At 37.9% G+C, this 115,343-nt stretch carries 119 protein-coding genes, 22 tRNA genes and 3 rRNA genes; 41 read left to right on the top strand and 103 right to left on the bottom strand.

All coding sequences use genetic code 11. The features are described from left to right. Window positions 1-69 precede the first annotated feature (69 nt). From JFT95_RS21950 to JFT95_RS21990, 9 genes are all read right to left on the bottom strand, one after another. On the bottom strand, window positions 70-1,176 hold the full coding sequence (locus tag JFT95_RS21950; protein ID WP_002164874.1) for a HAMP domain-containing sensor histidine kinase: 1,107 nt from the start codon (window positions 1,174-1,176) through the stop codon (window positions 70-72). Further along, window positions 1,169-1,867, bottom strand: coding sequence for a response regulator transcription factor (locus JFT95_RS21955; RefSeq protein ID WP_002015820.1), 699 nt, complete (start codon window positions 1,865-1,867; stop codon window positions 1,169-1,171). The genes JFT95_RS21950 and JFT95_RS21955 overlap by 8 nt, the downstream gene beginning before the upstream one ends. Window positions 1,868-2,072: 205 nt before the next feature. After that, window positions 2,073-3,179, bottom strand: coding sequence for an o-succinylbenzoate synthase (gene menC, locus JFT95_RS21960; RefSeq protein WP_201053260.1), 1,107 nt, complete (start codon window positions 3,177-3,179; stop codon window positions 2,073-2,075). Beyond that, on the bottom strand, window positions 3,180-4,625 hold the full coding sequence (locus JFT95_RS21965) for an o-succinylbenzoate--CoA ligase (protein WP_201053261.1): 1,446 nt from the start codon (window positions 4,623-4,625) through the stop codon (window positions 3,180-3,182). It lies immediately after the preceding gene. Between the two features lie 212 nt (window positions 4,626-4,837). Next, window positions 4,838-4,996, bottom strand: coding sequence for a hypothetical protein (locus JFT95_RS21970; RefSeq protein WP_187770538.1), 159 nt, complete (start codon window positions 4,994-4,996; stop codon window positions 4,838-4,840). Between the two features lie 121 nt (window positions 4,997-5,117). Beyond that, window positions 5,118-5,936: a 1,4-dihydroxy-2-naphthoyl-CoA synthase gene (gene menB / locus JFT95_RS21975; RefSeq protein WP_002089233.1), complete on the bottom strand. Its 819-nt coding sequence runs from the start codon at window positions 5,934-5,936 to the stop codon at window positions 5,118-5,120. A gap of 68 nt (window positions 5,937-6,004) precedes the next feature. Further along, window positions 6,005-6,817 carry a 2-succinyl-6-hydroxy-2,4-cyclohexadiene-1-carboxylate synthase gene (gene menH / locus JFT95_RS21980; protein WP_201053263.1) on the bottom strand — a complete coding sequence of 271 codons (813 nt, stop codon included), beginning with the start codon at window positions 6,815-6,817 and terminating at the stop codon, window positions 6,005-6,007. Next, entirely contained in the window at window positions 6,814-8,568 is a 1,755-nt protein-coding gene (menD, locus tag JFT95_RS21985; RefSeq protein WP_201053265.1) for a 2-succinyl-5-enolpyruvyl-6-hydroxy-3-cyclohexene-1-carboxylic-acid synthase, read from the bottom strand. The genes menH and menD overlap by 4 nt, the downstream gene beginning before the upstream one ends. Next, window positions 8,565-9,959, bottom strand: a complete 1,395-nt coding sequence (locus JFT95_RS21990) for an isochorismate synthase (protein WP_002191042.1) — start codon at window positions 9,957-9,959, stop codon at window positions 8,565-8,567. Before JFT95_RS21990 ends, menD begins: the two co-directional genes overlap by 4 nt. A 193-nt stretch (window positions 9,960-10,152) precedes the next feature. On the opposite strand from JFT95_RS21990, the gene JFT95_RS21995 reads away from it, so the two are divergent. Continuing rightward, a complete protein-coding gene (locus JFT95_RS21995; protein WP_002015811.1) occupies window positions 10,153-11,106 on the top strand; it encodes a 1,4-dihydroxy-2-naphthoate polyprenyltransferase in 954 nt (317 codons plus the stop codon). Window positions 11,107-11,230: 124 nt separating this feature from the next. Beyond that, window positions 11,231-11,962 carry a yteA family sporulation protein gene (locus tag JFT95_RS22000; protein WP_201053266.1) on the top strand — a complete coding sequence of 244 codons (732 nt, stop codon included), beginning with the start codon at window positions 11,231-11,233 and terminating at the stop codon, window positions 11,960-11,962. 43 nt (window positions 11,963-12,005) lie between these two features. Here the strand turns inward: JFT95_RS22000 and cspD are convergent, their stop codons facing one another. Further along, window positions 12,006-12,206: a cold-shock protein CspD gene (cspD, locus tag JFT95_RS22005; RefSeq protein WP_001193051.1), complete on the bottom strand. Its 201-nt coding sequence runs from the start codon at window positions 12,204-12,206 to the stop codon at window positions 12,006-12,008. A 321-nt stretch (window positions 12,207-12,527) separates the two neighbouring features. Here cspD and JFT95_RS22010 point away from each other — a divergent pair, with 321 nt between their 5' ends. Continuing rightward, window positions 12,528-13,310 carry a TIGR00266 family protein gene (locus tag JFT95_RS22010; RefSeq protein WP_002191043.1) on the top strand — a complete coding sequence of 261 codons (783 nt, stop codon included), beginning with the start codon at window positions 12,528-12,530 and terminating at the stop codon, window positions 13,308-13,310. A gap of 23 nt (window positions 13,311-13,333) precedes the next feature. On the opposite strand, the gene JFT95_RS22015 is transcribed toward JFT95_RS22010, so the two are convergent. Continuing rightward, window positions 13,334-14,104: a MerR family transcriptional regulator gene (locus JFT95_RS22015; RefSeq protein WP_061688388.1), complete on the bottom strand. Its 771-nt coding sequence runs from the start codon at window positions 14,102-14,104 to the stop codon at window positions 13,334-13,336. A 141-nt stretch (window positions 14,105-14,245) separates the two neighbouring features. Between JFT95_RS22015 and JFT95_RS22020 the strand changes: the two genes are divergently transcribed. Both JFT95_RS22020 and JFT95_RS29905 read left to right on the top strand, forming a co-directional pair. Beyond that, on the top strand, window positions 14,246-14,968 hold the full coding sequence (locus JFT95_RS22020; RefSeq protein ID WP_002143573.1) for a lipase family protein: 723 nt from the start codon (window positions 14,246-14,248) through the stop codon (window positions 14,966-14,968). A gap of 76 nt (window positions 14,969-15,044) precedes the next feature. Beyond that, window positions 15,045-15,179 carry a hypothetical protein gene (locus JFT95_RS29905; protein WP_000911073.1) on the top strand — a complete coding sequence of 45 codons (135 nt, stop codon included), beginning with the start codon at window positions 15,045-15,047 and terminating at the stop codon, window positions 15,177-15,179. Window positions 15,180-15,336: 157 nt separating this feature from the next. Here the strand turns inward: JFT95_RS29905 and glgP are convergent, their stop codons facing one another. From glgP to JFT95_RS22060, 8 genes are all read right to left on the bottom strand, one after another. Then, window positions 15,337-17,745, bottom strand: coding sequence for a glycogen phosphorylase (glgP, locus tag JFT95_RS22025; RefSeq protein ID WP_201053267.1), 2,409 nt, complete (start codon window positions 17,743-17,745; stop codon window positions 15,337-15,339). An 18-nt stretch (window positions 17,746-17,763) separates the two neighbouring features. Next, on the bottom strand, window positions 17,764-19,194 hold the full coding sequence (gene glgA, locus JFT95_RS22030; protein WP_201053268.1) for a glycogen synthase GlgA: 1,431 nt from the start codon (window positions 19,192-19,194) through the stop codon (window positions 17,764-17,766). A gap of 113 nt (window positions 19,195-19,307) precedes the next feature. Then, complete coding sequence (glgD, locus tag JFT95_RS22035; protein ID WP_002015798.1) at window positions 19,308-20,342, bottom strand: glucose-1-phosphate adenylyltransferase subunit GlgD; 1,035 nt, start codon at window positions 20,340-20,342, stop codon at window positions 19,308-19,310. 18 nt (window positions 20,343-20,360) lie between these two features. After that, on the bottom strand, window positions 20,361-21,491 hold the full coding sequence (gene glgC / locus JFT95_RS22040) for a glucose-1-phosphate adenylyltransferase (RefSeq protein ID WP_002129671.1): 1,131 nt from the start codon (window positions 21,489-21,491) through the stop codon (window positions 20,361-20,363). Next, a complete protein-coding gene (gene glgB / locus JFT95_RS22045) occupies window positions 21,439-23,376 on the bottom strand; it encodes a 1,4-alpha-glucan branching protein GlgB (protein ID WP_201053269.1) in 1,938 nt (645 codons plus the stop codon). Before glgB ends, glgC begins: the two co-directional genes overlap by 53 nt. Window positions 23,377-24,010: 634 nt before the next feature. After that, entirely contained in the window at window positions 24,011-24,955 is a 945-nt protein-coding gene (locus JFT95_RS22050) for an L-lactate dehydrogenase (RefSeq protein WP_002129674.1), read from the bottom strand. 468 nt (window positions 24,956-25,423) lie between these two features. Continuing rightward, window positions 25,424-25,660 carry a hypothetical protein gene (locus tag JFT95_RS22055; RefSeq protein ID WP_234705158.1) on the bottom strand — a complete coding sequence of 79 codons (237 nt, stop codon included), beginning with the start codon at window positions 25,658-25,660 and terminating at the stop codon, window positions 25,424-25,426. Between the two features lie 126 nt (window positions 25,661-25,786). Continuing rightward, window positions 25,787-26,386: a TetR/AcrR family transcriptional regulator gene (locus JFT95_RS22060; RefSeq protein WP_201053270.1), complete on the bottom strand. Its 600-nt coding sequence runs from the start codon at window positions 26,384-26,386 to the stop codon at window positions 25,787-25,789. Window positions 26,387-26,709: 323 nt separating this feature from the next. Between JFT95_RS22060 and JFT95_RS22065 the strand changes: the two genes are divergently transcribed. Further along, window positions 26,710-27,933 (top strand): MFS transporter, encoded by a 1,224-nt coding sequence (locus JFT95_RS22065; protein WP_201053272.1) that lies wholly within the window; start codon window positions 26,710-26,712, stop codon window positions 27,931-27,933. A 30-nt stretch (window positions 27,934-27,963) separates the two neighbouring features. On the opposite strand, the gene JFT95_RS22070 is transcribed toward JFT95_RS22065, so the two are convergent. The 26 genes from JFT95_RS22070 to JFT95_RS22195 all read right to left on the bottom strand — a co-directional run bounded on the left by JFT95_RS22070 (window position 27,964) and on the right by JFT95_RS22195 (window position 35,063). After that, entirely contained in the window at window positions 27,964-28,119 is a 156-nt protein-coding gene (locus tag JFT95_RS22070; RefSeq protein ID WP_198949038.1) for a hypothetical protein, read from the bottom strand. A 136-nt stretch (window positions 28,120-28,255) separates the two neighbouring features. Continuing rightward, window positions 28,256-28,327 (bottom strand) — tRNA-Glu (locus JFT95_RS22075). Between the two features lie 6 nt (window positions 28,328-28,333). Continuing rightward, window positions 28,334-28,424 (bottom strand) — tRNA-Ser (locus tag JFT95_RS22080). 6 nt (window positions 28,425-28,430) lie between these two features. Next, window positions 28,431-28,505 (bottom strand) — tRNA-Asn (locus tag JFT95_RS22085). Between the two features lie 7 nt (window positions 28,506-28,512). Next, window positions 28,513-28,589: transfer RNA gene (locus JFT95_RS22090), tRNA-Ile, on the bottom strand. 6 nt (window positions 28,590-28,595) lie between these two features. Then, window positions 28,596-28,666: transfer RNA gene (locus JFT95_RS22095), tRNA-Gly, on the bottom strand. A gap of 13 nt (window positions 28,667-28,679) precedes the next feature. Continuing rightward, window positions 28,680-28,755 (bottom strand) — tRNA-Lys (locus JFT95_RS22100). A gap of 10 nt (window positions 28,756-28,765) precedes the next feature. After that, a tRNA-Thr gene (locus JFT95_RS22105) sits at window positions 28,766-28,841 on the bottom strand. A 14-nt stretch (window positions 28,842-28,855) separates the two neighbouring features. Next, window positions 28,856-28,931 (bottom strand) — tRNA-Phe (locus JFT95_RS22110). A gap of 15 nt (window positions 28,932-28,946) precedes the next feature. Beyond that, window positions 28,947-29,022 (bottom strand) — tRNA-Asp (locus tag JFT95_RS22115). A gap of 3 nt (window positions 29,023-29,025) precedes the next feature. Next, window positions 29,026-29,102 (bottom strand) — tRNA-Met (locus tag JFT95_RS22120). A 27-nt stretch (window positions 29,103-29,129) separates the two neighbouring features. Continuing rightward, window positions 29,130-29,222 (bottom strand) — tRNA-Ser (locus JFT95_RS22125). A 17-nt stretch (window positions 29,223-29,239) separates the two neighbouring features. Beyond that, a tRNA-Ile gene (locus tag JFT95_RS22130) sits at window positions 29,240-29,316 on the bottom strand. A 4-nt stretch (window positions 29,317-29,320) separates the two neighbouring features. Further along, window positions 29,321-29,397: transfer RNA gene (locus JFT95_RS22135), tRNA-Met, on the bottom strand. Window positions 29,398-29,417: 20 nt separating this feature from the next. Beyond that, a tRNA-Ala gene (locus JFT95_RS22140) sits at window positions 29,418-29,490 on the bottom strand. Between the two features lie 14 nt (window positions 29,491-29,504). After that, a tRNA-Pro gene (locus JFT95_RS22145) sits at window positions 29,505-29,578 on the bottom strand. A gap of 11 nt (window positions 29,579-29,589) precedes the next feature. Beyond that, window positions 29,590-29,663, bottom strand: a tRNA-Arg gene (locus JFT95_RS22150). 3 nt (window positions 29,664-29,666) lie between these two features. Next, a tRNA-Leu gene (locus tag JFT95_RS22155) sits at window positions 29,667-29,755 on the bottom strand. 16 nt (window positions 29,756-29,771) lie between these two features. Continuing rightward, window positions 29,772-29,846 (bottom strand) — tRNA-Gly (locus JFT95_RS22160). A 29-nt stretch (window positions 29,847-29,875) separates the two neighbouring features. Beyond that, window positions 29,876-29,956 (bottom strand) — tRNA-Leu (locus tag JFT95_RS22165). Window positions 29,957-29,979: 23 nt separating this feature from the next. Next, window positions 29,980-30,055, bottom strand: a tRNA-His gene (locus JFT95_RS22170). A 10-nt stretch (window positions 30,056-30,065) separates the two neighbouring features. Further along, a tRNA-Thr gene (locus JFT95_RS22175) sits at window positions 30,066-30,141 on the bottom strand. Window positions 30,142-30,145: 4 nt separating this feature from the next. Then, window positions 30,146-30,221 (bottom strand) — tRNA-Val (locus JFT95_RS22180). 5 nt (window positions 30,222-30,226) lie between these two features. Next, window positions 30,227-30,342 (bottom strand): 5S ribosomal RNA (gene rrf, locus JFT95_RS22185). A gap of 101 nt (window positions 30,343-30,443) precedes the next feature. Further along, window positions 30,444-33,365, bottom strand: a 23S ribosomal RNA gene (locus tag JFT95_RS22190). Window positions 33,366-33,511: 146 nt separating this feature from the next. After that, window positions 33,512-35,063, bottom strand: a 16S ribosomal RNA gene (locus tag JFT95_RS22195). Together the 16S, 23S and 5S rRNA genes with 22 tRNA genes alongside form the textbook arrangement of a ribosomal RNA operon. Before the next feature lie 551 nt (window positions 35,064-35,614). Between JFT95_RS22195 and JFT95_RS22200 the strand changes: the two genes are divergently transcribed. Then, the gene (locus JFT95_RS22200) at window positions 35,615-36,298 is read left to right on the top strand and encodes an MgtC/SapB family protein (protein WP_002034530.1); all 684 of its coding nucleotides are present in this window, start codon (window positions 35,615-35,617) and stop codon (window positions 36,296-36,298) included. Between the two features lie 94 nt (window positions 36,299-36,392). Further along, the gene (locus JFT95_RS22205) at window positions 36,393-37,388 is read left to right on the top strand and encodes a potassium channel family protein (RefSeq protein WP_002167466.1); all 996 of its coding nucleotides are present in this window, start codon (window positions 36,393-36,395) and stop codon (window positions 37,386-37,388) included. Here the strand turns inward: JFT95_RS22205 and JFT95_RS22210 are convergent. Next, the gene (locus tag JFT95_RS22210) at window positions 37,375-37,788 is read right to left on the bottom strand and encodes a YugN-like family protein (RefSeq protein ID WP_002131278.1); all 414 of its coding nucleotides are present in this window, start codon (window positions 37,786-37,788) and stop codon (window positions 37,375-37,377) included. The two genes, JFT95_RS22205 and JFT95_RS22210, sit on opposite strands and share 14 nt — an antisense overlap. 108 nt (window positions 37,789-37,896) lie before the next feature. Next, complete coding sequence (locus JFT95_RS22215; protein WP_002015845.1) at window positions 37,897-39,249, bottom strand: glucose-6-phosphate isomerase; 1,353 nt, start codon at window positions 39,247-39,249, stop codon at window positions 37,897-37,899. A gap of 282 nt (window positions 39,250-39,531) precedes the next feature. Between JFT95_RS22215 and JFT95_RS22220 the strand changes: the two genes are divergently transcribed. Further along, window positions 39,532-39,765, top strand: a complete 234-nt coding sequence (locus JFT95_RS22220; RefSeq protein ID WP_002089278.1) for a DUF378 domain-containing protein — start codon at window positions 39,532-39,534, stop codon at window positions 39,763-39,765. Window positions 39,766-39,877: 112 nt separating this feature from the next. Here JFT95_RS22220 and yugI read toward each other — a convergent pair whose 3' ends face one another. The 3 genes from yugI to JFT95_RS22235 form a co-directional block, all read right to left on the bottom strand. Next, window positions 39,878-40,222 (bottom strand): S1 domain-containing post-transcriptional regulator GSP13, encoded by a 345-nt coding sequence (yugI, locus tag JFT95_RS22225; protein WP_002015848.1) that lies wholly within the window; start codon window positions 40,220-40,222, stop codon window positions 39,878-39,880. A gap of 252 nt (window positions 40,223-40,474) precedes the next feature. Beyond that, the gene (locus JFT95_RS22230; protein WP_002129685.1) at window positions 40,475-41,665 is read right to left on the bottom strand and encodes an aminotransferase; all 1,191 of its coding nucleotides are present in this window, start codon (window positions 41,663-41,665) and stop codon (window positions 40,475-40,477) included. Continuing rightward, window positions 41,662-42,159, bottom strand: coding sequence for an Lrp/AsnC family transcriptional regulator (locus JFT95_RS22235; RefSeq protein ID WP_002129688.1), 498 nt, complete (start codon window positions 42,157-42,159; stop codon window positions 41,662-41,664). Before JFT95_RS22235 ends, JFT95_RS22230 begins: the two co-directional genes overlap by 4 nt. Window positions 42,160-42,455: 296 nt before the next feature. On the opposite strand from JFT95_RS22235, the gene JFT95_RS22240 reads away from it, so the two are divergent. Both JFT95_RS22240 and JFT95_RS22245 read left to right on the top strand, forming a co-directional pair. After that, window positions 42,456-43,448 carry a 2-hydroxyacid dehydrogenase gene (locus JFT95_RS22240; protein WP_033707944.1) on the top strand — a complete coding sequence of 331 codons (993 nt, stop codon included), beginning with the start codon at window positions 42,456-42,458 and terminating at the stop codon, window positions 43,446-43,448. Window positions 43,449-43,711: 263 nt separating this feature from the next. Beyond that, window positions 43,712-44,551 carry an alpha/beta fold hydrolase gene (locus tag JFT95_RS22245; protein WP_002034539.1) on the top strand — a complete coding sequence of 280 codons (840 nt, stop codon included), beginning with the start codon at window positions 43,712-43,714 and terminating at the stop codon, window positions 44,549-44,551. A 215-nt stretch (window positions 44,552-44,766) separates the two neighbouring features. On the opposite strand, the gene JFT95_RS22250 is transcribed toward JFT95_RS22245, so the two are convergent. Next, on the bottom strand, window positions 44,767-45,018 hold the full coding sequence (locus tag JFT95_RS22250; protein WP_002015854.1) for a YugE family protein: 252 nt from the start codon (window positions 45,016-45,018) through the stop codon (window positions 44,767-44,769). 117 nt (window positions 45,019-45,135) lie between these two features. On the opposite strand from JFT95_RS22250, the gene JFT95_RS22255 reads away from it, so the two are divergent. Further along, window positions 45,136-46,287, top strand: coding sequence for a MalY/PatB family protein (locus JFT95_RS22255; protein WP_002089285.1), 1,152 nt, complete (start codon window positions 45,136-45,138; stop codon window positions 46,285-46,287). Window positions 46,288-46,404: 117 nt separating this feature from the next. On the opposite strand, the gene JFT95_RS22260 is transcribed toward JFT95_RS22255, so the two are convergent. Both JFT95_RS22260 and JFT95_RS22265 read right to left on the bottom strand, forming a co-directional pair. Beyond that, on the bottom strand, window positions 46,405-46,944 hold the full coding sequence (locus tag JFT95_RS22260) for a superoxide dismutase family protein (RefSeq protein WP_002089287.1): 540 nt from the start codon (window positions 46,942-46,944) through the stop codon (window positions 46,405-46,407). Window positions 46,945-47,012: 68 nt separating this feature from the next. Beyond that, window positions 47,013-47,189, bottom strand: coding sequence for a hypothetical protein (locus JFT95_RS22265; protein WP_000982764.1), 177 nt, complete (start codon window positions 47,187-47,189; stop codon window positions 47,013-47,015). 166 nt (window positions 47,190-47,355) lie between these two features. Here JFT95_RS22265 and kapB point away from each other — a divergent pair, with 166 nt between their 5' ends. Beyond that, window positions 47,356-47,739, top strand: a complete 384-nt coding sequence (kapB, locus tag JFT95_RS22270; protein WP_001209324.1) for a kinase-associated lipoprotein KapB — start codon at window positions 47,356-47,358, stop codon at window positions 47,737-47,739. Window positions 47,740-47,779: 40 nt separating this feature from the next. On the opposite strand, the gene kapD is transcribed toward kapB, so the two are convergent. After that, window positions 47,780-48,403, bottom strand: coding sequence for a 3'-5' exonuclease KapD (kapD, locus tag JFT95_RS22275; protein WP_002034559.1), 624 nt, complete (start codon window positions 48,401-48,403; stop codon window positions 47,780-47,782). Window positions 48,404-48,693: 290 nt separating this feature from the next. Between kapD and JFT95_RS22280 the strand changes: the two genes are divergently transcribed. Continuing rightward, entirely contained in the window at window positions 48,694-50,019 is a 1,326-nt protein-coding gene (locus JFT95_RS22280) for an ArsB/NhaD family transporter (protein WP_002129696.1), read from the top strand. Window positions 50,020-50,122: 103 nt separating this feature from the next. Here JFT95_RS22280 and JFT95_RS22285 read toward each other — a convergent pair whose 3' ends face one another. Continuing rightward, on the bottom strand, window positions 50,123-50,590 hold the full coding sequence (locus tag JFT95_RS22285; protein WP_201053274.1) for a hypothetical protein: 468 nt from the start codon (window positions 50,588-50,590) through the stop codon (window positions 50,123-50,125). Between the two features lie 118 nt (window positions 50,591-50,708). On the opposite strand from JFT95_RS22285, the gene JFT95_RS22290 reads away from it, so the two are divergent. Then, the gene (locus tag JFT95_RS22290; protein ID WP_002015862.1) at window positions 50,709-51,422 is read left to right on the top strand and encodes a DNA alkylation repair protein; all 714 of its coding nucleotides are present in this window, start codon (window positions 50,709-50,711) and stop codon (window positions 51,420-51,422) included. 345 nt (window positions 51,423-51,767) lie between these two features. Next, window positions 51,768-53,144 carry a glycine--tRNA ligase gene (locus JFT95_RS22295; RefSeq protein WP_002015863.1) on the top strand — a complete coding sequence of 459 codons (1,377 nt, stop codon included), beginning with the start codon at window positions 51,768-51,770 and terminating at the stop codon, window positions 53,142-53,144. 36 nt (window positions 53,145-53,180) lie between these two features. Here the strand turns inward: JFT95_RS22295 and JFT95_RS22300 are convergent, their stop codons facing one another. After that, window positions 53,181-53,564 carry a hotdog fold thioesterase gene (locus JFT95_RS22300; protein WP_002034550.1) on the bottom strand — a complete coding sequence of 128 codons (384 nt, stop codon included), beginning with the start codon at window positions 53,562-53,564 and terminating at the stop codon, window positions 53,181-53,183. A 96-nt stretch (window positions 53,565-53,660) separates the two neighbouring features. Here JFT95_RS22300 and JFT95_RS22305 point away from each other — a divergent pair, with 96 nt between their 5' ends. The 3 genes from JFT95_RS22305 (at window position 53,661) to JFT95_RS22315 (ending at window position 56,046) form a co-directional block, all read left to right on the top strand. Then, on the top strand, window positions 53,661-54,404 hold the full coding sequence (locus JFT95_RS22305) for a DUF3298 and DUF4163 domain-containing protein (protein ID WP_002129698.1): 744 nt from the start codon (window positions 53,661-53,663) through the stop codon (window positions 54,402-54,404). A 50-nt stretch (window positions 54,405-54,454) separates the two neighbouring features. Beyond that, complete coding sequence (locus JFT95_RS22310) at window positions 54,455-55,048, top strand: biotin transporter BioY (protein WP_002015867.1); 594 nt, start codon at window positions 54,455-54,457, stop codon at window positions 55,046-55,048. Between the two features lie 149 nt (window positions 55,049-55,197). After that, a complete protein-coding gene (locus JFT95_RS22315) occupies window positions 55,198-56,046 on the top strand; it encodes a hypothetical protein (protein WP_078178517.1) in 849 nt (282 codons plus the stop codon). Window positions 56,047-56,151: 105 nt separating this feature from the next. Here the strand turns inward: JFT95_RS22315 and galU are convergent, their stop codons facing one another. Both galU and JFT95_RS22325 read right to left on the bottom strand, forming a co-directional pair. Further along, window positions 56,152-57,039 carry a UTP--glucose-1-phosphate uridylyltransferase GalU gene (gene galU, locus JFT95_RS22320; protein ID WP_002015869.1) on the bottom strand — a complete coding sequence of 296 codons (888 nt, stop codon included), beginning with the start codon at window positions 57,037-57,039 and terminating at the stop codon, window positions 56,152-56,154. Window positions 57,040-57,191: 152 nt separating this feature from the next. Continuing rightward, window positions 57,192-58,916: a phospho-sugar mutase gene (locus tag JFT95_RS22325; RefSeq protein WP_016127723.1), complete on the bottom strand. Its 1,725-nt coding sequence runs from the start codon at window positions 58,914-58,916 to the stop codon at window positions 57,192-57,194. A 143-nt stretch (window positions 58,917-59,059) separates the two neighbouring features. Here JFT95_RS22325 and cdaS point away from each other — a divergent pair, with 143 nt between their 5' ends. Then, window positions 59,060-59,665, top strand: a complete 606-nt coding sequence (cdaS, locus tag JFT95_RS22330) for a sporulation-specific diadenylate cyclase CdaS (RefSeq protein ID WP_002129703.1) — start codon at window positions 59,060-59,062, stop codon at window positions 59,663-59,665. 167 nt (window positions 59,666-59,832) lie between these two features. Here cdaS and pepA read toward each other — a convergent pair whose 3' ends face one another. The 5 genes from pepA to JFT95_RS22355 all read right to left on the bottom strand — a co-directional run bounded on the left by pepA (window position 59,833) and on the right by JFT95_RS22355 (window position 64,385). Continuing rightward, a complete protein-coding gene (gene pepA / locus JFT95_RS22335) occupies window positions 59,833-61,317 on the bottom strand; it encodes a cytosol aminopeptidase (RefSeq protein ID WP_002129705.1) in 1,485 nt (494 codons plus the stop codon). A 205-nt stretch (window positions 61,318-61,522) separates the two neighbouring features. Continuing rightward, window positions 61,523-62,149: a 3D domain-containing protein gene (locus JFT95_RS22340; protein ID WP_002129706.1), complete on the bottom strand. Its 627-nt coding sequence runs from the start codon at window positions 62,147-62,149 to the stop codon at window positions 61,523-61,525. An 86-nt stretch (window positions 62,150-62,235) separates the two neighbouring features. Next, window positions 62,236-62,553: a YuiB family protein gene (locus tag JFT95_RS22345; protein ID WP_002089308.1), complete on the bottom strand. Its 318-nt coding sequence runs from the start codon at window positions 62,551-62,553 to the stop codon at window positions 62,236-62,238. Beyond that, window positions 62,550-63,056 carry an NUDIX hydrolase gene (locus tag JFT95_RS22350; protein WP_002015875.1) on the bottom strand — a complete coding sequence of 169 codons (507 nt, stop codon included), beginning with the start codon at window positions 63,054-63,056 and terminating at the stop codon, window positions 62,550-62,552. Before JFT95_RS22350 ends, JFT95_RS22345 begins: the two co-directional genes overlap by 4 nt. A 120-nt stretch (window positions 63,057-63,176) precedes the next feature. Continuing rightward, window positions 63,177-64,385 carry an NAD(P)/FAD-dependent oxidoreductase gene (locus JFT95_RS22355; RefSeq protein WP_002067919.1) on the bottom strand — a complete coding sequence of 403 codons (1,209 nt, stop codon included), beginning with the start codon at window positions 64,383-64,385 and terminating at the stop codon, window positions 63,177-63,179. Between the two features lie 461 nt (window positions 64,386-64,846). Between JFT95_RS22355 and JFT95_RS22360 the strand changes: the two genes are divergently transcribed. The 3 genes from JFT95_RS22360 (at window position 64,847) to JFT95_RS22370 (ending at window position 68,054) form a co-directional block, all read left to right on the top strand. Continuing rightward, window positions 64,847-65,836, top strand: a complete 990-nt coding sequence (locus JFT95_RS22360) for an NAD(P)/FAD-dependent oxidoreductase (protein ID WP_201053275.1) — start codon at window positions 64,847-64,849, stop codon at window positions 65,834-65,836. 165 nt (window positions 65,837-66,001) lie between these two features. Then, a complete protein-coding gene (locus tag JFT95_RS22365; protein WP_002167457.1) occupies window positions 66,002-66,478 on the top strand; it encodes a GyrI-like domain-containing protein in 477 nt (158 codons plus the stop codon). Between the two features lie 328 nt (window positions 66,479-66,806). Continuing rightward, window positions 66,807-68,054 (top strand): MFS transporter, encoded by a 1,248-nt coding sequence (locus JFT95_RS22370; RefSeq protein ID WP_002034542.1) that lies wholly within the window; start codon window positions 66,807-66,809, stop codon window positions 68,052-68,054. A 17-nt stretch (window positions 68,055-68,071) separates the two neighbouring features. Here the strand turns inward: JFT95_RS22370 and JFT95_RS22375 are convergent, their stop codons facing one another. Then, a complete protein-coding gene (locus tag JFT95_RS22375) occupies window positions 68,072-68,953 on the bottom strand; it encodes a helix-turn-helix domain-containing protein (protein ID WP_201053276.1) in 882 nt (293 codons plus the stop codon). 170 nt (window positions 68,954-69,123) lie between these two features. On the opposite strand from JFT95_RS22375, the gene JFT95_RS22380 reads away from it, so the two are divergent. Beyond that, window positions 69,124-69,585, top strand: coding sequence for a 2-thiouracil desulfurase family protein (locus JFT95_RS22380; protein WP_002089319.1), 462 nt, complete (start codon window positions 69,124-69,126; stop codon window positions 69,583-69,585). Between the two features lie 30 nt (window positions 69,586-69,615). Here JFT95_RS22380 and JFT95_RS22385 read toward each other — a convergent pair whose 3' ends face one another. The 7 genes from JFT95_RS22385 to JFT95_RS22410 form a co-directional block, all read right to left on the bottom strand. Then, entirely contained in the window at window positions 69,616-69,969 is a 354-nt protein-coding gene (locus tag JFT95_RS22385; RefSeq protein ID WP_061690102.1) for a YxeA family protein, read from the bottom strand. A 177-nt stretch (window positions 69,970-70,146) separates the two neighbouring features. Then, window positions 70,147-70,332 (bottom strand): hypothetical protein, encoded by a 186-nt coding sequence (locus tag JFT95_RS29665; RefSeq protein WP_088040355.1) that lies wholly within the window; start codon window positions 70,330-70,332, stop codon window positions 70,147-70,149. Window positions 70,333-70,364: 32 nt separating this feature from the next. Next, complete coding sequence (locus tag JFT95_RS22390) at window positions 70,365-70,556, bottom strand: hypothetical protein (RefSeq protein WP_002166530.1); 192 nt, start codon at window positions 70,554-70,556, stop codon at window positions 70,365-70,367. Between the two features lie 87 nt (window positions 70,557-70,643). Then, a complete protein-coding gene (locus JFT95_RS22395; protein WP_088040356.1) occupies window positions 70,644-71,402 on the bottom strand; it encodes a hypothetical protein in 759 nt (252 codons plus the stop codon). A gap of 268 nt (window positions 71,403-71,670) precedes the next feature. Beyond that, window positions 71,671-72,024 carry a HesB/IscA family protein gene (locus JFT95_RS22400; protein ID WP_002034566.1) on the bottom strand — a complete coding sequence of 118 codons (354 nt, stop codon included), beginning with the start codon at window positions 72,022-72,024 and terminating at the stop codon, window positions 71,671-71,673. Window positions 72,025-72,065: 41 nt separating this feature from the next. Next, on the bottom strand, window positions 72,066-72,932 hold the full coding sequence (gene dapF, locus JFT95_RS22405; RefSeq protein WP_002015893.1) for a diaminopimelate epimerase: 867 nt from the start codon (window positions 72,930-72,932) through the stop codon (window positions 72,066-72,068). A gap of 327 nt (window positions 72,933-73,259) precedes the next feature. Continuing rightward, a complete protein-coding gene (locus tag JFT95_RS22410) occupies window positions 73,260-73,499 on the bottom strand; it encodes a YuzB family protein (RefSeq protein WP_002015892.1) in 240 nt (79 codons plus the stop codon). A 428-nt stretch (window positions 73,500-73,927) separates the two neighbouring features. Between JFT95_RS22410 and JFT95_RS22415 the strand changes: the two genes are divergently transcribed. The 3 genes from JFT95_RS22415 (at window position 73,928) to JFT95_RS22425 (ending at window position 76,704) form a co-directional block, all read left to right on the top strand. Further along, window positions 73,928-74,998: an NAD(P)/FAD-dependent oxidoreductase gene (locus tag JFT95_RS22415; protein WP_201053277.1), complete on the top strand. Its 1,071-nt coding sequence runs from the start codon at window positions 73,928-73,930 to the stop codon at window positions 74,996-74,998. A 268-nt stretch (window positions 74,999-75,266) separates the two neighbouring features. After that, the gene (locus JFT95_RS22420; RefSeq protein WP_088040357.1) at window positions 75,267-75,926 is read left to right on the top strand and encodes an ABC transporter ATP-binding protein; all 660 of its coding nucleotides are present in this window, start codon (window positions 75,267-75,269) and stop codon (window positions 75,924-75,926) included. Continuing rightward, window positions 75,910-76,704 carry an ABC transporter permease gene (locus JFT95_RS22425; RefSeq protein WP_201053278.1) on the top strand — a complete coding sequence of 265 codons (795 nt, stop codon included), beginning with the start codon at window positions 75,910-75,912 and terminating at the stop codon, window positions 76,702-76,704. The genes JFT95_RS22420 and JFT95_RS22425 overlap by 17 nt, the downstream gene beginning before the upstream one ends. 50 nt (window positions 76,705-76,754) lie before the next feature. Here JFT95_RS22425 and phnA read toward each other — a convergent pair whose 3' ends face one another. From phnA to JFT95_RS22440, 3 genes are all read right to left on the bottom strand, one after another. After that, a complete protein-coding gene (gene phnA, locus JFT95_RS22430) occupies window positions 76,755-77,096 on the bottom strand; it encodes an alkylphosphonate utilization operon protein PhnA (protein ID WP_002089332.1) in 342 nt (113 codons plus the stop codon). 281 nt (window positions 77,097-77,377) lie between these two features. Continuing rightward, window positions 77,378-78,160: a DUF2628 domain-containing protein gene (locus JFT95_RS22435; protein WP_207192378.1), complete on the bottom strand. Its 783-nt coding sequence runs from the start codon at window positions 78,158-78,160 to the stop codon at window positions 77,378-77,380. A 344-nt stretch (window positions 78,161-78,504) separates the two neighbouring features. Continuing rightward, window positions 78,505-78,879 carry a hypothetical protein gene (locus JFT95_RS22440; RefSeq protein WP_061673650.1) on the bottom strand — a complete coding sequence of 125 codons (375 nt, stop codon included), beginning with the start codon at window positions 78,877-78,879 and terminating at the stop codon, window positions 78,505-78,507. 88 nt (window positions 78,880-78,967) lie between these two features. On the opposite strand from JFT95_RS22440, the gene JFT95_RS22445 reads away from it, so the two are divergent. Further along, entirely contained in the window at window positions 78,968-79,438 is a 471-nt protein-coding gene (locus JFT95_RS22445; protein WP_113709191.1) for an SMI1/KNR4 family protein, read from the top strand. Between the two features lie 153 nt (window positions 79,439-79,591). Further along, window positions 79,592-80,185: a DUF4304 domain-containing protein gene (locus JFT95_RS22450; RefSeq protein ID WP_201053686.1), complete on the top strand. Its 594-nt coding sequence runs from the start codon at window positions 79,592-79,594 to the stop codon at window positions 80,183-80,185. Window positions 80,186-80,187: 2 nt separating this feature from the next. Here the strand turns inward: JFT95_RS22450 and JFT95_RS22455 are convergent, their stop codons facing one another. The 5 genes from JFT95_RS22455 to JFT95_RS22475 all read right to left on the bottom strand — a co-directional run bounded on the left by JFT95_RS22455 (window position 80,188) and on the right by JFT95_RS22475 (window position 83,716). Continuing rightward, entirely contained in the window at window positions 80,188-80,991 is an 804-nt protein-coding gene (locus JFT95_RS22455; protein ID WP_201053281.1) for a leucine-rich repeat domain-containing protein, read from the bottom strand. 11 nt (window positions 80,992-81,002) lie between these two features. Beyond that, complete coding sequence (locus JFT95_RS22460; protein ID WP_201053283.1) at window positions 81,003-81,671, bottom strand: hypothetical protein; 669 nt, start codon at window positions 81,669-81,671, stop codon at window positions 81,003-81,005. Between the two features lie 113 nt (window positions 81,672-81,784). Continuing rightward, window positions 81,785-82,462, bottom strand: coding sequence for a CPBP family intramembrane glutamic endopeptidase (locus JFT95_RS22465; RefSeq protein ID WP_151305059.1), 678 nt, complete (start codon window positions 82,460-82,462; stop codon window positions 81,785-81,787). 98 nt (window positions 82,463-82,560) lie between these two features. Further along, window positions 82,561-83,355, bottom strand: a complete 795-nt coding sequence (locus JFT95_RS22470) for an aminoglycoside adenylyltransferase domain-containing protein (protein WP_201053285.1) — start codon at window positions 83,353-83,355, stop codon at window positions 82,561-82,563. Between the two features lie 52 nt (window positions 83,356-83,407). Beyond that, window positions 83,408-83,716, bottom strand: a complete 309-nt coding sequence (locus JFT95_RS22475) for a YuzD family protein (protein WP_000248590.1) — start codon at window positions 83,714-83,716, stop codon at window positions 83,408-83,410. Window positions 83,717-83,922: 206 nt separating this feature from the next. Between JFT95_RS22475 and JFT95_RS22480 the strand changes: the two genes are divergently transcribed. Together JFT95_RS22480 and JFT95_RS22485 are read left to right on the top strand one after the other, a co-directional pair. After that, complete coding sequence (locus JFT95_RS22480; RefSeq protein WP_000431159.1) at window positions 83,923-84,159, top strand: NifU family protein; 237 nt, start codon at window positions 83,923-83,925, stop codon at window positions 84,157-84,159. Between the two features lie 189 nt (window positions 84,160-84,348). Next, window positions 84,349-84,564: a hypothetical protein gene (locus JFT95_RS22485; RefSeq protein WP_001137788.1), complete on the top strand. Its 216-nt coding sequence runs from the start codon at window positions 84,349-84,351 to the stop codon at window positions 84,562-84,564. A gap of 59 nt (window positions 84,565-84,623) precedes the next feature. Here JFT95_RS22485 and yutH read toward each other — a convergent pair whose 3' ends face one another. Then, entirely contained in the window at window positions 84,624-85,625 is a 1,002-nt protein-coding gene (gene yutH, locus JFT95_RS22490; protein ID WP_002089339.1) for a spore coat putative kinase YutH, read from the bottom strand. A 120-nt stretch (window positions 85,626-85,745) separates the two neighbouring features. Between yutH and JFT95_RS22495 the strand changes: the two genes are divergently transcribed. Continuing rightward, window positions 85,746-86,237 carry a phosphatidylglycerophosphatase A family protein gene (locus tag JFT95_RS22495; protein ID WP_002015902.1) on the top strand — a complete coding sequence of 164 codons (492 nt, stop codon included), beginning with the start codon at window positions 85,746-85,748 and terminating at the stop codon, window positions 86,235-86,237. Window positions 86,238-86,256: 19 nt separating this feature from the next. Here the strand turns inward: JFT95_RS22495 and JFT95_RS22500 are convergent, their stop codons facing one another. The 3 genes from JFT95_RS22500 to JFT95_RS22510 all read right to left on the bottom strand — a co-directional run bounded on the left by JFT95_RS22500 (window position 86,257) and on the right by JFT95_RS22510 (window position 90,602). Then, on the bottom strand, window positions 86,257-86,736 hold the full coding sequence (locus JFT95_RS22500; RefSeq protein ID WP_002015903.1) for a GNAT family N-acetyltransferase: 480 nt from the start codon (window positions 86,734-86,736) through the stop codon (window positions 86,257-86,259). A gap of 520 nt (window positions 86,737-87,256) precedes the next feature. Further along, window positions 87,257-89,830 carry an FtsX-like permease family protein gene (locus tag JFT95_RS22505; protein ID WP_201053287.1) on the bottom strand — a complete coding sequence of 858 codons (2,574 nt, stop codon included), beginning with the start codon at window positions 89,828-89,830 and terminating at the stop codon, window positions 87,257-87,259. Beyond that, window positions 89,814-90,602, bottom strand: a complete 789-nt coding sequence (locus JFT95_RS22510) for an ABC transporter ATP-binding protein (RefSeq protein WP_201053289.1) — start codon at window positions 90,600-90,602, stop codon at window positions 89,814-89,816. The genes JFT95_RS22505 and JFT95_RS22510 overlap by 17 nt, the downstream gene beginning before the upstream one ends. Before the next feature lie 286 nt (window positions 90,603-90,888). On the opposite strand from JFT95_RS22510, the gene JFT95_RS22515 reads away from it, so the two are divergent. Then, the gene (locus tag JFT95_RS22515; protein WP_201053291.1) at window positions 90,889-91,470 is read left to right on the top strand and encodes an NAD(P)H-dependent oxidoreductase; all 582 of its coding nucleotides are present in this window, start codon (window positions 90,889-90,891) and stop codon (window positions 91,468-91,470) included. Between the two features lie 32 nt (window positions 91,471-91,502). Here JFT95_RS22515 and JFT95_RS22520 read toward each other — a convergent pair whose 3' ends face one another. From JFT95_RS22520 to JFT95_RS22535, 4 genes are all read right to left on the bottom strand, one after another. Beyond that, window positions 91,503-92,033, bottom strand: a complete 531-nt coding sequence (locus JFT95_RS22520; RefSeq protein WP_201053292.1) for an iron ABC transporter substrate-binding protein — start codon at window positions 92,031-92,033, stop codon at window positions 91,503-91,505. A 114-nt stretch (window positions 92,034-92,147) separates the two neighbouring features. Continuing rightward, entirely contained in the window at window positions 92,148-92,912 is a 765-nt protein-coding gene (locus tag JFT95_RS22525; protein WP_061673662.1) for a TIGR01457 family HAD-type hydrolase, read from the bottom strand. Window positions 92,913-93,019: 107 nt separating this feature from the next. Continuing rightward, window positions 93,020-93,652 carry a helix-turn-helix transcriptional regulator gene (locus JFT95_RS22530; RefSeq protein ID WP_002139296.1) on the bottom strand — a complete coding sequence of 211 codons (633 nt, stop codon included), beginning with the start codon at window positions 93,650-93,652 and terminating at the stop codon, window positions 93,020-93,022. A 78-nt stretch (window positions 93,653-93,730) separates the two neighbouring features. Beyond that, window positions 93,731-94,171, bottom strand: a complete 441-nt coding sequence (locus JFT95_RS22535) for a DUF86 domain-containing protein (RefSeq protein ID WP_002015910.1) — start codon at window positions 94,169-94,171, stop codon at window positions 93,731-93,733. Between the two features lie 147 nt (window positions 94,172-94,318). Here JFT95_RS22535 and glpX point away from each other — a divergent pair, with 147 nt between their 5' ends. The 3 genes from glpX (at window position 94,319) to JFT95_RS22550 (ending at window position 96,442) form a co-directional block, all read left to right on the top strand. Then, window positions 94,319-95,290, top strand: a complete 972-nt coding sequence (gene glpX / locus JFT95_RS22540; RefSeq protein ID WP_002015911.1) for a class II fructose-bisphosphatase — start codon at window positions 94,319-94,321, stop codon at window positions 95,288-95,290. Between the two features lie 16 nt (window positions 95,291-95,306). After that, a complete protein-coding gene (locus JFT95_RS22545) occupies window positions 95,307-95,573 on the top strand; it encodes a DUF3055 domain-containing protein (RefSeq protein WP_002034592.1) in 267 nt (88 codons plus the stop codon). 371 nt (window positions 95,574-95,944) lie between these two features. Then, window positions 95,945-96,442 (top strand): cytoplasmic protein, encoded by a 498-nt coding sequence (locus JFT95_RS22550; RefSeq protein ID WP_098634934.1) that lies wholly within the window; start codon window positions 95,945-95,947, stop codon window positions 96,440-96,442. Between the two features lie 42 nt (window positions 96,443-96,484). Here the strand turns inward: JFT95_RS22550 and JFT95_RS22555 are convergent, their stop codons facing one another. After that, entirely contained in the window at window positions 96,485-96,787 is a 303-nt protein-coding gene (locus JFT95_RS22555) for a YutD family protein (RefSeq protein ID WP_002015914.1), read from the bottom strand. Window positions 96,788-96,905: 118 nt separating this feature from the next. Here JFT95_RS22555 and JFT95_RS22560 point away from each other — a divergent pair, with 118 nt between their 5' ends. Further along, the gene (locus JFT95_RS22560) at window positions 96,906-97,484 is read left to right on the top strand and encodes a YhcN/YlaJ family sporulation lipoprotein (RefSeq protein ID WP_002015915.1); all 579 of its coding nucleotides are present in this window, start codon (window positions 96,906-96,908) and stop codon (window positions 97,482-97,484) included. Window positions 97,485-97,512: 28 nt separating this feature from the next. Here JFT95_RS22560 and JFT95_RS22565 read toward each other — a convergent pair whose 3' ends face one another. After that, complete coding sequence (locus JFT95_RS22565; RefSeq protein WP_201053293.1) at window positions 97,513-98,244, bottom strand: MerR family transcriptional regulator; 732 nt, start codon at window positions 98,242-98,244, stop codon at window positions 97,513-97,515. A gap of 99 nt (window positions 98,245-98,343) precedes the next feature. On the opposite strand from JFT95_RS22565, the gene JFT95_RS22570 reads away from it, so the two are divergent. Beyond that, window positions 98,344-99,159: a YhfC family intramembrane metalloprotease gene (locus tag JFT95_RS22570; RefSeq protein WP_201053294.1), complete on the top strand. Its 816-nt coding sequence runs from the start codon at window positions 98,344-98,346 to the stop codon at window positions 99,157-99,159. Window positions 99,160-99,182: 23 nt separating this feature from the next. Here the strand turns inward: JFT95_RS22570 and JFT95_RS22575 are convergent, their stop codons facing one another. Continuing rightward, window positions 99,183-99,617 carry a hypothetical protein gene (locus tag JFT95_RS22575; RefSeq protein WP_201053687.1) on the bottom strand — a complete coding sequence of 145 codons (435 nt, stop codon included), beginning with the start codon at window positions 99,615-99,617 and terminating at the stop codon, window positions 99,183-99,185. A gap of 142 nt (window positions 99,618-99,759) precedes the next feature. Here JFT95_RS22575 and JFT95_RS22580 point away from each other — a divergent pair, with 142 nt between their 5' ends. Both JFT95_RS22580 and JFT95_RS22585 read left to right on the top strand, forming a co-directional pair. Beyond that, the gene (locus JFT95_RS22580) at window positions 99,760-100,314 is read left to right on the top strand and encodes a histidine phosphatase family protein (RefSeq protein WP_061673666.1); all 555 of its coding nucleotides are present in this window, start codon (window positions 99,760-99,762) and stop codon (window positions 100,312-100,314) included. Window positions 100,315-100,396: 82 nt separating this feature from the next. Next, a complete protein-coding gene (locus JFT95_RS22585) occupies window positions 100,397-100,876 on the top strand; it encodes a YbaK/EbsC family protein (protein WP_002034581.1) in 480 nt (159 codons plus the stop codon). A gap of 20 nt (window positions 100,877-100,896) precedes the next feature. Here the strand turns inward: JFT95_RS22585 and lipA are convergent, their stop codons facing one another. Continuing rightward, window positions 100,897-101,793, bottom strand: a complete 897-nt coding sequence (lipA, locus tag JFT95_RS22590) for a lipoyl synthase (RefSeq protein ID WP_002015922.1) — start codon at window positions 101,791-101,793, stop codon at window positions 100,897-100,899. Between the two features lie 189 nt (window positions 101,794-101,982). On the opposite strand from lipA, the gene JFT95_RS22595 reads away from it, so the two are divergent. Continuing rightward, window positions 101,983-102,966: a M23 family metallopeptidase gene (locus JFT95_RS22595; RefSeq protein ID WP_088040370.1), complete on the top strand. Its 984-nt coding sequence runs from the start codon at window positions 101,983-101,985 to the stop codon at window positions 102,964-102,966. A 36-nt stretch (window positions 102,967-103,002) separates the two neighbouring features. On the opposite strand, the gene yunB is transcribed toward JFT95_RS22595, so the two are convergent. The 12 genes from yunB to JFT95_RS22655 form a co-directional block, all read right to left on the bottom strand. Further along, window positions 103,003-103,734, bottom strand: coding sequence for a sporulation protein YunB (yunB, locus tag JFT95_RS22600; RefSeq protein WP_061690074.1), 732 nt, complete (start codon window positions 103,732-103,734; stop codon window positions 103,003-103,005). Window positions 103,735-103,789: 55 nt separating this feature from the next. After that, complete coding sequence (locus JFT95_RS22605) at window positions 103,790-104,092, bottom strand: YunC family protein (RefSeq protein ID WP_002015926.1); 303 nt, start codon at window positions 104,090-104,092, stop codon at window positions 103,790-103,792. 65 nt (window positions 104,093-104,157) lie between these two features. Then, complete coding sequence (locus tag JFT95_RS22610; protein WP_206764595.1) at window positions 104,158-105,573, bottom strand: bifunctional metallophosphatase/5'-nucleotidase; 1,416 nt, start codon at window positions 105,571-105,573, stop codon at window positions 104,158-104,160. Between the two features lie 736 nt (window positions 105,574-106,309). Then, window positions 106,310-107,707: a Fe-S cluster assembly protein SufB gene (sufB, locus tag JFT95_RS22615; RefSeq protein ID WP_002015928.1), complete on the bottom strand. Its 1,398-nt coding sequence runs from the start codon at window positions 107,705-107,707 to the stop codon at window positions 106,310-106,312. Between the two features lie 48 nt (window positions 107,708-107,755). Beyond that, window positions 107,756-108,187: a Fe-S cluster assembly sulfur transfer protein SufU gene (sufU, locus tag JFT95_RS22620; RefSeq protein ID WP_002089369.1), complete on the bottom strand. Its 432-nt coding sequence runs from the start codon at window positions 108,185-108,187 to the stop codon at window positions 107,756-107,758. Beyond that, window positions 108,177-109,397, bottom strand: coding sequence for a cysteine desulfurase SufS (sufS, locus tag JFT95_RS22625; RefSeq protein ID WP_002015930.1), 1,221 nt, complete (start codon window positions 109,395-109,397; stop codon window positions 108,177-108,179). Before sufS ends, sufU begins: the two co-directional genes overlap by 11 nt. After that, window positions 109,397-110,689, bottom strand: a complete 1,293-nt coding sequence (gene sufD, locus JFT95_RS22630) for a Fe-S cluster assembly protein SufD (RefSeq protein WP_002089372.1) — start codon at window positions 110,687-110,689, stop codon at window positions 109,397-109,399. Before sufD ends, sufS begins: the two co-directional genes overlap by 1 nt. 15 nt (window positions 110,690-110,704) lie before the next feature. After that, entirely contained in the window at window positions 110,705-111,490 is a 786-nt protein-coding gene (sufC, locus tag JFT95_RS22635; RefSeq protein WP_002034576.1) for a Fe-S cluster assembly ATPase SufC, read from the bottom strand. A 237-nt stretch (window positions 111,491-111,727) separates the two neighbouring features. Continuing rightward, complete coding sequence (metQ, locus tag JFT95_RS22640; protein WP_201053295.1) at window positions 111,728-112,534, bottom strand: methionine ABC transporter substrate-binding lipoprotein MetQ; 807 nt, start codon at window positions 112,532-112,534, stop codon at window positions 111,728-111,730. Between the two features lie 71 nt (window positions 112,535-112,605). Next, a complete protein-coding gene (gene metQ, locus JFT95_RS22645; RefSeq protein WP_002015935.1) occupies window positions 112,606-113,418 on the bottom strand; it encodes a methionine ABC transporter substrate-binding lipoprotein MetQ in 813 nt (270 codons plus the stop codon). 22 nt (window positions 113,419-113,440) lie between these two features. Further along, window positions 113,441-114,106: a methionine ABC transporter permease gene (locus JFT95_RS22650; protein WP_002129754.1), complete on the bottom strand. Its 666-nt coding sequence runs from the start codon at window positions 114,104-114,106 to the stop codon at window positions 113,441-113,443. Continuing rightward, entirely contained in the window at window positions 114,099-115,124 is a 1,026-nt protein-coding gene (locus JFT95_RS22655; protein WP_201053296.1) for a methionine ABC transporter ATP-binding protein, read from the bottom strand. Before JFT95_RS22655 ends, JFT95_RS22650 begins: the two co-directional genes overlap by 8 nt. Between the last annotated feature and the right edge of the window lie 219 nt (window positions 115,125-115,343).

Genomic DNA, 115,343 nt, shown 5'->3' on the forward strand with positions numbered 1-115,343 from the left:
TTAACGTGACTTACGTATAGAATAGAAAAAACTATTAAAATAAAAAGTGGGGTAAAGTTTAAATTTTTATTAAATTGCTTTGCTCTCTTCTTTTGGTAATCTCACTTCAAATATCGTTCTAATTACGTTACTTTCAGCAGAGATTGTCCCATCATGCTGTTCGATAATATTTTTTGCGATAAATAGCCCAAGGCCTGTTCCGCCCTGTTGCTCTGACCTCGCCTTATCACCTGTATAAAACATATCAAATAAATATGGTAAATCCTCTTCTGGAATGCTATCTCCGTAATTAATAATTTGTACAACTACCTCTTCATGATCAATATATCCGTTCACATCAACAAACTTTCCATCGTATCCATAGCGAATCGCATTCGTTAAAAGATTTTCAAATACTCGAGCTAACAATTTCCCGTCACCGTTAATAGGTAAATGCGAATCCATATTCAATCTCGCTTCTAAACCTTTTTTTTCTAATAACGGATATAATTCTTCATCTAACTGTATAAGTAATTCACTTATATCAATTGGTCTTTTTTCAATTTGCAACATGCCATAATTCATTCTCGTTATTTCAAATAATTCATCAATTAAGATTTCAAGCCTTTCGGATTTCGTAAAAGCAATTGTGGAAAAATGTTTAATTTGTTCCTTCGTCAAATTCTCATCTTTAAGAATTAAATCTAAATACCCTAAAACAGATGTTAGCGGCGTTCTTAAATCATGAGCTAAGTTGACAATAAGCTGATCTTTACTACTTTCCGCAAAGTCTCCTCGTTCAACCGCTTCTTTTAATTTTTCACTTGCTACATTAATTTCGCGTGCGATATATCCAAACTCATCATTTGATGAAACACGAACTTGATTTGAAAAATCTCCGTTCGCAAGATGATGAATCCCGTTCGAAATCTCATCAAAATATTTTAAATACGGTCTAGTAAGAAAGAAGAAAAACATAATGGACAGAGGAATAAATACAATTAAAAAGAAATTAATGTCCCCAATTTGTCTTACCATTGAACGAAATTGGGCTAAAGGATCCTCATAACGAACTGCTAATTTATAATAGAGACGTAGCCCCTCATAAATCAAATACGTTACGCCACCAGCTAATATCATACTTAACGCAAATAGCATAATCATCTTCGAGCGAAAGCTTCTCATCGTTTTAGCCATTGAAAGTATAACCTACCCCCCACACTGTTTTTATTAACTTATCCTTTCTTTTATCTTCCCCAAGCTTTTTTCGCAAAGTACGGATATGTACCATAACTGTATTTCCACTTTCGTAATACCCTTCAGCCCATACTTGCTGAAAAATATTTTCCACACTGTACACTTTCTTCGGATGACTTGCTAATACATATAAAATATCAAATTCTTTTGGTGTTAATTCAATTGGCTCTCCGTACACATTTACTGTTCTTCGCTCAGGATCAATAGCGACTCCGCCTATTTCTAAAGCAGATTTATTCTCCGCTACTTTCGGCTGATTTAACGTAAGAAATCTACGCAGTTGTGCATTTACACGTGCAACTAATTCAATCGGTGTAAAAGGTTTCGTCATATAATCATCTGCGCCTAATACAAGACCTGTCACTTTATCAAAATCAGATGTTTTCGCACTTAAGAAAATGATTGGCATGTGGTGCTTGCCGCGAATCTGCCTCGTCACTTCATATCCATCCATTTTCGGCATCATAATATCTAAAACCACTAAGTCAATTGGCTGCGTTTGAATAATATGCATGGCTTCTTCTCCATCAGCTGCTTTAACGACGTGGTAACCCTCTTTTTCTAAATGTATCTCAATTAAATCAGCAATTTCCGCTTCATCATCAGCTATTAAAATTGAAATGCGCTTCATTTTAGTCCCCCTACTTTATTCTGTTTTCATACGCTCGATTTTAAACTAGTCTATCCAATTTGTACACTAAGAAAAGGCTACCCGTAAGAGTAACCTTGATAAATGAAATTATATCGGCGATTTTTTAAATATATCGACTTACCGAAAATTAACGACAAAATCATCCCGCTATTTGCAGGTAGTCAGTACTAATAAAAGCTCCCATTCATCGCTCAAAAATAATCCGCTGCTTTGTTATTTCTTCCAACCTGCCTCGATCTACTTCATACTCACGTTCAATACTTTGCGGTACCCTTACTTTTCCGCCTTCAAGCATCACTTCCGGTGAAATAATATCCCTCTCCCAATGTCTACTAGAAGCAGATATATCTCCAGGAATCGTAAAGTTTGGCAATGAAGCGAGTGCAACATTTTGAGCTCGTGAAATCCCCATTTCTACCATGCCACCGCACCAAACTGGTATGTTATGCTCCATACAATAATTATGGATTTGAACGGACTCTGTTAATCCGCCCACTCGCCCTGGTTTAATATTAACGACGCGGCAACTGCCAAGCGTAATCGCAACACGTGCGTCTTCTAAACTATGGATGCTTTCATCTAAACAAATCGGTGTTTCAATTTTCTTTTGCAACTGTGCATGATCAAGAAAATCATAATCCGCTAACGGTTGTTCAATCATCATAAGCCTAAATTCATCTAGTCGTTTCAACTTCTCCGTATCCGCTAATGTATAAGCTGAATTTGCATCAGCCATTAACGGGATATTCGGAAACTCTTTACGAATTTCTTTCAGTAATTCGTAATCATGTTCTGGCTTTATTTTCACTTTAAAGCGCTCGTATCCTTCTTCCGCGTACTTCTCGATTTGTTTTAGCATAACCGGAATCGTATTGATCCCAATCACAACGCCGACTTCAATTTCAGACCTATTTCCGCCAAGCAATATCGCTAACGACTGCTTTTGACGATTCGCATATAAATCCCAAACAGCACCTTCAATTCCGGCCTTTGCCATTCGGTTTCTCTTTATATGTTGGAACAAAGACGGTACTTCATTCGGATGAGAGATTTCAGCTTTCAATAAATCTGGTAATAAAAAATCCTGAAGTACATGCAGCGCTGTCTTCACCGTTTCTTCCGTATACCACGGTTCAGAAAATGCAACGACTTCACCAAAACCAATGTATCCATCTGTATCTTCTAATTCAATGACGATACTTTCACGCTTTTCATAAGTCCCGTAACTTGCCGCAAACGGGATAATGAGCGGCATTTCCGTTATATAAAGTGTCGCTTTTTTTATTTCCACCTACATCTCCTCCACTAATTGTCTTAACTCTCGTCTTAACAATTTCTTCGAAGCATTTCGTGGTAATTCCTCTAAGAAACATGCTTTCTTCGGCACTTTATATTTCGCTAATTTCTCTTCGCAAAAACGAAGAATTTCTTCTTCTGTTACGTCTCCACTTTTTACAACAAAAGCAGCTGGTACTTGTCCCCAACTTTCGTCAGCCATACCGACAACACCCGCTTCTACTACCGCCGGATGAGAGAGCAATATTTCTTCAATTTGAGCTGGATATATATTTTCTCCGCCAGAAATAATTAAATCACTGCGTCGATCTAATACGTATAAAAATCCTTCCTCATCTAAATAACCGAGGTCACCAGTATGAAGCCATCCATTTCTGATCGCCTCATGCGTCGCATCTTCACGGTTAAAGTAGCCACCTGTTACGTTCGGTCCTTTTACTACAATTTCTCCTTCAGCACGGGGCGGCACAACTACGCCGTCTTTTTCAATACGAAGCTGACACTGAAATAGTGGTTTTCCGGCTGATCCTACTTTCGTTAACATGTAATCTGCTGTTAACGTACAAATTTGCGATGATGTTTCTGTCATACCGTACGTTTGATACACAGGAATTCCTTTTTCCACACATGTTTCTAATAACGGCTTCGGTGCTGGTCCTCCCCCAAGTAACATGCATCGTAAAGAAGATGGATATGTACCTTCGCCAAGTCGTTCTAATAAATCTGTTAGCATTTTAGAAACGACAGAAATAATCGTAACGCCTCTCGTTTGAAGTGCTTTATGAATAAAATTAGCATCATATTTTGGAACGAGTAAAATGCGCATACCGTACATAATATTTTTCATTAAAAGAGATAACCCGCCAACGTGGAACATTGGCATACAAGCTAACCAACAATCATCATCACGAAGCCCTAAATTAAGCGAAGAACCGACTGCACTTGCCCAGTGGTTACCGTACGTTAAAACAACGCCTTTCGGTTTCCCTGTCGTCCCTGACGTATAAATAATTGTCATCGCTTCTTCTAAAGAGAATTCTTCTTGTATAAATGCTTCCGCCTTCGGTCCTTGCATCACTTCAGCAAATGAACATACTGGAACATTTTCCGTCTCAAACTCTTGATCCGTCACTAAACAAACAACTTCCGCATCATCCATTTGCCAAAGTAGCTCTTCTCTTGAAAGACGCGTATTTAAAAGCACAGCTACTGCACCTATGTAAGATAGGGCGTGAATAACTGTAATCATCTCCATACCATTTTTCATCAGAACAGCCACCTTTTGCGCCCGCTTCACTCCTACATGTGAAAGGTGTTCACAAACAGATACTACTTTTTCATGCAGCTGCACGAAAGTAACCTTCTCCTCTTCAATTTCAATTGCAGTGCGATCAGGTGTTAAAAATGCACGTTGCATTAACCAATTCGGCATCGTCTCCATCACTCATTCTCCTTTCATGAAAGAAAGAGACCTGATATGACATCAAGTCTCTTAGTTGTTTTGTTTCCGGTGTGATCTTTTGGTTGCGTCTCACATTGTGTGCGAGCTGCTTCCGCTTTTCATCACATCCAGCTGCGCCTCCTAGCCCCTTCCGTCTAAGAACCTTCCGCACGAGAAAGTAAAAAACACTTTCTGTGCGAAAGAACCTTAGCCTACGGGGATAAACAGTCGGCTCCGCTTTTAAAACATCCAGCTACAGCAGCTAGAACAGTCGGTCGTTTCACGCCTTCCTGCGAGGCAAAAAGCGCCTCTTTTTCAGGAGTTCCAACGCCCTCTTGTTCTGAACGAGCTGCTTCCGCTTTTGGTTTCATCCAGCTACAGCGGCTAGAATGTTCGGTGGCTTCACTTCTTCCTACGAGGCAAAAAGCGCCTCTCTGTCAGAAGCTCCATCCCCCTCACATTCTAAGCGAGCCGCTTCCGCTTTTGGTTTGATCACGGGAAACGAGGGAATTGACCGAAGTCCGGAGTGCGTTTTTCTTTGAACGCGTCGCGGCCTTCTTTTGCTTCGTCAGTTGTGTAGTACAATAACGTTGCGTCTCCAGCTAGTTGTTGAATACCAGCTAAACCGTCTGTGTCTGCGTTGAATGCAGCTTTTAGGAAACGAAGTGCCATTGGGCTGTTTGCTAAAATTTCTTGTGACCATTGTACTGTTTCTGCTTCAAGTTCTTCTAATGGTACTACTGTGTTTACTAAGCCCATATCAAGTGCTTCTTGTGCACTATATTGACGGCATAGGTACCAAATTTCACGAGCTTTCTTATGGCCTACCATACGAGCTAAATAACCAGCTCCGTATCCACCGTCAAAGCTTCCTACTTTAGGACCTGTTTGTCCGAATACAGCGTTGTCTGCAGCGATTGTTAAGTCACATACGATATGAAGTACGTGTCCACCACCGATTGCATAACCTGCTACCATTGCGATAACCGGTTTAGGGATTGCGCGAATTAGACGTTGTAAGTCTAATACGTTTAAACGTGGGATTTGGTCGTCACCTACATAGCCACCATGACCGCGAACTTTTTGGTCGCCGCCAGAACAGAATGCACGTCCACCTTCACCTGTTAAAATGATAACGCCAACATTTGCATCATCACGAGCGTGTGCAAAAGCATTGATTAACTCCATTACCGTTTTAGGACGGAATGCATTATGTACTTCAGGGCGGTTAATCGAAATCTTTGCGATGCCATTGTATGTTGAATAAATAATATCTTCGTAATTGCCTTCTTTTACCCATTCAATAGTCATTACTATTACCTCCTTTTATATTTCTGATCTCCGCTATAAGTGCAACTTCCTTCTTGCTGAAAAAAGTATCACTGCATAGTTTTTAGAAATCCCTTTACTATTGTATCAAACTTTTCCGGTTGTTCCACATGAATTGCATGGCCAGCCCCATCAATTTTGACAAATTTCGCATGAGGGATGCATTTTTCGATGTTTTTTAATAGGCGAAAGAACTTTTCATCGCTTTCTCCATTCAGTAAAAGGACAGGCATTTTTAGGTTTTGCAATTCGTTCCACCATGAAGGTTGAGCCCCTGTTCCCATGCCGCGAAGACTATTTGCAATTCCTTTTGGATTATTAGCAAGTCGTTCTTTTCGCACCGCTTCTTTTACGTTTTGCACTAAACGTTTTTGCGTTTCAAATAGCGGAATATTTTCCCACATCGATACAAAACTTCGGATGCCTTCTTGCTCAATTTTATCGGCAAGTCGTTCATCTTTTTCCTTGCGTTCTTTTCGCTCCTTTGCACTCTCAAGTCCAGCTGTACAGTTTTCTAAAAGAAGCGAACGCACATATTCTGGATATAAGCATGCCATCGTAATCGCAAGTCTACCACCCATTGAATAGCCAAGTATGTGCGCATTTTCAATATGAAGATGATCCAGTAGTTCTTTCATTTGCAGTGCCACATTTTGAATATCATAATGCATCACATCTTCAGGACTTTCCGTTTTCCCGTGTCCAACAATGTCTACTAGAATGACTTGAAACTGCTCGCTCCAAGAAGGAATAAAGGAACCCCACGTTTCCATGCTTCCCGTAAAACCATGAAGAAGTAGAAGTGGTTCCCCGCTTCCGGCTACTTCATATTCATACGATACACCTTGCAATGTTACTTTCATTTTGATTCACCTTGCAAAGATGTAGTAATAACGTCCATTGTTTTTGCCCATAGTTCACGATGTAATTTCAAGTTTTCTTCGCGATTCGTACAAATTTCCACGACGTGTAATCCATTCGTTTTCGTTCCAGTTTGTACTTCTTCTCGGAAGTTTTCCCAACCATTTACACGGCTAAATGAACCACCATACATTTTGACAACATGTTCATAATCAAGCCCAATTGGTGTTCCAAATAATGATTCGAAATGTTCCTTTTTCTCGTATTGTGGTAAGAATGAGAAAATACCTCCACCATCATTATTTACAACAACAATCGTTATATTTAACTCATGTAGTTTCGCGGCTAATAGTCCGTTTAAATCGTGATAAAATGATAAATCACCGATTACTAATACGAGCGGCTCACAAATAATACTCGCTCCTAAAGCTGTTGAAATGATTCCATCAATACCATTTACACCGCGGTTCGCCATTACTTGAATGTTTTTATCCGATGTGAAGAAAAATGAATCGGTATCGCGAATTGGCATACTATTACTCGCAAATAACGTTGCCCCTTCTGGTAATACACGTACAATATCCGTAATTACTTTTCCTTCAAATGCCGTTTCATATGTTTCCATCTCACGAAGCGTTTCTCTCGTTTTCTCGTTTATTTGTTTCCACATTCCGAACCAATCATTCTTTTTCATAACTGGCATTTTCTCTAGTAATGCTCTGCAAAATTCACTGTCACTAGCTTGTACAACTTCTGTCGCAACTAGAGCTGGATCTCTCCATTGTCCAGATTCATCGACAACGATATGAACAGCTTTCGTTTGTTTTTTGATGAACTGCGTTAATGCTTTAGAGACAGGCATTCCTCCGAAACGAATTAAAACATTCGGCTTCCACGTTTCTTTTAACAATTCATTTCGTAAAAATGTATCGTAACAATCTATAACCATCGTTTTATCATGATTACCACTACGGAGGTTAGAAAGTGGATCTGCTAAAATTGGATACCCTGTTTTCTCAGCTACTTTCATAACAACTTCTGTTATTTCTGGATGACTGCCGTCTCCACAAATAATAAGCCCCTTTTCCATATGTGAAAGGCGCCCTACAAGAGAATCTACATATTCACTCGGCATCGTCACGTTCCCTTGCTGAACTACTCCTGTATATTCACCACGCCCTTTATCCCATAAACTTTCTAATGAGAAATCCGGTATAAGCGGCTCGCGAACTGGAAAATTAAGATGAACAGGTCCTTGCGGGGCTAGAAGTGCACTTGCTATCGTACGCTGCGTTGTCATTCGAGCGTAATGATACATTGCTTCACTCGCTTCAGGAAGTGCCATCTCTGTAAATTGCTTCACAAAAGTACCGTATAAATTAAATTGATTCATCGCCTGTGGTGCACCCACATCTCTTAATTCATGCGGTCTATCCGCTGTTAATACGATAAGCGGCACTCGTGAATGAAACGCTTCACATACAGCTGGATAATAGTTCGCTGCTGCCGTCCCTGACGTACATAATAGCGCAACAGGACGTTTTTTTGCTTTCGCAATTCCGAGCGCAAAAAATCCTGCTGATCTTTCGTCTACATGTAAATATGTTTTCATTCCTTCATGTTGTTCCATTAGTAAGGCAATCGGCGTTGACCGTGAGCCCGGACTAATGACAACATCACATACATTTAGACGCGTCAGTTCGTCCACGAACGCGCCTAAATAATATGATAATGCTTCTATATGATTGTTCATTTCATTAATTCCTCCAAAGCACCAAGCATCGGTCTAAACTTCAAACTTGTTTCTTCATATTCAAGCTGCGCTACTGAATCAATTACGATACCACAGCCGGCAAACAAGGATGCCTTCTCGCCATTTAATAATCCGCAGCGAAGTGCAACCGCAAATTCACCATTTCCTTCATCATCTATAAAGCCAATTGGTGCACCATATAATCCTCTATCTAAAAGCTCTACATCACGAATTAATTTCAACGCCTCATGACGAGGTGTACCACCAAGAGCTGGTGTTGGATGTAATTCTTCTACCATCGTTAAAAGACTTGCATCACCTTTTGCTTCTACTGGCGTATATAAATGGATTAAATTTTTCGTCGTTAATAAGCCTGGGCTCTCCGGAATATTAACAGATTCGCAATGCTCACTTAGCACACCTCGAATCATGTTAACTACATAACCGTGTTCAGCCAAATTCTTTTCATCATGAAGAAGCGTCTCACCATTTTGTTTACTTTCTTCTATAGAATTGCCATGACCAATTGAACCAGCAAGGCACATCGATGTGAACTTCTCGCCTTCTTTTCGAATCAATCGCTCAGGTGTCGCCCCTAAGAAGCATGCTCCTTTATAATCAAAAGAAAATACGTAACAATCCGGTTGCCCAATGCGAAGCGCTTCTAAAACAAGAACGGAATCAATATGCTGATCCATCGTTAATTTTAGCTCCCTTGCTAATACAACCTTCTGCACGTTCCCTTGCTTCATTTCATCTTGCACTTTTCCAATCGCGTTCATCCAGCCACTCGGATCAACTTCTACTTTAGAAGTAACTGTTAATTTTGATCCTACTAGTGCACATTTACTCTCTTGTAAAATTCTCTCTTCTACAGAAATAATTTCGTTATAAAGAGTTTCTGCACAATCTTCAGCTGAAACGAACTGATTAATCGTTAACCACGCCTTTTCATTTTTTACAGTTAATAAAAATGCTGGTAGTGAAAATGTGGTATCATCAAATTCTTTCCAAAGATTCGTTTTTTCTTTTTCTTGGTCAAATGAAAATCCACCAAATAAAAGAGGACCTGTTCCAAATTCGTATCCTTCTCTTTGTACAAATGCTTTCTCTTTTACTTTATCCCACTCGTCACGAGCAGTTTGAAAGCGTTTGTGAGAAGAATTTGCTATAGTGAAAACAGAGCCAATTCCAGCAAATATTACATGCTGAGCTGGGTCTGCAAAATAACATCTATTTTCGAATGCGATCCTTTTTCCTGCTGCATAAAACAGAAGTGGATCCACCCAATCTATTTGTTTTACAAAACTAACTAATGTTTTTTCATCAGTCGTACGCTTAATAGCTGTAACAAGAACTTCTTGTAAGCCTTTTCGTTTCGTTTGAATCACAATTGTCTCCCCCCTATGGGCGAAAAATAGTCATAATTACGCTTGATTTTAAGATACACCTCAAAGGAAAGGCCTGTCAACGTTTAGCATTTCTGAGAAATTCACCTTCTCTTCCTAGAAAATAAACGTTGACACTAAATGATGCTTTTTCTACACTTAATTGTGTACAATATGTGACCAAGGAGGATTCAACATGGAAATGAACGTCGAAACGAATTCCTCTCCTACGGCGCCAAAGCCAAGTAAACAAACAGGCTGGCGAATTTGGTGGAGTTTATTACGTCCCCATACATTAACAGCAGCTTTCGTTCCTGTTTTCATCGGAACAGCTTTTGCAATGCAGGTCGGAGGTATAAATCAAATACATCTTCCTCTTTTCTTTATGATGCTTCTTGCTTGCCTTCTCATTCAAGCAGCAACGAACATGTTTAATGAATACTTTGATTATAAAAGAGGACTCGATCATGAAGGTTCAGTTGGAATCGGAGGTGCTATCGTCCGCGATGGCATTAAACCAAAAACCGTGCTTAACTTAGCATTCGGATTTTTAGGCATCGCAACGCTATTAGGTGTTTATATTTGTATGAACTCTAGCTGGTGGCTTGCTGCAATCGGTCTTGTTTGTATGGCCGTTGCTTACCTTTACACTGGTGGCCCTATTCCAATTGCGTACACACCATTTGGAGAGCTAACAGCAGGATTATTTATGGGTGTCATTATTATTGGTATTTCATTCTTTATCCAAACAGGCGCAGTAACATCAGAAGTGATTTTATTATCTATTCCAAGCTCCATTTTAATTGGTGCAATTTTACTATCTAACAATATTCGTGATTTAGATGGTGATAAAGAAAATGGTCGTAAAACGTTAGCAATTCTCGTCGGACGCGAAAGAGCCGTTGGTGTACTTGCTTCTATGTTTATCGTTGCCTACATTTGGACAATCGCTTTAATCATCGTTAACATCGTATCACCATGGATGCTTATCGTATTCTTAAGTGTACCGAAAGCATTTAAAGCGACGAAAGGCTTTATCGGCAAAAGCATTCCAATGGAAATGGTACCTGCGATGATTTCAACAGCAAAAACAAATACAATTTTCGGTCTCCTAATGGGAATCGGATTATTGCTTGGATACTTCCTATAGAAAGGAGCTGCTTATGCGGCTCCTTTTTTCATATACTGACTTCCCGGCTGAAATTCATCTCATAATTCCTACTCTCAACGCCCATACTATGTAAAGAAACTGAATTGTAGGAAGGTGGACGACTATGTTAACTCCACAACAAATAAATCAATTTAAATCTATTCTAGAAAAACAACAGCAAGAAGTTGAACAAACGATACAAACTCATGAAGATGAAAACCGTGCATCTGAACGTGATTCAGTAGGAGAATTGTCTAGCTATGACAACCATCCAGGTGATATGGCTACAGAATTGTACGAACGTGAGAAAGATTTCGGACTCATCGAATTTTGGCATAAACAGTTAGAAGATACGAAACATGCTCTGCAAAAAATTGAAGCTGGTACGTACGGAATTTGCGAAGTGTCTGGTGAGGAAATTCCATTTAAAAGATTAGAAGCAATGCCAACTGCTACAACGTGTATTCAGCACACTACAAATAAATTAGATATGCAGACGCGCCCAGTTGAAGAAGAGGTGCTAGATCCTTCGTTTCATAAGCACGACGAAGATCATTCTGTAGAGTACGATGCTGAAGATGCTTGGCAAGACGTCGCAAATTACGGAACATCTGAAACACCATCCGATTTAGAAAGACAGGATTCAAAAAACTATAATGGCATGTACGTAAATAGTGAAGAAAATGTTGGGTATGTAGAGGATTTCGAAAACTTTATTGGAACAGATATGTATGGAAAAAACCCACAAATTTTCGCAACAGAAGAACATGAAGAATATGAACAATTGCTTGATGACTTTGAAGAACGCACCTTTAAAGGTGAATTATCTTCAGATGAGTCTGGTTCTAAAGCATAAAAAAAGCATTCCGAAATTCGGAATGCTTTTTTTCGCTAGCTAATTAGTTTTTTGTAACGTTAGCTGCTTGTGGTCCGCGGTTTCCATCAACGATTTCGAAAGAAACTTCTTGACCTTCTTCTAAAGTTTTGAAGCCGTCGCCTTGAATAGCTGAGAAATGTACGAATACGTCTTCTCCGCCTTCAACTTCGATGAAGCCAAAACCTTTTTCGCCGTTAAACCATTTAACTTTACCTGTTTGCATGTCATGTACCTCCTAAATAAAAATGAAACTATGAATCCACATGAAAAGGTGGATATAAAGGACATGAATGTATAACAAGCTTACAGCCTTTAATACAACGTGCTTTATTTCCGTACCACATTATGTAGCTCAATAGTGTTTTCACTATATCATGCTATATCAAAAACGTCAAATGAGAACACTTTCGTCCCATTGTTTTTTATAAGCCTAGTATAATCATAAATTTTCATTCTATTTTTATTCAAAAATTAATAAAACTACAGTATTCTAATTTCTTTAATTTTTGTACAATATAATTACTACATATGATGAGGTGAAAAAATGCAAGCACATGAAATCGAGTATAAGTTATATGGCGATGATATGCAGTTTGTTGAAATTGAATTGGATCCAGAAGAAAGCGTTGTCGCAGAGGCTGGCGCAATGATGATGATGGAAGATCATATCGAAATGGAAACGATTTTCGGTGATGGTTCTGGACCATCTAGTGGTCTATTCGGTAAATTAATGGGCGCAGGTAAACGTCTCGTTACAGGTGAAAGTATGTTTATGACTGTATTTACAAATACAGGTCATGGCAAACGACACGTATCATTCGCCGCTCCTTATCCTGGAAAAATTATTCCTGTTGATTTAACAGAATATCAAGGAAAAGTAGTCTGCCAAAAAGATGCATTTCTTTGTGCCGCAAAAGGTGTTTCTATCGGAATTGAGTTTACTAAAAAAATAGGAACTGGTTTCTTCGGGGGTGAAGGTTTCATCATGCAGAAACTTGAAGGTGATGGTCTAGCTTTCATGCATGCAGGAGGAACGGTATATAAGCGTGAATTAAAACCTGGTGAGAAACTTCGCATTGATACAGGTTGTCTCGTTGCAATGACAAAAGACGTTAACTACGATGTTCAATTCGTTGGAAAAGTAAAAACAGCTCTATTTGGCGGCGAAGGTTTATTCTTCGCAACGCTAGAAGGTCCTGGAACGGTTTGGATTCAGTCCTTAACACTTAGCCGCTTAGCAGCACGCCTTACAAGCCCAGCAGCTCAAAACAGCGGTGAAGGTAGCGTTTTAGGCGGACTTGGTCGTTTATTAGATGGAAAAGAGTAAGAAGTGCCCTTATAGGGCACTTTTTATTTAGGTGGACTATACAAACCATTTTGGATCATAAAGTATTTCATCGCTTCATTAAGCCACGCCTCTTCTTCTTCCGTATAAGGAGAAGGCATCGTATTATTATATTGTTCTTCTACATTCTCTAATTTACCTAGAGAATACATTGTCTCTTCACCGACATACTTAAGAGTCGCTTTCATATGTTCATCAACCAATTTTTGCACTTCTGAATCTTCAATTTGTCTTCCAAATAACCTTTTCACTTCTTTTGCTAAACGCATAAACTCTTTATCAAGTGCTATGTCCTCTTCTTCCGGCTTATTATATAATCCATCAGCCACTTCTTTTGATACATATTCTTCAAGCCATAAACGTTGTTCGTTTTCTTTTTGGATACTATTAATTAAGCTCATTAATATGTTACTATCTACCTCTTCATCTTCCTCAAGGTATACCATTGTTCGTTCAATCGCCTTTATCGAAACTTCAAGTTGTTTTTTCTTTTCTTCAAAGGCTACTCTTTGATTTTGTAATGTTTCTTTTAAGCTTATATTCAAACTTTTCACATTGAGCATGACACGAATTTCTTCTAAACTATATCCTAATACTTTAAGACTCACTATTTTTTGGAGCGCTAATATATCTCTATCTTTATATACACGGTGTCCTGAACTTATATTTTTTTCAGGTTTAAGCAGGCCAAGTTCATCGTAATACTGTAGTGTTCGTATTGATATACCTGTTCTCTTTGAAAACTCACCAATTGAATAGCCTTCCTTTTTGCTCATCCTACACTCCTCCTAACAATATGTTTACAAAAATCATACTCCCTCACGTAACTGTAGGTTCAAGCCTTTTTTCAAAAAGAATGAATCAAGTCCCTCACTGCATATATTGAACTATACCTTTTCTTAAGGAGGGCTTTCTTGATGCGTACTCCTTTATCCTTTGATAAAGATACTGCCATATTGTTAGCATCTTGCTGCGAGTTAACGTATGAACAATATAAACAAAATGGCATTTTCGAAATACCCGATGGGTTCCAATATGTACAAGGGTTTCAAGGAAAGGCCATTCAAAAGACAGAATGGTTCGGATTCATATTAGAATCTGAGGATACGATTATTGTAGCTTTTAGGGGCACACAAACAGATACAGATTGGATTATCGATTCACTCGTCAACCAAAGACCATACCCATACGCTTTAAATAGCGGAAATGTTCATAACGGCTTTCTTTCAATTTATGAATCTTGCCGGGATTCTATTATGGATATGCTCGTGTCATTACCAGCCCATAAGAAACTTCTTGCAACAGGCCATAGCTTAGGCGGCGCGCTCGCCACACTACATATACTCGATGCGCGTATCAACACCGCCTTCGCACAGTACGGTCTTTATACATTTGCCTCTCCCAAAGTGGGCGATATTGCATTTCGTAATTATTATAAACTACAAGTAGCTAGTAGCTTTCGCTTTGTTAATTTATTTGATGTCGTTCCCCTTCTCCCTCCGCGCAATGTCCATTTTAATGAACAAGACTGGGAATATGCACATGTTCATCACAACATGACTTTTACAAAAAACACAAAATCTATTACAAATAATCATGCCATGACAACATACAAAACATGTCTGACTTCTCATTTTTAACCAGGTAATGATTGGAAACCCTATATCCTTATACTATAATAATATATGAAGTTATTTTTGGATGAGGGGACCTTACATGCTAAAATTTATCTTTGCACTTTTTCTAATTGTAATTTTTACGTTTACAGGTTTCTTTACATTTTCATACTTTGCGACGGGAGAATATGGTGGAACAGGTATCATATATACCGCTATCCCATTTCTTTCTTAAGCAAAAAAAGAAAACCGAGCTTAATGAGATTAAGCTCGGTTTTTTAAGTGATTATATTCCTCTTTTAAAAGTGAATACACTTTAGCGTCCCTATACGTATTATTCATTTTTACACTTTGTCTCCATGAATAAAAGTCCCTTCAAAAGGGACTTTCACTTAATACTGTGTAACCGCATTACCAATACTCCAAATCTCATTACTATACTGTAAAATCGTTCGATCACTCGCAAAATGACCAGACTGTGCAATATTTAAAATCGACATTTCTAGCCACTTCGTTCGGTTTTCATACGCTCTACCAACAGCTTCTTGCCTTTCCGCATATGGATCAAAATCTCGCAGAACGAAGTATTCATCATTTTGAATTACGAGAGAATCATAAATCGCTTCAAATTCAGCTCCCGAATGTGCAAAGAAACCATTCGTTAACTGATCTACTACTTTTTTAATATGCATATTGTGGTGATAATAATCACTTGCACGATATCCACCATTTTGATAGTAATGAAGAACCTCTTCCGCTGTTAAACCAAAAATGAAACAGTTATCATCACCGACCCGGTCTTTTATTTCAACATTAGCTCCGTCTAACGTTCCGAGTGTAATCGCACCATTCATCATAAATTTCATATTCCCTGTTCCTGATGCTTCTTTACTCGCAGTTGAAATTTGCTCACTCACATCCGCAGCTGGGAATATATCTTCCGCTAAAGACACTCGATAGTTTTCTAGAAAGATAACTTTCATATATTGGCTTACGTACGGATCATTATTTACTTTCCTTGCGAGTTCATTGATTAATTTAATAATTTTTTTCGCATAGTAATAGCCAGGTGATGCTTTCGCTCCGAAGATAAAAGTACGCGGATAAAATGTAAAACTAGCATCCTCTTTCAAACGGTTATACAAATATAAAATATGAAGAACGTTTAATAGTTGTCGTTTGTAAGCATGTAGTCTTTTTACTTGCACATCAAAAATAGAATTAGGATCAATTGTAATCCCCATTTTATTATGAATACGCTCCGCTAAAATCTCTTTACGCTCTTGTTTTACCTCTGCAAATTTCTCTTGGAAACTCGCATCATGTTGAACTGTTTGCAGCGCTTGAAGCTTAATCGGTTCTTTCTTCCACTCTGTTCCAATCGCCTCTGAAATCAGGTTTGTCAGCTGCGGATTCGCCTTCATTAACCAACGTCTATGAGCGATTCCATTCGTTTTATTATTAAACTTATCTGGATAAAACTCATAAAACAATCGCATTTCACGTTGCTTTAAAATTTCCGTATGAATTTTTGCTACACCATTTACGCTATGGCTACCGACAATTGCTAAATGAGCCATTTTCACAAGATCATGCGCAATAATCGCCATCTCTTCAATACGATGCCATTCATATGGATAACGTTCCCAAAGTTCATGACAGAAACGTTCATTAATCTCTTCAATAATCATATAAATTCTCGGTAATAACGGTTTAAAAATGTGAATTGGCCACTTCTCAAGCGCTTCTGATAACGTCGTATGATTCGTATAAGAAATCGTTTGTGTCGTTATGTGCCAAGCTTCTTCCCATGCTAGTTTTTCTTCATCTAATAAAATACGCATTAGTTCTGGAATCGCCAAAACTGGATGTGTATCATTAATATGAATCGCAATTTTCTCATGTAATTGACGAAGGTCACCATATCTTTCTCTATGCATACGAACGATATTTTGCAAACTTGCTGATACGAGGAAATACTGTTGCTTCAAACGAAGTATTTTCCCCTCATCATGCGTATCATCTGGATATAAAAACTCCGATACAGCCTCTGTTTCACGCTTATATTTCAAAATATCTTTGCAATTTTGCGGGAAAGGAACTGGTTCAGCATTCCAAAGTCTGAGTGTATTTACAGTACTCGTCTCATAACCTACTACTGGAACGTCATATGGTACTGCCATAATCACTTCTGCATTCGTATGCCTGAACTCTAAACGACCATCAATATATAGCGGTTCAACATTGCCGAAATAACTTACTTCTACAGCTTGATCATGCCTTCTTACTTCCCATACGTTTTCATGAAGAAGCCACTGTTCTGGAAATTCAACTTGATAACCATCAACAATTTTTTGATCAAATAAGCCGTGTTTGTAACGAATTCCACAGCCATGACCTGGTAAGTTTAAAGATGCAAGTGAATCAAGGAAACAGGCTGCTAATCGTCCAAGTCCACCATTTCCAAGACCTGCATCTGCTTCCACCTCTTCTAATTGTTGCAAAGAAATCCCAAGCTCAGAAAGTCCTTGTTCACATACATCCCTGATGCCTAAATTTAATATGTTACTTCCAAGCAAACGCCCAAGTAAAAACTCAATGGATAAGTAATACATTTGCTTTTGCTCTCCAGACCGATAACTTTCGTTCGTTGCAATCCATTGACTATTCATATACTCACGTACCATGTACCCAAGCGTATTGTATTGATCACGAGTTGTAGAGTCTTTAAAACTTTTACCATACATCGTCTCTAACTTTTCTAGAAAAGCTGATTTGAAACTTTCAACATGAGTAAACATTTCTTCACCACCTACATGTTATTCCATGAGACTTTTATACAATTTCTTATAGGCAAGAGCTGATTTCTCCCAGCTATAATCTTCAGTCATCGCTTGTTTTACAAGTTGCTCCCATACCGGTTTATCATGATAAAATTCAATCGCACGAAGAACCGTGTGCAACATGTCATGCGCATTAAAGTTCGTGAAACTGAAACCATTTCCTTCTCCAGTTTCTTCGTCATAAGATTGTACAGTATCATTTAATCCGCCTGTCTCTCTTACAATCGGAATTGTACCGTACGCTAATGCAATAAGTTGTCCAAGTCCACACGGTTCAAATAGTGATGGCATTAAGAATAAATCACTTCCCGCATACACTTGGTGGGCTAGCTCTTCATTAAATCCGATATACACTTTTACCTTCTCAGGATACTCGTATGCCATCCACTCAAAGAATTGTTCATATTCAGAATCACCTGATCCTAAAATAATACATTGCACATCTTCCTCCATTATTTCGCGGAATACAGTACGTACTAAATCAAGACCTTTTTGCTTCGTTAATCTCGTTACCATCGAAATAATTGGTGTATCTTCTTTTTCTGGCAAACCAAAATAACGCTGCAATACGCGTTTATTTTCATTCTTTTCCTCTAATGACTCTGCATCATACTGAGCAGTAATATACGAATCCGTTTCTGGATTATATACGCTCGTATCAATTCCATTTACGATGCCGCTAAGCTTACCATTATTTTTTCGTAACAACCCATCTAACTTCTCACCGAAAAATTCATATTGAATTTCCTCTTTGTATGTCGGGCTAACTGCTGTAATTTGATCAGAAGCGATAATTCCGCCCTTCATAAAGTTCACATTTCCATAAAACTCTAGCTGCTCACTATGAAAATATTCATCACCAAGTTCTAACAAGTCGTACATCACTTCAGGAGGAAATACACCTTGGAACTGCAAGTTATGAATCGTATACACCGTTTTAATATGCTCATATAATGGATTATCTTGATACTTTTCACGTAGTAAGAAATTCACCATAGCTGTATGCCAATCGTGGCTATGGAGAATATCCACTTCGAAATCAAGATGCGGAATACACTCTAAAACTGCTTTCGAAAAATAAGAAAAACGCTCTCCGTCATCATAATGACCATATAGAGAATCTCTCTTAAAATAATATTCATTATCTATTAAGTAATACGTAATCCCGTCTTGCTCACCTTTTAAAATTCCGCAATATTGATTTCTCCACCCAAGCGGGACGTTAATTACTTTATGTAACGTACATCCATCCCTTAATTTTTGCGGAATACGACTATAATTTGGAAGTATAATACGAACGTCCACACCTAATTTTTTCAGCTCTTTTGGGAGCGCACCTGCTACATCAGCTAATCCTCCCGATTTAACAAATGGTACACATTCTGATACTGCAAATAAAATATTCACTTGTTGTCCCACTGCACGAAAAGCTTATACGACTTCCCTTGCAGCTTCCTCCCTTCGAGTTTTCATTTGAATGAATGCTTTAATCAGTGGAGGAAAAACCCCCACTGATTCTTTTAAGAATAACTATTAATCGTACTGTTTTGAATGCTTCCTTTTTCTACAACATATGGCTCATCGGCGTTTCCTTTTAGTACAACACCGTCACCAATTTTCACGTCTTTATCAATAATAACACCGTCTATTATGCAATTATCTCCAATTTGGCTCTTTTGCATAATAATACTATTACGAACAATTGAACCTTTTCCAATTTTAACAGAACGGGAGACAACACTATTTTCTACTTCACCCTCAATAATACTGCCGTTTGCAATCATCGTATTTTTCACTACTGCACCCTTCATATAACGAGTTGGTGGCTCATCTTTTACTTTCGTAAAGATTGGTGCTTCTTTCTTAAATAATTGCTTCCAAATAGAAGGCTGCAAAATTTCTAGGCTATGTTTATAGTAACTTTCAATAGAATCAATAATAGCTACATATCCTGTATGTTCGTACGTAGTAATATGCAGTGATTTCCCGCTCTTTTCTCTCACTACATCAAATAAACTGTATTGCTCCACATCTTTATATGTCTCAAATAAGTCTAGCAATAATTGTTTCTTTAACACATATGTTTGAAGCGAAACCCCTTCATGACAAACTTCAGTAATATCTGCAGACGTATGTATATGTCGCTCTAACACCGCTTGAAAGTTTAACGCTGTTACAAGATGGCTATTCGTAATAACAACATATTCTTCTCTGCTTCTTAGAAAATAATCAATATGTCTTCTAAAATGTGCAAAAGATCCAAATTCGTCATGATCACATTGGCAGTTCGGTGGGAATAAAAACAGTCCATCACGCTTTCTATCTAAATCCCACTGTTTTCCTGAACCGACATGATCCATTAAAGAACGATTTTTATGACTTGTAAAAACCGCCACGCTATGAATATTAGAATTCACCATATTTGAAAGCATGAAATCAATGAGGCGATAACGGCCTCCAAACGGTAACGCCGCTAATGAACGATGCCCTGTTACTTTCTTTAAGGAAGGAAAACTTCCCGTTGCATTAATAATTCCTAACATTTTTTCTCCCATTCATTTCATCCCCCTTTTCTATTTTCCTTCAGCAATTAGTACTACATCATCAACATTTTTTTCTGGACGAATTATTGTCCCATCTTCAATAACCATTTCCGATCCAACGATCGCTCTTTCAATCACAACGTTTTTACCAATCTTTGCTCCTGGCATAACGACAGAATCGATTACCATACTACCTTCTTCCACCGTCACTCCTTGGAATAAAACAGAATGCTTCACGTCCCCTTCAATGACGCACCCTTCATTAATAAGTGACTCTTCTACTTTTGCCTTTTCTGCAATATATTGAGGTGGCTCGTTTGGATTTACAGAATAAATGCGCCAATTACGATCGTTCAAGTTCAACGATGTTTCATCGCGAAGTAAATCCATATTCGCTTCCCATAAGCTTTTCACCGTTCCAACATCTTTCCAATATCCTTCAAATGGATACGCCATCAACTTCTTCCCTTCATCTAACAGGAGCGGAAGTACATCTTTTCCGAAGTCATTACTAGATTCAGGGTTTCTTGCATCCATTTCTAAATATTCTTTTAAAATAGCCCAGTTAAAAATATAAATTCCCATTGATGCAAGATTACTTCTTGGAAATTGCGGTTTCTCCTCAAATTCAACAACTTCCATCTCTTCATTTGTATTCATGATGCCAAAGCGACTTGCTTCATCCCACGGCACTTCAATAACAGAAATCGAAACGTCCGCTTCTTTCTCAATATGGTAATCTAGCATTTTGCTGTAATCCATTTTATAAATATGATCGCCTGATAAAATAAGGACATATTCTGGTTCATACTGACTTAAATAGTTTAAGTTTTGATAAATAGCGCTTGCCGTACCTGTATACCACTTCACACCTGAAGATTCCGCATAAGGAGGTAACACAGTGACTCCACCGTTTACACGATCAAGATCCCAAGCATTTCCGATTCCAATATAATTATGAAGTTCTAACGGTTGATATTGTGTTAAAATCCCCACCGTTTCAATACCGGAGTTTGCACAGTTACTTAACGTAAAATCAATAATGCGATATTTACCACCAAATGGAACAGCTGGCTTGGCTAAATTTTTTGTTAATGCACTTAAACGACTACCTTTTCCCCCTGCTAGTAACATTGCTACGCACTTTTGTTTTTGAGCCATCTTGTTTTTTGCTCCCCTTTCTCGTCTTCACTGGTCGTAATATGGATACGCCAAATGGTGGAATTGTAATTTCTACATGTGCCACTTGATTATGATATGGCTCTAGAATCGTCTTGAGACGTTTCTTATTAACTTGCCCCGATCCGCCATATTGCGCCGAGTCACTGTTTAAAATTTCGTTATAGTACTCGAAATCTGGTACACCTACTTTATAGTTTTCATATGTAGCTTTCGTAAAATTACATACGACAACTAACGCATCTTCCTGCTTATCCCCTTGGCGGATAAACGAGAAAATACTTTGCTCATTATTATTAGCATCAATCCACTGAAATCCTTCAGGCGAGTGATCTAACTGCCAAAGTGGTTTTGAGCGCTTATACAATGCTATGAGCTCTTTAAAGTAATCATGCATATTACAATGCATTTCAAAATCATGTAAATTCCAATCTAAATCTTCAAGGTCTTTCCACTCATCAAATTGCCCGAATTCTCCACCCATAAAGAGTAATTTCTTACCTGGATGAGTAAAGAAATATCCATATAATAAACGAAGCTGAGCAAACTTATCCCAGTAATCTCCCGGCATTTTATTTAATAACGACTTTTTCCCATGAACGACTTCATCATGAGAAAGCGGCAATATGAAGTTTTCAGAGTGAGCATATATTAAAGAGAATGTCATTTTCTCATGAATGTATTTCCGGTACTCTGGCGCACATTCCATATATTTCAGCACATCATTCATCCAACCCATATTCCATTTATAATTGAATCCAAGTCCACCCTCGTATGTTGGAGCTGTTACAAGTGGCCAAGCTGTTGAATCTTCCGCTGTCATAAGAAACTCTTCATCTTCTGCAAACACGGCTTCATTTAACTCTCGTAAGAAAGAAACAGCATGTTCATTGCTTTGCTCTTTTCCTTCTTTATTCCAGTACAGCATATTCGCAACTGCATCTACCCTGAAACCATCAATATGGAAATACTTCATCCAAAATAACGCATTTGAAATTAAGAAATTACGTACTTCTCTCTTCCCTAAATCAAAATTAACAGTTCCCCATACAAGGTTTTCTTGTACATCTCTATCTTTATATTCATAAGTCGGTGTCCCATCAAACAAATATAAACCGTGAGCATCTTTACAAAAATGCCCCGGTACCCAATCTAAAATGACACCGATTCCATATTTATGACATTCATCGACAAAATACATCAAATCATGTGGCGTGCCGAATCTACTTGTCGCTGCATAATATCCTGTTCCCTGATATCCCCAAGAACGATCATATGGATGCTCAACAAGCGGCATAATTTCAATATGTGTAAATTGATGTTCCACCACATACGGAATGAGCTCCTCGGCCATTTCTCTGTAAGAATACAGAGCGCCATCTTCTTTCTTTTTCCAAGAACCGAAATGTAATTCATAAACTGTCATCGCTTCTTTATAAATCGATTTTTTCTTTCTCTTACGAATCCAGTTTTTATCATTCCATTCATATCCCTCTATATCAAAAACTACAGATGCCGTATTTGGTCTTACTTCTGCATATACTGCGTAAGGATCTGCTTTTAAAATAACGTCACCATCCATCGTTTCAATCGCATACTTATATATCTCATTCTCTTCAATATGCGGTACAAACAAGGACCAAATCCCCTCTTCTGTCACTTGTAGCATCTTATGTTGCTCATAATCCCATTCATTAAAATCTCCAACAACACTCATTGCTTTCGCATGAGGAGCCCATACTGTGAATCGTACACCTCGCATCCCATCTTCCGTCACAATATGTGCCCCAAAGATGTTATAACTGTCATAGTACTTTTCTGTATGAAACTCATCTCGTTTCACTTCTTCACAATTTATTACATCCAATATGTTCACCTCACTAAGATGACAGAATTTTTTCACTCTTTATCATTTCTGCGAAAAACTGAAATATCCTTGTTATTTTTTAAAAAATATTCGTTTTTTTCTTAAATTTCACTTAAAATGTTCAAATTTACTGTGTAAAATATCGAATTTTGACGAATATTCATTGCAAACGCTTCATTTCCCTTACTATTTCTCACCTTTCATTGTTGCTCAATATTTATTTTATTGGTTTTTCTCTGTATTTCACGCTCTTTCCACGTAAAATACATGCGAAATAATCTATTGTTTAAAAATATTTCTCAACATTTTTTGTCCCAAATTTTATCACTTCCCGACGGAAAACTCCCACCTCAAGGAATATCTAATGAGTATGCGGGAGATGAATGCCGTTTTGGAAAAATCGCCACAAGGTTAACTCCTAAAGAATAAGGTGAAACTCTGCTCGCAAATAGTGGGATAACGCACAAAAGCACTCTATTCAAAAATAGAGTGCTCTTTTCTATAAACGACCCTTATCCAGCAAAAGGGGTATATTGGGGATATACAAGGGAAACCGGAAAAGGAATTTATATTAAATTATATAAAAACTCAGAGGTAGGAAGCAGTTTCCCGCCTCTGAATTATTTAGCAATTATTATAGTACTGGTGCCATTGTTTCTTTTAATACTTTTACAGAATGAGCGAATTTCGCTTTTTCTTCTTCATTTAGCTCAAGTTCTACGATTTCACGTACACCTTCGCGGTTAATAACAGCTGGAACACCTACGAAAGCATCTTTCTCACCATATTGACCTTCAAGGTATGCCGATACAGTTAATACGCTGTTCTCGTTGCTTAAGATTGCTTTAGTTACACGAAGTAGTGACATACCGATTCCGTAGTAAGTTGCGCCTTTACGCTCAATAATGTGGTAAGCTGCATCGCGTACATTTTCAAAGATTTTATCTAAATCTTCTTGGTTATACTGTTCGTTGTTCGCTAAGATTGTTTCTAGTTTTTGTACACCTACAGTAGCGTGGCTCCATACTGGAAGTTCAGTGTCACCGTGCTCACCAACGATGTAAGCATGAACGTTACGTGGATCTACATCTAAGTAGTCACCTAACATGTAACGGAAACGAGCAGAGTCTAAAGTAGTACCAGAACCGATTACGCGCTCTTTCGGTAAACCAGATTCTTTCCAAGTTACGTAAGTTAAAATATCAACTGGGTTAGTTGCGATTAAGAAGATTCCATCGAATCCGCTATCCATAATACCGCGAACGATTTGTTTAAAGATCTTTGTATTTTTCTCAACTAAGTCTAAACGAGTTTCGCCTGGCTTTTGTGGTAATCCAGCAGTGATAACTACTAAATCTGCATCTTTACAATCTGCATAGCTACCGCTCCAAACTTTTGTTGGTGCTGGAGAGAATGGTACCGCATGGCTTAAGTCCATTGCTTCTCCTTCTGCTTTTGCTTCATTAACATCTACTAGTACGAATTCTTCAGCTACACCTTGGTTGATCATTGAGTAAGCGTAACTACAACCTACAGCTCCTGTTCCTACTAATACTACGCGATTGATACCTTTTTTCATGTTAATTTCCCCTTTCAATTGTTTATATCTATTTTTTATTATTATTTAAGTAATTAATTAAAATACTAATTTAATGTTGTTTAACTTCTTTACATACATATTGTAGCACGGATTATTGTGAAAAAGTTCACAAATTATGACCTATTTGTGAACTTTTTCACATAGAGTGTAAAATGATTAGATCAAGTGTGGAATCAATACCAATGAAGATGTTTTATAAAGATTGTGAATCGAAATAAACAAGTTTAATTACCACTTTAAAAATGTTTTTACCCCTCTCCATTTTTAGCAACGTACAGATAATATCGTTTCATCAATAGAAGAAATAAAAGAGTAGCCTCAAACTACTCCTCATGCGGTAACACACTATATAAACGAAACTGGGCATTTCTTCCCTGATGCCCTAAGCATATGGGAATCTATTCTACAAACCATTTTCCAAGATACAAGTAAGCAAAACGTAACATATTAAACTTCCAGCTGATCTACTATGAGAAGAATAAATACAACAACAATATCTACCCCAGCTAAAATACCAAAGTAAAATCCCTCAAAGTTGAAGAAAAATGCAACTGGTGGAAACAATATTGTTTCTACTCCAAATAGAATAACTACTACACCTACTCGTCTTGCTAACACCCTTTCATTCTTTGGATGGAATACAGTATTATATCCTGCAATGAAAGGTGTTCTTTCTTTTTTCAATATATTACTTCCTATCCATATAAATAAACAGCCTGCTAATGCGAAAAGGAGCAAATAAATTAACATGCGCTGTATCACCTCCATTTTAGCAATTACTGTATATTAATAAAGAAATATCAGTTAAAATTATGCATTCTTTTCTAATAATAAACCATTCAATATAAGTGTTAGGCTATGCAACGCTTTAGACAGCTGTTCCTCTGCATCTTCAGAATTCGCGATCCAACAAGCAAGGTCCACTAGTCCGCCATTTATGAATCTTGCTAAAGCTTCACAGTCCGTCTTTTCAATAATACAATCCTTCATTAGTTGCTGAAGTATCTCCGCCATCGTCGCTAAACATTGTGACTGTGATGATTGATAATAACTAGTTCCTAATATTGCCGGTGCATCCCGAAGTACAATTCGCTGAATTTCTGGATCAAGTGCCATCGTTAAATAAGCTCGACAGCGCCCAACAAATCCTTCCCAATTTCCTTCCGCCTCATCTGATACTTTCCGTAATTTATTATCCATTTCCATATCAATTTCTTTTACAACTGCTTCTAGCAATCCTTTTTTATCGCCAAAATGATGATAAATTGCACCACGCGTTAAACCGACAGATGCAGTAAAATCATCCATAGATGTGTTTACATATCCAACTGTACCGAAAGCCTCTCTTGCTGCACTCAGCAATTTAGCGCGTGTTTCAATGATCATTTCTGCTCTTGTTTTTTTAACCATCTTTTCCTCCTACTTCTATTCATTCCCTTTATTCAAAATGAATCCCATTATAGTATCGTTCTCTATATAAAAGAATAACTCCTTTTAACGTTAGTTCTCCATCCAGAGATAAAACATTTCAATTGACATACGCACCGTATGTTAATATGATATTGGCATACGGTGCGTATGTCAATTTTTTCTAGCTTACAAGATAATATAACTTCTTACTTATACCCTAAATTGACTCACTGTCCCTTTTTATAGAAGGTATTAACGACACAGAGGAGGAGTTACAAGAATGAAGAATGTATATGTAAACGTCAAATACTTTGGTGATTATTATGTTTAATTCCTACCGTGAGATTTTCAGTTCTTCTGGTACAAAAGGATTCTCATTAGCAGGCTTTATAGCTCGGATGCCCATATCAATGATGGGGATTGGTATTGTTACAATGTTATCTCAGTTACGTGGTGACTATTGGCTTGCCGGAGCCGTTGCAGCCACCTTCACATTATCATCAGCTTTACTAGCTCCTCATATTTCTCGTATGGCTGATCAATTAGGACAATCTCGTATACTTCTTCCGACTACAGGTATCAGTGTTTTCTTTACGATTCTCTTACTTCTATGTACGAAACATGAGGCTCCTTATTGGACGCTATTTCTATCCGCCTTATGTGCGGGTTGTATGCCAAACATGTCGGCCATGGTACGTGCACGTTGGACTAAACTATACCGTGGATCTCATAAATTGCATACAGCATTTTCCTTCGAATCGGTCGTCGATGAACTTTGCTTCATCATTGGTCCTGTATTATCCGTCAGTTTAAGTGTTATGTTCTTCCCAGAAGCAGGACCACTTTTATCATGTGTTTTTCTTACAATCGGGGTATGCCTATTCACCATGCAAAAAAGCACAGAACCACATGTACATCCCCACGACATTACAAACAAAGGAACAGTATTTAAAATTGGTACATTACGAGTGCTTGTATTCACACTCATCGCTATAGGTACTATATTTGGCACAATAGATGTAGTTAGTGTGGCTTTTGCTGAGCATCAAGGAAACACAGTAGCTGCTAGCTTTGTGCTTTCCGTCTATGCAATCGGTTCATGCCTGGCAGGTCTTATTTTCGGCACTCTTAAACTCAGTACTCCACCATATAATCAATTTTTAATAGCAGTCACACTATCAATGGTAACAATGCTGCCACTAGTTTTCGTAAACACTATTGCTTGGCTAGTAGTTATTGTTTTCTTTGCAGGCTTATCTGTTGCCCCTACTATGATTATTACTATGGGACTGGTGGAAAAAATCGTACCTGAATCAAAAATAACCGAAGGAATGACCTGGGCAATTACAGGACTTGGTATTGGAGTCTCTCTAGGATCAGCGGTAGCTGGTTTAGTTATTGATACTTTTGGAGCTCGCGCAGGATTTAGTGTGGCTATTATTGCAGGAGGCCTTGCCTTAACTATTGCACTTTTAGGATACAAAACTCTCCACTCCGCATATAGTCATGCTGTTATGAAACCGGATGGGCATTCAGCGGAGAGTTAAAACATATTCAAAAAATAGGATTACCTCTTCTTATGTATAAGAAGAGGTAATCCCATTTAAATTAATATAACTTTTTTGTATCGTATCTTGAACGATATCCTCTGCTTCTGCTGGTGTTACTCCAATTTTAAGCAAATATCTATAAATACTTTTTGATGTTTCTATAATAAGCTTTTCATACTCCATCGCTCTCTCTTTTCTATTAGTTAGACGATTCAAATAGAAAAAAGTATACAAGAAATCCATAAAAAAAAGCAGACTATTCAAAGTCCACTTTTATACAACAAAAAAGAGATAGCAGATTATGCTATCTCTTTTAGTATGACCCGTACGGGATTCGAACCCGTGTTACCGCCGTGAAAGGGCGGTGTCTTAACCACTTGACCAACGGGCCAAAATCTGGCAGAGAAGAAGGGATTCGAACCCTCGCACCGCGTTCGCGATCTACTCCCTTAGCAGGGGAGCCCCTTGAGCCACTTGGGTACTTCTCTATAATATGGCTCCGCAGGTAGGACTCGAACCTACGACCGATCGGTTAACAGCCGATAGCTCTACCACTGAGCTACTGCGGAATAATTATGGTGGGCCTAAATGGACTCGAACCATCGACCTCACGCTTATCAGGCGTGCGCTCTAACCAGCTGAGCTATAGGCCCATAAAAAGCGGGTGAAGAGAATCGAACTCTCGACCAGAGCTTGGAAGGCTCTTGTTTTACCACTAAACTACACCCGCATTAAATTAAAAATGGTGAGCCATGAAGGATTCGAACCTTCGACCCTCTGATTAAAAGTCAGATGCTCTACCAACTGAGCTAATGGCTCATTTTGAAAGTGGTGCCGGCTAGAGGACTTGAACCCCCAACCTACTGATTACAAGTCAGTTGCTCTACCAATTGAGCTAAGCCGGCTTGCGATTTTAAAATGGTGGCTCGGGACGGAATCGAACCGCCGACACGAGGATTTTCAGTCCTCTGCTCTACCGACTGAGCTACCGAGCCTTTATGTAAAAAAAATGGCGGTCCCGACCGGGGTCGAACCGGCGATCTCCTGCGTGACAGGCAGGCATGTTAACCACTACACCACGGGACCATTTGGTTGCGGGGACAGGATTTGAACCTGCGACCTTCGGGTTATGAGCCCGACGAGCTACCGTACTGCTCCACCCCGCGATGATATAATATTTAATTTAGAAAAAATGGAGGAGGTAGAGGGATTCGAACCCCCGCGCGACTCTCGCCGCCTGTCGGTTTTCAAGACCGATCCCTTCAGCCGAACTTGGGTATACCTCCGAGATATGAACTTTGAGTGGTGGACCTTGTAGGACTCGAACCTACGACCGGACGGTTATGAGCCGTCTGCTCTAACCAGCTGAGCTAAAGGTCCTTTATGGTAGCGGCGGAGGGGATCGAACCCCCGACCTCACGGGTATGAACCGTACGCTCTAGCCAGCTGAGCTACACCGCCATAAGTTATATTCAAATAAGTGGAGCCTAGCGGGATCGAACCGCTGACCTCCTGCGTGCAAGGCAGGCGCTCTCCCAGCTGAGCTAAGGCCCCATATTTTGAAAATATCGGGAAGACAGGATTTGAACCTGCGACCCCCTGGTCCCAAACCAGGTGCTCTACCAAGCTGAGCCACTTCCCGTTAATAAAAAACGCGCCCGAGAGGAGTCGAACCCCTAACCTCTTGATCCGTAGTCAAACGCTCTATCCAATTGAGCTACGGGCGCATATGGTGCCGAGGGCGGGGGTCGAACCCGCACGGTGGTCACCCACCGCAGGATTTTAAGTCCTGTGCGTCTGCCTGTTCCGCCACCCCGGCATGTCATACTGAAAATTGGAGCGGAAGACGGGATTCGAACCCGCGACCCCAACCTTGGCAAGGTTGTATTCTACCACTGAACTACTTCCGCAAGACATGTTTAAGTTATTTTATTAAAAGTGCGGGTGAAGGGAGTCGAACCCCCACGCCAAAGGCGCTAGATCCTAAGTCTAGTGCGTCTGCCAATTCCGCCACACCCGCATATTATAATTTAAAAAGAAAAATGGGGCGACTGATGGGAATTGAACCCACGAGTGCCGGAGCCACAATCCGGTGCGTTAACCACTTCGCCACAACCGCCATGATTTTCTGGTGCCGACTAGAGGACTTGAACCCCCAACCTACTGATTACAAGTCAGTTGCTCTACCAATTGAGCTAAGTCGGCTAAATGGTGGAGGATGACGGGATCGAACCGCCGACCCCCTGCTTGTAAGGCAGGTGCTCTCCCAGCTGAGCTAATCCTCCGAATTGCCTGGCAACGTCCTACTCTCACAGGGACAAGGTCCCAACTACCATCGGCGCTAGAGAGCTTAACTTCCGTGTTCGGTATGGGAACGGGTGTGACCTCTCTGCCATCATTACCAGACTGTATTCATTTAAGACAAGAATTATCATAACTTATTCGACATTTAAAGTCAATAAGTTTTTTATATTCTTTCAAAACTAGATAACATTGCTTCATATTATATGGTTAAGTCCTCGATCTATTAGTATTCGTCAGCTCCACATGTCACCATGCTTCCACCTCGAACCTATCAACCTGATCATCTTTCAGGGATCTTACTAGCTTACGCTATGGGAAATCTCATCTTGAGGGGGGCTTCATGCTTAGATGCTTTCAGCACTTATCCCTTCCGCACATAGCTACCCAGCTATGCCCTTGGCAGAACAACTGGTACACCAGCGGTGCGTCCATCCCGGTCCTCTCGTACTAAGGACAGCTCCTCTCAAATTTCCTGCGCCCACGACGGATAGGGACCGAACTGTCTCACGACGTTCTGAACCCAGCTCGCGTACCGCTTTAATGGGCGAACAGCCCAACCCTTGGGACCGACTACAGCCCCAGGATGCGATGAGCCGACATCGAGGTGCCAAACCTCCCCGTCGATGTGGACTCTTGGGGGAGATAAGCCTGTTATCCCCGGGGTAGCTTTTATCCGTTGAGCGATGGCCCTTCCATGCGGAACCACCGGATCACTAAGCCCGACTTTCGTCCCTGCTCGACTTGTAGGTCTCGCAGTCAAGCTCCCTTATGCCTTTGCACTCTACGAATGATTTCCAACCATTCTGAGGGAACCTTTGGGCGCCTCCGTTACACTTTAGGAGGCGACCGCCCCAGTCAAACTGCCCACCTGACACTGTCTCCCGGGTCGATAAGACCCGTAGGTTAGAATTTCAATACAGTCAGGGCGGTATCCCACCAGCGCCTCCACCGAAGCTAGCGCTCCGGTTTCAATGGCTCCCGCCTATCCTGTACAAACTGTACCAAAATTCAATATCAGGCTACAGTAAAGCTCCACGGGGTCTTTCCGTCCTGTCGCGGGTAACCTGCATCTTCACAGGTACTATAATTTCACCGAGTCTCTGGTTGAGACAGTGCCCAAATCGTTACACCTTTCGTGCGGGTCGGAACTTACCCGACAAGGAATTTCGCTACCTTAGGACCGTTATAGTTACGGCCGCCGTTTACTGGGGCTTCAGTTCAGAGCTTCGCTTACGCTAACCCCTCTCCTTAACCTTCCAGCACCGGGCAGGTGTCAGCCCCTATACTTCGCCTTACGGCTTCGCAGAGACCTGTGTTTTTGCTAAACAGTCGCTTGGGCCTATTCACTGCGGCTTTCCGTTAAGAAAGCACCCCTTCTCCCGAAGTTACGGGGTCATTTTGCCGAGTTCCTTAACCAGAGTTCTCTCGCACACCTTAGGATTCTCTCCTCGCCTACCTGTGTCGGTTTGCGGTACAGGCACCTTTTATCTCGCTAGAAGCTTTTCTTGGCAGCGGGGAATCAAAGACTTCGCTCCATAAGGAGCTTCCCCATCACAGCTCAGCCTTCACGATAAGCGGATTTGCCTACTTATCAGCCTAACTGCTTGGACGTGCACAACCAATCGCACGCTTCTTCTATCCTTCTGCGTCCCTCCATTGCTCAAACGATAAAGAGGTGGTACAGGAATATCAACCTGTTGTCCATCGCCTACGCCTGTCGGCCTCGGCTTAGGTCCTGACTAACCCTGAGCGGACGAGCCTTCCTCAGGAAACCTTAGGCATTCGGTGGACGGGATTCTCACCCGTCTTTCGCTACTCATACCGGCATTCTCACTTCTAAGCGCTCCACCAGTCCTTCCGGTCTGACTTCACTGCACTTAGAACGCTCCCCTACCACTGATACCATTGGTATCAATTCGCAGCTTCGGTGGTGTATTTAGCCCCGGTACATTTTCGGCGCAGAGTCACTCGACTAGTGAGCTATTACGCACTCTTTAAATGGTGGCTGCTTCTGAGCCAACATCCTAGTTGTCTAAGCAACTCCACATCCTTTTCCACTTAATACACACTTTGGGACCTTAGCTGGCGATCTGGGCTGTTTCCCTCTTGACTACGGATCTTATCACTCGCAGTCTGACTCCTAAGGATAAGTCATTGGCATTCGGAGTTTGACTGAATTCGGTAATCCGATGAGGACCCCTAGTTCAATCAGTGCTCTACCTCCAAGACTCTTACACTTAAGGCTAGCCCTAAAGCTATTTCGGGGAGAACCAGCTATCTCCAGGTTCGATTGGAATTTCTCCGCTACCCACACCTCATCCCCGCACTTTTCAACGTGCGTGGGTTCGGGCCTCCATTCAGTGTTACCTGAACTTCACCCTGGACATGGGTAGATCACCTGGTTTCGGGTCTACGACCACGTACTAAACGCCCTATTCAGACTCGCTTTCGCTGCGGCTCCGCCTCTTCAGCTTAACCTCGCACGGGATCGTAACTCGCCGGTTCATTCTACAAAAGGCACGCCATCACCCATTAACGGGCTCTGACTATTTGTAGGCACACGGTTTCAGGATCTCTTTCACTCCCCTTCCGGGGTGCTTTTCACCTTTCCCTCACGGTACTGGTTCACTATCGATCACTAGGGAGTATTTAGCCTTGGGAGATGGTCCTCCCAGATTCCGACGGAATTTCACGTGTTCCGCCGTACTCAGGATACATTCAAGAGAGAACGAAGTTTCGACTACGGGGTTATTACCCTCTGTGACGGACCTTTCCAGGTCGCTTCGTCTACCTCGTTCCTTTGTAACTCCGTATAGAATGTCCTACAACCCCAAGAGGCAAGCCTCTTGGTTTGGGCTAGATTCCGTTTCGCTCGCCGCTACTCAGGAAATCGCATTTGCTTTCTCTTCCTCCAGGTACTTAGATGTTTCAGTTCCCTGGGTCTGTCTTCCATACCCTATGTATTCAGGTAAGGATACCATACCATTACGTATAGTGGGTTTCCCCATTCGGAAATCTTCGGATCAAAGCTTACTTACAGCTCCCCGAAGCATATCGGCGTTAGTCCCGTCCTTCATCGACTCCTAGTGTCAAGGCATCCACCGTGCGCCCTTTCTAACTTAACCAAACTAAAATTAAAAAAATATGAGCTACACTGTTATCTAGTTTTCAAAGAACATACATTTAAACTTGAGAGATAGTTCTCTCAAAACTGAACGAAACAAAACAAGTCAACGTTTATTGATGAACTGCGTTCATCAATTCTCCATAGAAAGGAGGTGATCCAGCCGCACCTTCCGATACGGCTACCTTGTTACGACTTCACCCCAATCATCTGTCCCACCTTAGGCGGCTGGCTCCATAAAGGTTACCCCACCGACTTCGGGTGTTACAAACTCTCGTGGTGTGACGGGCGGTGTGTACAAGGCCCGGGAACGTATTCACCGCGGCATGCTGATCCGCGATTACTAGCGATTCCAGCTTCATGTAGGCGAGTTGCAGCCTACAATCCGAACTGAGAACGGTTTTATGAGATTAGCTCCACCTCGCGGTCTTGCAGCTCTTTGTACCGTCCATTGTAGCACGTGTGTAGCCCAGGTCATAAGGGGCATGATGATTTGACGTCATCCCCACCTTCCTCCGGTTTGTCACCGGCAGTCACCTTAGAGTGCCCAACTTAATGATGGCAACTAAGATCAAGGGTTGCGCTCGTTGCGGGACTTAACCCAACATCTCACGACACGAGCTGACGACAACCATGCACCACCTGTCACTCTGCTCCCGAAGGAGAAGCTCTATCTCTAGAGTTTTCAGAGGATGTCAAGACCTGGTAAGGTTCTTCGCGTTGCTTCGAATTAAACCACATGCTCCACCGCTTGTGCGGGCCCCCGTCAATTCCTTTGAGTTTCAGCCTTGCGGCCGTACTCCCCAGGCGGAGTGCTTAATGCGTTAACTTCAGCACTAAAGGGCGGAAACCCTCTAACACTTAGCACTCATCGTTTACGGCGTGGACTACCAGGGTATCTAATCCTGTTTGCTCCCCACGCTTTCGCGCCTCAGTGTCAGTTACAGACCAGAAAGTCGCCTTCGCCACTGGTGTTCCTCCATATCTCTACGCATTTCACCGCTACACATGGAATTCCACTTTCCTCTTCTGCACTCAAGTCTCCCAGTTTCCAATGACCCTCCACGGTTGAGCCGTGGGCTTTCACATCAGACTTAAGAAACCACCTGCGCGCGCTTTACGCCCAATAATTCCGGATAACGCTTGCCACCTACGTATTACCGCGGCTGCTGGCACGTAGTTAGCCGTGGCTTTCTGGTTAGGTACCGTCAAGGTGCCAGCTTATTCAACTAGCACTTGTTCTTCCCTAACAACAGAGTTTTACGACCCGAAAGCCTTCATCACTCACGCGGCGTTGCTCCGTCAGACTTTCGTCCATTGCGGAAGATTCCCTACTGCTGCCTCCCGTAGGAGTCTGGGCCGTGTCTCAGTCCCAGTGTGGCCGATCACCCTCTCAGGTCGGCTACGCATCGTCGCCTTGGTGAGCCGTTACCTCACCAACTAGCTAATGCGACGCGGGTCCATCCATAAGTGACAGCCGAAGCCGCCTTTCAATTTCGAACTATGCAGTTCAAAATATTATCCGGTATTAGCCCCGGTTTCCCGGAGTTATCCCAGTCTTATGGGTAGGTTACCCACGTGTTACTCACCCGTCCGCCGCTAACTTCATAAGAGCAAGCTCTTAATCCATTCGCTCGACTTGCATGTATTAGGCACGCCGCCAGCGTTCATCCTGAGCCAGGATCAAACTCTCCAATAAAGTTAGTTTGTCTAGCATCTAAAAATAAAAATTGACGTTCACGTTGTTTGTTTCGTTCAGTTTTCAAAGAACTTATCTGCCGCTTCAGAAGCGACTTCATCATATTAACATCTTCATTTTTCGATGTCAACTATGTTTTTCAATTTCTTTTTTGTCGTTTTCTGCGTTTCTGCATCAGCGACGTTTATTAATATATCATGTGAAAAAATGAAATGCAACACCTTTTGAAAACTTTTTTGAAACCAACTACATTTCTTTTTTAATATCATATACTTAAACGAAACATCTCTTTCATTTCTAAGTAATTCCTACATATATTCTATAGAAAGTCACTCTGTCAAAAAACGTTTCTTTCTATATAAAGTGAAACTTTAATCAGTGGGGGGTATTCATCCCCCACTGATTATTAGCCTTCACCAATCGGGCATTTACGGGCAGTCGTCCCCCACCTAACTTTCTCGCATTCGGCGAATTTTGAGGCGGGGCTTACTGCCCGTTAATGTGGGATAAACGTTTTATTCATATACCATATCATACAAGGAGGAATATACATGGACTACACCGACTTATTAATAAAACTAGGTCTCTCGGCTATTTTAGGATTCGCTATCGGTTTAGAGCGCGAATTAAAACGTAAACCACTCGGCTTAAAAACGTGTTTAGTTATTTCTATTATTAGTTGCCTCCTAACCATTGTTTCTATTAAAGCAGCTTACAACTTACCACATACCGATCATATGAATATGGATCCACTTCGACTTGCCGCTCAAATTGTATCAGGAATTGGTTTTTTAGGTGCCGGTGTAATTTTACGCAGAGGAAACGATAGTATTGCGGGGTTAACGACCGCCGCTATGATTTGGGGTGCTTCTGGCATCGGCATTGCCGTTGGAGCTGGTTTCTATATCGAGGCTATTTTCGGAATGTGTTTCCTTATGATTAGTGTAGAACTTATACCATTAGCGATGAAATACGTCGGTCCTAGATCATTTCGCCAACGTGATATCGCAGTGAAACTCGTTGTACGAAATATGGACAATATCCCGACCGTAATTGAAGAAATAAAAGAAATGGATATAAAAGTTAAGAACATGAAGCTCAAAACATTGGAAAATGGTTCGCACTATTTACATTTAAAATTGTCTATCGATCAAAAAAGACATACTGCTGATGTTTATTATGCTCTTCAGCATCTTGAAAGTGTTCAACAAACTGAAGTTGAAAGTATGTATTAATTATGAAATGAACTCTCTTTTAATTAGAGAGTTTTTCTTTTTTCTATAATGGTAACAATGAATGTAGTCCTGAAAAGTAAGGAGGAATAGGAACTTGAAATCCCGTCCGAATTTAGTAGATACATTTCGTGATTCCATTATATTTCGTTTAATTTGTTTTATTATTGTACTTACTACCTTCTCCGGCTTTCTTATACATATATTAGAGCCATCTCACTTCACCACATGGTTCGACGGGGTTTGGTGGTCAATCGTTACCATTTTCACCGTTGGATACGGCGATTTCGCCCCCCATACAACGATAGGAAAACTTATTGGTATATGTATTATTTTATTAGGAACGGGATTTTGTTCTTATTATATGGTTCTATTCGCTACCGACATGATTAATAAACAATATATGAGAATTAAGGGTGAAGCAGCTGCTACCTCTAATGGTCATATGATTATCGTTGGCTGGAATGAGCGTGCAAAACATGTTGTAAAACAAATGCACATATTACAACCGAACCTTGATATCGTTTTAATTGATGAAACACTTTCTTTACTTCCAAAGCCATTTCATCATTTAGAATTTATAAAAGGTTGTCCGCATCACGATCAAACTTTATTAAAAGCTAACATTACAACAGCTCACACTATATTAATAACAGCAGATAAAGAGAAGAACGAAAGCTTAGCAGATACACAGTCCATTTTAAATATTTTAACTGCAAAAGGACTTAATCCAAACATTCACTGCATCGCTGAACTTCTTACTTCTGAACAAATCCAAAATGCAACGAGAGCTGGCGTATCAGAAATTATAGAAGGAAATAAATTAACGAGCTATGTATTTACCGCTTCTCTTTTATTCCCTTCCATTTCAGGTGTACTATTCTCACTTTACGATGAAATCTCTGATAACAAATTACAACTAATGGAGATTCCCCCGTCCTGCACCGGACAATCCTTTGCAAATTGTAGCTATACTCTTTTAAAGCAAAACATTCTCTTACTAGGTGTAAAGCGCGACGAACAATATATGATCAATCCAGTTCATTCTTTCATTCTCATCGAAAGCGACATACTCATCGTTATTCACCATTAAAAAAATGATTTTCTAGTTCTTGTACCAATACTTTACCAATATTGACATACTTTCTTTTCACATCTCCATCTGGATCTTGCGGCTCCGCAAATTGATCCAATCCACTCGTTCCAGCTGTTAAAGCATTAACATTATCATCTAGTTCGTCTTGATATACGTGCGAAAGAATATACGGTGTTTCAAGACGGACTATTACACCAGGCACATCTAGTTCCCCATCCACCGCTGTAAATGGTACGCGTAAAAATTGATACCCTTCTTCTTCGTCGATTTTATAATCAAAGCATCCTTTATCATAATCCCAATTACCGCCAATACTATATCCAAGTGGTTTCATAACCTCTTCTAACTTATATAACGCATATGTACATCCTTCTAATTTTGATTGAATCGGAATCAAGCCCATCCCTCCTAGACTTTTCCTTTAGCATACCCATTCTAGTTTGAATATACCGATGTACCTTTCAATAAAATAATAAAAAGCGACCGGAGACCCGATCGCTTTTCATTATTTTAAACGCTCTTCTAATTCTGCTTTTAATTCTTCAAATCCTGGTTTACCAAGTAAAGCAAACATGTTTTTCTTGTATGCTTCTACTCCTGGTTGGTCAAATGGATTTACGCCTAATAGGTAGCCGCTCATCGCACATGCTTTTTCGAAGAAGTATACAAGGTAACCGAATGTGTACTCATTTAATTCAGGGATGTTTACGATTAAGTTTGGTACTCCGCCATCGCTATGTGCAAGTAATGTACCTTCGTATGCTTTTGTGTTTACGAAGTCTATCGTTTCACCAGCAAGGTAGTTTAATCCATCTAAATCGTTGTCGTCTAATTCGATTTTTAGTTCGTGTGTAGATTTACCTACTTTAAGAACTGTTTCGAATAGGTCACGACGACCTTCTTGAATGTATTGACCTAATGAGTGTAAGTCAGTTGAGAAGTTTGCTGAAGATGGGAAAATACCTTTTTGATCTTTTCCTTCACTTTCACCAAATAACTGTTTCCACCACTCAGAGAAGTAGTGAAGTGCTGGCTCATAGTTAACAAGCATTTCAATTGTTTTCCCTTTATTATATAGAGCATTACGAACTACTGCGTATTGGTAAGCTGGGTTTTCTTCAAGTTCTGATTTCGCGAAATCATTATGGCCAGCAGCTGCACCTTTCATCATCTCTTCAATGTTTAGGCCACTTACAGCGATTGGCAATAAACCTACTGGTGTTAATACAGAGAAACGACCGCCAACATCATCTGGAATAACGAACGTTTCGTAGCCTTCATTATCAGATAATGTTTTTAAAGCACCGCGCGCTTTATCTGTAGTCGCATAAATACGTTTGCGTGCTTCTTCTTTTCCATACTTTTCTTCTAATAATTTACGGAAAATACGGAATGCGATTGCAGGCTCTGTTGTTGTACCTGATTTGGAAATAACGTTAATAGAAAAGTCTTTACCTTCTAGTACGTCCATTAAATCTTTCATGTAAGTGGAGCTAATGTTTTGTCCAACAAATAGCACTTGTGGAGTTTTACGTTGTTCTTTAGAAAGCGTGTTATAGAAAGAATGGTTTAACATTTCAATTGCTGCGCGTGCTCCTAGATAAGAACCACCAATACCTACAACAAGTAAAATGTCAGAGTCATTTTTAATTTTTTCTGCGCATTTTTGAATGCGAGCGAATTCTTCTTTGTCATATTGAAGCGGAAGCTCTACCCACCCAAGGAAATCGTTCCCAGCTCCAGTTTTTTCGTGGATTGCATGATGTGTTACTTTTACTGCATCACGTAAATAAGTTAGTTCATTTTCACCGATGAAGGATAACGCTTTAGAATAGTCGAACGTTACATGTGTACTCATCTTTTTCCCTCCAATTATGTATATGTATTTCTGTATTCACTTTAGCGAAACTAAAGTTGTAAATCAAGCGATTCAACAATTGTAAACGTAACCATTATTTATTTTTTAGAAAAAGTTCATTTTTTGCATAAAAATTCGAATTTTTCGGTATAGATGTATATACATCGTTTTTCGTACATTTTTCATGTATAAAAACAACAAAACTATACCATTCTATAAAGGAGTTAAATTTTCTTATTAACTCCTTGCTTGCTCACGCTTCACATTAAGGGGGGGCTTTTCATGAGTACCTTGCAACGTATCGCATTAGTCTTCACTGTAATCGGCGCTGTTAACTGGGGACTGATCGGGTTCTTCCAGTTTGACTTAGTAGCAGCTATTTTCGGGGGACAGAAATCAGCTCTTGCACGTATTATTTACGGCATCGTTGGTATTTCTGGGCTTATCAATCTCGGCTTACTATTTAAACCATCCGAGAATCTTGGTACTCACCCAGAAACACATGAAATTCAATAGTCAGTATGTCTTTTTCGCCTCCGACATACGAATATGATTGCATGCAATCATATTTGCAAATATATATATCATAAGTCACAGTAAAAGAGGAACGCTCATATGCGTTCCTCTTTTACTTTATTACCTCCGACTCTTCAATCCATTCTGCTAGCTTTTCTCGCAGTGTATTAAATCCGTTCTCTGATGGATTCGGTATAAGAATTCGTCCTTGCTTTCTTTTCGCCGCTTTTAACGATAAACTCATTTTTCTGTGTTCTTCATCAATTGAAAGTACTTTTACTTCTACTGTATCTCCGACCTTTAAAAAGTCATGAATGTCTTTTACATACCCATTTGTGATTTCAGATATATGCACAAGTCCTTGTGTTTCTGCATCCAAAGCTACAAATGCACCGTAATCTTGAATTCCAGTTACTTTCCCTGTTACAACCACTCCCGTTGTATATTGTTCTGACATGTGAAACACTCCCATACGTTTACCATTTTCTCTACAATTGTAAATAGCAAAGCAGATGTATTTATTGTTAAATATCCGATTAGTGGTAAGTATCCTAAGTAAAACACCGAGGATACTCCCACCTTATATTAGTAAATTATACCACTTTGATAGAACTCATTCAAAATTCACGAAAAATTTTCCTGTAATACGTATAATTCTCCAATATTAGGATAGAATACTAACACATGGCTTTCTAGTATTCCCCCCCTTTTATGGACAAAACGTATTGTGTTTTGTCCTTTTTTTATTCTCTATGAACCGTTCCATTCTCTTCATTGCTTCCATAAGTTGCTCAAGCGATGTTGCATATGAACAACGAATAAATCCTTCACCACTCCCGCCAAACACATTTCCAGGAACAACAGCCACTTTTTCTTCTAATAATAATTGTTCTGCAAATTCTGCTGAAGATAGTCCGGTTGAAGCTATAGAAGGGAAGACATAAAATGCCCCGCCTGGCACATGACATGTTAAGCCCATTTCATTGAAAGATGTCGTCATAAAGTTACGACGTTTTTTATAGCTATCTCTCATTCGAATTACTTCATCATTTCCCCCGCGTAATGCTTCAAGTGCTGCAAATTGAGACATCGTCGGTGCACACATCATTGAATACTGGTGGATTTTGAGCATTAATTCTGAAAATTGAACAGGGGCTGCAATCATCCCAAGACGCCATCCCGTCATGGCAAACCCTTTTGAAAATCCTGAAATTAAAATCGTATGGTCACGCATATTTTTAATACTCGCGAAACTCGTATATGCTTCGTCGTATACGAGCTCTGCATAAATTTCATCCGATAACACGATTAAATTATACTTCTCAACAATAACAGCTAGCTTTTCTAATTCGGATTTATTTAACATTGCGCCTGTTGGGTTATTGGGAGAACAAAGTAATATTGCCTTTGTTTTCGTTGTAATAGCTGCTTCAATTTGATCTGGCTGTACTTTAAATTCATCTTCTAATGAAGTCGCCACTGGAACAGGGACCCCGCCCGCTAACGTAACAAGCGGTGCATACGAAACGAAACTTGGTTCAATAATAAGTATTTCATCATCAGGGTTTACAATAGCACGCATCGCTACATCTAGCGCTTGACTCGCTCCAACTGTAACAATGATTTCATCATTCGGATCATAAGATACTGCAAATTGTTTTTTTAGATACTTTGCTATTTCTTGACGGAGCTCCAATAATCCTGCATTTGCTGTATATGACGTATATCCTTGTTCTAAAGAACGAATACATGCTTGCCTTACATTCCAAGGTGTAACAAAGTCCGGCTCTCCCACTCCAAGTGAAATAACACCTTTCATACTTGCCGCTAAATCAAAAAACTTTCGTATACCGGACGGTTGTAAAGATTCTGCTACTCTAGATAGGTCAAATTGCTTCACGGTGTCACCACAATTCTCTTATCATCATCTGTCTTTTCATAAATAATCCCCTCATGTTTATACTTCTTCAAAATAAAATGAGTTGTCGTTGAAACGACAGATTCAATTGTTGCTAATTTCTCAGAAACAAACATCGCTACTTCTCCCATCGTCTTTCCTTCTAATGTAATAGAAAGGTCATATGTCCCAGACATTAAATAAACGGATTTCACTTCTGAATAGCGATAAATTTGTTCAGCTACTGCATCAAAACCGACACCACGCTTCGGTGTAACTTTCACATCAATCATCGCCGTTAAACCAGTATGTTCTTTCACTTTTGTCCAATCGATATGTGTTACATAGTCCACGATAATCTTTTCACTTTCTAATTTCGCAACCATTTTTTTCACTTCTTCTACTTCTATATTTAACAACTTCGCTAATGTATCTACAGATAAACGACTATTCTTTTCAAGACAAGCTAATAATTCCAATTCTTTCTCTGTCACCATATAAATCATCCTTCCTTTTAGTTTCTGTCTAAATTATACAAATACTCTTTCCAGTTTGAAAAGAAGATTTTTTTTGAGAATTATGTCAAAATAAAGTGAAACTTTAATCAGCGGAATGCTCTATCCCGCTGATTATTAACCCGCACCAATCGGGCATTTACGGATAGTTGCTTTCCAACTTATATTCTTTGCCTTAGCTGTTCTTCAAGGCGGAAAGCTTACTGTCCGTTAATGCGGGATAAAGTGAAACTTTAATCAGTGGAATGCTTTATCCCGCTGATTATTAGCACACACCAATCCAGGTAAAGAGGAAAGGGGATGGAACCGTGAAACCAAAAGTATATATTGCCGAACCAGTTCCAACATTTGTAGAAAACTATTTATCAGAACACTGTGATTTTGAAAAATGGGATCAAAATGAGAAAGTACCTCGTGATGTTCTATTAGAAAAAATAAAAGATAAAGATGGGTTATTAAATTTCGGATCTACTATAAATGAAGAGTTATTGCAGGTTGCTCCTAATTTAAAAGTAGTAAGTAACATTTCTGTTGGCCATGATAACTTTGATTTAAAAGCGATGGAAAAACAAAATGTTATCGGAACGAATACTCCATATGTGTTAGATGATACAGTAGCCGATCTCGTTTTCGCTCTTATGTTATCTGCTGGTCGCCGTGTTTGCGAACTCAATTCCTATGTAAAAAATGGTGAATGGAACGCTGAAATTGGAAAAGAACACTTCGGACTAGATGTACATCATAGTACGATTGGTATTATCGGAATGGGACGAATTGGAGAAGCTGTCGCAAAACGAGCGAAATTCGGCTTTGATATGAATGTCCTTTACTATAATCGTCGCCGTAAAGAAGAAGCTGAGCAAAAATTTGATGCTACATATTGTGATTTACAAACTTTAATCAAACAATCTGATTTTATTATTCTTCTTACTCCATTAACAGATGAAACGTATCATCTTATCGGTGAAAAGGAATTTTCACTAATGAAAGAAACAGCAATTTTCATTAATGCTTCTCGCGGGAAAACAGTAGATGAAACTGCATTAATTCATGCGTTAACAGAAAAGAAAATATTTGCAGCCGGCATCGACACATTTACACAAGAGCCGATTCAAAAAGAGAATCCGCTCTTATCATTACAAAACGTTGTAACTTTACCGCACATCGGATCTGCAACATTAAAAACTCGGCAGCAAATGGCAATGACAGCTGCTGAAAATTTAGTAGCAGGATTACAAGGAAAAACACCACCTAATATTGTGCGTGGGTAATTATAAAGTGAAACTTTAATCAGTGGGGGTTTTGTCCATCCCCCACTGATTATCAGCCTTCACCAATCGGGCTTTTACGGGCAGTTATCTCCCACCTAACTTCCTCGCATTCGCCGAATTTTGAGGTGGGAGTCAACTGCCCCGCGAATAGCGGGATAAATAAGCGAAAGGCAAGATGACGATGTCATCTTGCCTTTTTTTGTTAACATATTTTGTTTCTTACCGGGAGATGATATGAACAAAAATCAATGGAGTGACAAAAAATGAACCATGAATGCAAATGCCCTTACTTCACTTTTTCCACTCGCGGGACTACTATTCATTACGAATTGTATGAACATAATACTAAAAAAGAACGACCTACTTTCGTACTCGTTCACGGCTTCCTCTCTTCCTCATTTAGCTATCGACGACTCATTCCTTTACTAACAAAGGAAGGTACAGTAATTGCCCTTGATTTACCACCATTCGGAAAAAGTGATAAATCTCATCTCTTTAAATATTCTTATCACAATTTAGCAGCTATTATTATCGATTTAATCGAACATTTATCTCTCTCGAATATTGTACTAGTTGGCCATTCTATGGGCGGACAAATTTCACTCTTTGTAAACCGACTACGCCCTGAATTAATTTCAAAGACGATTTTACTATGTAGCTCTAGTTATTTAGCACGCGCAAACTTACCTTTACTGTACTCCTCTTATTTACCGTTCTTCCACTTATACGTGAAGAACTGGATTATTCGAAGGGGCATCGTCCATAACTTAATGAATGTCGTTCATGACCATTCATTAATTGACAATGAAATGATGGAAGGCTATGCTGCTCCTTTTTATGATGATCGTATATTCCCTGCTTTAACTCGAATGATAAGAGACCGTGAAGGTGACTTATCTTCAACTGAATTACAAAAAATCGAAACCCCAGTATTACTCATTTGGGGTGAAAAAGATCGCGTCGTCCCTGTACATGTAGGACACCGTCTCCATAAGGACCTACCTAATTCAACTTTCATTTCTTACGAAAATACAGGGCACCTACTACCTGAAGAAAAGCCCGATCATGTTTATGAAGAAATTATTACGTTTGCGACGCAATAAAGTGAAGCTTTAATCCGTGGGAGGCTCTATCCCCACGGATTATTAGCCTTCACCAATCGGGTTTTTACGGGCAGTTTGATTTCTCGCCTAACCTCTTTGCTTCAACCTAATTTTGAGGCGGGAGTCTTACTGCCCGTTAAAACGGGATAAAGTGAAGCTTTAATCAATCAGCACAAATGAAAATAAACAAAAAGGCTGTCGTAAATTCCGACAGCCTATAACGAACAACTTCCGCCTTCTTTTAGTACGAGTAACTCTACTGCTAATTTTTCGCATTTTTCAAGTGCAGGTACTTCTTCAAAAGACATAAAGTATATATGTTGAATCTTCTTTGCGATGTATTTCGGATCATCAAACACACTTACGACGTTTACAACATCGCTCGCTTCTGTTTCATAAAACTCCGGTCCCATTTGAAACGGATCCCAATTTTTCACAACCTCAATCATTTTGTCATATGCACCCATCTGCTTCCCGCCTTTTCACTTTTTAATGCTTTTCTTTATCGTATCACATCAGCTATTCTATAAGAAGAGTGAGAATTTTCATAACTTAACAGTTTGACAGAAGAAAGGAGCAAACATATGCAACTATTTCATAAAACGGTAAATCGTCGCGGAACGCATAGTACAAAATGGGATACATATAAAAATGAAGAGCTCATCCACGCTTGGATTGCCGATATGGATTTTGAAGTACCAAAACCAATTCAAACTGCATTACAAAAACGCACAGAACATCCTATTTTCGGCTATACACTTCCTCCTGAAAATATTGGGGATATCATTTGTAATTGGACGAAAAGCCAATACAATTGGGAAATACAAAAAGAATGGATTGTATTTAGCGCAGGTATCGTTCCAGCTCTTAGTACGAGCATACAAGCTATAACGAAAGAAGGAGAAGCCGTACTAGTACAACCTCCTATTTATCCACCATTTTTTGAAATGGTCAAAACAAATAATAGACAATTATGTGAGAGTCCCTTATTTAAACAAAATGGCATATATAAGATAGACTTCGAGCATCTAGAAACTCAATTTAAACAAGGTGTAAAACTAATGCTTCTTTGCAGCCCTCACAATCCTATCGGGCGCGTTTGGACGAAAGAGGAGCTAACAAAACTCGGTACGTTATGTACGCAATATAATGTAACCGTTGTCGCGGATGAAATTCACGCCGATATTATTTATAGAGGCCATACTCATACACCGTTTGCTTCTTTATCTGAAGAATTAGCAGCACGCACTATTACTTGTATGGCTCCGAGCAAAACATTTAATATCGCTGGATTACAAGCATCGATCATTATTATTCCGAATGAAAATCTCCGTAATGCCTTTATGTCTATCCAATATAGACAAGGATTCCACGGATTAAATACATTTGCTTATACAGCAATGCAAAGTGCCTATACAGAATGTAATGATTGGCTAAATGAAATTCGATTGTATGTTGAAGATAACGCTCAATTTGCTTGTGAGTATATTCAAAATCACATACCAGCTCTTTCTGTAATTAAACCAGAAGGTAGTTTTTTACTGTGGATTGATTGTTCCCACTTGGATCTTTCTCAAGATGAACGAACAGCATTGCTTGAAGAGAAAGGTAAAATCATCATTGAGCCCGGTGAGAAATACGGAACAGGTGGAGAAGCCCATATCCGAATTAACATTGGCTGTCCTAGATCTGTTTTAGAAGAAATTTTAAACAGACTACACCATACATTCTCATAACAAAAAAGGAGGCTATCCCAAAATGATATTGAGATAGCCTCCTTTTTTCGGTAAATCGATATAATTCCACTTACTATCATGCGGTTTTACAACAAAAGCTATCATTCACGGTAGCTTCTATTTTTTCTTCAGATCCGACGCTTTTTTTACGATAACACCGCAAGCAATTCGGCCACCAGATTTACCAGTTGGTTGCGTCATACCATCATCAGCGTTTTCTGTAATAATAATAGACGCTCCATCTTTTCTATGAATCGTCGTTTTTCCTTCTTCAAGCGTTATATGCGGAGCATCGATTTCTGCTTTAATCTTTCCAGAACCATCCGCCACTACATTCGGTAAATCACCATTTTCCGCACCTTTCGGATTCAAGAGCCCATGTTTTTTATTATCTGGATTAAAATGATTCCCAGATGATTCGAAACTAGGCGCTTTACATTCTCCGATTTCGTGTACATGTATACCGTGTGGTCCTGGTGTAAAACCTTCCGCTTTAATCGTAATTTTCACTCCACTTGTTTGCTGAGCTACTTTTGCAGTCCCAACTTCATCACCTGAAGCATTATGTAATTTCACATCAATTTCTTTCGGCTTCCCTTGGTCACAACCCGCCATTAGAAATAATAAACAACAACTGAAAAAAAGCCGTCTTTTCATTCAATTCCCTCCAAAATGCTTTCTGCCCTTAGATTGTCCGAGCATAGAGGGAAACATACAAAAATGAATTACCGTTTCTTTTCAGCTAAAAGCTTTTCTTCTACTTTCTGTAATCGCTCTGCTTCTCGTTTTGATACACGAATAAACATACGCCACGTAGCAACCGCACCGATGATAAATAGAACGCAAACAATACCTGGAATAATATACTCCGTTTTATCTTCAGGGAAATATAAAGGCATCATAACGAACACTCCTTATTATAGGATTCAAAAAACATCAGAATTTTCTGTTATATATCTTTAAATTATAGTTGAACCAGTTCATATTCTCAAGGGGGGCGTTCCGAAAGCGAATGATTTCTTTGACTCCTTCGCGCACTTTCCTTACTATAAACTTGAGGTGAAAAATATGAGAGAAACATTTGAAATTGGTGAAATCGTTACTGGTATTTATAAAACTGGAAAATACATCGGCGAAATTACAAATAGCCGTCCTGGCAGTTACGTCGTAAAAGTACTAGCTGTTTTAAAACATCCAGTGCAAGGTGATTTACATAATGTAAAACAAGCTGACGTACCATTCTTCCATGAAAGACGTGCTTTAGCTTTTCGTGAACAGACGAACATTCCAGAGCAAATGGTGAAGAAATATGAAGGAGAAATTCCGGATTATACAGAGTCACTAAAATTAGCATTAGAAACTCAAATGAATTCATTTTCTGAAGATGATTCACCTTTTGCGGGGCGTAGTCTAGAAACACTTCAGCAATTGAAGCAAGATTACAAACTTTAAAAAACAAAACGACCAAATTACATATTTTGCAATTTGGTCGTTACTGTGTACTCACTTTCTTTAACACTTTCGAAAAATCAACAAGTTCCCCTAATGTCGGAGGTGCTGGTTTGACTAAATACTCTTTATCTTTTTCTACTAACTTAAAAATATTATATGTCGTCATCGCATCATCAAGCGCACAATGATGCTTTCCTGTTCCTGCTTTTCCATACGCCTCAATTGCTTTCCACAGCCCTGTTTGATTTCTCTCTCCAAAAAACTTCTTATACTCAAGCGATAAATCACGACACTGTCCAAAGAATGGAAATTCTACTCCCGCCATTTCACAGTTATGCTTTAAGACTTTCATATCCATATTTCCCCACGTTACAATTGTCGGTTTACCACTCTTTTCATATTCTGCAAGTTTCTCAACAAGTTCATGAAAAGAAATTCCTTTGTCCACTACTTCCTGTTTAATTCCTAAAAATTTTTTACATCGATCCGTTAAAGACGGAAATGTTTTCGGTCTAATATGCGATGAATACGTATCTTCCACCTTACAACCAACAACTGAAACGAGTCCGACCTCAATAATTTCTGGGAAAAAACCTTTTGGCTTTTTTCTATGCTGGGGCATCGTAAACTCAAAGTCTAAAAACAAAAATCGTTGTTCATCCATACGATCCCTTCCTTATCATATTTGTCATTCCTTTCTATTTGACACTCCTACACGAACAAGCTCGAATGCTGATTCGATTTTAAATATTCAGATTGGATGTATCTTATATATATGTCAGATGCCCACAAATATTTTTAAAAATAAGAAAAAATGACCTATGCAGAAAATATGACAAAATAAACCCTTTCATTTACATCCGCCATTTTTCTACTTTATAATGACGTTATGTGTGTTTCATCTAGTTAATTTTTTGACACACTAAGAAAAGTGAATGAAAGGAGATGAGAGTTTTGCACGAAACAACGCAAGAACTCGCAAACTGGCAGTATTATTTCGCTATCGCAGTCTTTTTAATTACATATGCCATTATTATTTCTGAAAAAATTAACCGTGCTGTCATCGCACTTCTTGGTGCAGCATTCATGGTAATTGCAGGGGTCGTTGACTTACACAATGCCTTTACGAAACATATTGAATGGGGAACAATTACATTACTCATCGGTATGATGATACTGGTAAACATTACAAGTAAGTCAGGTGTCTTCCAATACGTTGCCATTAAAGCCGCAAAAGGAGCACAAGGAAATCCAATTAAAATTTTAATTTCACTTTCCTTACTTACCGCGCTTGGCTCAGCATTTTTAGATAACGTTACAACAGTACTTCTTGTTGTTCCAGTTACTTTATCTATTACGCGCATCTTGCAAGTAAATCCTGTTCCATATTTACTTTCTGAAATTATTTTTTCAAATATCGGAGGAACAGCAACATTAATTGGTGATCCGCCAAATATTATGATTGGTTCTGCAAATAAGCATTTAGATTTCAATGCTTTCTTATTCAACTTAGCACCTATCGTGATCATCATTATTGCTGTTACGGCAACAATGCTTTACTTCATGTACCGTAAGCAATTAATTGCTGATCCTGTACAAATTAAAAAGTTAATGAGCTTAGATGAAAAACAATACATTAAAGACCCAGTATTAATGAAGAAATCTTTAACAGTACTTGGCCTTACTATTGTAGGCTTCATGACTCATTCTATTTTCCATATTGATGCAGCTATCATCGCCTTAACTGGCGCTACTGTACTTATGTTAATCGGTGTGAAAGAACATGAAATTGAAGAGGTATTCGCAAGTGTAGAGTGGGTAACAATCTTCTTCTTCGCGGGACTATTCGTACTCGTTGGAGGACTTATCGATATCGGGCTTATCAAAATGTTAGCTCAAAAAGTAATTGGAATAACAGGCGGAGATATTTCTCACGCATCTATCCTTATTCTATGGGTATCTGGTATCGCCTCTGCAACAATCGATAACATTCCATTCGTTGCAACAATGATTCCACTTATTAACGATATGGCAGTTGGGCTAGGTTTATCACCTTCTGACGCACAAATTGACGTACTATGGTGGGCATTAGCATTAGGTGCTTGCTTAGGTGGAAACGGAACATTAATCGGAGCTTCTGCTAACGTAATCGTAGCCGGAATCGCAAGTCGTGAAGGACATAAATTCAGCTACATGGAATTCCTTAAAGTCGGCTTCCCAATTATGATCGTTTCATTAATCATTTCTCACATTTACATTTACTTACGCTATCTTATGTAGTAGAAAAAAGCGCCCTGCTCATCAGGGCGCTTTCGTTCTTTTTTCAGCATATCCGAATTATTATAGAACCAAATATATCGACCGCAGGACAACTTTGATACGCCTACTCGTTATACCTCACCGGCTCATTCCGAATAATGAACAAATGAATCGGCAAGAAAACCGAAAACGTGATTGTATGAATGATCGTAAACAGTATGGAATTCGTTCCGTATCTATCCAAAATAGCATAGATAAGATAAATAGACAGTACAAGTGATACAGCTGTTGCTAATATATATAGAATTGGTACGAAATTAAAGATGAAGCATCCAACATATATGCCAAATACTTTCCACCCTGCTTCTTCTCTCAAGAAATCTGGTAATTTATCTTTCGCTAAATCACCCCATATCTTACTATTTATAAACGGAATAAAAGCAAGAACACCATCAGTTGCACCATCATTTTTCGCCATCGTATAAAGTGCAAAAGCCGTTAACAAATACGAAATAATTGCCCAAATTATTATAACAAGAATAAACGCAAAACTAAGAGCAAAGAAACCTGCTAGTACGCCTTGATCTTCCATCTTATCCTCTCCTCTCTCTTCTCAACATATTTCATTACAGTGCAAGTTATGTTTTAAAATTTAACCAAACTCTTTGTATAATAAGAAGAGAAAGATAATGAGAGAGGAGTACATACCTATGCATCCATTTGTAAAGGCATTACAAGAGCATTTTACAGCTCATCAAAATCCCGAAAAAGCAGAACCGATGGCACGTTATATGAAAAATCACTTCCCGTTTCTCGGTATTCAAACTCCTGAGAGAAGACAGTTATTGAAAGACGTAATTCAAATACATACTCTCCCAGATAAAAAGGACTTCCAAATTATCGTGCGTGAACTTTGGGACCTACCAGAACGTGAATTTCAAGCTGCCGCACTCGATATCATGCAAAAATATAAAAAACACATAAATGAAACTCACATCCCATTTTTAGAAGAACTTATTGTCACAAAATCTTGGTGGGATTCTGTTGATAGCATCGTCCCTACATTTTTAGGTGCTATCTTTTTAAAACATCCAGAATTAATTTCTGCATATATTCCAAAATGGATTGCATCAGAAAACATATGGTTACAACGTGCCGCTATTTTATTCCAGCTAAAATATAAACAAAAAATGGATGAAGAACTCCTTTTCTGGATTATCGGACAACTACATTCCTCAAAAGAATTTTTCATTCAAAAAGCAATCGGCTGGGTCCTTCGCGAATATGCAAAAACAAAACCAGATGTAGTATGGGAATACGTTCAAACTAACGAGCTCGCTCCACTTAGTAAACGTGAAGCAATTAAGCATATTAAGCAAAATTACGGAATAAATAACGAAAAAATAGGCGAGACTCTATCCTAGATGGGCACGTTCCTCTATTGAGATTTAAAAAAGAACGTGTTAAAATATGTTCATTATTATTAATATAAGTAGCGATGACGGACTTATAAGTACTTGCATAAAAAGCGATTCAGGGATAGTGAAAGCCTGAAGCTGCGAGGAAACGGCAGTCTCGAGCAATACGTGATAAAGTGGATGCACATTTTGTGTATCAACTAGGGTGGAACCGCGGGCAAACGCTCGTCCCTAGGCGATTAAGCCTTGGGATGAGCGTTTTTTTATGTTTTTTAAAGCATATATTGCTCGTTTCCAAAGTACCTATCACGTCATCGCAAATACGTTAACTTTCAAAAGGAGGATTTTATTATGTATTCAATGGAACAAGTTGTAAACTTAGCGAAACATCGCGGTTTCGTTTTCCCTGGTTCTGAAATTTACGGTGGTCTTGCAAACACATGGGATTACGGTCCACTTGGAATCGAATTAAAAAATAACGTCAAAAAAGCTTGGTGGAAAAAATTCATTCAAGAATCTCCACACAACGTTGGTTTAGATGCTGCTATTTTAATGAACCCAAAAACTTGGATCGCTTCTGGTCACGTTGGTAACTTTAATGATCCAATGATCGACTGTAAAAAATGTAAAGCTCGTCACCGTGCTGACAAATTAATTGAAGATGCATTAGACGCAAAAGGTATCGAAATGGTCGTTGACGGTCTTACTTTCGACCAAATGGCTGACTTAATGAAAGAACATGAAGTAAAATGCCCAGATTGCGGTAGCCAAGAATTCACGGAAATCCGTCAGTTCAACTTAATGTTCAAAACATTCCAAGGTGTTACAGAGTCTAGCACAAACGAAATCTTCCTTCGTCCTGAAACAGCACAAGGTATTTTCGTAAACTTTAAAAACGTACAACGCTCTATGCGTAAGAAACTTCCATTTGGTATCGGCCAAATCGGTAAAAGTTTCCGTAACGAAATCACACCTGGTAACTTCACATTCCGTACACGTGAATTCGAACAAATGGAACTTGAATTCTTCTGTAAGCCTGGTGAAGATTTAGAGTGGTTCGCATTCTGGCGTGAAACTTGTAAAAACTGGTTACTTTCACTTGGTATGACTGAAGAAAGCATGCGTCTTCGTGACCACGGTGAAGACGAGTTATCTCATTACAGTAACGCAACAACTGATATTGAATTCAGATTCCCATTCGGTTGGGGCGAACTATGGGGCGTTGCATCTCGTACAGACTTCGATTTAAAACGTCATATGGAACACTCTAACGAAGACTTTAACTATATCGATCCACAAACGAATGAGCGTTACGTGCCTTACTGCATCGAGCCATCTCTAGGTGCAGACCGTGTAACATTAGCATTCTTATGTGATGCATATGAAGAAGAGCAATTAGAAAACGATTCTCGTACAGTTCTTCGTTTCCACCCTGCTTTAGCACCATATAAAGCAGCTATCTTACCATTATCTAAAAAGCTATCTGAAGGTGCTACTGAAGTATTCGCAGAACTAGCTAAAGACTTCATGGTAGACTTTGATGAAACTGGTTCTATCGGTAAACGTTACCGTCGTCAAGACGAAATCGGTACTCCATTCTGTATCACATACGACTTCGACTCTGTTGAAGACAAAGCTGTTACAGTACGTGACCGTGACACAATGGAACAAGTTCGTATGCCAATTAGCGAACTAAAAGGTTTCTTAGAGAAAAAAATCCAGTTCTAATTATAAAAAAGAGGCGCTCTATTGAGCCGCCTCTTTTTACTTTTCACGTTTTTCTTTAATTGCTACTGTACATCTTGATATACATAGTAACTCATCATTTTCATCAATGATGCGAATATCCCAAACCATTGTCGATTGTCCTCTATGTATCGGTGTTCCAATTGCTGTTACAATTCCATCTTGCTTTGAGCGAATATGATTTGCATTAATTTCTAATCCGAAACAAATACATTTTTCTTGATCAATTAAATTGTATGAACCAACACTTGCCACAGTTTCTGCTAATGCAACAGATGCACCACCGTGTAAAAATCCAAACGGCTGATGCGTGCGTTCATCAACAGGCATTGTAGCAACTACTTTATCCTCTGTCATTTCTAACAACTCAATTCCAAGCGAATCCATTAAAGTTTTTGACATATCGTTTTCAACCTCTCTCACTTTAGATCAAATGTATAATTTTACCTGTTTAATTTCAAACTACCTATAACACTTATATAAGGAGGTTTCACCTAAATGAAACAGAAATTTTGTATACTATTGCTTATGTTCTCCTTGCTGACTATTGTACCAAATTGTGCAATAGCAGCCAAAGCATCCAACCTGACAATCAATGTTAAGACTGTAACGCAAAAAGGTAAGAAACCTTATATAGAATATCAAATTAATAGGCCTTCCTTTCACAACTTTTCTGATTCAAAATTTCAAAATAAGCTGAATTCCTATTACAAAAACTCTACTACTAAATTTAAAAGTAAATTAGAAAAAGAAGCGAAGAAATATTATGAGGAAACAGAAGGATCTAGCACACCTTTTCATCCATACGTTGCAAATGTTGACTATAAAGTAGCTTTAAACAAACCACCTTTCCTCAGCCTATATGTGAATTACTATCAATATACAGGCGGAGCGCACGGACTGTATACGTGGAAGGCAAATACATTTGATTTAAACGAAAAAAAATTATTACACTTAGACGATTTATTTCAACAAGAGGATAAATATAAAGAAATAATTCGCACAGAGATTGTAAGACAAATTAAACAAAATGAAAGCATTTATTTTCCTGATGCAGTCGAAAAAGTAACGAGCACTAAAAAGTTTCACTACTTTTTAGAACCGGATAATCTTGTAATTTATTTCTCTTTATATGAAATTGCTCCTTATTCAAGCGGAATTCCGCAGTTTCGTATTCCATACACATTGCTTAGAGACTATTTAAAGCCTTCTTATCAAAATATTTTGATTGACAACAAGTAAATATTTTCGCTACGATAATGTTAACCTAAACACAACTGGAGGTTAACATTATGAAGAAGCTTCATGTTTTAGATTTAGCATTAGCTGCCATGTTCGTCGCTCTTATGGCTATTGGTGCAAATATTGTATCGTGGGCACCATTCTTACAAATAGCGGGCATTCCATTATCTATGCAACCATTTTTCGCAATTTTAGCAGGTCTTCTTCTTGGGAGTAGACTTGGGGCATTATCAATGACTGTTTACATGCTTGTTGGAGTAGCAGGTGCGCCAATCTTCGCTAACTTCAAAGCTGGATTTGGAGCACTTTTAGATCCTACTGGTGGTTTTATTATCGCATTTATTATCGTTGCTTACGTATCAGGAAAACTAGTAGAACAAAAAGAACGACCAACATTCAGCACCTTTGCAATTTCTTCTTTCGTCGGAATCATTTTAACGTATATTATCGGTACTACTTATATGTACGGGGCAGTCAATATTTTCATGGGTGGTAATATGAGTTATAAAGCTGCCTGGATGATTATGATGTGGTTCGCAGTAAAGGATATTGCGTTTACAATTATCGGCGCTATTATCGCACCTCGCATATACTATGCTGTACGTCGTTCCGCTTATCAGCATTCTCATTCGACGATTTCATAATAAAAAATGAGTTATTTCAGTATACTGAAATAACTCATTTTTTATTTTCGACAATATACGACACATATTAGAAATAAATTTTGTTATGATAGTTCAGCAAATCTTACATTTTGCACATCTAATTAAAACAATATTTTGGAGGAAAATCAGTGAAGCTATCAAAAAATACACTTATTAAAATAAGTGTCGGAGTACTATCTTTATTTTTCATACTAGGTATGAGCATCAGTTACAAATTATATGGAAATAGCGAGTTAGGAATGCAATATACCTTTGGAAACGGTCTAGCATTTTTCTTTTTAATACTTACTATAATTAGTTTATGCACAGCCTTAATCTTTATTGTTATTGGGTTAATTAAGAAAGTACGAAAATTACCAGCAAAAAAATCTTTATTAACATCTATAATACTCTTTCTTACATCAGTTATATCAATCATCATCCTTCTCTTTACGATAACAAAAGTAACGAATATGGAGGAAGAATATCAAGCTATTCAAGCCCAAAAGAAAAAAGAAGCTGATTACTTAATTGCTGCGGCATCTTTTTATAATGATATAGAAACCTTTAGATATTCAGCTTCTTATGTATTATCCGAGTATTCAACTACATGGTCAAAAGCGATTGATCAAAGAAATGACTTCAATAATGCGCTTAGATCTAAGAGAACAGAAATTGATGGGACGGTTACGACTGTAGATACGTTTTACAGCAATATGGGAACAGATTTAAAGTTAGTCTCTGAAGCTGCAAAAGAACAGCCAAATAAGTATAAAGAAACCTATGAAGAATATAAAAAAATATATGGTATTATTACCGCTCTCAATGAACAAGCTCAATCTCCAAGTGGCAGTTTAATCACATTCAACCAAAACGTTAATACATTAATTCAGGAATACAAAAAAGCAGCTGGAAATATTAATATCGCTATTACTGATGAAATTAAATCAAAAGCTAATGAATTGAATCCTACCGATAAAAATTTAAGTTCTAATTAAAGACACTCTTTCCAGAGTGTCTTTTTTTCTCAAAAAAATCCCCTTTAGATTAAGCAGTAAATACGTTCCTTTACCGCTCATCCAACAGGGGATTATATCACTATATTAAGACTCTTGCTTCATTTGCTCGTCTAAAACTTTCTTCATCATTACTAGCATATCATCACGTAATTCTGGGTGTTGCAATGCCATTTCAATTGTCGTTTGAACAAATCCTAATTTTTCACCAACGTCATAACGCTTTCCTTCAAAATCATATGCAAATACACGTTGAATTTCATTTAAGCTTTGAATTGCATCCGTTAACTGAATTTCGCCACCCGCTCCAACTTGTTGCTGTTCCAAGAACATAAAGATTTCAGGAGTTAAAATGTAACGTCCCATAATCGCTAAGTTTGAAGGCGCAGTACCTTGCGCTGGTTTCTCAACGAATTTACGAACTTGATAACGACGTCCCTCTTGCTCTAACGGATCAATAATTCCATAGCGATGTGTTTCTGCTTCAGGAACAGTTTGTACACCAATAACAGAAGAAAGTGTTTTGTCATACTCGTCCATTAATTGACGTAAACATGGTTTTTCAGCTTGAACGATATCATCGCCTAATAATACTGCAAACGGCTCATCACCAATGAATTTACGTGCGCACCAAACAGCATGTCCTAATCCTTTTGGTTCTTTTTGTCGAATGTAATGGATATCTACCATTTTAGAAGAAGCTTGTACTTTTTCAAGTAACTCATACTTTTTCTTCTCTAATAAGTTTTGCTCTAATTCAAATGCGTTATCAAAATGATCTTCGATAGAGCGCTTTCCTTTACCAGTAACGATAATAATATCTTCGATGCCTGATTTTACTGCTTCTTCTACGATGTATTGAATTGTTGGTTTATCTACAATTGGAAGCATTTCTTTTGGCATTGCTTTCGTTGCTGGTAAAAAGCGTGTTCCTAATCCCGCTGCCGGGATAATTGCTTTTCTCACTTTTTTCATGACAAATACCCTCGCTTTTCATTCTAATTCTCTTAGTAAAGTGTAAATTTATAACACTCGCTCGTAATAATCCTCTACATCAAACAAAACTACAAGAAAAGAGGAGGCCGTTCTCCGTTCTCCTCTTTTCCTATCAGTAGCACTCTATTCTATTATAAACAATTCATAATATCTTCTTTAATAGTAAGTAACTTTTGTTCACTATTTTGTAAGGAATCATCTTGTACACCAAAGTAGAATTTAATTTTCGGCTCTGTTCCAGATGGACGTAAGCAGAACCAAGAACTATCTTCTAATTGATATTTTAACACATTTGATTTCGGTAAGTGAATCTCTTCCTTATTTCCATCTTGTAACGTTGTAATGATGCTTTCTTTATAATCCTCAACTGCAACAACTGTTAAACCAGCTACTTCTTTCGGAGGATTCTCACGGAATGTTGCCATCATCTTTTGAATCTGTTCGGCACCATCTTTTCCTTTTAACGTTAACGATACAAGGTCCTCACGGAAGAACCCATACTTCTTAAATACTTCTAGCAGACCATCGTATAACGTTTTACCTTGTGATTTGTAGTATGCAGCTACTTCACATGCAAATAGGACGGATTGCACCGCATCTTTATCACGGCAGAATGGACGGATTAAATAACCGTAGCTTTCCTCATAACCGAATTGGAATTCATATTGTCCGCTTTCTTCATACTGTTTAATTTTTTCACCGATAAATTTAAATCCAGTTAACGTATCAACTGTATCTAAACCGTATGCTTTTGCGATTGTACGGCCAATTTCAGACGTTACGATTGTTTTTAAAACAACACCGTTTTCTGGAAGCGTTCCGTTTTCCTTCTTTTGTGATAATAAGTAATCAAGCATTAACGCACCTGTTTGGTTACCAGTTAATACTTGGAACTCACCATCGTGATTGCGAACTGCTACACCTAGACGGTCTGCATCAGGATCTGTTGCGATTAACACATCTGCGCCTACTTTTTCACCGTCGCGAATTGCATACTCAAACGCTGCATGCTCTTCTGGGTTTGGTGATTTTACTGTAGAGAAATTTGGATCTGGTAACTCTTGCTCTTTTACAACTGTTACATCTGTAAATCCAACTTCTTCTAAACCACGGCGTACCGAAATATTTGATGTTCCATGCAATGGTGTAAAGACGATTTTTAAATCTTTTCCTACTTCTTTCACCATCTCTTTATTAATAATGACATTGTTCAATTCTGCTGCATAAGCATCATCTACTTCTTGTCCAATTATATGTAATAAACCGTCAGCTTTTAATTGCTCAACATCAGCAACTTCAACTGTTAATTCATTCTCTACTGCATTTACGTAGCTAATTAACTCATCAGCTTCCTTTGGAGGCAACTGGCCACCATCTTCACCATATACTTTATAACCGTTATATTCGGGCGGATTATGGCTTGCCGTAAGAACGATTCCACTTGCTGTATGTAAATGACGAACTGCGAAAGAAAGCACTGGTGTTGGACGTAAGCTTTCAAATACATATGTTGTAATACCGTGTGCACCAAGAGTAGCAGCTACTTCCATTGCGAATTCAGGTGATTTATGACGAGAATCATACGCGACAACAACACCGCGTTTTTTCGCTTCTTCACCTAGTTTTTCAATAAACATAGCTAATCCTTTTGTTGCTTTACGAACTGTATATACATTTAAACGGTTCGTACCAGCACCAAGTTCACCACGCATACCACCTGTTCCGAACTCTAGATTTTTATAAAAGCTATCCTCGATTTTCTTCTCATCTTGCTTCATGTTTTCTAGCTGTTCTTTTAATTCTGCGTCTAATTCTGCATATGAAAGCCAGCGACTAAATTCTTGTTTCCAATTCATACTTCCATCTCCTCTCGCCTGTCGTACCTTCATTATATGAAAAAAACAACCTGAATCTCAATATTTTTTAAAATCTAGCAGGATTTTACTATAAATATTTGTATACACTATGGTTAAATACTCCACCAAAGGGAATGAGGATTATGCAAGAATGGGGCTTGTCAGAAGAGCTCAAAATAAAAACAAAGCAGATGATTGAAATTGCTGAAAAAGAATTATCAAACATGAAGCATGCAATCGATAAAGAAGATGAATGTATTTTATGTAAAATGGAAGATATTCATCATATGTTAACAAATGTACAGACGTTAGCAGCTACATATTATATTCAAGCATATTTATCACCTTATACGGAAAGTTCACATTTCATCACTACAGCTGTCCAACATTTAAGCGCTCGAAAACACGGTGCTCTTATTATTGTGGAACGAAGTGACGCTATTGATTCTTTCATTCAAACTGGAACGACATTAAACGCACACTTAACCGCGCCACTACTTGAATCGATTTTTTATCCAGGGAACCCTCTTCATGACGGAGCCGTTCTCATTAAAAATAATCATATTGTCTCAGCAGCTAATATTCTCCCATTAACAAAAAGCATGGAAATCAATCCTGAGCTAGGAACACGTCATAGGGCTGCAATTGGCTTATCCGAGAAAATTGATGCACTTATATTAGTTGTCTCTGAGGAAACAGGGCGTACTTCATTCGCTTTAGGCGGGACGTTATATACGATTTCTTTATAGGACGAATCTTTCACTATGTAGCACTTTTTGAAACGGTAAAATAGTAAATGAAATTATATCAACGTAACTCCAAATATATCGACTTACCGACAAAAACTGACAATAGTCATACCATATCAATAAGAAAAGGCTATCCCAAAAATTTGAGACAGCCCTTTCTTCAAAAATTATTCTTCTCCGAAACGCTCAACAAGTGTTGCAAGTGTACGCACCATTGCACCTGTTGCTCCAGATGGTCCTAAATCATGTGCTCCTGATGTTTCAGATGTTCCAGCGATGTCTAAGTGTACCCATGGTGTTTCTTCTGCAAATTCACCAAGGAATGTCCCAGCCATAACCGCATGTCCTTCACGGCCTGGTGAGTTATTTAAATCAGCAAATTTACTGTTTTTGACACGTTCTTTATCACGTTCAAAAATCGGCAATTGCCAAATTGGCTCATCCGTTTCCATAGAAGCCTCTAACACTTGTTCAAACAATTCTTCATTATTTGTCATCGCGCCTGTTGTATGATTTCCAAGTGCAACAATTACACCGCCTGTTAATGTTGCAACATCAACTAAGTAATTTGCGCCAAGTTTCTTCGCATACGTAATACCGTCAGCTAACGCTAGGCGACCTTCTGCATCTGTATTTAATACTTCAATTGTTTTTCCGCTCATAGATGTAATAACATCATCTGGCTTAAATGCTGTACCACTTACAACGTTGTCAGTTGATGGAATAACAGCAATTACATTTTGCTCTGGACGAAGTTCACCGATGATCTCCATCGCGCCAAGAACAGCTGCAGCTCCGCCCATATCACCTTTCATACCAACCATGCCTTCACGTGGTTTTAAAGAATAACCGCCTGTATCATATGTAATCCCTTTTCCAACAAATCCAATTACATCTTTCCACTCTTCTTTTCCTTTATAAATAAGAGCAATCATTTTTGGCGGTTCAGTAGATCCTTGGTTTACTGCAAGTAATGCACCCATACCAAGCTCTTCCATCTCTTCTTTCTCAAGAACCTTATAATCCATATCGTATTTTTCTGCTAATTCAACTGCATACTCAGCAAGCTTTGTCGCTGTTAATACGTTTGGCGGCATATTTACAAGCGTACGAGCTGAATTCGTTGCACGTCCATGTACGTATCCTACAGTTAATGCTGCTTCAATTTCTTGTGCATCTTCTGCTGTAATAGCCGTAAACTTCTCTAATTCTACACGATCCTTTTTATCTGTTTTATACGTTTGTAATTCATATGTACCAAGACCTTGTACTTCTGCCGCAATATGAGCTACATCAATCGCATCTAATTTATCTGTCACGAAAGAATCAAGTAAGATTGCTGCATCTTGTACTTTTGCTGCTTGTAATGCTTTAAACGCCTTACCAAGAGCAGCACGTAACGTTTCCGTTGTATATGACTCTTTCTTACCTAAACCAACAAAATAATAACGTTTAACATTTGTTTTTCCTAAGCTATGTACTTTTGAAATGGCTTTCTTCTTAGTTGAAAGTTCTTTTTCTTCTAATAAAACTTGTAATTGTCCTTCAAACGCTTTATCCAGTTCTTGTACAAAGCTACTCTTTTTATCTTCTTCAAATAAGGCAACAATTACCGCTTCATGACTTACTAATTCTTTTTGTACTTGAAACATGTTCAGACCCCCTAAATTTCTCTACGTCCATTATAACTTTATTTTCGATAAAATGCGACAATTCTAAATTCTGTTATTTCATATAAAGTGAAACTTTAATCAGTGGGGGTTTTACCGGCCGCAAATAGCAGGATAAAGATGCTATCTCCAATATCTTCTATGGTGAAATAAGACAAGAAAAAAGTCTAGCGTTATTGCCACTAGACTATCTTTGTTTTAAATATTGTCCACGAAACACTTGCATCGTTTCGTCTTGATTTAACATCGTTAACTCTTCTTCCGAAAACTTGCCATTTCCTATTTTCACTATATACACATTTACTTTTTTCTTACCCCATTGGCTATAAACATCTTTCACCGTATCATAATATAAATCGAGACGATTTCCTTTTATAGCACCGCCCTTATCAGCTACAACACCATATCCGTAACCTGGCACGAATAGAATTGTCCCAAGCGGGAATACGCGTAAATCGGCAGCGATTGTGGAATATAAATCCCTTTTTGCTTTAACACCTGAATATGTAATGCCATACTCTGGATGCCCCGGCCTCTTTCCAGTCGACTCTATACCTGATGTATAACCAGTTGCAGTCATTTCTATAACACGATATTTAGACCAGTCATTTGCCTGCTCTAAAGCATTTATCACTTCTTTACTCGGAGCAACTTTTTTCTCAATTTCTGCTGCATGTACTTCTTTTACACTTGTTCCTTCATATAATTTTATAATCTCTAATAAAGAAACTCCTGTGAAAGCCTGCCATGTTACGCATAATGCGAATGCAAGTAAACAAGTCATCATAATGCGAATACAATATCGTTTTAACATTTTTATATTCCACACTCCTTCATCGTTAATCATTCCCTATACGATGAAGGAATATGCAAAAAAATAATCTCCAAATTGATTGGAGATTAAAACATTTGATATCCACTTTTTCGAAGTTTTTTAATTATGATTCCTGCTAAAGCAGCACCTACTAATCCAGTAGATAGAATAAACACATCTGCGTGTCCTAAATGCGATACACTTGTCCCAAATGAAGAAAATGTTTCTTTTGGCTTTGAAAAATAGTCCCATACACTCGCTTTATTAATAATAAGCATACAAATAATCGGATATACAATAACCATTACCCACGTAGCTCGCAAAATCATGTTGAGTAAAAATCCAATTCCAAAAAATAAAATAAAGAACAACATCATTGAAATAAGTAGTACCGGTATACTCACTTCTTCTCCCTCTCTTTCGCATACGCCGTAAACACATGATAAGCCGTATAACCAAATTGCTCTCCTGGATTTAATGTTTTGTCCATTTCAAAATGCGACTCTGCTCTTCCTTCTAATAAATATTTGATGAGTACAGAAGTATTTTGATCATCTGCAATATTTTCTGGATGTAAAAAAGCTACTTCCGACAATTCTTTCTCCTGTACGATAACGTCTTCTCCCTCTGGCTCTAGAAGAAAAATAATCATATTATCACTAATTTCATTATGAATAACACCTGAGCGAATACCAATAATCCCCTTTACATGAGCAACAATGCCTGTCTCTTCCAAAATTTCACGTTTCACAGCTTCATCAACAGTCTCGCCTTCATTAACAAAACCAGCAGGTAAAGACCATTGCCCTTTCAATCCACCGTATTTTTTCTTAACGAATAGCCATCTCCCATCTTCTGTAGCTACTAAGCCACTGACAGCTAACCACACTTTCCCTCGCTTCCCCATGATATAACCTCCTCCATCAAAACGAACAGAATATTCTTTCTTTTTTATATATTATACTATATTTTCAATACGAAAAAAGCAGAAACAGCTCATAGCCGTTTCTGCTTTTTCTACTATATATTAAAAGAACTTCAATTTACCTTTTTTAAGAACTAATAAAGGTCCGCCTAGTAAGAATAAGTAACGGTTGTCGATTACTTTCTTCATGAATGAAGCTTTCCAACCTGTTAACTTTTTACCCATAACAACGCCCATTGCATCGTCATGACCTAATGAACATACAGATCCTTTATTATCAAATGCGAACTTTTTCATTTCACCTTTGCCGCGAACTAACACAGTTAAATTGTGTGCAATATTATAACCTTCTTGAATTGCAATCTGTGCTGTTGGTGGGTATGGACGGTTAATCTCTTCGTTGATGATTAACGCTGCATCACCAACCATGAATACATCTTCATGACCTGGAGCGTGCATGTACTCATCCACTTTAATACGTCCGCGCATTGCTTCAAATCCAGACTCTTCCACAATACCATTACCACGAACACCTGCAGCCCAAACTACAGTTTCAGATTTAAGAAGTTCAGCATCATCACCGTTGGCAACGATAATACCTTCTTCAGTTGCTTCCTTAATTGCTGTACCGATGCGGAATTCTACACCTTTTTTCTCAAGTTGTTTTACAGCGTACTCTACTAATGCTGGATCGAAACCAGGAAGTGCTGTTGGAGCAGCTTCTACACAGATGATACGTGCTTTTTCACGTGGAACATCGTACTCTTTGCAAAGTTCAGGAATACGATTTGCAAGCTCACCTACGTACTCGATACCAGTAAATCCAGCGCCACCAACAACGATTGTTACTAACTCATCACGTTTTTCAGTCGCATATTGAGCGAATTTTTCTTCCATATGCTCACGAATTTGACGAGTTGCATTAATGTTAGTGATTGAGAATGCATGCTCTTTTAATCCTTTAATTCCGAACGTTTCTGATTCGAAACCAAGACCGATTACTAAGTAATCATACTCTAATTCACCATCTTTTAAGATAATACGTTTTTCAGCAGCTTTAATCTCTACTACTGTATCTTGTACAAAGTTCACTTTATTTGTATCGATAACGTCTTGAATATCTAGACAGATTTTATCATCTTGTAATGTACCAGCTGCACTCTCATGTAACCAAGTTGCTTGGTAGTGATAGCTGTTGTTGTTTACTAACGTAATTTCAGCTTCACTTACAGATAATGTTTTTTGCAGACGAACAGTCGTAATCATCCCGCCATAACCTGCACCTAAAACTACGATTTTTGGAGTCTTCACTAAATCACAACCCTTTTCTTTATATAATAGTAATAAAAAATAATACCAAGTACTAAAAACTCTATTTGTCAAGAATGTGGAATTTATCACATTCTATATCATAACAAAACGCAGTCAAAAAATCGTACGAAATTTGTCATAGAAATTTAACATAATACTTCCCTATATTAGTCGGTTTCATTCCATAATTCAAGCACCTAGAGAATTATCGATATTTTAAAATAACATAGCGTTTTCAAGGATTTTTTAGCCTTTTTTTCATGTATTTTCCTTCCGTTGTATTTTATACGATTCTAAAACATCTATACGCAAACTTACTTATTATTCAGTCGTTTTCAGAAGTATTATTAACTGAAATATGCTATCATTTATTTGAAAGTGTCATCATTTGCAGGATTTTCGTGTACATATGAACAATATATGAAATCAATATTAAAATTCCATCTATAGGGGGAATGAAAGTGACAGAAAATCAAAAAGTTTACGACATAACGATTATTGGTGGTGGCCCAACAGGACTATTCACTGCATTTTATGGCGGAATGAGACAAGCAAGTGTAAAAATCATTGAAAGCTTACCTCAACTTGGAGGGCAATTATCCGCACTATATCCCGAAAAATATATTTATGATGTAGCTGGATTCCCAAAAGTGCGTGCACAAGAGTTAGTTGATAACTTAAAAGAGCAAATGCAAAAGTTCGATCCAACTATTTGCTTAGAAGAAGCTGTTGATACGCTTGAAAAACAAGCTGACGGTATATTTAAACTTGTTACAAATAAACAAACTCACTACTCTAAATCTGTCATCATTACTGCTGGCAATGGTGCTTTCCAACCACGCCGCTTAGAATTAGAAGGCACAGCAAAATACGAAAAGAAAAACTTACATTATTTCGTTGATGATATGAATAAATTTGCTGGAAAACGCGTCGTTGTATTCGGCGGCGGTGACTCAGCAGTAGATTGGACAATGATGTTAGAAACGATCGCGGACAAAGTTACAATTGTTCATCGCCGTGATAAATTCCGTGCACATGAACATAGCGTAGAAAGCTTAATGAATTCCCGTGCAGAAGTAAGCACACCTTACGTTCCAGTTGAACTCATCGGTGATGACACGATTGAACAAGTTGTCCTTCAGCACGTAAAAACAGAAGAAAAAGTTATCATCGATGTTGATGACGTAATCGTAAACTATGGCTTCGTTTCTTCGCTTGGTCCAATTAAAAATTGGGACTTAGATATTCAAAAGAACAGCATCCTCGTGAACTCAAAAATGGAAACAAATATTCCTGGCATTTACGCTGCTGGTGACATTTGTACATATGAAGGAAAAGTAAAACTCATTGCTTGCGGCTTTGGTGAAGCACCGACAGCAGTAAACAATGCAAAAGCTTACTTCGATCCAAACGCAAAACTTCAACCAATGCATAGCTCAAGTATGTTTTAATATAGAAACGAAAAGAACTCCTTTTACATGAAAGGAGTTCTTTTCATACTCTCTCTTTTTCCTAACTAAAATACATCGCAATTTGATAAAAAACACTACTTCTTTCCAAAATATGTTACAATAAAACAGAACGTACGTTTCATTTAATAAAGGGAGGTTTTATTAATGAAAGAACCTATTATCGTAAAAAAAGAAGCTTTCCAAGCAATCGGTGTTTCTATTACAACTACAAACGAAAAAGAAGCATCAAATGAAGGAAAGATTCCGGTGCTTTGGAATCGCTACTTCCAAGAAAAAATCATGCATCAAATTCCAAATCAACAAACAAAAGAAACATTCGCTTTCTACTCAAACTACGAATCGGATGAAACTGGTACATATCAATTTACTATCGGCATGCCTGTTTCTTCATTAGAAGAAGTTCCTGAAAATATGACAACCTTAACAATACCTGCTGCTACGTATGCGGTATTTACAACGAGAAAAGGTCCTGTGTCTGAAGTCGTTTGTGAAGCTTGGGAATATATTTGGCAATGGTCGAAAGAAAACACACGTGCTTTTACAGCAGACTTTGAGCTTTATGACGAAAGTGCAGTTGATCCAAATAACGTACAATTGGATATTTATATTGCTTTAGCCTGAATGACAAAAAAGAAGATACCCTTTGGTATCTTCTTTTTTGTCGTTAAATAGCCACTGTGCAAATTCATTATTATTGTCTACAATGAGAAAGTGCAGTATAGAACTATTAGAAACTGTATAAAGTGAAACTATGCTCAGTGGGGGTTTTGTTCATCCCCCACTGAGTATTAGCCTTCACCAATCGGGTGGTTACGGGCAGCCCGACTCCCGCCTAACTTCTTTGCTCTAGCCAAATTTTGAGGTGGGAGTTTTACTGCCCGTTAACGCGGGATAAAACGATTGTTAATAGGTTTTTCAGTCTAAAATCGGTACATAGAAAGGAAGCAATATGGAGGAACTACAACAAAATAAATCTGCTTTAGAAGGAAGCGGAAAACCGTTATTAAAAAATACGAACTTCCTTTTTCTTTGGGCAGCTACTCTCTTTTCAAGTTTTGCTTTAGCCTTTTTTACTTTTTCACAAACATGGTACATAGCAAAAACATTAAACCTTGAGGCTTCACTCGGTATTGTTTTCGTGGCTCTTAGTGTTCCAAGACTCATCTTTATGATTATCGGCGGTGCATTAGCTGATAAATTCCCGAAAAAAAATATTATGTTTTACTCTAATATTATTCGCGCTATTCTTGTCGCAACCATTCTCACCTGGTTCATCGTCGGTGATGTAACACTATATACATTTGCTTTGTTTGCTTTGTTCTTCGGACTTGCTGACGCTTTCTTCTGGTCAGCAGATGGATCTATTCTGCCTGAACTTGTAGAAAAAAGCCGTTTAACACAAGCAAATTCACTTACTCAAATGACAAACCAAGGATCGGTCATCTTGGGCCCTGTACTTGGCGGTATTCTCATTAAATTTACGAACTATGAAACAATCTTTTCAATTACAATCCTGCTACTCATTATCGCAGCGATACTCGTTCAAAAAATACAATTTACAGTACCCGAAAAAAATGAAACAGATAAAGGCATGTTTACTTCTATTAAAGAGGGAATTTCATATGTAAAAGAATCACCATTTCTTTCAACTTTCCTTATATGTAGCGCCTTTTTAAATTTATTTTTAATCGGCCCAATGCAAGTAGGCTTCCCGCTCTTCGTCAAAAACGTTCTGCACGGTGATTCACTTCAGTTTAGTTACTTAGAAGCGTCTGTTGGCGGCGGGATGGCGATAGGAGCTGTCATTGTCGGATTAAAAAACATTAACCGCAGACGTGGTCTATTTTGTATTATCATGATGCTACTGTCTGGTGTATTCTTCCTAGCCATCAACTTTAGCACCGTACTTTGGCAAGCGTTATTAGCTGGAATGTTTTACGGTATTACAATTGCGATGGCTATCGTTCCACTTATGGCGATGATTCAATCAACAGTAAAAGAAGAGATGATGGGACGCGTTATGAGCTTACTCATGCTTTCATCGATGGGATTCATTCCGCTCTCTTACGCATTTACATCGCTTGCACTTGGGATAGGCATTCCAATTGTAACGGTTATGAAAAGCGGTGCAATCGCTGTTATCGTCTTTGTACTATTTGTAGCAATTCGTGTTCCAGTTGTAAGAAAGTTCGATTAGCTACTTGGAGTCATGTATTATACGCATGGCTCTTTTTTAAATGGATCGAATAACGGTATTCCCTTACTTCTCCTTAATGCCGCTCCCCACTCTAATCCAATTTCTAAAAATAAATCTCGCATCGTACTATACAATAGTGCTCCAACATCTTTACGAATTTCTCCGTACTTATACGCTCTCACAACACTTTTCACCCTCCAAATTAAATTTCCATACGCTTCTTCATCAGCTAATATCCCCTCTAATAAAGCACCTTGCTCTAGTAATCCGCTCTTTTTATAAGCAAGTTCCACCTTACTCCAAAATATATTAATCTTCTTCGGATTACTCGTCATCGGCACCAGTGCATATATAAAAGGCTTCGGTATATCGTGACGACAATACGTTTCATCAAGCTCGTACGTTACTTTTCTTTTATCTTTTATTTGTGGAATGTTTTTAGAAAGAATTGTTTCCTCCTCATTTTTTTGCTCGTTTCCACTACAGCCATCTGTACGATCATCACTTTCACATGCGGACATTTTCATACGGTCATCCATGCGGTCAATTGCAGATTTAAGAAATACATATAAGTTTGCACTATATCCCCCGCGCTTATATCTTTCTTTTGTCGCAACACGTTTTATAATCCCTAGTTCCTCTAACTTTGCAATCGAGCGGCGTACTGTACGAATACTCTTTCCAACATTTGTAGCAATCGTCTCCATTAACGGACAAGCAACTCCCACTGTTTTCTGTTTCTCATTCACTGCATACTTTCCTAAAAAATGAATAATGATAGAATCCGTTTTATTCAAGTGAAATCGATAGCACTTCAAAACTTGTTTTTGATATGTATTAAACTCTTCTTTACTTCGAAATTGACTATATGGTTTCATTAAATTATATAAGCTTCCCATTTTTATCACCTCACTTATAGGTAAGAAATAGGAAGAGAAATTGGCGTGATATTTAATATTTTTTATCCCGCATTAACGGGCAGTAAGAGCCCGATTGGTTCAACTAATAATCAGTGGGGGATGGACAAAACCCCCACTGATTAAATTTTCACTTTATTGGAGATGAAAATATGATTGTAATTAGTGCTTGTTTAGGTGGTATTGCTTGTCGTTATGACGGTAACGATAACCTCGTTTCACAAATAGAAGAGTTATTACAGAGGGAAGATACCATCCTTGTTTGTCCCGAAGTATTAGGCGGTTTACCAACACCACGCCCTTCTGCTGAAATTATCGGCGGTAATGGCGATGATGTTTTAGATGGAAAAGCAAAAGTAATGACGAAAGAAGGACAAGATGTCACGGAAGCTTTCGTACGTGGTGCTTATAAAGCATTAGAACAAATAAAAGATTTAAACCCAGAATATATAATTTTAAAAGAACGCAGTCCATCTTGTGGTAGTTCTACTATTTACACAGGGGAATTTAACGGCAATAAACAAACTGGTTACGGAGTGACAACTGCTTTATTTAAAAGACACGGATTTAAAGTCATTTCAGAAGAGGATTTTGAAAGTAAAAAAAGGAATTGACCCTGTTCGTCAATTCCTTTTCCATCTGTCTTATTTCACACCTAATTTTTCTTTCACTTTCGCAGGAAGCTCGTCTTTCTTCACTTCTTCCCAAGCAGATACACCCTTTTTATCTGAATGATATACACGTAGGAATGCTTCTTTACGAAGATTTTTTTGCGCTATGAATTCTAATTCTTTCTCTTTACCGTCTTTATCAAAACCAGTTAGTTTATATTCGTAATCTTTAAACTTCTCACCATTATCAGCTTTACTATGATATTCTTTTCCATCTACTGTAATTTGAACGTAATACTCATCTTTACCCATACGGTTTAAATCACAGCCAACTAATAGGCTTGCAAATACGACTAAAATACTAAAAAGTGCAATATATCTTTTCAATTCCTTCACCTCATATGTTTTTCTTATATTGTTATTTTAAAGCCTAAACTTTAAAGAAGAAATTCAAAAACATGACATAAACATTACACTTTTGTAAGATAGTAAATTAAAACTTTAATCAGTGTTTTTTCATTGAAAACGTTATTGACACTCATCTAGCCTAGTCATGACAATCTATTAACGCCAATAACGTCTTCCACGCCAATTTTTCCACTTGTCACGAATCTTATCACGTAATTTCCTTATACCGCTTATTACACCTTCTATTACGCACTCTATTATGATATCTATTACAATGTAACTTACAAATCTAGTTATAGGTTTAATCACATATCTCCTTACGAATTCAAAAACATCGTCAATCTTGCGTCCCCTCCCGCTCGTACAAAAAACTGCTACTTCCCATTCTTTTTGCGCAATCTACGTTCTGTTACAACCGCTGCGCCTACTGCAGTAGCTATCAACAAAAATAGTACGGCGATAGCGTCCACAATGAGGCTATTGAATTTGGATGAAACCCCAACAAATACTAACGCTATCGTTAATACTGCTAGCATAATTATCGTTATCTTATCTTCGTTCATCATTGTCCTCTCCGATTACTCACGGTTCTCTCTCCAAGACTTTATAAAGCCACTGACAACTTTACTGCAATTGTTCCCGTAATTAATTTATTATCGTTGTAATCCATCTTCTACTACCTGCGTAACAGTTCCATTCGGTTCGAATATTACACGTAATGTTCCTTCGCCGCCATAACCGGTATAGCCGTATACTGAATACGATTTATATTTCTCAATCATACGTGGCTGTCCAATCGCAGCTTTTACTTGATTCGCAGGCATACCTTTTTTGATTTTCAAATAGTGATTATAGTCTACTTCCGCCGAATCGTTATTTACATCTTTATACCACGGTACGCGGTCGTTTTTTTCTTCATATTCCTTTACAGGCTCTTCACTGCTTTTCGTAGATACCTGACTCTCTTTATCCGCATCCTTTATAGCAGTGCGTTCAATATTAACAACGTAACCATATGTATTTAATTCAACCATAATTTCATATGTACCATCCGTATCCTTTTCAGTATAAAACACGCGTTTTTCCTTGTTATTATAATGTTTTATGTTCTCACCACCGTAGTCAATCGTATTAAGAATATCCGTATATGTCATGCCTTCCTCAATCTTTTCGGCTTCGTCACGAGAAATATAACGCTTCTGTGATGATGTAGCGTCCTCATATTTAATGCTGTCACGTTCGCTCGTAGTCATAGGGGTTTCCTTCTGTTCTTTTAGTACTTCCGCTTCCGATTTCACCTGTTGCTTTGCTCCCGCTTTTGTTAACACGTCTGTATCGTTAGAACAAGCTCCAAATATTGATGCTGTAACCAACGTCATCCCTAATACCAGTACTTTCTTAAATGACTTCATTGTAATTCCTCCGGTAGTTTTTAATTTCTAGTAATCAGCGTATTTTAATTAATATGGAACGAGTCAGTTCTATACAATTTGATATGGCCTGCACCTTCATGCATCCTCTTTATCCTTCTTCTTGCATATATTCGTTATCTTTGTCATGCTCTTTTTCTTTTTAGCGCAAAAGAAAAGACCTTCTTAACGATTTGGTTTCATCGCTAAGAAGGTCTTTATATGCAACCTACCCATTCAATTTCCACTTAGAATAAAGGGATGAAAAAACTTAGCAATCTTCTGGCTTACCAGCATTCGATGCTGTACGGAAAGATGATCCGCATCCACATGATGCGATCGCGTTTGGATTGTCGATTGTGAATCCGCCGCCAAGCATAGATTGCTTATAGTCAACTTTCACTCCCTTTACAATCGGAGCACTTTCTTTATCGATAACAAATTCAACACCGAAAAACTCAAGAACTGTGTCGTCTTCTTTTGGTTCTACTTCAAATCCTAAGCCGTAAGAAAGACCACTACATCCGCCGCCATGTACAGCAAGGCGCACGTACTTCTCTCCATCTTCAGCATCTTTTAACATATCTTTAATTTGAAAAGCTGCTTGTTCTGTTACTTCAATCATGAAATACACCATCCTTTCTGTTCTCATTCTATTATACATCTTTACGCTTCTATCTTGTACTCATACACTCCGCGGCAAATTATTTCCGCAGGTCCTTTCATTAATACATTTCCTTCTTCTGTCCATGCGATCATTAAGTCGCCGCCTGCTAAGTGAACCGTAATTTCTTTACCGTGTTCCATTTTCCCATTTAAAATTGCCGCAACGACAGCTGCGCATGCTCCTGTCCCGCAAGCTTGTGTTACACCAGACCCTCGTTCCCAAACGCGGAAATTCATCTCTTCATCATTCAAAATCTCGATAAATTCAACATTCACTCGCTCTGGGAACATTTCATGCGTCTCAAGAACCGGTCCTAACGTTGTAAGAGGCGCTTTTTCTACATCATCAACAAAAATAACCGCATGTGGATTCCCCATTGAAACAGCTGTAAATGCATAACGGTGATTATTGTATAAGAAGTTTTCACGAATAAATGGTGTTTCTCCTTCACCAAGCATCGGTATCTCTTCACGTGTTAAACGAGGTGCTCCCATGTCGATTTTCGCTAATGTAACTTTGTCATCTTCTACCGTTACTTCTGCCGTAACAATACCAGCTAACGTTTCAATTGTGAAAACTTTACCTTCTACTAGTTTATGCTCATACGCATATTTCGCTACGCAGCGTAAACCATTTCCACAGCTCTTTCCTTCTGAACCATCGTTATTAAACATGCGCATTTTTACTGGTGCCACGTCAGAAGGACAAATTAAAATCATTCCATCTGCACCAATACCAGTATTAATATTTGAAACCTTTTCCGCTACAATTGCTAAATCTTCTTCTCTAATTTGTTCCTCAAACATATTTACATATATATAACTATTTCCAAGACCATGCATTTTTGTAAAAGAAAATTGGCTCATTTTTATTCACTCCAAAAATAATTTATTATTTCAAGTATAAAATGCATGCTTTTAGAACACAATATGAATGTCCCCCGTTTCTCATATTTGACAGTGTTTTGGCAATAAGCCGTTCTTACACAAATCGTGTAAGAAAAAAGCCCTTCTAAAAGGGCTTTTTTTTTCGAAATAAACACTCCTAATAAAGTGAAACTTTAATCAGTGTGGGACGGGCAACAGGGCTTCAACCTAACTTCTTTGCTTCAGCTGAATTTTGAGGTGGGAGTCTTACTGCCCGCAAATAGCGGGATAAATGAAAAAAGAAAAACGTTGCCTGTTTGCAACGCTTTAAAACATTGGATTTTCATCCATATAATCATATACATTATTTACAAGTTCTTCTACTGTTGCACCTTGTACCACTTCACCATTTACAAGTGCAAATGGACCTTCAAAACAGATACCACAATATCCTAAACAACCATATTCCATTACGTCTAAATTAGGATCTTTTTCTAATTTTTCTAAAGCTGCTTGCGAACCGCTTGCAAGGTTACCTACACAAAATTCGATTAATGGTTTAATCAAAACTCTCTCCCCCCTGTATCTCTAAACAAATTACCATTTACTTTATATGGTATGTGCATACCTAATTTGCGAAACGGATAAGTAACCCTCTCTACTTGTTACCATTCCACTTTATTTATAAGAAGGAAACTAAGCTGTTTCTTGTTGTTTTCGTTATATATTCTAAACTATTTGGTTACTTCACTATTTCACTTCATAATAGATAGTCTTCTTTATATAACATACTACTCATAATGAAATAGTAAATAGTAACTAGAAAATGAAAACCATTTACTTTACTTTTCTTCTTATTGTACAACAGAGTATTCATTCATGCATTGTTATTTGTTCACAAATTCGATATAATTTGATTGTGTAAAGTCAAAATATTTTATTAATATAAAATTGTATGATTAGGGGATATTTCAACAGAAAAGGGGTAATCCATCATGAAACACCTCGTACTACTAGGTGGTGGCTACGGTGGAATGAGAATTCTGCAGCGGCTACTTCCAAGCAACCAACTTCCAGATGATGTACAAGTGACATTAATCGACAAAGTACCATATCATTGCTTTAAAACTGAATATTATGCATTAGTTGCGGGTACAATTTCAGAAACGCATATTCGCATACCGTTTCCTGAGCACCCACGTCTCAATATTCAATACGGAACAGTAACAAATATTGACCTCGAAACGAAAGCCATTCATCTCGATGGCGGTGAAACGATTCAATATGATGATTTAATTATCGGGCTTGGCTGTGAAGATAAATATCATAACGTTCCTGGGGCAAAGGAATATACACATAGCCTACAATCAATTGAACAAACACGTAAGACATATGAACAATTAAATAGCTTAGAACCAAATGCAACAGTAGCTGTCGTTGGGGCTGGTTTAAGCGGCGTTGAAGTGGCAAGTGAACTTCGCGAAAGCCGTTCAGATTTAAAAATCTATTTATTTGATCGAAAAGATAGAATTTTATTCCCATATCCAGAGAAATTAAGTAGATACGTAGAAGAATGGTTTGTAAAACATAAAGTTACCATTATACGAAACTCTAACATTACAAAAGTGGAACCAAACATTGTATACAACCATGATGAACCACTTGAATGTGATGCAATCGTCTGGACAGCTGGTATTCAAGCAAATGAAGTTGTTCGAAACCTTCCAGTAGAACAAGATGGTAGTGGACGGGTTGTTTTAACTAAATATCACAATATTCCAAATAATGAGCACGTTTATGTCGTAGGAGATTGTGCAGCACTTCCACACGCACCATCTGCTCAACTTGCTGAAGGTCAAGGAGAACAAATTGTCCGAATATTATTAAAACGTTGGAATAATGAACCCCTTCCTGATGAACTGCCTGTTATTAAATTAAAAGGTGTTCTCGGTTCTCTCGGCAAAAAACACGGATTTGGTTTACTAGCAAACCAACCATTAATGGGACGTGTACCGAGATTATTAAAATCCGGTCTTCTTTGGATGTACAAATATCATAACGGTTAATACTTTAAAGGCTGCCTACATAGTAGACAGCCTTTTTCTATTCATTTTTTGTAACTACTCAGTCACTCTATGAAAAACCGACAGAAAAGCATTTTTTTAAATGGTCGAGAGGGACTGGCTATGTATAGTATAGGATCGGTCAGTGCCTTTTCCTGCCACGCGCAAAGTTTTAAAACAAAGAAAAAAGATGTTCCTTCTAAAGAGACTTTATTTTTCTATTTCCCTCTCTTTTTGATACGATATAACTAGAATCAGAAAGGAGCAATTTATGTTTATATTAAAAGACATCACATATAAAGATATTCTACACATTCCTTATTTACAGATTCAAAAAGAAAAAACAACTTGTATTATCGGTGAAAGTGGTAGTGGTAAAAGCACATTACTTCGCATGTTAAACGATTTACAATCACCAACATCTGGCACAATTGAATATAACGGAAAATCTATTTTAGATTATCCTCCCATTCAATTACGCCGTGAAGTTGTCATGCTCGGACAAACTCCGCCTATTTTTGATGGAACAATTAAAGATAATTTATTAATGGGACTTCGATTTTCTGAAAAGCCATTTCCAAATGAAGACGCCCTGCAAGGCGCCTTAACGACTGTTAGCCTAGATAAAAAATTAGAAGATAACGCCTCTTCTTTATCGGGTGGCGAAAAACAAAGACTTGCTTTCGCTCGTATTATACTAATGGATCCGCCCGTCTATTTATTAGATGAACCAACTTCGGCACTAGATGGTGACACAGAACGCCGCGTTATGAAACAATTCACTCTACTGGCAAAAGAAAAGAAAAAAACAGTTATCTTCATCACGCACTCGCAACAACTTCCAGAAGAAATCGCAGACGATATTATTGAAATTAGTAAAACAAACGGTGCAACTAGAAAGGAAGTGCTATCAATTGAAGGGCGTTATTGAACTACAAATTTGGCAACTTGCAGCTGCATATATTTTCATCCTTATTTTAATCGGGCTTGTGAAATTAAAAGGAATACCGCGTGAGAAACAAATTACAATTGCTACATTACGTATGACAATTCAGCTCGTACTAGTCGCATATGTTCTTACATACATATTTGAAAATAGTAATCCGTTTTATACAATAGCTCTCATTACTTCTATTACTACATTTGCGATTTTCAATATTTATAAACGAGTTAATATTCCAATGTCAAAAGAATTAAAACGAGTAGCCGCCCTCTCCATGATTGCTGGATCACTTGGCCCTCTTCTACTATTTATCTTTGTCATTATCGGACACGATCCTTGGTATGCTCCGCAGTATATCGTTCCTATTGCCGGCATGCTAATCGGTAACGCTATGACAGGTATTTGCCTCGGGGCAAACACCTTTTTAAACAGTATGAAATCACAAAGAGACCATATTGAAGGTGCACTTATGCTTGGCGCAACTCCAAAACAAGCAGCTGCTCCGCTCATACGGGACGCTTTCGATTCTGCTATTTTACCAACAATTAATTCCATGGTCGGAATGGGAATTATAAGTCTTCCAGGCATGATGACAGGACAAATTTTATCCGGTGTATCACCATTTACAGCTATCCAATATCAAATTGCGATTATACTTGGCATTTCTGGAAGTACAGCTTTCTCTGTTATTATCTTCTTACAGCTTGGGTATAAAACGTTCTTTAATAAGCGGTGCCAGTTGAAAGAAGTTGACGTACAATCATAAAAAAGACGCTCTGCAAGTTACTTACAGAGCGTCTTTTTTCTTTGCTAATCTTACGCTTTCTTAACGAACTGTGATTTTAACTTCATAGCTCCGAAACCATCGATTTTACAATCAATATCGTGATCTCCCTCAACTAGACGGATACTCTTTACTTTCGTACCAATCTTTACAACTGAAGAAGTTCCTTTTACTTTTAAATCTTTAATTACAGTAACAGCATCGCCATCTTGAAGAACGTTTCCGTTCGCATCTTTTACAACTTTTGCACCATCATTACTTTCAGCTTCCGCTTCTTGACCCCACTCATGGGCACATTCTGGACATACGAAAAGAGCGCCATCCTCATACGTATATTCTGAATTACATTTTGGACAATTTGGTAAAGTAGCCATAAATTCATTTCCTCCGTTCATTATTTATACGTAAAAATCAAATTTGATTTTTACATCTCGATAAATAAAATTTGTATAGCATTTCTTTATAGTGCCATAGTCTTACGTTATTGACAAGCCTACCTGGAATTCTCATTTTTTATTGTATTTTACAAAATTTCAATTCGTATGGTGTTTGTTTACTAATGTTTTTCTCTTCTTGTTACATATCCTTTCTCATAAATAAAAAGAAGAATCTTCATTAGACTCTTCTTTTTGCGATACATCATTATCTATTTATATTAATACCAGGCATTTTCTTCAATATAAAATTGATACTCTTCTGCTTCTTCTTCATTTAACTTTTTATCGTTTAAATAAATTTCTTTCCATTCAAATCTCTGTTTATCTAAATACACAGCGAACTTAATCTTTACATCCTTTTTTTCCTCATAATCATAACCAGTAAATTCTACTATATCAAAACGTCCTTCTTTTTTTACATACGTCCATTTTGGATCATCAGTAAAAACTTCCAATGTAATCCCTTCATCACTTAAACGAACTACATCTTTTATATTCGGTTCCGTCGGTAAATACGATAACCCATAACCAGCTGCACCAAATACTACAAATAATAACGCATTTAATCCAAGCATAATCCCAACATGAGTGCCACCCTTTGTTTGGAAGTAATAATTGTGTTGTGCATCAGATAACTCTTTTGCCTTATGTAAAACGCGAACTATATGCTTGTAATATAAACGATTCCCTTGCCATCCAGTAAATAGCATAGTTCCGAAATAAACAATAAAATCGATCCACATCGGGATATCTATAAAAACAGAGGTAATTAAAGTAGGAACTCCTACTAATGCAATAATAATAAATAATTTATACATCTTGCGATAAGCTAACCACAATAATGGGAAGAAAAAGGCTATCCAGTTCCAACTATTTCCCTTCTCGGGATCTTTTGCTTTCCCCCACTTAAAGTCGTAATATGCAGTATTATTTCTCACAACTTTATGTAACTCTTTAGGAGCTATCACTTCCTGTAAAACAGTGTCCTTCACGTACATCATCCTTCTCTTATTTCTATATAACTTTATTGTATATCTATAAAAAGAAGGAATCTAACAAAAAATAGTTATATTTCATAAAAATGAACAAAAATCGAATACATTCCGACAATTATCCATTCTATATTCCATTTTACTATTAAATATATTAGAATACTCATATATAAGACATTTAATACACTATGTTAAACATCTTATATATTCGCAAAAAAGGATGTATCAAAATCATTTTGACACACCCTTCTCCTATTAAACTACTATTGTAATATAACCTAGCCTAAAATCTCGACTTAAGAGACTTCACAAATTAGCTCTCTACTATTTCAAACATATTTCCACTTACACAACTATCCCACATTACCCTTCACTTTCTCAATAACATCTTCTATACGTTTAGCTATACATTCTGGCTCCCAATCTCCCTCACCATGCATAGCTGTATAAACCGGACAATTCTCATTATTACTATCTACAAAGATCGGGTCTCCGAGATACGAATCTATCCCAATTACAATCCACCCGTCTTTCCAATCTCCCTCTTCATTTCCAACTAAGCTTTGCCCTTCATCATCAAAGCTATAACCAAGTTGCCCTTCTTCTATTTCTTCACTATTAAATAATTCTATTGTCATTGGTTCAAATTCACACTCTAACTCAATTTCATTATCCTCAGCGCGATCTACATGTGCTAACAGTTGTTTAATTTTATTGTGGTTAATCATAAGATTTTCTCCCTCTATTGCGCAATTTTTTAATTAACTATAATATACAAAATAAAGTTTATAAAACTATTATTTGAGGTGACCAAATATGAAGACTACACTTTGGGCAGAAGATGACTATTTAAAATTAGCACCTATTAACGACGAACTAATAAAAAAAGCAGAAGAAGTACTAAACGTAAAGCTCCCAGAATCGTACATAAATCTTCTAAAAGAACAAAACGGAGGAACTCTTCGATTAGATGCTCACCCTACTTCAGAGCCAAATTCTTGGGCAGACGATCACGTTAATGTTTCTGGATTATATGGCATTTCTTTTGATGAAAATGAGTCTAGTATTTTAGAGAGCCATTATTTAATTCAGGAATGGGACATGCCTGAGAATATCGTGCTTTTATCTGGTGACGGACATACGTGGATTGCACTAGACTATCGAAACGTAGCTGAAAATCCTCCAGTTATATTTATCGATAATGAGTTTGAGGAAATTATTGAATTAGCACCTAATTTTGAAAGCTTCTTACAAAACTTAACTACATACAATTATGATGAAGAATAAACCTATCTCTAAAGGAGTACACACTGGTGCAAGATTTCATTATAAAGTGAAGGCTAATAATCAGTGGGGGTTTTACGGGCAGTTGATCTCCCGTCTAACTCCCTCGCATTCGCCGAATTTTGAAGTGAGAGTCTTACTGCCCGTTAATGCGGGATAAATTTACACGCTGCTTTAAAACCACTTGGATTTAAGAAGAAAAGACATACATTTTCCAAAGCTGATAACGGATTTTATAAGATCATTCATATACAAAAAAGCCAGTTTGGAGATGATTTCTATATAAATATAGGTGTTCATCCAATTGGTCTCCCGCAACTTATTACGGACCAATTACAAGTAAAAGAAAACATCTCAATATTCGATTGCATTCTACGAACAAGGATAGAGCCTATACATATGAAACAGAACCAGTTATTACATAATGTTTCACATGAAACTATCGACATTCCGAATTACCTTTCTACTATTTTCGACTGGTTTCAAACGTGGGCTTCATATAAAAATTTAATAAAAACAACTATACATTCCATAACTCCTGTACTAGCTGTCGTTCCAATATTACAAGAAAAAGCGTTTCTGCTTCTTACCTGTTTCTCTTTCTACAAATTAAAACAGTACGAACAAGCTAATCGCTACTTACAGCAATATTTGCATTGTGCTGTTCATCTTAATACCGAGGAGAAAGAGCCAGTCTTCTTTCATGAAGTTGATATGTATATGAAAAAACTAGTAGAAAGTGCAATGTAACTTCACATTGTACCTTCTACTAGTTCTTTATATTCCTCTTGTAACTTTTTAAATTGATCTTCATACTTTTGCATCTTTACCGTATCTGTTTTCGAATTAAGGATTGGTCTTCTTCTCCCAATCACCATTATATTCTTTCCCTCTATTGCATCGTTCATATATACGTAAGGTCTGAAAAATTCACATTTCGTATATGGCAATGCTACAGATAATTTTGCATACTCTTCCACCTTAAATTGATTAGATAAACTTAACTCTCGTAAATTTTTCAATTGGATCAAAGGTTCTAACGAATCATCTTTAACCTTTAAGTTCATAAGAGTAAGTTTTTTTAAATGCTGTAATGCAACGAATGGTTGTAAAGTTTGTACTTTCATTGCTGTATTTATCCCACCGCCCATGTAAAAGGTATTGAGTTGCGGACACTTACTTAAAGCACTTAAATCTTCTAGCTTAGAAAAATCATCAATTAATAAGGATTTGAGTTTTTTATTATACGCGATATCCCATAACGTCTTCGCTTTTGTATTCCAGCACATATACAACTGTTGTAAATCTGATAACTTCTGAAGGCCACTTAAATCCTCTACCCGCATTTCGTAAACATATAATATATCGGGACGAGCATACGAAAGAATATGTTCAAACTGTTTTTGATTTACTGCGAAAATCCATAATTTCTTAACTTGTAAAGATGCTAGTCGTTCTATATTTTTTGTTTTCCCCTCAATCGCTAATTCTTCTAAATTAGCAATAACATTTTCCAAGTCCTTTATAATCCTCGGCTGCTCACCAATCGGAAACATTTTATCCTCTCCTACAACTCCCAAGTAACATTCAGTTCTTCAAACGACTCCTTACTAACTTCCAATCCTTCACTATCATCCGTTCCGATCATCGCCACTTCTTCTTTAGACAACATCATTTCCTCGTTTGGATTTTTGATTTTTCTCTCATACACGAGTTGTAAAAGCTCTATTTGCTCTTCTGTCAGCTCATATTCTTCTTCTAATCTTTCTATTGCTGATTGCAGATCAAGTAGTGGGATTTCTAATAAGAATCCGCCATGCTCTTCCATCTCTTCAAATGAATCAATTGAATACGCACCGCTCTCCTCAATCCAAAACGCCGCTGTAATGAACGGCACTGTTTCGCCCTCCACTTCTTCTAATACGTATTGAAGTGCTTCTTCTTTAGCAATTTCTATCACTTCCGAAGGTGCCCCTTCAAAATAATTTTCCGCATCAATCCACTCATCAATTCTCTCACTATTCACATCTTGAAGACATACGATTGTGTACTTCGAATCAAAAGTAATTGTCCCTCTTCCGCCTTGACTATCTTGCATACTATAGTTAAATCCATCCCATGAACTTTCATGTGAGAAATCAGGAGCATGTGCTACAAAAATTGCATCTGCAATCGACTTTAAGATGCAACCTCTCCATAATTGTTCTTTGTCTATATGTAATTTATATTTACTCATCGTCTTCCCCCATACACATATTTTTTCTATTATCTTTCCTCTACATAATACTTGTAAAGCCTTTTCTACCTACTGCAAAATAGGAAAGACGCCCTTTTCAAAAAGGCGTCTTTTTACATTTGAAAATTTACTAATATAAAAAATGAATTATTTAATAAATGAATTCCCCATGGAACGAGTAAATTATTTGTTTTCTTATATGTGTAGGCTAAACATACACCTATACCAAAAATATATAACATACTACCTAAAGTAAGGGGATGACCTAAAGTAAATATAAAAGCACTTATAACAATACTAGTAAGTGTAGAGAAGCGCTGAGATAATTTCGTGAAAAATATCCCCCGAAATAAAAGTTCTTCCCAAATCGGTGCAAAAATGGTGAGTACAACTACGTATAAAATGATTTCACTTATAGTAGGCTCTATTACTATATTTGACTCATCCACACTAAGCCCCTGTGGTAAAACTAAATTTAATACCGCAAGATATATAAGCAGTATGATCATCGTCATTACTATTGTTACATAATGTTTAAAATTATTGAACTGTAGTGATTTTACTAGCTGTGAACAATACTTTCTTGCTGGTGCATACATTACAATAATCGTACAAAACGTAAAGGGTGGGATAAGATGGTCTACATACCATGGATATAATGAGGAGTCATATAAAAAGTTCAAAAAACCCATTCCATGCATTACCCCAAAAGTAATTATTATAATGCTAATTACTTCGAGCATACTCATTTGTATATTCTTTTCTTCATATGTAGCTAATTCTGTGTTCATCCTATCTCCTCCAGTATAATTAAACCTTTTAAACCATTATATACCAATTTTAATGCAAAAACAGACGATACAATTTACTGTATCGTCTGTTTTTTCCCCTACCATTTCTCTCTACATGCTTCAATTAAATGCAGCAAATACTGCTTCGTCATATCAGCCCGTCTCCAACGAGAGAACTTTTTCTTTTCTTCTGGATTATGCCGCATTCGCTCTACCTCTTTCAATAAAGGCTCCCATTCTTTCGCTGAACGTTCTAATAAATATTGCAATCCTCTATCTTTTGAAACGATTGTTTTATGATCTAACGTATATAAAATGCGTCCCATCGTAACGACTGCTGATTCCACCCATTCTTCTATAAAAAATAAATAGGGTCTCTTCGCTTTTTCACTCCAGTACTGTTCTACGTTGTATTTCATTGTATTTACTACATGGTCCCATTGTATTTGGAGAGGAAGGTCTTCTGCTTCTTTCCCGGTAACTGTAATACCTTGATTTTTCAATGTCCACCATGTTACCGCGTTAATATCCCAATGACCAATATCAGCCTTACCATCTGCACAATATACGTACTCATTCATTTCATGATTGTATTTCCCTAAGTCAGCAAGCGGAATATACATACCATCCATTCTTTTACCTAACGTACTTTTACTAATTTTTTTATGCAGTTCTATAATTTGTTGTTTTTCAGCTCCATTCACGGAATCACTTATTACCGTAACAAAATCAACATCGCTCGTTTCTATATGAAATGCTCCTAACGCGATTGATCCGTAAATATATACCCCGACTATTTTTTCATCCGAAAAAATTCCTTTTAATTCTACTATGTACTGCTCCATTAATTGCTTTACTTCTTCTGGTAAAACTTGTTTTATTCCATTCTCCACATCTATCCCTCCATTAAAAAAAGCCTTTGCAAATTCGCAAAGACTCCCTGCTTTATAAATATTTCTCGATTTCTTCGTAAACATCCTTCAAACGAGGATTTCCTTCTCCAACAATCTCTCCATTCACAAGAACGACTGGATAAAATAAATCTTCTTCTACTACGCGCTCTGCGAATGCTTTTTTATCTTCATCTTCTTGTTCTTCTTGAAAATCAATATACTCGAAATTAAATTTATTTTCTTGTCCTTCATATTTACGACCAATCGCCGCTTGTAACCACTCAAACGTTTCTGTTGAAGATGGCATTCCGACGCAACTCGCACAAATCACTTTCGTCCCATACACTTGCACATTAACCATTTCTTCTCCCCCACTTCTTGCCCTAACAGTATATTCAGATACCTTAGTACACAAGCACATCATTTTACAAACTTATTCCATACCCCTATACTGAAAAAACACGTTGTACACACGATATAATATTTTGACAATAAAACAAGAAGAGAAAAAATAGATTTTCCCCTCTATCTTGATTATAATAAAACTGATGAAAGGAGTCGATAAAAATGGAAAACCCACATATGCAAGAACAAGTACTAGAGGTATTAGATAAATTACGTCCATTCTTACTTCGCGATGGCGGAGACGTTGAATTAGTAGACATTGAAGAAGGTATCGTAAAATTACGCCTTATGGGTGCATGCGGAAGCTGCCCAAGTTCTACAATCACACTAAAAGCTGGTATCGAACGCGCATTACTTGAAGAAGTACCAGGCGTTATTGAAGTAGAACAAGTATTTTAATTAAAAGCGGAAGCGGCTCGTTCAGAATCGCTTCCTAGAAAGAGACCCAAATGGGTCTCTTTTTTTATTCAAATAACACTTCCCCTTTAACATCATAAAACAAAATTGGAAATCCTTCTCAAAAAGTGCGATAATTAATACTATAGAATCGTTCACACATATACAGAAAAAAACATAGGGGGACGACACATGCCAAGAATGGGGAACACTTTCTTAACAATTCAAGAACTAGAAAAGAAAAAAGAGTATTTATTAGACCTTTCATCCGTTATACCAACATGGAATGCAAGTTATCAATTTTTATTTAAAGAAATCCAGCAAGAATTATTGAGTAAAGTAAATGAAAAAATCGAAAGACATCAATTCATTTTAAATATATGTGCAGATCAACAGGTAGGAGCATAATGTATTACATACAATTGTGATATATAAAAAAGAGACCTCACCCGGTCTCTTTTTTCATTTTAAGACAGCCAATCTAATTTCCTAATGCCTAACTTATCAACAGGTAAACGAAATGACTCGTAAAAATGATTCATAAATTGCTCAGTGCGCTTCACATCATGTAAAATGATTTCTAAACGGGCTCTATATATGCCTTTTTGTTCTTCGTTTCCTGTTTGATAATATCGTTCAATCGTTTCAAAGTAGTGAAGCGGGAACAGAAGCCTTGCGAATAATAAGCGCCAACCAAATGAAGAGAGCGAATAATTACGTTCATAATCTGTAATGAATTGAACTACCGTTTGCTCCCAATCTTTCTTTTTTTCTATCATCATATAGCGAATACATTCTGCTATATCTCTACTTGGGTGATCATATACCCAATCAAAAGGAAGTTTTAAACGCTTCGTTTGCTGCCATAATAAAGGTGTAAATCGTTCTTGGCAAATTGTTGCTGCGTCAGTTATTTGTGGTGTATCGTCCATTTCTGTATCGACAACATATTGAATTGCATTTTCTGCAACTCCTAAGTAATACGGGAAGGATTCAATAAACAATTGATCGAATACGTCTGAAGGATGGTTCATCACTTGCGATTGCCAAAACCTTTCTAATTGGTCGAGCCTTTTTTCCCATAATGCTTTCCATTCACCAATGCGGCTTAATTGCTCAACTTCTTCTGGAAAGAATGCGCCACGTTTATGGAATATAGAAAGCTCACTTCCTAATGATGTAGCATGTCGCTCTAACATACGCATACCTTTTAATAAGCAGTAATTTTTTTCTTCTATCTCACTTACATAGTAGCCGTGTATAGTCGGAACGAAAGTCGAAACAGTTATATCCCCTTGCTGGTTCATATAATCACTGAGCTTTTTCATCTCTACAAGTACTTCTTCCTCCATTTCTCCAATTGGAACAAGTACATAAATTTTGTTGCGAATCCAAAAGCTTTTATAGGGGCCAAGGGGGATTAATTCTTTAACATGCATGTGATAATGCTCATAAATATGCTGAATCATCGCAGTCGCCACCTATGGTTTTTCTTTATATATATGAGCTTGTGCTCGCCTTTCATTCCTATGCACATGATAAAGCAACGAAACGTATACAAATACTAAAAAGAAAAAAAGGTGATAAACATGAAAGACTCAAATCAACTACAAGAAAGAGCATTACAACTATTACAAGAGCGCGGTGTAACAATTGACGATATTGCTGATCTTGTTCATTTTCTTCAAAAGAAATACCATGCAAATTTAGAGATGTCAGAATGTCGCTATAACGTTGAGCGTGTACTATCAAAACGAGAAGTACAAAACGCTCTTATTACAGGCATTGAACTTGATGTCCTTGCTGAAAAAGGAATGTTAAGTCAGCCGTTACAAGATATCGTAAAACGCGATGAAGGACTATATGGAATTGATGAAGTCATCGCACTTTCAATCGTTAACGTGTACGGGTCAATTGGCTTCACGAACTTTGGATATATCGATAAATTAAAACCAGGTATTTTAGAATACTTAAATGATAAATCAACTGGAAAGGTGCATACATTCCTTGATGATATCGTTGGCGGAATCGCTGCCGCTGCTTCAAGCCGTTTAGCACACCGTGCTGAGCATTCAGAGTAACGTATCTAGGCCGTCAGTTTCACACTGACGGCCTTTCATATTCCATAAGCATGAACTCTCTTCCACGGCTCAAAAAAAGAGGTCCTACTTGAAATCCAATGTTTTTATACAGCCTAATCGCTCTCTTATTGAATGTCGCTACACTCAGTCGAAACATTTTCGAATTCAATTCCTCAGTAGCAAATGCTATTCCCGCTTGAAAAAATATTTCCCCCATCCCTTTTCCTGTTAACTCCGGCTTCATTCCAAGCCCAATATCTACTACATCTTCTCCCCTATATAAATTAGCATCTCTTCCCCCTGGCACTTGTGCATTTTCTCCAAAACAAAAATAGCCGATGAATTCTCCATTCTCTCCGCAACAACCGTAATACGTCCCATCTAGCAACTCTTCTATTACTTCAGCATCTCCCGAAAAGCTATATAACGTATAGGGATTTTCATACTTCCACGTATTTATTTCTTTCGCTTCTTCTTCTGTTAACTTATGTATATCCATTCATCTCGCTCCTTATCAAATACTCTACTAATCTATATGTATTTACTCATTCATTTTCCAAACTTGATTCTCCTCTAATCGTAATATGCATAGTTACATACGCACACCCCTTTAAAAAATGCTACAATTTATTTGAATCGCTGTTGTTACACTTCTTGATTAAGAAAGACTGTTAACCGGAAAATTAACGTCTTATCAAACCCAAGCAATTGGCACGTTTTGTCATCATGAAAGACACTCGAAAGAGTGTCCTTTTTCTATACCTGAGCAGGACCTGCTCATTTACAAAATTAATGCATAAATTAATATAACTCTTAAACCCATCATTACCTTTCTATACGTTGCAGCGTTCGTTGCGACATATTCGGATAATAAAAAGCACTCCAGCCAGAGTGCTTTTTACTTTCAAACAAGGAGGTTACATATATGGATAGTACTCTTGTATTTAACTTTGGCATTGGTATTGTTATCATTTTATTCGTCTTCTTTGTACTTTGTATGAGCGGGATATAGTAATCTTTTATGCTGATAACTCCTTTAAAGTATCACTCAATTTAAACTTTCTTAATTGTAATGAAGCAATCATTGCTGCTCCTGCTCCGAGTATAATGCTAGCTAGTGCCAATATTAAAACTTGATTATACGGAATGATAATAACCGTTAACTCTAAGCTTGATAACACAATATAACTAAATACAATCCCACCTAAAACCCCAATACAACCAGCTATCGCTCCAAGTAAAGTGCCCTCTAATAAAACAATCCGTCTCATTTGCTTCGGAATAGCTCCTACCGCACGAATCATACTAATTTCAGCACGTCTTTCATGTAAACTTGAGACAATCGCATTCATTAACCCTATACCAGAAATAATGAAAACAATTACAACTAACAAGCGAATTAACATCATCATTTGCGATAATAACTGTTCTTGTTCTTTCAATAAATCATAACTGTTTATAACTTCTACATTCTCTTTATTATTTGTAATTTCTTTTACTTGCTTCTTAATCGCTTCAAATGATTGTTTAGAATTTGTCATAATTTGAATCGCTTCATATCCTTGTACGTGAAACTTATCGCGAGCCCATTGTTCATTTACAAAAATATCTAACCCTCTTAACCTTAATCCTTGCTCAATAATCGAAACGACTTTAATCGTTTGTTTTTCTTTCCCTTTTCCTTGTACTTCAATCGTATCATGCAACTGAATCCCTAATGTTTTAGCAGTTCTCTTCGTAACGACTCCCTCACCATCTTGTAATGGCTTATTTAAATCTTGTCCTGTAATCACTTTCGCTTTTGTTACTTTTTGATAAGCAACAATATCATTCCCCACAACTTCTATCACATCATATTCAAAATCATCTTTCCTCACATTTTCATACCACTCTTGATCCGCTTTTTTAAAATCATAATTTATAAGCTTCGCTGTAAAGTCAGTAACATTTGCTACGCTCTCTTCTACACCATCAATTTTTTTAACCTTCTCCATCCAACTAAATGGTAATACTTCAGTACTTTGCGACTCTATTGGAATTCTTATTACTAAATCAGCTGGTAAATGTTTTTGTAACCCATCTTTCATGCCTTCGTAAATAGAGTTTATATACATCGTTCCAACAAGTGCTAACATAAAACCAAATGCTAGTATAGCAACCGATACAGCTGCCTTATTTCGATAACGAATTACATTTCGGCTACTAATCGTCGTTTCAATTCGTAATATCATTTGAAGTGGTTTTGCAATCACTGGTGCTATCATCCGAATAAATAACGGAATCGCAAATAACAAACCAACTGCAAATAACAGCGCTCCTATCGCACTTGGATTAAAACCGATATACTGCTCTAATACGTTACCTGCTAGTCCAATAACAGTACCAATGATTAAAATGCTAAGGCTAAAAGCACTCCATCTCTTTTCTTTTTTCTCATTACTAGGAAGACCTGGGCGAAGTGCTTGAACTGGTGGAATCTTTCTAACCATGAAAGCTGGTATAATGGCCCCTATGATAGACATAACAATTCCTAGTAAAAACGTAATGAGTAAAATCTCGCCTGAAATCGAGAATGATGCTTTCCCTGCCCCCTCAATATTCACCCATTTGTTAATGAATGATGCTGCAATTGTTTGCGTACCTGCCCCAAGAATAACCCCTGCTAGCGATCCGATTGCTCCGATGCATAAAGCCTCTAATAAAACGACTAATATAATTTGATTTGGATTACTACCAATTGCATGTAATAATGCCCATTGCTTAAATCGACTTCTGACAGATAAGAAGAAACTTCCCATTATTAAAAGGGCTACAACAAATAAGGCAATACCACCTAAACTAAAAATTAATGGCTTCATTACATTTAGGCGTTCAAATGCCTTATCTACATAAGTACGTTGGTCCATCTTTATATTTTCAATCTTTTTATGTACATCAAAAGCAATTGCTTTTTTCACATTTACATCTTGTACTTTCACTTGAACAAGATTGAATTGATTTGGTAAATTTAATTCTTTTTGAAGCCAATGGATTGGAAAATAAGCACTATGCCCCATTGACGCCATTAACGGTGGATTTAAAATACCGACAACTTTCACAGCCTTTTCACCATGCTGCGGGAATGGCAGTTTAATCGTATCTCCTACCCGTATATTTTCACGATCTGTATACCCTTTTGTCAGTGCTACTTCAGCACCTTCTTTCGGATATCGTCCTTCTAATATTTTATAAGAATGCATTTCTGGAGAATCTTGCTCAACACCCCAATAAGATGGCTTTCCCGATAGTTCTTTATAATGTGGAAAAGGATACGGTATAAGTGCTTTTGATATTTTTTCAGCATTTTCTAAGCCATCTATTCCTTTTAAACTTTCATTATTTAAATACATGTCATTTTTTATATAGCCAAATTGTAAATTATAATCTCCATACCGACTTACTACTTGTTCCTTCACACTTTGCTCTACTGATTGATTACCTAGTAATAACATCGTCGCTAACATAACCCCTAAAGCTGCACCGAGGGCAATCAACATATTCCGCAACCAATTTTGTTTCATCGATTTTATCGCATACTTAATTACCCATCGCATCACCTTTACCTCCTACTTTAAAGTGATGATTCATAATCTCTTGAATTTGAGTAACTTGTTGCGGGATATTTCGAAATTTCCATCCTTTACTTTCAGCATGCTCATGAATCACTTCACCATCTAATAAGAAAACAACTTTATCAGCATGGGCCGCTACGAACGGATCGTGCGTTACAATGACAGCTGTTTGCCCTAATTCATCACATGCATTGCGAAGTGCCGCGATAATATTTTTGCTGTTTTCTGAATCTAACGCCCCTGTTGGCTCATCTGCTAATATAATAGCCGGCTCATTTGCAAAAGCTCTTGCTATCGCAACCCTTTGCTGTTGCCCACCTGATAACTGTGCTGGTAAATGCTTTTCTTTTCCTTTCAATCCAACGAGCTCTAATAAACGATTTGCTGTCACAGTTGCCTTCTTTTGCGAAACATTATCTAATAGTAAAGGCAACCCTACATTTTCCTCCGCATTAAACACTGGAATTAAATTAAACTGCTGAAAAATAAAACCGATTTTATGCCTTCTAAATAAAGCGAGCTCTTTTTCTTTTAATGTTGAAATCTCCGTACCATCAACTCGAATACTACCTACCGATGGAATATCTAATCCACCTAACAGCTGAAGTAAAGTCGTTTTACCCGATCCACTTGCCCCCATAATACAAACAAAGTCACCTTTTTGAATTTGAACATTAATATCTTTTAAGATCTTTACTTTACTATCCCCAATATCAAACGATTTTTCTAACCCTTCAATTTCAATAATATTCATCCCGATATCCCCTTTTCTCTCTATTTACCAATCTATATATTCTATTCAAAAATGCAAAATACCTACTATTTTGTATTTTTTTGTCACATACTAACATTTATATTAACCGGCAGTAAGTGCCCGATTAGTGTGAGCAAATAATCAGTGCGGGATGGACACCCCCCACCTATTAAAATTTCACTTTATTTCTCACGTCAGAAAAGTTGACTCTCGCAACGGAAGTAACCATAATAATTACACGAATATATAAAAACTATTCACATATCCACAATTAGGAGGAAGAACAATGAAACATGTGATCGTTTATGCACACCCGAATACAGAAAGCTTCAACCATGCAATTTTAGAAACTGTAAAAAGTGAATTAGAAGGAAAAAGTCATGAAGTACGCGTTCGTGATTTATACGAATTAAACTTCAATCCAGTATTAGGTGCTTCCGATTTCATCTCATTTTCCCAAGGAAACACACCAGAAGATATTAAAGAAGAACAAAAGCATATCTCTTGGGCTGATAGTATTACATTCATTTATCCAGTTTGGTGGGCGGGTCTTCCTGCTATTTTAAAAGGATACGTTGACCGTGTATTTAGCCACGGCTTCGCTTATGCTTACGGTGAGAATGGTATTGAAAAGTTATTAAGCAGTAAAAAAGGATTGTTATTATCTACGATGGGAAATTCGAAAGAAGTATACACAGCAGGCGGTATGTTTGACGCAATGAAGAAAACCGCAGATGTTGGTATTTTTGAATTTACAGGAATTGAAACACTTGAGCATACATTCTATACAAGTGTTCCTTCTGTGGATGACAGTGTGCGTAAACAATATCTTGAAGAAGTTAAAGACGTAGTGAATCGTGCGTTTTAATAAAAAAACTCCGGTTATAACAACCGGAGTTTTTATTTCATCATCAATTTCGGAATATATCTTTGAAGAATGCTTTCTAATTCATTCATATCTTCCTGTCTAATAAGTAAATTCACATTATCATTCATTTTTTCTCGCCCGCGATATAAAAATATATTTTCTTTTGGATTTTCCCATGTTGATGTTTTATAGCCTTTTAATTCTTCGTATGAATAAAAGTTCAATCCGTCTATTACACCTTTTTCATATATTTGTACACTTTTAATAAGATGGATAGCTATTAAAGTCATAAAACAACTTGCTACAGCATAACTACCTGACTGAACGAGAAACTGTTCAACTGTATCAATATCGCCACTTACGTACTGAGCATATATATACATACATTGCCCGATGAAATACGCCGGTCCAAGTAATGCAATCCAACGTCGTTTCACCCGAGGATATGTTGCAATAAGTTTTCCCGCGCTTTTTGTCATTTCATTTATTTTATATATCTTCCATAGAACAAAGAACAAAACACATAATGTAAAAACAAACATAATACATGACATCCAGTACACTCTTATTTTCCCCCTTCACATCATTACATATAAATTTTACATTTTAAATCTCTATAGTACATATGCAATTGTGCATAAAAAAACAGGCAACCGCTTCTGGTTACCTGCCTTTCATTACATCTTCTCAATCCACTCCGTCAAGTTGTGCACAACTTGCGTCGGTTGTACTTCATATTCTGTTAACTTGTCCACAGTTGTTACTCCAGTGTGGACAAGAAGGGTATGCATACTAGCATTTATCCCCGCTAAAATATCTGTATCGTAGTTATCCCCAACCATTAAAGCTTCTTCTTTTCCTATGCCAAGCACTTTTAACGCTTGTTCCATAATGATTGATTCTGGTTTACCAATAAAGATTGGATCCACACCTGTTGATACTGCAACAACTGATGTTAATGAACCGTTACCTGGTAATAATCCGCGTTCAGTTGGAATAGCAATATCCCCATTTGTAGAAATAAATGTTGCGCCGTTACGCACAGCAAGGCATGCTTTTGCTAATTTTTCATATGTGATATCACGATCTAATCCAACAACGACGAAATCAGGATTTTCATCCACAATTTCAAATCCTTTTTCCACAAGAGCAGCATGTAAGCCCTCTTCACCAATCATATATACAGTTGCATCTTGTTTGCGCTCATAAATAAAGTTCGCTGTAGCCATACTCGTTGTGAATACTTGCTCCGCTTTCGCTGGAATATCGAAACGAACAAGCTTTTCTGCAACTTGTTCTGGTTTACGAGTTGAGTTATTTGTAACGAATAAATATGGAATACCGCGCTCTCCTAACGCTTTTACGAAGTCGCTTGCTTCTTCAATTTGCTCTTCACCGCGATACATTGTACCGTCTAAGTCAATTAAATAGCCTTTATACATCTGTTTGTCTCTCCTTTTATGCTAACGTTCATATCTATCATACCACTCTTATATTAACCCCTTTTTCAAAAGAAAAAAACGCTTTACCTTAAAGCGTCCCATAACGTTCATTTTTTCTCTTTTATTTGGTACGAACAATTACAATCGCCCACGCACATGTTTGCTAACGTCTTCACATTTGCATCTGCAAATAACCGCTTATACATATCTTTTTCATCTTCACACACTTGCGGGAATCTCTCTGCAATTTCCTTTAACGGACAGTTTTGCTTTTCAAATATGAAAGAATGCTCCCCATCTCGCTTTATTTGAACCATATAACCGTTTCTCTCTTGCATAGCAGCTACTTCTTGAACTTTATACGCTAAATTGCTTTGATTACTTATCCTCTTTTGCAACTGTTCTTCCATTCGTTTCGTTCTCGCTTGCAAGACGTGACGCAGCATTTTTTCATCGCCCATTCGAGCCAAATCTTCTAGCATATCAATAGCAAATTGCTTATATTCTTTCGGGAATGTATCTTCTCCCTTTTGACTTAATCCATACAAATATGTTGGTCGTCCGACATGCTGTCTTACCATCTTTGAATAAATTAGCTCATCATTTTCTAGTTTACTTAAATGTCGACGAATCGCCATCTCTGTAATTTCTAAAGCTTCGGCTAATTCTGCTACAGTATGCTCTCCTTTTATCTTCAGTAATTGTACAATCTCTTCTCTCGTAGTACGTGCTTCCCCCATAGCTCACCCTTCTCCCTTTTCTTTCTCCTATACAATATAAGATCCCCAAAGGAATTCCCGGGGATCTTATAAGCACAATTATTCTGGTACAAATGCAGATACAGGTCCTAATTCCTTTTCTAAATAACTGTGAATATTCGCTGGGTATTTCTCTACCACGGCGATATGTTTTTGAATCGTCTTATATAATTCATCATGATTCATTTGAATATAATCTTGCGTAAGCATTTTTCGAAGAAGAATAATTTCTTTAATATGCGCTCCCTCTTCTCCACTTATAACTCTCTCGTCCATTAAAATATCAATAATATCTTCGTAACTTCCTGGATCGCGCATAATAAATCCATCAATCATCGCATTCCCTACATCTAATATACAATCGATAATAAGATGCGCCATGCGCTCTAATGCGTAAAATTCAAACTCGGTTTCATATGTCTTTTTCTCTTGAAATGTATTTGTTGCTCGTTCTAAACATACTAGCATTTGTTCTATTTTTTTTCTGTCTACGAAGTACATGAATGTCACCTACCTGGAAATTAAAGCATTTACATTTTAATTGTAACGCTTTCTTCTGAAAAAATCGACAATTTTTCGAATTCACCTTTTCCTCGTTATTTGTTATAGTTATATTTGTATGATTTTTGAAATTGGAGGAATGCAACCTTGGAACGTGAACTCGCACTAGAAATTGTCCGTGTAACAGAAGCAGCAGCCTTAGCATCCGCACAGTGGATGGGCCGCGGAAAGAAAAACGAAGCAGATGATGCAGCAACTACAGCTATGCGTGATATGTTCGATTCAGTAAACATGGCAGGTACAGTTGTAATTGGTGAAGGAGAACTTGATGAAGCACCGATGTTATATATTGGTGAAGAACTAGGAACAGGTAACGGTCCAGAAGTAGATATCGCCGTTGACCCATTAGAAGGCACAAACATCGTTGCAAAAGGTCTTGCAAATGCAATGGCAGTTATTGCAATCGCGGATAAAGGAAACCTTCTTCATGCTCCGGATATGTACATGGAAAAAATCGCGGTTGGTCCAAAAGCAGCTGGTAAAATTAGCTTAGATGATCCAATTGAAAAAACAATTGATATTGTAGCAGAAGCAAACAATAAAAAAATTCGTGACCTAACGGTTATCATCCAAGAACGTGAACGTCATCAAGATATTATTGACCGTGTTCGTGCAAAAGGTGCACGCGTAAAACTATTTGGTGATGGAGATGTTGGTGCATCAATCGCTACAGCTTTACCTGGAACAGGTATCGACTTATTCGTAGGTGTAGGCGGAGCTCCAGAAGGCGTTATTTCTGCAGCAGCATTAAAATGCCTTGAAGGTGAAATGCAAGCTCGCTTAGTTCCAATGAACGAAGAAGAAGAAGCTCGTTGTCGTGAAATGGGATTAGAAGATCCTCGTCAACTTCTTATGTTAGATGACTTAGTATCTGGTGATGATGCAATCTTCTCAGCAACAGGTGTATCTGCTGGTGAATTATTAGACGGCGTGAAATTCCTTGGCGGAGATTTAGCTGAAACATATTCTATCGTAATGCGTTACAAAACAAGAACAGTACGTTTCATTAAAACGCATCACCATTTAGATCATAAACCACACTTAAACTTAGATATTTAATAAAGGAGCCATGTGTATGGAAGAACGTTTCTTTCTGTACGACGATACAGTCGCTACAAAAACTCGTTTCGTTAGCTTTTTGGGGGAAAATGAGCGTCATGATTTAGCGCTTTTATACTCCGATCGTCATTACGGTAAAACGATAGTCCTTGATATGCAAAGCAACAAATTTGCTATCATCGGTCCTGACGATTTAAACGAACAAGGCTACTTAGAGCATGCATTTTCGATGTCTGAAGAAAATGCAGAAGAATTACGCTCATTTTTATTTGAACTTATATAATTTATCTGGTGCACCAGCTATTTTAGCTGGTGTTTTTTTACAATTTATATTTTGAATTTTCAATCTTATGTGTTATACTTATGAACAAATCTATTTGGATGGAAAGGACGTTATCTACGTATGCCAACATTTACTTTGTAGTGGACCAGCAATTGGATAGCATTACTCTCAAAAAAGCACCACGCTTTTTCAAGGGAGTAGTCTGCCCATTCCCATTACAAAGGAGCGTAACGCATCTGTAGTATGATGTTTACGGAGCTTCCTAAGGGAAGCTCCTTTTATTTTTGTCTTTTTATCATGTCTTCATACTGCAAGACATCCAAATAACTGTATTACGTTCCTTTTACCACTACTATAAGAGGTGAAGGAAAATGCAAAAAGCACAACTTTCTTGGAGTTTATATGAAAATGAGCAAAACACAATCGAAAAGTATTGTAAAAATTGCAGACGCACTACCCTATTTACTGACACGAATATTCGTAGGCATAACGCCAACGGAAAAAATATATACCGCTTTGCCATTTATAAATGTCCGAAAGATCATACGTGGAATCAAAAACTTCGTATTTATAAAGCATTTACTGATCACGTTGAAACAGTCGATATGACCCAGCAGGATCAAACAGAAACAACTACTACCATTTCCATTACGCAACATAAAGAAAACGGCATAGCCGAAATCACGATCGTATTAGATATCGTTTTCGGTTCACACCGGATTGATAAAGTGTTATCCACATATATTTCTGATTGGAGCCGCACTATCATTGTGGATAAAATTAAAAATGGGCATATCCAATTGAACGGACAACAAATGAAACCAAACGCAATACTTTCTGAAGGCGATCATATTTCGATTTGTTTGTAAGCAAGTATAAAAAAATCCTCTTACAATCGTAAGAGGATTTTTTCATTTCTTCACTTTTCGTAATACAAAGTGTGCACAACCGAAGTTACAGTACTCGTATAAATACTCTGATAAAGTACTAATTTTCGTATCATATGTCGAACGTTGATTACTATCATCAAAGAATCCGCGCAATCTAAGTTGCTCATAACCCCAGTCTCCAACGATATAATCATATTTATTTAAAATTTCTGCATAGCGCTCTTTAAGTGCTTCTTCACTAAAACCGTCACGAAAGTTTTTAATCACTTCGTACTGAACATTATTAACGCTCACCGTAGTATGAATCTCTTGCTTTTGCTCCATTATGAACTTCCTCTCTAAGCATTCTTCTTTTTATCGTATCACAAAGCATAACAACCAACAATTTCAAATACAAAAAATTGAAAATTAGTGCATGCTATGGAGAAGGAGGTGCTACATCGTGAAAAAACAAATTATACTCTCTCTTCTCACTCTTTCCTTATTTGCAGGCTGCCAATCAACTAATAAAGCCGAAATGGAGCGTGAAGAAGGAAGTCGTGTTCTTGTTTCCAACAAAAACGACATGTATCATACGGAAAATACAAATACACGGCTCACAAGGGTGGGCTATTCATCTAAACAAAAACATGAAGTATCTAACAAACAAGTAGGCGCCATTAACCGTGAGAAAGTCGCTGAAATGATTACGAGCATGACAGTCAAACTTCCTGACGTCACCAATGCCGCTACACTCGTTACCGACGACGAAGTGTTCGTTGTATACCGTGCAAACACAACGGATCCAAAACTCGTAACAGATCAAGTATATAAAACTGCTTTGTCCATCGTTCCTCGCTATTATAAAGCATATGTATCAACAAACCAAAAGTTGATTTCTCAAATTCAAGGTCTTCAATCTGGTAGCTTAAATGATAAAGAATATGAACAAAGTCTTGATATGTTAAAACGTGAGATGAGCGATAATCCTCATTTGAACAATACGGGGGATCAAACTTTGAATGATATGATTAAAAAATAAAAAGGTGGAGAAAACCTCCACCTTTTTACTATTTCTTACGATCCGCATAAACCTCCATCGCATCACACATAAACTGCGCTAAACCTTCACCAAACTTATCAATATTTTTCGTAAAACGCTCGTCAGCAACATACATTTGACCGAGTCCCTTAAAGGCCTCTAATGAATATTCACCGAAGTTTTGCAAGTAATCGTACCATACCCCGATCGCGGATTGCGCCTCTTTAGAATCAGGTGCTCCATTTCGAATTGTTGCTAGATTTCTGTAAATATTATTAAACTCCTCCTGCTTCTCTTTAGACATCCCCTTCGCTGTTTTATTCGCTTTATCTACAGCCTCATCTCCCCATCGTTCACGTGCTTCTTCTTCGTACGGATTATGGCTGAAATCGAAGCCTTCAAATTTCTCTTTATTCGTCATTTCAATCTCTCCTTTTGTATGCTGAATTGTTTTATTAATCGTCGCTATCACCTTATCTAACCTGGCTCGCTTTTCAAGAAGCATTTTCTTATGAAGCTGTAGTGCTTCTTTGTGGTCAAATGACGGACTCTTGATAATTTCTTTAATCTTCTTCAAAGGGAAGCCTAGCTCTTTAAAAAACAAAATTTGCTGCAACGTTTCTAAATTTTCATTGGAATACAGACGATATCCAGACTCTGTCGTCTCATCTGGGGTTAACAACCCAATTTCATCGTAATGATGCAGTGTGCGCACACTAATCCCAACTAAATTAGCTACTTCTTTTACCCTCATTGTCATGCGTATCTCCCCCTTAATACATACGATAAAGTATGACGCAACGTTAGAGTCAATAAGTAAATTCATTTATCTCTAAAAGTTTCATCTCTCCCATATTTCATGCATAATAGATATGTACATATATTAGAAAGCGGTGAAAGTATGGTTTCAAATACTGTAATTGCCAGCATCATATTTCAACTCGTTGTTTCGGTTCTGGTCCCAATTATTGTACTCGTTTATTTCCGTAAAAAATATAATATTAATTGGAAAGTGGTCGGCATTGGTGTTCTTATCTTTATTGGATTTACCCAAATTCTCGAAACACCGTTCCACCTATTTATACGTGGTAATCCAGCAATCGCTCCATTTTTAGAAAATCCGTATGTCTTTGCAATTTATGGCGGACTAACTGCTGGTATTTTTGAAGAATTAGGACGCTTCGTTGCCTTCTTCTTCCTACTAAAAAAATATCTAGAATATAAAGATGGCTTCGCTTATGGAATTGGTCATGGCGGGATTGAATCCATTTTAGTTGGCGGATTCTCTGCATTGCAGACACTTATATTCGCTAATGCTATTAACAATGGTAGCTTCACTCAAATGGCAGAAAAACTACCACAATTAAATCTTGTAAAGGATATGTTAATAGAACAACCTGCTTATTTATACTTCCTTGGCAGCTTGGAAAGAATTATGGCTCTTGTATTGCAAATTGCCTTCACAATGCTTGTCGTATACGCGGTAAAACAAAAGAAATACATCTTCCTCGTATACGCTATACTATTCCACGCACTTGTAGACTTTTTCGCAGCACTTTACCAAACAAAAATGATTAACATCTTTGTAGCAGAAGGAATTACTCTTCTCTTCGCGATTGGTGGTTTCATTCTTATTCGTAAAATGAAAGAGAAATTAGTAAGTGTGCCAGAGTAAAAAATAACCCACCAGTTGGTGGGTTATTTTTTATATGGATTTTCGTAGTGATGATAACTTTTCCCTCCTTGCAGCTCCCTCTTTGTTTCTGCATCTATAACGATGTACTTATGAAACTCTTCTATTTCATTTTGAGTAAAAGAAGCAAAGAAATATACTTGGCGATCCGGGTGAACAAAAGAGCCTTCCATCGTCATTTTACTGTGACAACCGACATCTGTTTTTTGCAGGAAGATAAATTCCTCATGTGGTACTTCTTTAAATGAGATTTTTTTACGAACACTATATGCTGCATTTTTGTACTCTTTATAGATTTTCTTATCTAACTGTTCGTAAAACACATCCTCACTCACAAATGGCTTATTTCGATTGCTTGGATAGTCTAATTTTTGATTTGATTGTGCATATGTTGTGGACAATTGCGCGAGAAAACAAATACTGAATACAATGCATATCATTTTTTTCATAATTGCACCTCAAATTTTCGTTATCCACATTACTTTTCCACATACTTAGATCACTATTCCGTTTCCAATAAAAAGGAATTTTTTCCACATTTGTCGAAGTATATAGCGTCAACTTGAAAGATGGGGATGAATTATGAAGAAAATTATTGTAATACGACATTGTTCCGCAACTGGACAAAAACGTGATGCCGAATTAACGTTTGCCGGAAAAGATCAAGCTAACACCCTTGCTACATTCCTCTTAGAAAATCAGCTACAAATAGATCATATTATTTCGAGCCCATTTGTCCGAGCTATCGATTCCATTCGGCCCTATGCGATTCAAGCTAACCTATCTATCGAAGAGGATGAACGATTAGCTGAACGTATATTAAGCAACGTTCCGATGGATGATTGGATGCAAAAACTAGAATCTACTTTTACAAACATAGATATTGCCTTTTTAGGCGGAGAGTCAACAAAACAAGCAACGGACCGTGCTATATCGCTTATCCAAGACGTTTTAAAGTTAAACCATACTACAACACTACTCGTTACACATGGAAACTTACTTACGCTCATTTTAAAGCACTTTGATCGTACGATCGGCTTTAATGAATGGAAAACTTTAACGAATCCTGATATTTATGAAATTACACTTGATGAACAATCTATCATAAAACGATTATGGGAAGCGCCATCCAAGTAATATCCCTTTCCAATACATTCAGTTGACACCGCGAGGAGATATGGTAGAACTGCAGTAAACATAGAGAGGGGTATCATTCAATATGTACGAAGACGTACTTTCTTTACTACATAAAACAAATGCTTCTTATGAAAAATTTGAACACGAACCAGTACTTGACTATGAAACAGATCGTATCGTTCGTGAAAGACTTGGTTTGCAAGGCACTCCAAGTAAAAGCTTATTTTTAAAATCAAAATCCGGGGAGCATTACGTATTCTTTACGTTAGAAGGCACTCGCCTCAACCGAGGAGAGATGAAGGAAATAACAGGAGAGAGCTTATCTCTCTGTTCTCCTAATGAGCTAAGAGAAGAGACTGGTTGCACTCCTGGATGTGTAGCTCCTTTCGGTTATTCACAAGATGTAACGATTATTGTGGACAGTTCAATTTATACTTACGATAAAATTTTAATTACACCTGGTGTACCTGAATTTACAATTGAATTATCCACAGAGGAATTAAAAAAGATTTTATCCACATGTCAAAATAAAGTTTTAGAGTATAAGAAAAAAGAGAGCTAATGATTAGCTCTCTTTTTTCTTTATTTCGCTTCTGCTACTTTTTCTTTTGCAGAACGTACTTGCTCGTCCGCATGATAAGAAGAACGTACAAGTGGGCCAGCTTCACAGTGGCTAAATCCTTTGCTAAGTGCAATTTCTTTTAGCTCTGCAAATTCTGCTGGTGGGTAATATTTAATAACTGGTAAATGCTTCTTAGATGGTTGTAGGTATTGTCCAAGAGTTAAAATATCCACATTGTTTGCACGTAAGTCATCCATTGCTTCAATTAAATCTTCTCTCGTTTCACCTAAGCCCAGCATAATGCTCGATTTAGTTGGAATATCAGGCTGCATTTCTTTTGCTCGACGTAAAAACTCTAATGAACGGTCATATTTTGCTCTAGCGCGAACTCGGTTAGATAATCGACGTACTGTTTCAATGTTATGGTTCAAAATATCTGGTTTTGCATCCATTAACATTTTTAAATTTTCTTCTACCCCACCCATATCAGATGGTAATACTTCGATAGACGTGAATGGATTTTCACGACGTACAGCGCGTACTGTTTCAGCAAAAACAGCTGCTCCGCCGTCCTTTAAATCATCACGTGCAACCGCTGTTATAACAACGTGCTTTAAGCCCATTTGTACTACAGAATCTGCTACGCGTTCTGGCTCTTGTAAATCAAGCTCAGTTGGTAAGCCTGTTTTAACCGCACAAAAACGACAAGCACGTGTACAAACCGCACCTAAGATCATAAATGTTGCTGTTTTCCTTACAGCCCAGCATTCATGAATATTCGGACATTTCGCCTCTTCACAAACTGTATGAAGATTCTTAGAACGCATCATTTTCTTTAAGCCTGTATAGTTTTCATTCGTGTTTAACTTAATTTTCAACCATTCGGGCTTGCGCTTATACTCTGTTTGTTTTGTCATGGTTATCAACTCCGCACAATATGAAATAGTTTACCGTGTTCGCTTCTTTCAATGTAACATATCTATTCTAACGTATGAAAGCGATTTGCTCAAATGAAGATTCTAAGATTTTTTCCAATCGTTCCCTATAATGAAATACTCCGTATATCCCACACTAAAAAGAGTGATGTTGTGAAAGGAGTCTATTTCATGCTTCGAAAAATTTCTCTTTTGCTTTCGATTTGCTTTCTTCTCCACCAAAACATCGCTTACGGTGAAGATAATCAGCAAAGCATATATGAAAAGCGCATGGCACTATATAAAGAAACTGAGCAATCTTCCGGTATTCCGTGGTATTACTTAGCCGCAATGGATCAATACGAAAGAAACATACGGAGCGTAAGAAAAGATATTCCGAAAAAACCAGATGCCATCATTTCCCTTTATTTCAAACCTGAAATATGGGCTGGACCTGTTAATAGTAATGATACTCTCCCCCATACAATTTCTCTATTTGGCGGAATGGGTTTAGATGGTGACAAAGATGGATTTGCAAATGCAAATAACGACCGTGATCTTCTGCAGACAGCAGCAACCATTTTAAAGAAACAAGGAACGTCGGAAGACCGTATTAACATTATGCTTTGGGAATATTATAGACGTGCAAAAACAGTTGAATTAATTACAGAATACGCCCGAATTTATAAACATTATGGACGCATTAATTTAGAAGGCAATGCTTTCCCTCTCCCGATTCGCAGTGACCATAGTTATCGTAGTACTTTCGGTGCTGGTAGAAGCTTTGGCGGCAGGAGGATTCATGAAGGAACCGATATTTTCGCTGGATATGGCGTACCAGTACGATCAACTTGCTATGGCGTTATTGAAACAAAAGGATGGAATCGTCTTGGTGGATGGCGCATTGGTATTCGTGACCTTCATAATAATTACCACTATTACGCTCATTTAGGCGGGTTCTCTAAAGAAATACAACTCGGACAAATTGTCGAACCAGGAAAAGTAATCGGATTTGTCGGTAGTACCGGCTACGGTCCTCCTGGTACAGCTGGAAAATTCCCGCCCCACTTACATTTCGGCATGTATAAAGACAATGGCTATACAGAATGGGCTTTCGATCCATACATGCATTTAAGCCTTTGGGAACGAAAAGAACGAGCAAATACAAAACGATAACCGTAGCAAATTGCTACGGTTATTTTTTTATATTCGCTAACTATCCGTTTTCTTTTTATCTGGTACAACAACTCCCCCGCTTCCGTAATAAGTAGGCACTTCACCTTGAACGATGCGCGTCGCAATCGGAATGTTTTGCTTCACTTTAATTTCTTTCGTGCGTAACGGAATCATAACTTGTAACGTCACTTCCACTTCCATAATAATTTTGATCGCTGTATTATTAATTCCTTGCGGCTCAACTAATTGTTTAATATCCGTATTCACATGACCAATTGGCGTAAAATTAATCGGAATATCCGGTCCTATATTACCAAGAAGCGCATTATCAGTTATACGCCCAAAAGGAACTGACATAGATACCTCATTCTCTTCAAAAATACCAAGTGCTTTCGTATCCCCTTTTTCTACTTGTTGTAAATATTTTTCTATGTATGCAGTAGTCGATGTTAATATTTCATTTACTTGTTTTGTATTTAAATCAATTGTAGATACTTTCCCGTTCCTATCCGTTTGCACTTTCATTAATGAATCTACATCAAACCCTTCATTAATTCGGTCTTTTACCGCTTTCGTCATAACTGCTGTTGCCATTTTATGAGTCTCTGTTTCCCCATACTTAATTAACGTTGGCTGAATACTTTTATTTACAATCCATAAACCTTGAACTACCATTACGATAAAAATAATAAATGAAATAAGCAGTATATACCGAAAGGAAATCGGTCCCCTTCGAAACCGCGAATTTTTCGAACGAAATATGCCCATAAGAAAACCCTCCTTCTTATATTATTTCTATGCAAGAAAGAGGGACGATATATGCTTATCTCATTTTTAATAGTGCATCTTTTCCGATTGTGCCTACCGGAATACCTAAAGCTTCGGCTCCAGTCGTTACTGATTCCAGCGGTGCTTCAAGAAGTTGTTCAATCGTTCTTACACCAACCGCACGGCCAGCAATAATTCCTCGATCACCTAACTTCTCATTTAGAAGACCTACATCTAAAGCACCGCACATAATATATCCTTTATCGCTCATTACAGCTAGCAAATTTGTCTTTGGAAGTTTTACGCTAACAGCAATGAACGTATAGTTATCAATTATAATTGGCTCTACATTAACCATAGTTCACACTCCTCTCTTTCTTATCTTTATGACAAGAGAAAAATGAGTGTTACAAGTTAACTAGCCTATAGTTTGACTGAAGATGTATAAGTTATCAACATGTCTGTTAATACATCTCTAAGCAATTCCGGCATATAATATTGTTTGTCAGAAAGTGTGGATAGCTCTGGGTATAAGTATCCGAATGTAAACATATCAATCGTTCCTACCGTATATATCCGGTCTAATTCCAGCGATTCGCCGTTAATCAATACATCTTCTAGTAAAATTTTATTCCCTGGAATCGTATCTGGAATCACTTCCAAACCATCGTAAATCATTTTCCCCATTACTTTTCCACGAAATCCGAATCCTTTCACCTCAAGATTCTCCATATTCGGGCGGCGCGCTTTCAAAATAACTTCTCTTAACGTTTTCCCTGGTACTTTTAACAGACATGGATTAATTGGATGTGGACAAATCCGATGAATATCTCCGCGCGTCACAACACCTTCATTTAATCCCTCAAGAAGTACACCAGCATTCACCATCCCAACATCCGCATTACACCACTCTTTAAGTGCACTTGCCAACATATGAGAAAACGTCGTCTCCTTAAACCAATCAACCGGCAATGATTCTTTTAAATGAACGACAGGCTCAGCCATTATCTGTTTACTTTCTTCCTTTAGCATTTCAATTGTGGATAACGGCTCGCTATAAGCACCTAACCGTTCTGTCTTAATCGCTCTACCGTCTTTTTTCAACAGTCTCTTCGTCTCTTTATCCACAGTAAGCTGAACGTGACCAACGTAATGTCCCCACTTTTCACAACAGCAAAGCAAAGTATTATCCACAAGAACACCGCGCTCAAATAAATGATGCGTATGTGCCCCTAAAATAACATCTATATCATAATGCTCCGCCATATACTCATCCATACTTTTTCCAAGATGAGAAAGCACAACAGTAATATGAGCTGTATCCTTAACTTCTTCTAAAATCGACTCTAAATGGATGATTGGATCTTCAATATGCCAGTCTAACATATGATAAAACTCTGGATAAGCTACCGTTAATCCAATAAAGGCAATCGTAATCCCATCTGTCGTTGTATGTAATTTATAAGGCTGCGCCCACGCTGGACGTACACCTTCTTTTTCAAATAAATTCGCTACGAGCACCTCAAACCCAGCATCATCATATAGACGATTCAAATGCTCTTTCGCCAATGTAATTCCTTCATTATTTCCGATCGTTACATAATCATATAGCGCCTCATTTAATAATTTTGTATTCCCAAGTCCATTTGTCGCTTCCGAAATACTATGAAAACGATCCACATGATCGCCAATATCCACAGTTAAAACAGTCTCTCCCGCTTCCTGTCTTCGCCTTTTCTCCCCTTGTACAAACCGAGAAATTTGCGGCCAATTTTCAAAATGACTATGTATATCGTTTGTATGATAAAGGTGGATGATTGTTTCTTTATTTATATTCAGAGAAAAAACCTCCTCTCAGTTCCTTACTGCCATTTACGCTATACGTACGCAATAATCCTGTAAATACTTTTCGTCTTTTCTTGCTATTCTACATTGTACTCGCATTATAAGAAAAAGCCAAAGATTGCCCTTTTAATATGGAAAACTTTATATTACTTTTTCTAGTCTGTTGATTAGTTTGAGGGGGGAATTTTTGTGAAATGATTCTAGTTGGTGGGGGGAGGAGATTTGTCAGTATCTTTGTCTTACTTCCATATAGGTGCTCCTCTCGTATTTAAATGTTGAGGGGGATATGAGGGATTTCCTTTGTCTTACTTTGTCGACAAATCGATATTCCTTGTCCAACCGCTGATATATTGAAATAATCGCCGATATATTCCGAGTTGTGGTCGATATATTTCATTAAACACCTACCCGGGTATCTTACAGCCGAACCCGAATATACAACATAAAAAAGCGCCCTGCACAGCAGGGCGCTTTCTTTATACATATATTATCCAGTTCCAGCGGCTAGAATGTTCGGTGGCTTTACTTCTTCCTATGAGGCAAAAAGCGCCTCTACGTCAGAAGCTCCATCCCCCTCACATTCTGAACGAGCCGCTTCCACTTTAAATATGTCCAGCTTCGTCTCCTAGACCCTCATGTCTAAGAACCTTCCGCACCAGAAGATAAAAAGCATCTTCTGTGCGAAAGAACCTTAGCCAACGGGTCTGAACAGTCGGCTCCGCATTTCTATTTAACCGATAGAACCTTCCATCTCAAACTTGATTAGGCGGTTCATTTCAACTGCGTATTCCATTGGAAGTTCGCGAGTGAATGGCTCGATGAAGCCCATTACGATCATTTCTGTAGCTTCTTGCTCAGAAATACCGCGGCTCATTAGGTAGAATAATTGTTCTTCTGATACTTTAGATACTTTCGCTTCGTGCTCAAGTGAAACGTAATCGTTTTTGATTTCGTTGTAAGGAATTGTATCAGATGTAGATTGGTTATCCATGATTAACGTGTCACACTCGATGTTAGAGCGAGAGTTTTTCGCTTTTGGTCCGAATTGTACGATACCACGGTAAGTTACTTTACCACCATGCTTCGCAATCGATTTAGAAACGATTGTTGAAGACGTGTTTGGTGCTAAGTGAATCATTTTCGCACCAGCATCTTGGTGTTGGCCTTTACCAGCAATCGCGATAGATAATGTTAAACCACGAGCGCCTTCGCCTTTTAAGATAACTGCTGGGTATTTCATCGTTAATTTAGATCCGATGTTACCGTCAATCCATTCCATCGTTGCGTTTTCTTCACAAACCGCACGTTTTGTAACTAGGTTGTATACGTTGTTCGCCCAGTTTTGGATTGTTGTATAACGGCAATATGCATCTTTCTTAATGATGATTTCTACTACCGCACTATGAAGTGAGTTAGTCGTGTAAACAGGTGCTGTACAACCTTCTACGTAGTGTACGTGTGCACCTTCGTCTACGATGATAAGCGTACGCTCGAATTGTCCCATATTTTCAGAGTTAATACGGAAATACGCTTGAAGTGGTGTATCAACTTTAATACCTTTTGGAACGTAGATGAATGATCCACCAGACCAAACTGCAGAGTTTAATGCAGAGAATTTGTTGTCTGTTGGTGGGATTACTTTTCCGAAATGCTCACGGAAAATATCTTCGTTCTCTTTTAATGCGCTATCTGTATCTTTGAAGACGACTCCTAGATCTTCTAGGTCTTCTTTCATGTTGTGGTATACAACTTCAGATTCGTACTGTGCAGATACACCAGCTAAATATTTTTGCTCAGCTTCAGGAATACCTAATTTATCAAATGTCGCTTTAATTTCCTCAGGTACTTCATCCCAAGACTTCTCAGATTTCTCAGATGGTTTTACGTAGTACGTAATTTCATCGAAATCTAAGTCGTTTAAGTCGCCGCCCCATTGTGGCATTGGCATTTCATAGAACTTATCCAGTGATTTTAAACGGAAGTCTAACATCCACTGTGGTTCTTCTTTCATACGTGAAATCTCTTCAACGATCTCTTTTGTTAAACCGCGTCCAGCACGGAAAATCGAAACGTCTTTATCCTTGAAACCATATTTATAATCGCCGATATCTGGCAGTTGCTTCGCCATGTTGGTGTGTCCCTCCTTATATAACCTCGTTTTTAGGAACCTTTAACATTACTTATCTTCGTTTAAGCCCTTTTCTAACGCTTTCCACGCTAATGTTGCACATTTAATACGTGCCGGGAACTTGCATACGCCTTGTAATGCTTCAATATCTCCTAAATCAATGCTGTCATCATACTCTTTTCCTAGCATCATGTCAGAGAAAATTTTAGAAAGCTTAAGGGCCTCTTCAATTTTCTTTCCTTTTACTGCTTGTGTCATCATTGAAGCTGAAGACATTGAAATTGAACATCCTTCGCCTTCAAACTTCGCTTCTTGTACAATACCCTCTTCTACTTTCATCGTAAGTTGAATACGATCGCCGCAAGTTGGATTGTTCAAGTTAACGGTAACACTATCTTCTAACACGCCATGGTTACGAGGATTTTTATAATGATCCATAATAACTTGACGATATAACGTATCTAAATTATTAAATGACATTTGTGAAATACTCCTTTGTCTTGATTAGTGATTCAACAAATGTATCAATTTCTTCTTTTGTATTATATAAATAGAAGCTCGCACGTGCTGTAGAAGAAGCTTTTAGCCACTTCATAAGCGGTTGTGCACAGTGATGTCCTGCGCGAACCGCAATGCCTTCTACATCTAATACAGTTGCTACATCGTGAGGATGTACGTCTTCAATATTAAATGTAACTAGACCAGCGCGATGCTTTGGACCATAAATTGTAACGCCATCTACTTCTGATAGTCTCTCTAAAGCGTATTGCGCTAATTCATGTTCATGCTTTTCAATATTATGAAGACCGATTTCTTCTAGGAAATCAATTGCCGCACCAAGTCCGATTGCATTACCGATAATCGGTGTACCTGCTTCGAACTTCCAGGGAAGCTCTTTCCAAGTAGACTCTTGTAAGTCTACGAAATCAATCATTTCACCACCAAATTCAATTGGTTCCATATTGTTTAGCAATTCTTTCTTACCATATAATACGCCGACACCTGTTGGTCCGCACATCTTATGAGCAGATAATGCGTAGAAATCACAGTTTAAATCTTGTACATCCACTTTCATATGAGGTGCACTTTGTGCTCCATCAACGATCATGATTGCACCGTTTTCATGTGCGATTGCTCCGATTTCTTTTACAGGGTTAATCGTTCCAAGTACGTTAGAAACGTGCATGATAGAAACGATTTTTGTATTCGGTGTAACTGTTTGACGAACATCTTCTAAAGAAATTGTACCGTCTAGTTGAAGCGGAAGGTATTTTAAAGTTGCACCAGTTTTCTTCGCAACTTGTTGCCACGGAATGATGTTACTATGGTGCTCCATGTAAGAGATGACGATTTCATCGCCTTCTTTTACATTATCAAGACCATAGCTAGCTGCTACTGTATTTAATGCAGTTGTCGTTCCGCGCGTGAAAATAATCTCTTCCATTGATTTCGCATTAATAAACTTGCGAACTTTCTCACGTGCACCTTCATACGCGTCGGTAGCTTTCGTACCGAGCGTATGAACACCGCGATGCACGTTAGAATTATATTCTTTATAGTAACGTTCTAACGTTTCAATGACTTGAATTGGTTTTTGAGAAGTTGCTGCACTATCGAAATATACAAGTTGTTTGCCGTTCACTTTTTGATCAAGAATTGGAAACTGTTTGCGTATTTCATGAATATTCATTAGCGAACTTTCCTTTCAATTACCTCAACAAGCTGTGCCTTTACTCCTTCAATTGGAAGCTCATTTACTACAGGTGCTAAGAATCCATGGATGACTAAACGTTCTGCTTCGCGTTTTGGAATACCACGGCTCATCAAGTAGTATAATTGGTATGGATCTACGCGGCCTACTGAAGCTGCGTGACCTGCCATTACATCATCTTCATCGATTAAAAGAATTGGGTTTGCATCACCGCGAGCTTTCTCATCTAACATAAGAACGCGAGAAGATTGTTGTGCATTTGATTTAGATGCACCGTGTTCAATCTTACCAATTCCGTTAAAGATAGATGTTGCACTATCTTTTTGTACACCGTGTTTTAAAATCCAACCTTCAGAGTGTTTACCGAAGTGAACAACTTTAGTTGTAAAGTTTTGTGTTTGGTTACCACGACCAATTGTTACTGTTTTTGTATCAGCATATGATCCGTCGCCCATTAAGTTCGTAACGTTCTCTGAGATTGTATTTCCGTCATTCATAAGGCCTAGAGCCCAATCAATGCGGCCGTCGCGTCCAACAATTCCGCGGCGGTTAACGTAAGTTGTTACGTCTTTTGCTAATAGATCAACCGCACCGAATTTCACTTGTGCGCCTTGTTCCACGATTACTTCTGCTACGATATTTGCAATACCTTTAGCATTTTCATTTGCAACGTAGTTTTCTACATATGTTGCAGTACTGTTCGCATCAGCTACGAATAATACGTGGTTATATACGTTAGCTTCTTCGCCGTCTACTAAGAATACAGCTTGAAGTGGAGTTTCAAGAACAACGTTTTTCGGAACATATACGAATGCACCGCCGTTGATTAATGCAGCATGAAGTGCAGTTAGACGATGCTCGTCTACTTTCACGCCGTCTTTCATTAAGTACTTTTGTACTAATTCAGCATGCTCTGTTGCAGCTGTTACGATGTCTGTAAAAATAACACCTTTTTCTTTTGCTTCGTCTGCTAAAGAAACGAAAGCAGTTGTACCAGTACGTTGTACTAATACGCTGTTATTTTCATCGATTAAGTTTTTCACTGCTTCTGGAAGCTCTGTTAAAGAACTTACAGGCTCTTGCTTAGCAGCGTCGCCTTTTCCGATAAAGTCCCATTTTTCAATTTTCGTTTTATCAGGCGTTGGCATTGGAAGTTCAGTTGCTTGTGCAAGAGCTTGTAAGCGGAACTCAGTCAACCAAGCAGCTTCGTTTACTTCGCTTGCGCGCTGACGGATTGTTTCTTGATCGAAAGGTAATGTACCGATTGTCATGTTTATGCTCCTCTCTTACGCTTCTTGCTCTGCTGTTTCGTCTTCAATACCTAATTCTTTTTTAATCCAGTCGTAACCTTCAGCTTCTAGACGTTGTGCAAGCTCAGGGCCACCAGATTTAACGATACGACCGTTCATCATAACGTGAACGAAGTCTGGAGTGATGTAGTTTAATAAACGTTGGTAATGCGTAATCATTAGGCAACCGAACTCTTCGCCGCGCATTTGGTTGATACCTTTAGATACAACTTTTAATGCATCGATATCAAGACCTGAGTCGATTTCATCTAAGATTGCGATTTTTGGCTCAATCATCATTAATTGAAGAATTTCGTTACGTTTTTTCTCTCCACCAGAGAAACCTTCGTTTAAGTAACGTTGTGCCATTTCTGGATCCATTTCTAGGAATTCCATGTTTTTATCTAAAGTACGGATAAATTTCATAAGAGAAATTTCATCGCCTTCTTCACGACGTGCATTAATTGCAGAACGTAAGAAGTCCGCGTTTGTTACTCCGCTAATTTCACTTGGATATTGCATTGCTAAGAATAGACCTGCTAGCGCACGCTCATCTACTTCCATTTCTAATACATCTTCACCGTCGATGATTATGCTACCTTCTGTTACTTCATACTTTGGGTGACCCATAATCGCAGAAGATAAAGTTGATTTACCTGTTCCGTTAGGTCCCATAATTGCGTGGATTTCTCCACCTTTTACTTCAAGGTTTACACCTTTTAAAATTTCTTTGCCATCGATTGATACGTGTAAGTCTTTAACCGTTAATGTAGAACCAGCCATCTCAATACCTCCATTAATCCTCTATATACATTTTAAAAATTACTAAAACGTTCATATTCTCATTTTATTCTCATTCTAATCTTATAGCAAATAAAATGATATCGCAAACACTAAGAAAATGTAACAATTTTTTCACAAATGTATATAAGTATTTCCTTTACATCCTCTTATGATACACCTTTCTTCTTATATATATAAAGAAAAAAGGACTGGATTATTCCCAGCCCTTTCCAGCACCTATTCGTTCACAGGAAGTACAGCACCTTTATATTCTTTGTTAATAAAATCTTGAATTTCTTTTGAATGTAGCACTTCTACTAGCTCTTTAATTTCTTTTTTCTTCTCGTCACCTTTACGAACTGCGATAATATTTGCGTAAGGAGAGTCTGATCCTTCAATTGCAATTGCATCCTTTGTTGGATTTAATTTCGCATCAATTGCATAATTTGAATTAATAAATAAAGCATCACCTTCATTGTTTTCGTACAGCTTCGGTGAAAGTCCAGGTTCTACATCTGTTTTAAACTTTAAATTTTTCGGATTTTCTACAACATCTTTTACTGTTGCTTTAACAACATCTACACCGTCTTTTAATTTAATAACGCCGCCTTTTTGTAACAATGCGAGCATACGGCCACGCTCCGCTACGTTATTACTCATAATAACTGTTCCGCCATCCGGAAGTTCTTTTAAGCTTTTATATTTCTTAGAATAAATGCCCATTGGCTCTAAATGAATTTTTCCTGCATTTACAATTTTGTATCCTTTTTCTTGAATCTCTTTATCTAAATAAGGGATATGTTGAAAATAATTTGCATCGATTTCTTTATCAGCTAATGCCTTATTTGGTAAAACATAATCCTGGAATTTTTTTATCTCTAACTTAATGCCCTTTTTCTCTAATATTGGCTGTGCCTTTTCTAAAATAACAGCGTGCGGTATATTAGAAGCGCCAACGACAAGCTTATTCTCATCTTTCCCCCCGCAAGCAGCTACTGTAAATACAGACAGTGCTGTAACAACTGACAATAGAATCTTTTTCATATGATGTCCCCTTCTCCCCTATAGTTATGTAGTAAAAAAAGGACCGGCATACACCAGCCCTTTTTCCGCAATTATTCTTTTACAGGAACAACTGCCCCTTTATATTCTTTAGTAATAAAGTCTTCAATTTCTTTAGAATGCAGTACTTCTATAAGAGCTTTAATCTCTTTTTTATCTTTATCGCCTTTACGAACAGCTACTACGTTTGCGTATGGAGAATCATTTCCTTCAATTGCAATCGCGTCTTTTTCTGGGTTTAATTTCGCATCAATTGCATAGTTAGAATTAATTAGAACCGCATCGCCTTCTTTATTGTTATACACTTGTGGCAATAAACCAGGCTCGATATCTGTTTTGAACTTTAAGTTTTTCGGATTATCCGCAATATCTTTTGGAGTTGCTTTAACTGGCTCTACTCCGTCTTTAATTTTTAAAATGCCTTCTTTTTGTAAAATTGCTAAACCACGACCATGATCAGTAACAGAATTACTCATAATAATTGTCGCCCCGTTTGGAAGTTCTTTTAAGCTCTTATATTTTTGAGAATACACACCAATCGGTTCTAAATGGATTTTTCCTGCTATTTCAAAATCATATTTCTTATCTTTGATCTCTTTTTCTAAATACGGAATGTGCTGAAAGTAGTTTGCATCTAATTCTTTATCTGCTAACGATTTATTTGGTAATACGTAGTCTTGGAATTTTTTAATTTCTAACTCAATTCCTTTTTTCTCAAGTAACGGTTTTGCCTTTTCTAAAATTTCAGCGTGCGGTACGTTAGAAGCACCAACAACAAGTTTCTTTTCATCTTTATCTTTCCCGCCACAAGCAGCTAACCCAAAAATTGAAGTTGAAATAAGTGCTGTAAGTAATAATTTTTTCATTTGAAATATCCCCCTGTTTTCATTATCTTTTATCTATTCGAGTCGTTAAACTATCACCAATCCACTGAATTAAAAATACAACGAGTAATACACAAATTGTCGCAACGATTGTTACATCGTTATTTCCACGCTGGAATCCCTCTAAGTAAGCAAGTGTTCCAAGACCACCAGCACCAACAACACCTGCCATTGCTGTATAGCCTACTAAAGCAATAGTCGTAACCGTAATACCAGATACTAACGCTGGTAACGATTCTGGAATTAACACCTTCAAAATAATTGTGCTTGTTTTTGCTCCCATCGCTTTTGAAGCTTCAATTACACCTTTATCAATTTCACGAAGTGCGATTTCAACCATTCTCGCGTAAAACGGTGCCGCTCCAATAATTAAAGCTGGCAGCGCTGCACTCGCTCCGAGTATTGTTCCAAGAAGAATCTTTGTGAACGGGATTAATAAAATAATTAAAATGATGAACGGTATAGAACGGAAAATGTTTACGAACGCTCCAATCACCGTATTAATCGCTTTATTTTCCCATAAATTATCTTTCGCTGTCATAAAGAGTAATAGTCCTAAAATAAGTCCTAAAACAAATGTGGCAAGCGCTGCGATTGCCGTCATATATAACGTTTCACCAGTTGCTTCTAACATTTGATTCCAATCAATATTTGCGATTAACTTATCCATGTGCAATCACCTCCAGCTCTACTTGATCTTGATGAATCCCTTCTATTGCTTGCTGGATCGCTGTTTCTTCACCATTTAAATGAACGACTAAACTTCCGTAAGAGCCGTTATTCGTTTGCGCGATATTTCCTTGCAAAATGCTAACTTCTATATCACCGCGCTGCATTAACCTTTGAAGTACCGGTCTTTCTACCGCTTCACCGACAAACTGCAAACGAATTACTTTTCCATCTGGATACTTTTCTATTAAACTTTCAATCGTTTCATTCGTATCTTCAGAATCAGTTAACTGCTGTACAAATCGTTTTGTAATGTCTTGCTGTGGATTACGGAATACGTCAAGTACTGGACCCGTTTCTACGATTTTCCCTTTCTCCATTACAGCAACTCGATTACAAATTTTGCGAATAACGTGCATCTCATGCGTAATCAATACAATTGTTAAGCCGAGACGCTTATTAATATCTAACAATAAATCTAAAATTTGATCTGTCGTTTCCGGATCAAGAGCTGACGTTGCTTCATCACATAAAAGTACTTGTGGATTATTTGCTAACGCTCTTGCAATCCCGACGCGCTGCTTTTGTCCACCACTTAGCTGAGATGGGTACGCGTCTCCTCTTCCTTCTAATCCAACAAGATGAATTAACTCATCGACACGTTTTCTTCTCTCCGCCTTATCGACACCTGCAATTTCAAGTGGGAATGCGATATTTTCACGCACAGTTCGTGACCAAAGTAAGTTGAAATGCTGAAAAATCATTCCGATTTCTTGTCTTGCCTTACGAAGTTCATTTCCATTAATCGCTGAAATCACACGATTCGCAATTGTAATTTGGCCAGAAGTTGGTTTCTCTAACTGATTAAACAATCTGATTAACGAACTTTTCCCAGCGCCACTATATCCAATAACACCAAATATTTCGCCTTTCTCTATTTGTAAGTTGGCGTTATCTACAGCAGTGACATCACCGCTTTTTGCCTTATATATTTTCTTTACATTTTCTAATAAAATCATGATGTTCACCCCTTTTTTAAATAAAAAGCGCAAGCGGCTCGCTTAGAACAAGAGGGCGTTGGAATCCCAGACGTAGAGGCGCTTTTTGCCTCATAGGAAGGGATGAAACGACCGACTGTTCTAGCCGCTGGAGCTAGATTTCATAAAACTTTGGATAGACTCCGCATTTTTTTATTTTTCATGCGTGTAGTCCATCGTTATAGCTCCTCTTATTATTTG

Source organism: Bacillus sp. TH17 (assembly GCF_016651125.1).
GTDB lineage: Bacteria > Bacillota > Bacilli > Bacillales > Bacillaceae_G > Bacillus_A > Bacillus_A mycoides.

What these genes read in the sequence shown, in the direction of transcription:
- JFT95_RS21950 (WP_002164874.1), bottom strand. Translation starts at nt 1,176, where the DNA reads ATGGCTAAAACGATGAGAAGCTTTCGCTCGAAGATGATTATGCTATTT.
- JFT95_RS21955 (WP_002015820.1), bottom strand. Translation starts at nt 1,867, where the DNA reads ATGAAGCGCATTTCAATTTTAATAGCTGATGATGAAGCGGAAATTGCT.
- JFT95_RS21965 (WP_201053261.1), bottom strand. Translation starts at nt 4,625, where the DNA reads ATGGAGACGATGCCGAATTGGTTAATGCAACGTGCATTTTTAACACCT.
- JFT95_RS21970 (WP_187770538.1), bottom strand. Translation starts at nt 4,996, where the DNA reads ATGAAACCAAAAGCGGAAGCAGCTCGTTCAGAACAAGAGGGCGTTGGA.
- menB (WP_002089233.1), bottom strand. Translation starts at nt 5,936, where the DNA reads ATGACTATTGAATGGGTAAAAGAAGGCAATTACGAAGATATTATTTAT.
- menH (WP_201053263.1), bottom strand. Translation starts at nt 6,817, where the DNA reads ATGAAAGTAACATTGCAAGGTGTATCGTATGAATATGAAGTAGCCGGA.
- menD (WP_201053265.1), bottom strand. Translation starts at nt 8,568, where the DNA reads ATGAACAATCATATAGAAGCATTATCATATTATTTAGGCGCGTTCGTG.
- JFT95_RS21995 (WP_002015811.1), top strand. Translation starts at nt 10,153, where the DNA reads ATGGAAATGAACGTCGAAACGAATTCCTCTCCTACGGCGCCAAAGCCA.
- JFT95_RS22000 (WP_201053266.1), top strand. Translation starts at nt 11,231, where the DNA reads ATGTTAACTCCACAACAAATAAATCAATTTAAATCTATTCTAGAAAAA.
- cspD (WP_001193051.1), bottom strand. Translation starts at nt 12,206, where the DNA reads ATGCAAACAGGTAAAGTTAAATGGTTTAACGGCGAAAAAGGTTTTGGC.
- JFT95_RS22010 (WP_002191043.1), top strand. Translation starts at nt 12,528, where the DNA reads ATGCAAGCACATGAAATCGAGTATAAGTTATATGGCGATGATATGCAG.
- JFT95_RS22015 (WP_061688388.1), bottom strand. Translation starts at nt 14,104, where the DNA reads ATGAGCAAAAAGGAAGGCTATTCAATTGGTGAGTTTTCAAAGAGAACA.
- JFT95_RS22020 (WP_002143573.1), top strand. Translation starts at nt 14,246, where the DNA reads ATGCGTACTCCTTTATCCTTTGATAAAGATACTGCCATATTGTTAGCA.
- JFT95_RS29905 (WP_000911073.1), top strand. Translation starts at nt 15,045, where the DNA reads ATGCTAAAATTTATCTTTGCACTTTTTCTAATTGTAATTTTTACGTTT.
- glgP (WP_201053267.1), bottom strand. Translation starts at nt 17,745, where the DNA reads ATGTTTACTCATGTTGAAAGTTTCAAATCAGCTTTTCTAGAAAAGTTA.
- glgD (WP_002015798.1), bottom strand. Translation starts at nt 20,342, where the DNA reads ATGGGAGAAAAAATGTTAGGAATTATTAATGCAACGGGAAGTTTTCCT.
- glgC (WP_002129671.1), bottom strand. Translation starts at nt 21,491, where the DNA reads ATGGCTCAAAAACAAAAGTGCGTAGCAATGTTACTAGCAGGGGGAAAA.
- JFT95_RS22050 (WP_002129674.1), bottom strand. Translation starts at nt 24,955, where the DNA reads ATGAAAAAAGGTATCAATCGCGTAGTATTAGTAGGAACAGGAGCTGTA.
- JFT95_RS22060 (WP_201053270.1), bottom strand. Translation starts at nt 26,386, where the DNA reads ATGGTTAAAAAAACAAGAGCAGAAATGATCATTGAAACACGCGCTAAA.
- JFT95_RS22065 (WP_201053272.1), top strand. Translation starts at nt 26,710, where the DNA reads ATGTTTAATTCCTACCGTGAGATTTTCAGTTCTTCTGGTACAAAAGGA.
- JFT95_RS22070 (WP_198949038.1), bottom strand. Translation starts at nt 28,119, where the DNA reads ATGGAGTATGAAAAGCTTATTATAGAAACATCAAAAAGTATTTATAGA.
- JFT95_RS22200 (WP_002034530.1), top strand. Translation starts at nt 35,615, where the DNA reads ATGGACTACACCGACTTATTAATAAAACTAGGTCTCTCGGCTATTTTA.
- JFT95_RS22215 (WP_002015845.1), bottom strand. Translation starts at nt 39,249, where the DNA reads ATGAGTACACATGTAACGTTCGACTATTCTAAAGCGTTATCCTTCATC.
- JFT95_RS22220 (WP_002089278.1), top strand. Translation starts at nt 39,532, where the DNA reads ATGAGTACCTTGCAACGTATCGCATTAGTCTTCACTGTAATCGGCGCT.
- yugI (WP_002015848.1), bottom strand. Translation starts at nt 40,222, where the DNA reads ATGTCAGAACAATATACAACGGGAGTGGTTGTAACAGGGAAAGTAACT.
- JFT95_RS22235 (WP_002129688.1), bottom strand. Translation starts at nt 42,159, where the DNA reads ATGGTGACAGAGAAAGAATTGGAATTATTAGCTTGTCTTGAAAAGAAT.
- JFT95_RS22245 (WP_002034539.1), top strand. Translation starts at nt 43,712, where the DNA reads ATGAACCATGAATGCAAATGCCCTTACTTCACTTTTTCCACTCGCGGG.
- JFT95_RS22250 (WP_002015854.1), bottom strand. Translation starts at nt 45,018, where the DNA reads ATGGGTGCATATGACAAAATGATTGAGGTTGTGAAAAATTGGGATCCG.
- JFT95_RS22255 (WP_002089285.1), top strand. Translation starts at nt 45,136, where the DNA reads ATGCAACTATTTCATAAAACGGTAAATCGTCGCGGAACGCATAGTACA.
- JFT95_RS22260 (WP_002089287.1), bottom strand. Translation starts at nt 46,944, where the DNA reads ATGAAAAGACGGCTTTTTTTCAGTTGTTGTTTATTATTTCTAATGGCG.
- JFT95_RS22265 (WP_000982764.1), bottom strand. Translation starts at nt 47,189, where the DNA reads ATGATGCCTTTATATTTCCCTGAAGATAAAACGGAGTATATTATTCCA.
- kapB (WP_001209324.1), top strand. Translation starts at nt 47,356, where the DNA reads ATGAGAGAAACATTTGAAATTGGTGAAATCGTTACTGGTATTTATAAA.
- kapD (WP_002034559.1), bottom strand. Translation starts at nt 48,403, where the DNA reads ATGGATGAACAACGATTTTTGTTTTTAGACTTTGAGTTTACGATGCCC.
- JFT95_RS22285 (WP_201053274.1), bottom strand. Translation starts at nt 50,590, where the DNA reads ATGGAAGATCAAGGCGTACTAGCAGGTTTCTTTGCTCTTAGTTTTGCG.
- JFT95_RS22290 (WP_002015862.1), top strand. Translation starts at nt 50,709, where the DNA reads ATGCATCCATTTGTAAAGGCATTACAAGAGCATTTTACAGCTCATCAA.
- JFT95_RS22295 (WP_002015863.1), top strand. Translation starts at nt 51,768, where the DNA reads ATGTATTCAATGGAACAAGTTGTAAACTTAGCGAAACATCGCGGTTTC.
- JFT95_RS22300 (WP_002034550.1), bottom strand. Translation starts at nt 53,564, where the DNA reads ATGTCAAAAACTTTAATGGATTCGCTTGGAATTGAGTTGTTAGAAATG.
- JFT95_RS22305 (WP_002129698.1), top strand. Translation starts at nt 53,661, where the DNA reads ATGAAACAGAAATTTTGTATACTATTGCTTATGTTCTCCTTGCTGACT.
- JFT95_RS22310 (WP_002015867.1), top strand. Translation starts at nt 54,455, where the DNA reads ATGAAGAAGCTTCATGTTTTAGATTTAGCATTAGCTGCCATGTTCGTC.
- galU (WP_002015869.1), bottom strand. Translation starts at nt 57,039, where the DNA reads ATGAAAAAAGTGAGAAAAGCAATTATCCCGGCAGCGGGATTAGGAACA.
- JFT95_RS22325 (WP_016127723.1), bottom strand. Translation starts at nt 58,916, where the DNA reads ATGAATTGGAAACAAGAATTTAGTCGCTGGCTTTCATATGCAGAATTA.
- cdaS (WP_002129703.1), top strand. Translation starts at nt 59,060, where the DNA reads ATGCAAGAATGGGGCTTGTCAGAAGAGCTCAAAATAAAAACAAAGCAG.
- pepA (WP_002129705.1), bottom strand. Translation starts at nt 61,317, where the DNA reads ATGTTTCAAGTACAAAAAGAATTAGTAAGTCATGAAGCGGTAATTGTT.
- JFT95_RS22340 (WP_002129706.1), bottom strand. Translation starts at nt 62,149, where the DNA reads ATGTTAAAACGATATTGTATTCGCATTATGATGACTTGTTTACTTGCA.
- JFT95_RS22350 (WP_002015875.1), bottom strand. Translation starts at nt 63,056, where the DNA reads ATGGGGAAGCGAGGGAAAGTGTGGTTAGCTGTCAGTGGCTTAGTAGCT.
- JFT95_RS22365 (WP_002167457.1), top strand. Translation starts at nt 66,002, where the DNA reads ATGAAAGAACCTATTATCGTAAAAAAAGAAGCTTTCCAAGCAATCGGT.
- JFT95_RS22370 (WP_002034542.1), top strand. Translation starts at nt 66,807, where the DNA reads ATGGAGGAACTACAACAAAATAAATCTGCTTTAGAAGGAAGCGGAAAA.
- JFT95_RS22375 (WP_201053276.1), bottom strand. Translation starts at nt 68,953, where the DNA reads ATGGGAAGCTTATATAATTTAATGAAACCATATAGTCAATTTCGAAGT.
- JFT95_RS22380 (WP_002089319.1), top strand. Translation starts at nt 69,124, where the DNA reads ATGATTGTAATTAGTGCTTGTTTAGGTGGTATTGCTTGTCGTTATGAC.
- JFT95_RS22390 (WP_002166530.1), bottom strand. Translation starts at nt 70,556, where the DNA reads ATGATGAACGAAGATAAGATAACGATAATTATGCTAGCAGTATTAACG.
- JFT95_RS22395 (WP_088040356.1), bottom strand. Translation starts at nt 71,402, where the DNA reads ATGAAGTCATTTAAGAAAGTACTGGTATTAGGGATGACGTTGGTTACA.
- JFT95_RS22400 (WP_002034566.1), bottom strand. Translation starts at nt 72,024, where the DNA reads ATGATTGAAGTAACAGAACAAGCAGCTTTTCAAATTAAAGATATGTTA.
- dapF (WP_002015893.1), bottom strand. Translation starts at nt 72,932, where the DNA reads ATGAGCCAATTTTCTTTTACAAAAATGCATGGTCTTGGAAATAGTTAT.
- JFT95_RS22415 (WP_201053277.1), top strand. Translation starts at nt 73,928, where the DNA reads ATGAAACACCTCGTACTACTAGGTGGTGGCTACGGTGGAATGAGAATT.
- JFT95_RS22420 (WP_088040357.1), top strand. Translation starts at nt 75,267, where the DNA reads ATGTTTATATTAAAAGACATCACATATAAAGATATTCTACACATTCCT.
- phnA (WP_002089332.1), bottom strand. Translation starts at nt 77,096, where the DNA reads ATGGCTACTTTACCAAATTGTCCAAAATGTAATTCAGAATATACGTAT.
- JFT95_RS22435 (WP_207192378.1), bottom strand. Translation starts at nt 78,160, where the DNA reads ATGATGTACGTGAAGGACACTGTTTTACAGGAAGTGATAGCTCCTAAA.
- JFT95_RS22440 (WP_061673650.1), bottom strand. Translation starts at nt 78,879, where the DNA reads ATGATTAACCACAATAAAATTAAACAACTGTTAGCACATGTAGATCGC.
- JFT95_RS22445 (WP_113709191.1), top strand. Translation starts at nt 78,968, where the DNA reads ATGAAGACTACACTTTGGGCAGAAGATGACTATTTAAAATTAGCACCT.
- JFT95_RS22455 (WP_201053281.1), bottom strand. Translation starts at nt 80,991, where the DNA reads ATGTTTCCGATTGGTGAGCAGCCGAGGATTATAAAGGACTTGGAAAAT.
- JFT95_RS22460 (WP_201053283.1), bottom strand. Translation starts at nt 81,671, where the DNA reads ATGAGTAAATATAAATTACATATAGACAAAGAACAATTATGGAGAGGT.
- JFT95_RS22465 (WP_151305059.1), bottom strand. Translation starts at nt 82,462, where the DNA reads ATGAACACAGAATTAGCTACATATGAAGAAAAGAATATACAAATGAGT.
- JFT95_RS22475 (WP_000248590.1), bottom strand. Translation starts at nt 83,716, where the DNA reads ATGGTTAATGTGCAAGTGTATGGGACGAAAGTGATTTGTGCGAGTTGC.
- JFT95_RS22480 (WP_000431159.1), top strand. Translation starts at nt 83,923, where the DNA reads ATGGAAAACCCACATATGCAAGAACAAGTACTAGAGGTATTAGATAAA.
- JFT95_RS22485 (WP_001137788.1), top strand. Translation starts at nt 84,349, where the DNA reads ATGCCAAGAATGGGGAACACTTTCTTAACAATTCAAGAACTAGAAAAG.
- yutH (WP_002089339.1), bottom strand. Translation starts at nt 85,625, where the DNA reads ATGATTCAGCATATTTATGAGCATTATCACATGCATGTTAAAGAATTA.
- JFT95_RS22495 (WP_002015902.1), top strand. Translation starts at nt 85,746, where the DNA reads ATGAAAGACTCAAATCAACTACAAGAAAGAGCATTACAACTATTACAA.
- JFT95_RS22500 (WP_002015903.1), bottom strand. Translation starts at nt 86,736, where the DNA reads ATGGATATACATAAGTTAACAGAAGAAGAAGCGAAAGAAATAAATACG.
- JFT95_RS22505 (WP_201053287.1), bottom strand. Translation starts at nt 89,830, where the DNA reads ATGCGATGGGTAATTAAGTATGCGATAAAATCGATGAAACAAAATTGG.
- JFT95_RS22510 (WP_201053289.1), bottom strand. Translation starts at nt 90,602, where the DNA reads ATGAATATTATTGAAATTGAAGGGTTAGAAAAATCGTTTGATATTGGG.
- JFT95_RS22515 (WP_201053291.1), top strand. Translation starts at nt 90,889, where the DNA reads ATGAAACATGTGATCGTTTATGCACACCCGAATACAGAAAGCTTCAAC.
- JFT95_RS22525 (WP_061673662.1), bottom strand. Translation starts at nt 92,912, where the DNA reads ATGTATAAAGGCTATTTAATTGACTTAGACGGTACAATGTATCGCGGT.
- JFT95_RS22530 (WP_002139296.1), bottom strand. Translation starts at nt 93,652, where the DNA reads ATGGGGGAAGCACGTACTACGAGAGAAGAGATTGTACAATTACTGAAG.
- JFT95_RS22535 (WP_002015910.1), bottom strand. Translation starts at nt 94,171, where the DNA reads ATGTACTTCGTAGACAGAAAAAAAATAGAACAAATGCTAGTATGTTTA.
- JFT95_RS22545 (WP_002034592.1), top strand. Translation starts at nt 95,307, where the DNA reads ATGGAAGAACGTTTCTTTCTGTACGACGATACAGTCGCTACAAAAACT.
- JFT95_RS22550 (WP_098634934.1), top strand. Translation starts at nt 95,945, where the DNA reads ATGCAAAAAGCACAACTTTCTTGGAGTTTATATGAAAATGAGCAAAAC.
- JFT95_RS22555 (WP_002015914.1), bottom strand. Translation starts at nt 96,787, where the DNA reads ATGGAGCAAAAGCAAGAGATTCATACTACGGTGAGCGTTAATAATGTT.
- JFT95_RS22565 (WP_201053293.1), bottom strand. Translation starts at nt 98,244, where the DNA reads ATGACAATGAGGGTAAAAGAAGTAGCTAATTTAGTTGGGATTAGTGTG.
- JFT95_RS22570 (WP_201053294.1), top strand. Translation starts at nt 98,344, where the DNA reads ATGCATAATAGATATGTACATATATTAGAAAGCGGTGAAAGTATGGTT.
- JFT95_RS22575 (WP_201053687.1), bottom strand. Translation starts at nt 99,617, where the DNA reads ATGATATGCATTGTATTCAGTATTTGTTTTCTCGCGCAATTGTCCACA.
- JFT95_RS22580 (WP_061673666.1), top strand. Translation starts at nt 99,760, where the DNA reads ATGAAGAAAATTATTGTAATACGACATTGTTCCGCAACTGGACAAAAA.
- JFT95_RS22585 (WP_002034581.1), top strand. Translation starts at nt 100,397, where the DNA reads ATGTACGAAGACGTACTTTCTTTACTACATAAAACAAATGCTTCTTAT.
- lipA (WP_002015922.1), bottom strand. Translation starts at nt 101,793, where the DNA reads ATGACAAAACAAACAGAGTATAAGCGCAAGCCCGAATGGTTGAAAATT.
- JFT95_RS22595 (WP_088040370.1), top strand. Translation starts at nt 101,983, where the DNA reads ATGCTTCGAAAAATTTCTCTTTTGCTTTCGATTTGCTTTCTTCTCCAC.
- yunB (WP_061690074.1), bottom strand. Translation starts at nt 103,734, where the DNA reads ATGGGCATATTTCGTTCGAAAAATTCGCGGTTTCGAAGGGGACCGATT.
- JFT95_RS22605 (WP_002015926.1), bottom strand. Translation starts at nt 104,092, where the DNA reads ATGGTTAATGTAGAGCCAATTATAATTGATAACTATACGTTCATTGCT.
- sufB (WP_002015928.1), bottom strand. Translation starts at nt 107,707, where the DNA reads ATGGCGAAGCAACTGCCAGATATCGGCGATTATAAATATGGTTTCAAG.
- sufU (WP_002089369.1), bottom strand. Translation starts at nt 108,187, where the DNA reads ATGTCATTTAATAATTTAGATACGTTATATCGTCAAGTTATTATGGAT.
- sufS (WP_002015930.1), bottom strand. Translation starts at nt 109,397, where the DNA reads ATGAATATTCATGAAATACGCAAACAGTTTCCAATTCTTGATCAAAAA.
- sufD (WP_002089372.1), bottom strand. Translation starts at nt 110,689, where the DNA reads ATGACAATCGGTACATTACCTTTCGATCAAGAAACAATCCGTCAGCGC.
- sufC (WP_002034576.1), bottom strand. Translation starts at nt 111,490, where the DNA reads ATGGCTGGTTCTACATTAACGGTTAAAGACTTACACGTATCAATCGAT.
- metQ (WP_201053295.1), bottom strand. Translation starts at nt 112,534, where the DNA reads ATGAAAAAGATTCTATTGTCAGTTGTTACAGCACTGTCTGTATTTACA.
- metQ (WP_002015935.1), bottom strand. Translation starts at nt 113,418, where the DNA reads ATGAAAAAATTATTACTTACAGCACTTATTTCAACTTCAATTTTTGGG.
- JFT95_RS22650 (WP_002129754.1), bottom strand. Translation starts at nt 114,106, where the DNA reads ATGGATAAGTTAATCGCAAATATTGATTGGAATCAAATGTTAGAAGCA.
- JFT95_RS22655 (WP_201053296.1), bottom strand. Translation starts at nt 115,124, where the DNA reads ATGATTTTATTAGAAAATGTAAAGAAAATATATAAGGCAAAAAGCGGT.